The organism is Chlorogloeopsis fritschii PCC 6912, from assembly GCF_000317285.1.
In the GTDB taxonomy this organism is placed as follows: Bacteria; Cyanobacteriota; Cyanobacteriia; order Cyanobacteriales; family Nostocaceae; genus Chlorogloeopsis; species Chlorogloeopsis fritschii.
In genome coordinates this window covers 461371-576713 of sequence record NZ_AJLN01000116.1, presented here as the reverse complement: position 1 = coordinate 576713, position 115343 = coordinate 461371, and the positions used below count along the sequence as shown (strand labels likewise).

Annotated in this window: 97 protein-coding genes (2 of these 97 only partly in view); 32 read left to right on the top strand and 65 right to left on the bottom strand. The window is 40.9% G+C overall.

Annotation, left to right across the window (positions count from 1 at the left end):
* Nucleotides 1–1081, top strand: the 3' portion of a protein-coding gene (locus UYC_RS0126430; RefSeq protein ID WP_016874280.1) for a hypothetical protein. The gene continues 821 nt to the left of window position 1, outside the view; only the last 1081 of its 1902 coding nucleotides appear in the window; its start codon lies off the left edge, out of view; it ends in the stop codon at nucleotides 1079–1081.
* A gap of 104 nt (nucleotides 1082–1185) precedes the next feature.
* Here UYC_RS0126430 and UYC_RS0126425 read toward each other — a convergent pair whose 3' ends face one another.
* The 30 genes from UYC_RS0126425 to UYC_RS0126280 form a co-directional block, all read right to left on the bottom strand.
* Entirely contained in the window at nucleotides 1186–1740 is a 555-nt protein-coding gene (locus tag UYC_RS0126425) for a WcaF family extracellular polysaccharide biosynthesis acetyltransferase (RefSeq protein WP_016874281.1), read from the bottom strand.
* A 17-nt stretch (nucleotides 1741–1757) separates the two neighbouring features.
* Nucleotides 1758–2324 (bottom strand): YdcF family protein, encoded by a 567-nt coding sequence (locus UYC_RS0126420; protein WP_016874282.1) that lies wholly within the window; start codon nucleotides 2322–2324, stop codon nucleotides 1758–1760.
* Nucleotides 2325–2330: 6 nt separating this feature from the next.
* A complete protein-coding gene (locus UYC_RS0126415) occupies nucleotides 2331–3302 on the bottom strand; it encodes an SGNH/GDSL hydrolase family protein (protein WP_235082930.1) in 972 nt (323 codons plus the stop codon).
* A 44-nt stretch (nucleotides 3303–3346) separates the two neighbouring features.
* Nucleotides 3347–4135 carry a glycosyltransferase family 2 protein gene (locus UYC_RS0126410; protein ID WP_016874284.1) on the bottom strand — a complete coding sequence of 263 codons (789 nt, stop codon included), beginning with the start codon at nucleotides 4133–4135 and terminating at the stop codon, nucleotides 3347–3349.
* Nucleotides 4136–4260: 125 nt separating this feature from the next.
* Nucleotides 4261–5472, bottom strand: coding sequence for a glycosyltransferase (locus UYC_RS0126405; RefSeq protein ID WP_016874285.1), 1212 nt, complete (start codon nucleotides 5470–5472; stop codon nucleotides 4261–4263).
* Nucleotides 5469–6626, bottom strand: coding sequence for a glycosyltransferase (locus UYC_RS0126400; protein ID WP_016874286.1), 1158 nt, complete (start codon nucleotides 6624–6626; stop codon nucleotides 5469–5471). The genes UYC_RS0126405 and UYC_RS0126400 overlap by 4 nt, the downstream gene beginning before the upstream one ends.
* A 40-nt stretch (nucleotides 6627–6666) precedes the next feature.
* Nucleotides 6667–8079, bottom strand: coding sequence for an O-antigen ligase family protein (locus tag UYC_RS0126395; RefSeq protein ID WP_016874287.1), 1413 nt, complete (start codon nucleotides 8077–8079; stop codon nucleotides 6667–6669).
* Nucleotides 8076–9086, bottom strand: a complete 1011-nt coding sequence (locus UYC_RS0126390) for a glycosyltransferase family 4 protein (protein ID WP_016874288.1) — start codon at nucleotides 9084–9086, stop codon at nucleotides 8076–8078. Before UYC_RS0126390 ends, UYC_RS0126395 begins: the two co-directional genes overlap by 4 nt.
* 164 nt (nucleotides 9087–9250) lie before the next feature.
* Nucleotides 9251–10360, bottom strand: a complete 1110-nt coding sequence (locus tag UYC_RS0126385) for a glycosyltransferase family protein (protein WP_016874289.1) — start codon at nucleotides 10358–10360, stop codon at nucleotides 9251–9253.
* 23 nt (nucleotides 10361–10383) lie between these two features.
* Complete coding sequence (locus UYC_RS0126380) at nucleotides 10384–11589, bottom strand: glycosyltransferase family 4 protein (protein ID WP_016874290.1); 1206 nt, start codon at nucleotides 11587–11589, stop codon at nucleotides 10384–10386.
* Nucleotides 11590–11601: 12 nt separating this feature from the next.
* Entirely contained in the window at nucleotides 11602–12321 is a 720-nt protein-coding gene (locus UYC_RS0126375; RefSeq protein WP_016874291.1) for a class I SAM-dependent methyltransferase, read from the bottom strand.
* A 56-nt stretch (nucleotides 12322–12377) separates the two neighbouring features.
* On the bottom strand, nucleotides 12378–13586 hold the full coding sequence (locus UYC_RS0126370; RefSeq protein ID WP_235082931.1) for a glycosyltransferase family 4 protein: 1209 nt from the start codon (nucleotides 13584–13586) through the stop codon (nucleotides 12378–12380).
* Between the two features lie 228 nt (nucleotides 13587–13814).
* Nucleotides 13815–14915 (bottom strand): glycosyltransferase family 4 protein, encoded by a 1101-nt coding sequence (locus UYC_RS0126365; protein ID WP_016874293.1) that lies wholly within the window; start codon nucleotides 14913–14915, stop codon nucleotides 13815–13817.
* Nucleotides 14916–14938: 23 nt separating this feature from the next.
* The gene (locus UYC_RS0126360) at nucleotides 14939–16030 is read right to left on the bottom strand and encodes a glycosyltransferase family 4 protein (protein ID WP_016874294.1); all 1092 of its coding nucleotides are present in this window, start codon (nucleotides 16028–16030) and stop codon (nucleotides 14939–14941) included.
* 27 nt (nucleotides 16031–16057) lie between these two features.
* A complete protein-coding gene (locus tag UYC_RS0126355) occupies nucleotides 16058–17236 on the bottom strand; it encodes a glycosyltransferase family protein (RefSeq protein WP_016874295.1) in 1179 nt (392 codons plus the stop codon).
* Between the two features lie 49 nt (nucleotides 17237–17285).
* On the bottom strand, nucleotides 17286–18929 hold the full coding sequence (locus UYC_RS0126350) for a glycosyltransferase family protein (protein ID WP_016874296.1): 1644 nt from the start codon (nucleotides 18927–18929) through the stop codon (nucleotides 17286–17288).
* A gap of 238 nt (nucleotides 18930–19167) precedes the next feature.
* Entirely contained in the window at nucleotides 19168–19344 is a 177-nt protein-coding gene (locus tag UYC_RS39100; protein ID WP_016874297.1) for a hypothetical protein, read from the bottom strand.
* A 44-nt stretch (nucleotides 19345–19388) separates the two neighbouring features.
* Nucleotides 19389–20186: a Uma2 family endonuclease gene (locus tag UYC_RS0126340; RefSeq protein ID WP_026087436.1), complete on the bottom strand. Its 798-nt coding sequence runs from the start codon at nucleotides 20184–20186 to the stop codon at nucleotides 19389–19391.
* A gap of 88 nt (nucleotides 20187–20274) precedes the next feature.
* Entirely contained in the window at nucleotides 20275–21276 is a 1002-nt protein-coding gene (locus UYC_RS0126335; protein WP_016874299.1) for a hypothetical protein, read from the bottom strand.
* A gap of 21 nt (nucleotides 21277–21297) precedes the next feature.
* Nucleotides 21298–24321, bottom strand: a complete 3024-nt coding sequence (locus UYC_RS0126330; RefSeq protein ID WP_016874300.1) for a N,N-dimethylformamidase beta subunit family domain-containing protein — start codon at nucleotides 24319–24321, stop codon at nucleotides 21298–21300.
* Nucleotides 24322–24569: 248 nt separating this feature from the next.
* Nucleotides 24570–25772 (bottom strand): DegT/DnrJ/EryC1/StrS family aminotransferase, encoded by a 1203-nt coding sequence (locus UYC_RS0126325; RefSeq protein WP_016874301.1) that lies wholly within the window; start codon nucleotides 25770–25772, stop codon nucleotides 24570–24572.
* Nucleotides 25765–26739 carry an SDR family NAD(P)-dependent oxidoreductase gene (locus UYC_RS0126320; protein WP_016874302.1) on the bottom strand — a complete coding sequence of 325 codons (975 nt, stop codon included), beginning with the start codon at nucleotides 26737–26739 and terminating at the stop codon, nucleotides 25765–25767. Before UYC_RS0126320 ends, UYC_RS0126325 begins: the two co-directional genes overlap by 8 nt.
* Entirely contained in the window at nucleotides 26729–27436 is a 708-nt protein-coding gene (locus UYC_RS0126315; protein ID WP_016874303.1) for an acyltransferase, read from the bottom strand. Before UYC_RS0126315 ends, UYC_RS0126320 begins: the two co-directional genes overlap by 11 nt.
* Nucleotides 27429–28529 (bottom strand): DegT/DnrJ/EryC1/StrS family aminotransferase, encoded by a 1101-nt coding sequence (locus UYC_RS0126310; protein ID WP_016874304.1) that lies wholly within the window; start codon nucleotides 28527–28529, stop codon nucleotides 27429–27431. The genes UYC_RS0126315 and UYC_RS0126310 overlap by 8 nt, the downstream gene beginning before the upstream one ends.
* Nucleotides 28526–29563, bottom strand: coding sequence for a Gfo/Idh/MocA family protein (locus UYC_RS0126305; RefSeq protein ID WP_016874305.1), 1038 nt, complete (start codon nucleotides 29561–29563; stop codon nucleotides 28526–28528). Before UYC_RS0126305 ends, UYC_RS0126310 begins: the two co-directional genes overlap by 4 nt.
* Before the next feature lie 163 nt (nucleotides 29564–29726).
* Complete coding sequence (locus UYC_RS0126300) at nucleotides 29727–30233, bottom strand: acyltransferase (protein WP_016874306.1); 507 nt, start codon at nucleotides 30231–30233, stop codon at nucleotides 29727–29729.
* A 59-nt stretch (nucleotides 30234–30292) separates the two neighbouring features.
* The gene (locus tag UYC_RS0126295; protein ID WP_016874307.1) at nucleotides 30293–31579 is read right to left on the bottom strand and encodes an ABC transporter ATP-binding protein; all 1287 of its coding nucleotides are present in this window, start codon (nucleotides 31577–31579) and stop codon (nucleotides 30293–30295) included.
* Nucleotides 31580–31595: 16 nt separating this feature from the next.
* The gene (locus UYC_RS0126290; RefSeq protein WP_016874308.1) at nucleotides 31596–32438 is read right to left on the bottom strand and encodes an ABC transporter permease; all 843 of its coding nucleotides are present in this window, start codon (nucleotides 32436–32438) and stop codon (nucleotides 31596–31598) included.
* Nucleotides 32439–32468: 30 nt separating this feature from the next.
* Nucleotides 32469–32897 (bottom strand): hypothetical protein, encoded by a 429-nt coding sequence (locus UYC_RS0126285; protein ID WP_026087437.1) that lies wholly within the window; start codon nucleotides 32895–32897, stop codon nucleotides 32469–32471.
* A 139-nt stretch (nucleotides 32898–33036) separates the two neighbouring features.
* Nucleotides 33037–34362: a glycosyltransferase family 4 protein gene (locus tag UYC_RS0126280; protein WP_016874310.1), complete on the bottom strand. Its 1326-nt coding sequence runs from the start codon at nucleotides 34360–34362 to the stop codon at nucleotides 33037–33039.
* Between the two features lie 1972 nt (nucleotides 34363–36334).
* Here UYC_RS0126280 and UYC_RS0126275 point away from each other — a divergent pair.
* Nucleotides 36335–38521, top strand: coding sequence for a GumC family protein (locus UYC_RS0126275; RefSeq protein ID WP_016874311.1), 2187 nt, complete (start codon nucleotides 36335–36337; stop codon nucleotides 38519–38521).
* A 76-nt stretch (nucleotides 38522–38597) separates the two neighbouring features.
* Entirely contained in the window at nucleotides 38598–39926 is a 1329-nt protein-coding gene (locus UYC_RS0126270) for a GTPase family protein (RefSeq protein WP_016874312.1), read from the top strand.
* Here the strand turns inward: UYC_RS0126270 and UYC_RS0126265 are convergent.
* Both UYC_RS0126265 and UYC_RS0126260 read right to left on the bottom strand, forming a co-directional pair.
* Nucleotides 39923–40756: an SWIM zinc finger family protein gene (locus UYC_RS0126265; protein WP_016874313.1), complete on the bottom strand. Its 834-nt coding sequence runs from the start codon at nucleotides 40754–40756 to the stop codon at nucleotides 39923–39925. The genes UYC_RS0126270 and UYC_RS0126265 overlap by 4 nt on opposite strands.
* Nucleotides 40757–40814: 58 nt before the next feature.
* Nucleotides 40815–44108 (bottom strand): DEAD/DEAH box helicase, encoded by a 3294-nt coding sequence (locus UYC_RS0126260; protein WP_016879722.1) that lies wholly within the window; start codon nucleotides 44106–44108, stop codon nucleotides 40815–40817.
* 154 nt (nucleotides 44109–44262) lie between these two features.
* On the opposite strand from UYC_RS0126260, the gene UYC_RS0126255 reads away from it, so the two are divergent.
* The 4 genes from UYC_RS0126255 (at nucleotide 44263) to UYC_RS0126240 (ending at nucleotide 49065) form a co-directional block, all read left to right on the top strand.
* Nucleotides 44263–44799 (top strand): GNAT family N-acetyltransferase, encoded by a 537-nt coding sequence (locus UYC_RS0126255; protein ID WP_016874314.1) that lies wholly within the window; start codon nucleotides 44263–44265, stop codon nucleotides 44797–44799.
* Nucleotides 44800–44901: 102 nt separating this feature from the next.
* Nucleotides 44902–47058 carry a polyribonucleotide nucleotidyltransferase gene (locus tag UYC_RS0126250; RefSeq protein ID WP_016874315.1) on the top strand — a complete coding sequence of 719 codons (2157 nt, stop codon included), beginning with the start codon at nucleotides 44902–44904 and terminating at the stop codon, nucleotides 47056–47058.
* A gap of 457 nt (nucleotides 47059–47515) precedes the next feature.
* Nucleotides 47516–48574: a J domain-containing protein gene (locus UYC_RS0126245; RefSeq protein ID WP_016874316.1), complete on the top strand. Its 1059-nt coding sequence runs from the start codon at nucleotides 47516–47518 to the stop codon at nucleotides 48572–48574.
* A gap of 227 nt (nucleotides 48575–48801) precedes the next feature.
* Nucleotides 48802–49065, top strand: a complete 264-nt coding sequence (locus tag UYC_RS0126240; protein ID WP_016874317.1) for a DUF3146 family protein — start codon at nucleotides 48802–48804, stop codon at nucleotides 49063–49065.
* A gap of 48 nt (nucleotides 49066–49113) precedes the next feature.
* Here UYC_RS0126240 and UYC_RS0126235 read toward each other — a convergent pair whose 3' ends face one another.
* The 3 genes from UYC_RS0126235 to ntcA all read right to left on the bottom strand — a co-directional run bounded on the left by UYC_RS0126235 (nucleotide 49114) and on the right by ntcA (nucleotide 52027).
* Complete coding sequence (locus UYC_RS0126235) at nucleotides 49114–49563, bottom strand: pre-16S rRNA-processing nuclease YqgF (RefSeq protein WP_016874318.1); 450 nt, start codon at nucleotides 49561–49563, stop codon at nucleotides 49114–49116.
* A 163-nt stretch (nucleotides 49564–49726) separates the two neighbouring features.
* Nucleotides 49727–51220 (bottom strand): DUF3084 domain-containing protein, encoded by a 1494-nt coding sequence (locus tag UYC_RS0126230; protein ID WP_016874319.1) that lies wholly within the window; start codon nucleotides 51218–51220, stop codon nucleotides 49727–49729.
* Between the two features lie 135 nt (nucleotides 51221–51355).
* The gene (gene ntcA / locus UYC_RS0126225; RefSeq protein ID WP_016874320.1) at nucleotides 51356–52027 is read right to left on the bottom strand and encodes a global nitrogen regulator NtcA; all 672 of its coding nucleotides are present in this window, start codon (nucleotides 52025–52027) and stop codon (nucleotides 51356–51358) included.
* 492 nt (nucleotides 52028–52519) lie between these two features.
* Here ntcA and fabI point away from each other — a divergent pair, with 492 nt between their 5' ends.
* Both fabI and hisB read left to right on the top strand, forming a co-directional pair.
* The gene (gene fabI / locus UYC_RS0126220) at nucleotides 52520–53296 is read left to right on the top strand and encodes an enoyl-ACP reductase FabI (RefSeq protein WP_016874321.1); all 777 of its coding nucleotides are present in this window, start codon (nucleotides 52520–52522) and stop codon (nucleotides 53294–53296) included.
* Between the two features lie 148 nt (nucleotides 53297–53444).
* Nucleotides 53445–54074, top strand: coding sequence for an imidazoleglycerol-phosphate dehydratase HisB (gene hisB, locus UYC_RS0126215; RefSeq protein ID WP_016874322.1), 630 nt, complete (start codon nucleotides 53445–53447; stop codon nucleotides 54072–54074).
* 353 nt (nucleotides 54075–54427) lie between these two features.
* Here hisB and UYC_RS0126210 read toward each other — a convergent pair whose 3' ends face one another.
* From UYC_RS0126210 to UYC_RS0126200, 4 genes are all read right to left on the bottom strand, one after another.
* On the bottom strand, nucleotides 54428–54613 hold the full coding sequence (locus UYC_RS0126210) for a DUF6887 family protein (protein ID WP_235082932.1): 186 nt from the start codon (nucleotides 54611–54613) through the stop codon (nucleotides 54428–54430).
* A 4-nt stretch (nucleotides 54614–54617) separates the two neighbouring features.
* Nucleotides 54618–54809: a DUF6888 family protein gene (locus UYC_RS40425; RefSeq protein WP_071588436.1), complete on the bottom strand. Its 192-nt coding sequence runs from the start codon at nucleotides 54807–54809 to the stop codon at nucleotides 54618–54620.
* Nucleotides 54810–54908: 99 nt separating this feature from the next.
* On the bottom strand, nucleotides 54909–55583 hold the full coding sequence (locus UYC_RS0126205) for a Uma2 family endonuclease (protein ID WP_016874324.1): 675 nt from the start codon (nucleotides 55581–55583) through the stop codon (nucleotides 54909–54911).
* Between the two features lie 41 nt (nucleotides 55584–55624).
* Nucleotides 55625–56641 (bottom strand): sulfate/molybdate ABC transporter ATP-binding protein, encoded by a 1017-nt coding sequence (locus UYC_RS0126200; protein ID WP_016874325.1) that lies wholly within the window; start codon nucleotides 56639–56641, stop codon nucleotides 55625–55627.
* A 218-nt stretch (nucleotides 56642–56859) separates the two neighbouring features.
* Between UYC_RS0126200 and chlP the strand changes: the two genes are divergently transcribed.
* Nucleotides 56860–58116: a geranylgeranyl reductase gene (gene chlP, locus UYC_RS0126195; protein WP_016874326.1), complete on the top strand. Its 1257-nt coding sequence runs from the start codon at nucleotides 56860–56862 to the stop codon at nucleotides 58114–58116.
* Between the two features lie 405 nt (nucleotides 58117–58521).
* On the opposite strand, the gene UYC_RS0126190 is transcribed toward chlP, so the two are convergent.
* The gene (locus tag UYC_RS0126190; protein WP_016874327.1) at nucleotides 58522–58926 is read right to left on the bottom strand and encodes a response regulator; all 405 of its coding nucleotides are present in this window, start codon (nucleotides 58924–58926) and stop codon (nucleotides 58522–58524) included.
* A 940-nt stretch (nucleotides 58927–59866) separates the two neighbouring features.
* Here UYC_RS0126190 and leuA point away from each other — a divergent pair.
* From leuA to UYC_RS0126170, 4 genes are all read left to right on the top strand, one after another.
* On the top strand, nucleotides 59867–61573 hold the full coding sequence (gene leuA / locus UYC_RS0126185) for a 2-isopropylmalate synthase (protein WP_016874328.1): 1707 nt from the start codon (nucleotides 59867–59869) through the stop codon (nucleotides 61571–61573).
* 306 nt (nucleotides 61574–61879) lie between these two features.
* Nucleotides 61880–63214, top strand: coding sequence for an NAD(P)/FAD-dependent oxidoreductase (locus UYC_RS0126180; RefSeq protein ID WP_016874329.1), 1335 nt, complete (start codon nucleotides 61880–61882; stop codon nucleotides 63212–63214).
* 410 nt (nucleotides 63215–63624) lie between these two features.
* A complete protein-coding gene (locus UYC_RS0126175) occupies nucleotides 63625–64938 on the top strand; it encodes an FAD-binding oxidoreductase (protein ID WP_026087440.1) in 1314 nt (437 codons plus the stop codon).
* 58 nt (nucleotides 64939–64996) lie between these two features.
* On the top strand, nucleotides 64997–66352 hold the full coding sequence (locus UYC_RS0126170) for a (Fe-S)-binding protein (RefSeq protein ID WP_016874331.1): 1356 nt from the start codon (nucleotides 64997–64999) through the stop codon (nucleotides 66350–66352).
* A gap of 115 nt (nucleotides 66353–66467) precedes the next feature.
* Here UYC_RS0126170 and UYC_RS0126165 read toward each other — a convergent pair whose 3' ends face one another.
* On the bottom strand, nucleotides 66468–67238 hold the full coding sequence (locus tag UYC_RS0126165; protein ID WP_016874332.1) for a class I SAM-dependent DNA methyltransferase: 771 nt from the start codon (nucleotides 67236–67238) through the stop codon (nucleotides 66468–66470).
* Nucleotides 67235–69577: a DNA helicase PcrA gene (gene pcrA, locus UYC_RS0126160; protein WP_016874333.1), complete on the bottom strand. Its 2343-nt coding sequence runs from the start codon at nucleotides 69575–69577 to the stop codon at nucleotides 67235–67237. The genes UYC_RS0126165 and pcrA overlap by 4 nt, the downstream gene beginning before the upstream one ends.
* A 565-nt stretch (nucleotides 69578–70142) precedes the next feature.
* Between pcrA and UYC_RS0126155 the strand changes: the two genes are divergently transcribed.
* On the top strand, nucleotides 70143–71429 hold the full coding sequence (locus UYC_RS0126155) for a sensor histidine kinase (RefSeq protein ID WP_016874334.1): 1287 nt from the start codon (nucleotides 70143–70145) through the stop codon (nucleotides 71427–71429).
* A 43-nt stretch (nucleotides 71430–71472) separates the two neighbouring features.
* On the opposite strand, the gene UYC_RS0126150 is transcribed toward UYC_RS0126155, so the two are convergent.
* The 6 genes from UYC_RS0126150 to UYC_RS0126125 all read right to left on the bottom strand — a co-directional run bounded on the left by UYC_RS0126150 (nucleotide 71473) and on the right by UYC_RS0126125 (nucleotide 76932).
* Complete coding sequence (locus UYC_RS0126150) at nucleotides 71473–72471, bottom strand: fumarylacetoacetate hydrolase family protein (RefSeq protein ID WP_016874335.1); 999 nt, start codon at nucleotides 72469–72471, stop codon at nucleotides 71473–71475.
* Nucleotides 72468–73232, bottom strand: a complete 765-nt coding sequence (locus tag UYC_RS0126145) for a cyclase family protein (protein ID WP_016874336.1) — start codon at nucleotides 73230–73232, stop codon at nucleotides 72468–72470. The genes UYC_RS0126150 and UYC_RS0126145 overlap by 4 nt, the downstream gene beginning before the upstream one ends.
* 190 nt (nucleotides 73233–73422) lie before the next feature.
* Nucleotides 73423–74130: a diacylglycerol/polyprenol kinase family protein gene (locus UYC_RS0126140; RefSeq protein ID WP_016874337.1), complete on the bottom strand. Its 708-nt coding sequence runs from the start codon at nucleotides 74128–74130 to the stop codon at nucleotides 73423–73425.
* Nucleotides 74131–74494: 364 nt separating this feature from the next.
* Complete coding sequence (locus tag UYC_RS0126135) at nucleotides 74495–74929, bottom strand: C6orf136 family protein (RefSeq protein ID WP_016874338.1); 435 nt, start codon at nucleotides 74927–74929, stop codon at nucleotides 74495–74497.
* A 12-nt stretch (nucleotides 74930–74941) separates the two neighbouring features.
* Complete coding sequence (locus UYC_RS0126130) at nucleotides 74942–76096, bottom strand: glycoside hydrolase family 10-like protein (RefSeq protein ID WP_016874339.1); 1155 nt, start codon at nucleotides 76094–76096, stop codon at nucleotides 74942–74944.
* A gap of 20 nt (nucleotides 76097–76116) precedes the next feature.
* Nucleotides 76117–76932, bottom strand: a complete 816-nt coding sequence (locus UYC_RS0126125; protein WP_016874340.1) for a DUF1206 domain-containing protein — start codon at nucleotides 76930–76932, stop codon at nucleotides 76117–76119.
* Between the two features lie 237 nt (nucleotides 76933–77169).
* On the opposite strand from UYC_RS0126125, the gene UYC_RS0126120 reads away from it, so the two are divergent.
* Both UYC_RS0126120 and UYC_RS0126115 read left to right on the top strand, forming a co-directional pair.
* Entirely contained in the window at nucleotides 77170–78030 is an 861-nt protein-coding gene (locus tag UYC_RS0126120; RefSeq protein ID WP_016874341.1) for an alpha/beta fold hydrolase, read from the top strand.
* A gap of 3 nt (nucleotides 78031–78033) precedes the next feature.
* Nucleotides 78034–78618, top strand: a complete 585-nt coding sequence (locus UYC_RS0126115) for an Npun_F5749 family FMN-dependent PPOX-type flavoprotein (protein ID WP_026087442.1) — start codon at nucleotides 78034–78036, stop codon at nucleotides 78616–78618.
* Nucleotides 78619–78728: 110 nt separating this feature from the next.
* Here the strand turns inward: UYC_RS0126115 and cysE are convergent, their stop codons facing one another.
* From cysE to UYC_RS0126100, 3 genes are all read right to left on the bottom strand, one after another.
* Entirely contained in the window at nucleotides 78729–79493 is a 765-nt protein-coding gene (gene cysE, locus UYC_RS0126110) for a serine O-acetyltransferase (protein ID WP_016874343.1), read from the bottom strand.
* Nucleotides 79494–79656: 163 nt separating this feature from the next.
* On the bottom strand, nucleotides 79657–80148 hold the full coding sequence (locus UYC_RS0126105) for a hypothetical protein (RefSeq protein ID WP_016874344.1): 492 nt from the start codon (nucleotides 80146–80148) through the stop codon (nucleotides 79657–79659).
* 175 nt (nucleotides 80149–80323) lie between these two features.
* Nucleotides 80324–81979, bottom strand: a complete 1656-nt coding sequence (locus tag UYC_RS0126100; protein ID WP_016874345.1) for a DUF3352 domain-containing protein — start codon at nucleotides 81977–81979, stop codon at nucleotides 80324–80326.
* A gap of 222 nt (nucleotides 81980–82201) precedes the next feature.
* Here UYC_RS0126100 and UYC_RS0126095 point away from each other — a divergent pair, with 222 nt between their 5' ends.
* The 6 genes from UYC_RS0126095 (at nucleotide 82202) to UYC_RS0126070 (ending at nucleotide 87388) form a co-directional block, all read left to right on the top strand.
* On the top strand, nucleotides 82202–82561 hold the full coding sequence (locus UYC_RS0126095; protein ID WP_016874346.1) for a rhodanese-like domain-containing protein: 360 nt from the start codon (nucleotides 82202–82204) through the stop codon (nucleotides 82559–82561).
* Nucleotides 82562–82954: 393 nt separating this feature from the next.
* Complete coding sequence (hrcA, locus tag UYC_RS0126090) at nucleotides 82955–84034, top strand: heat-inducible transcriptional repressor HrcA (protein ID WP_016874347.1); 1080 nt, start codon at nucleotides 82955–82957, stop codon at nucleotides 84032–84034.
* Between the two features lie 229 nt (nucleotides 84035–84263).
* Nucleotides 84264–84992 (top strand): tetratricopeptide repeat protein, encoded by a 729-nt coding sequence (locus tag UYC_RS0126085; protein WP_016874348.1) that lies wholly within the window; start codon nucleotides 84264–84266, stop codon nucleotides 84990–84992.
* A 48-nt stretch (nucleotides 84993–85040) separates the two neighbouring features.
* Entirely contained in the window at nucleotides 85041–85700 is a 660-nt protein-coding gene (locus UYC_RS0126080; protein WP_016874349.1) for a hypothetical protein, read from the top strand.
* A 22-nt stretch (nucleotides 85701–85722) separates the two neighbouring features.
* Nucleotides 85723–86397 carry a hypothetical protein gene (locus UYC_RS0126075; RefSeq protein WP_016874350.1) on the top strand — a complete coding sequence of 225 codons (675 nt, stop codon included), beginning with the start codon at nucleotides 85723–85725 and terminating at the stop codon, nucleotides 86395–86397.
* A gap of 10 nt (nucleotides 86398–86407) precedes the next feature.
* A complete protein-coding gene (locus UYC_RS0126070) occupies nucleotides 86408–87388 on the top strand; it encodes a glycerophosphodiester phosphodiesterase (protein ID WP_235082933.1) in 981 nt (326 codons plus the stop codon).
* Nucleotides 87389–87434: 46 nt separating this feature from the next.
* On the opposite strand, the gene UYC_RS0126065 is transcribed toward UYC_RS0126070, so the two are convergent.
* Entirely contained in the window at nucleotides 87435–88763 is a 1329-nt protein-coding gene (locus UYC_RS0126065) for a sensor histidine kinase (RefSeq protein WP_016874352.1), read from the bottom strand.
* Between the two features lie 287 nt (nucleotides 88764–89050).
* Here UYC_RS0126065 and UYC_RS0126060 point away from each other — a divergent pair, with 287 nt between their 5' ends.
* On the top strand, nucleotides 89051–89317 hold the full coding sequence (locus tag UYC_RS0126060) for a hypothetical protein (protein WP_016879721.1): 267 nt from the start codon (nucleotides 89051–89053) through the stop codon (nucleotides 89315–89317).
* Between the two features lie 418 nt (nucleotides 89318–89735).
* On the opposite strand, the gene UYC_RS39095 is transcribed toward UYC_RS0126060, so the two are convergent.
* A complete protein-coding gene (locus tag UYC_RS39095; RefSeq protein ID WP_016874354.1) occupies nucleotides 89736–89912 on the bottom strand; it encodes a hypothetical protein in 177 nt (58 codons plus the stop codon).
* Between the two features lie 177 nt (nucleotides 89913–90089).
* A complete protein-coding gene (locus UYC_RS0126050; RefSeq protein ID WP_016874355.1) occupies nucleotides 90090–91019 on the bottom strand; it encodes a cobalamin-binding protein in 930 nt (309 codons plus the stop codon).
* Nucleotides 91020–91314: 295 nt separating this feature from the next.
* On the opposite strand from UYC_RS0126050, the gene UYC_RS0126045 reads away from it, so the two are divergent.
* Nucleotides 91315–93579, top strand: a complete 2265-nt coding sequence (locus UYC_RS0126045; RefSeq protein WP_016874356.1) for a PAS domain S-box protein — start codon at nucleotides 91315–91317, stop codon at nucleotides 93577–93579.
* 191 nt (nucleotides 93580–93770) lie between these two features.
* Here UYC_RS0126045 and UYC_RS0126040 read toward each other — a convergent pair whose 3' ends face one another.
* Together UYC_RS0126040 and pruA are read right to left on the bottom strand one after the other, a co-directional pair.
* Entirely contained in the window at nucleotides 93771–94211 is a 441-nt protein-coding gene (locus tag UYC_RS0126040; RefSeq protein WP_016874357.1) for a GNAT family N-acetyltransferase, read from the bottom strand.
* A gap of 228 nt (nucleotides 94212–94439) precedes the next feature.
* Complete coding sequence (pruA, locus tag UYC_RS0126035) at nucleotides 94440–97433, bottom strand: L-glutamate gamma-semialdehyde dehydrogenase (protein WP_016874358.1); 2994 nt, start codon at nucleotides 97431–97433, stop codon at nucleotides 94440–94442.
* Between the two features lie 291 nt (nucleotides 97434–97724).
* Here pruA and UYC_RS0126030 point away from each other — a divergent pair, with 291 nt between their 5' ends.
* Nucleotides 97725–98189 carry a hypothetical protein gene (locus UYC_RS0126030; RefSeq protein WP_016874359.1) on the top strand — a complete coding sequence of 155 codons (465 nt, stop codon included), beginning with the start codon at nucleotides 97725–97727 and terminating at the stop codon, nucleotides 98187–98189.
* 329 nt (nucleotides 98190–98518) lie between these two features.
* Here the strand turns inward: UYC_RS0126030 and UYC_RS0126025 are convergent, their stop codons facing one another.
* The 6 genes from UYC_RS0126025 to UYC_RS0126000 form a co-directional block, all read right to left on the bottom strand.
* Nucleotides 98519–98938, bottom strand: coding sequence for an EamA family transporter (locus tag UYC_RS0126025; RefSeq protein ID WP_016874360.1), 420 nt, complete (start codon nucleotides 98936–98938; stop codon nucleotides 98519–98521).
* Between the two features lie 78 nt (nucleotides 98939–99016).
* The gene (locus UYC_RS38660; RefSeq protein ID WP_016874361.1) at nucleotides 99017–99172 is read right to left on the bottom strand and encodes a hypothetical protein; all 156 of its coding nucleotides are present in this window, start codon (nucleotides 99170–99172) and stop codon (nucleotides 99017–99019) included.
* 127 nt (nucleotides 99173–99299) lie between these two features.
* Complete coding sequence (locus UYC_RS0126015) at nucleotides 99300–100349, bottom strand: S1C family serine protease (RefSeq protein ID WP_026087443.1); 1050 nt, start codon at nucleotides 100347–100349, stop codon at nucleotides 99300–99302.
* A 259-nt stretch (nucleotides 100350–100608) separates the two neighbouring features.
* Nucleotides 100609–101253, bottom strand: coding sequence for a cysteine hydrolase family protein (locus tag UYC_RS0126010; RefSeq protein WP_016874363.1), 645 nt, complete (start codon nucleotides 101251–101253; stop codon nucleotides 100609–100611).
* 2 nt (nucleotides 101254–101255) lie between these two features.
* On the bottom strand, nucleotides 101256–102131 hold the full coding sequence (locus tag UYC_RS0126005; RefSeq protein WP_016874364.1) for an SDR family oxidoreductase: 876 nt from the start codon (nucleotides 102129–102131) through the stop codon (nucleotides 101256–101258).
* Between the two features lie 370 nt (nucleotides 102132–102501).
* Complete coding sequence (locus UYC_RS0126000) at nucleotides 102502–103026, bottom strand: DUF937 domain-containing protein (protein ID WP_016874365.1); 525 nt, start codon at nucleotides 103024–103026, stop codon at nucleotides 102502–102504.
* A gap of 86 nt (nucleotides 103027–103112) precedes the next feature.
* Here UYC_RS0126000 and UYC_RS0125995 point away from each other — a divergent pair, with 86 nt between their 5' ends.
* The 4 genes from UYC_RS0125995 (at nucleotide 103113) to UYC_RS0125975 (ending at nucleotide 108534) form a co-directional block, all read left to right on the top strand.
* Entirely contained in the window at nucleotides 103113–103316 is a 204-nt protein-coding gene (locus UYC_RS0125995) for a hypothetical protein (RefSeq protein WP_127011262.1), read from the top strand.
* A gap of 44 nt (nucleotides 103317–103360) precedes the next feature.
* The gene (locus UYC_RS0125990) at nucleotides 103361–104929 is read left to right on the top strand and encodes a YcjF family protein (protein ID WP_016874367.1); all 1569 of its coding nucleotides are present in this window, start codon (nucleotides 103361–103363) and stop codon (nucleotides 104927–104929) included.
* An 876-nt stretch (nucleotides 104930–105805) separates the two neighbouring features.
* Nucleotides 105806–106417: a PEP-CTERM sorting domain-containing protein gene (locus tag UYC_RS0125980; RefSeq protein ID WP_016874369.1), complete on the top strand. Its 612-nt coding sequence runs from the start codon at nucleotides 105806–105808 to the stop codon at nucleotides 106415–106417.
* A 317-nt stretch (nucleotides 106418–106734) separates the two neighbouring features.
* A complete protein-coding gene (locus UYC_RS0125975) occupies nucleotides 106735–108534 on the top strand; it encodes a serine/threonine-protein kinase (protein ID WP_016874370.1) in 1800 nt (599 codons plus the stop codon).
* Between the two features lie 8 nt (nucleotides 108535–108542).
* Here UYC_RS0125975 and polA read toward each other — a convergent pair whose 3' ends face one another.
* Nucleotides 108543–111503 carry a DNA polymerase I gene (polA, locus tag UYC_RS0125970; RefSeq protein WP_016874371.1) on the bottom strand — a complete coding sequence of 987 codons (2961 nt, stop codon included), beginning with the start codon at nucleotides 111501–111503 and terminating at the stop codon, nucleotides 108543–108545.
* A 48-nt stretch (nucleotides 111504–111551) separates the two neighbouring features.
* Entirely contained in the window at nucleotides 111552–112385 is an 834-nt protein-coding gene (locus UYC_RS0125965) for a DUF4114 domain-containing protein (RefSeq protein WP_016874372.1), read from the bottom strand.
* Nucleotides 112386–112803: 418 nt separating this feature from the next.
* Here UYC_RS0125965 and UYC_RS0125960 point away from each other — a divergent pair, with 418 nt between their 5' ends.
* Nucleotides 112804–113682, top strand: coding sequence for a Cof-type HAD-IIB family hydrolase (locus UYC_RS0125960; RefSeq protein ID WP_016874373.1), 879 nt, complete (start codon nucleotides 112804–112806; stop codon nucleotides 113680–113682).
* A gap of 343 nt (nucleotides 113683–114025) precedes the next feature.
* Here UYC_RS0125960 and UYC_RS0125955 read toward each other — a convergent pair whose 3' ends face one another.
* A complete protein-coding gene (locus UYC_RS0125955) occupies nucleotides 114026–114826 on the bottom strand; it encodes a DALR anticodon-binding domain-containing protein (protein ID WP_016874374.1) in 801 nt (266 codons plus the stop codon).
* A 263-nt stretch (nucleotides 114827–115089) separates the two neighbouring features.
* On the opposite strand from UYC_RS0125955, the gene UYC_RS0125950 reads away from it, so the two are divergent.
* Nucleotides 115090–115343 carry the 5' portion of a Crp/Fnr family transcriptional regulator gene (locus UYC_RS0125950; protein ID WP_016874375.1) on the top strand. It continues 505 nt past the right edge of the window, so the window shows 254 of its 759 coding nt (coding positions 1–254); it begins with the start codon at nucleotides 115090–115092; the stop codon falls past the right edge of the window.

Sequence of the window (115343 nt, the reverse complement as noted above, 5' to 3'; positions counted from 1 at the left end):
GGCACAGGAGAAAAGGTTTTACTGGGGAATCCCAGGATGGCCGACTGTGACAGGACTCAAGCTGTTGGGATTTGTGGATCTACCATTTGCTGCACCAAATGCGATCGACGTGACCGTGGCTCTCAGACTTGGAAATCCTCGCGGCTATAGCGACAATGAAAACGACGATTTTAACCTCCAATCAGTGCGTGACACCTGGTATAACGCCCGGTGGGATGCTGCATGGGGAGATGACTACTGGAAGAAGACTGCTCAAGGAGGATATGCAATCGTCAGTTCACGAGCAGAAAATAAGGTTGCATTTATCGACCTGCGTCCCCTGCTACGGTACTACCGTATGATGTATTTGACTACTCAGGAGAAGTTCGACAAAACCAAGAACGAAGGTCAAGCTTCTAATCAATGGCCATATACTTTTAGTCACGCACCTAAGCAAAAGCCTGTTGTATCGAAAGTACTGACTATTGAGCAGCCAACAGCAGTAGCAACAGGAAACTGGTGGAATAGTGTTAGAACTCCAAGGTCAGGATGGAATGGTGAAGAATTCAAGCCTCTTAAGACAGGATATGTAGCCTCAATGGATGGCACTGTGCGGATGTATGATGTTGAGTCACTAATTCTTCCAAGGAGTACTGCTGCTGTTTCTGACACTCCATTGAAGTCGTTCAAAGTTGGTAAAAATCCAGTGCAGATGTTTCATGGATTTACCAGTACATCGGGCGATGACCTATATATCGTCAGTCGTGGCGATCGTAGTATTCACTACACATACTACGATGGTACAGTCAACGCAGTCTTGCGCGATTCTCGTCTCAAAGATCCTGTTAATGTCACAGTGTCGTTAGATCAAGCTGGATACGGCGGGTCTGGGCCGGGTAAGGCGGTGTACGCTAATGTCCTAACAGTGATGGACTTTAACGGAAAACAAGTTGTTAACTACATGGTAGATGACGGACTCAATCCCAACGGTGAGCAGTTGAACTTAGTCGGGCCAAATGGAGAGAAAATGATTTTCCAACACGGTTTTTCTAATCCTGTTAATGGAAATCCGTTTATGTTTTCCTTTGATGAGGTTATTTAGAGTTTCTATTTCATATACACTGAATATACTTTACAGTCATTTCGGTAGGGTGGGTGAGGCATAGCCTTAACCCACCATTAACTAGCTTTGAGGTTAGCTAAGTGTTAGGTGTTTTTGCTAGCCAATTTTCTTGGTTTAATTGGTTGAGCCGGATTACCCATGTAAATTGTCATCGGTTCTAAGGAACAACCAGTTACTCCTCCCAAAGTAAGCACTGCTCCCCTACCAACAGTAACTCCCGGACCAATTACAGCCTTGGCTGCAATCCAACTACTCTCTTGAATGTAAATAGGTGCAGCGATTAGTTTAAAATTAGGATGGCTCCAATCGTGATTTCCTGTGCAGAGATAGACACCTTGAGATAGGCAAACATGACTTTCGATTGTGACAGGAGCAAGATTATCGATCCAAGTATCTTCGCCAATCCACACATGATCTCTGACTATTAATCGCCAAGGAAACTTTACCCGCACTCCCGGTTTAATACGAACGTTTTTACCTATTTGCGCTCCAAAGGTGCGAAGTAGCCAAACTTTAAAAGTGGAAAATACAAGCACACGGCTTTGTAACAAAGGCGACCCTAAAAGATACCACAAAAGTTGCTTCCAGTAGGGTGCACCAGGACTATAAGTACCGACGCTGTAGCAATCTAGATGCATAGTATGGGCAAAGAAGTTTAAAGACTGGCTCCGGTATAACCTGTAAAAATCCAAAGTAGGGAACGTGTAATATCGCGAAGGATAGGGAAGATAGATTCTTTGGGTGTATTTGATGGGACAGACAGGGGGGTAAAGGTGATACCTTGACTGCCAAGGATAAGAACTGCTATGGCCTTAGCTCGCGGCATATGATAGTCAGAGGTGATTAAGTAAAGATGCTGTATTCTCTTGTGCTTAAAATCCAATGTAAGACTAGTAAAATTAGTAACCGTATCAACTGCACGGTAATCCAAGTGAAGACGTTGGCTTGATATTCCTGTGGCTTGAAAAATTTTACGTATTTTGTTAGGAGGTAAGCCAGAAGAAATCCAAATTTCCAGGGATGGATACCAGCGAGCAAATTCGGCAGTAAATTCTTCCCGTTCTCCTAATACAGTACCACCAAGCATCAGAATAGCTTGAGGACGGGGAGCTTGATAGGAAGCGATCGCTAAACGTGCAGGAATAGAAAGCAGCAAACAGAGAAGAAAACTAACTAGAGCAACAATCCAATATTTTTTAATATGGTGATGGAAATTGCTCATGATCCCTCAAGGAGTATGTCCAGGTAACGCTAAAGAACAACCTTGAAATGTTTGCTGAATGCAAAGCCGTTGAAAAATTAAGTTTGCTACCGCTTGATTACCGACTTCATTCAAATGAACTTCATCTCGAAAGTAAGTTGCAACAACATTAGAAGGAAGCTTAGACCAAGCTTCATGAGTATCAAATACTTGTATCTGTAAAGACTTAAGCACTTGCCTAAACTCAGGTTTGTAAGGTGGAGTAGCAGGTTTTGGAATTAAGTCATAACGATTAGGTGTAAAAAGTACATAAATTGGTATTTTTTTGTCTCGCACTAGTTTGACTGCTGCTTTGAAAGCTTCCATGTTTTTTTGAAATTGTTGATCCACTTGTGCAGATGAAATATGAGGAATTTCTTGATTAGAAAATGGGTTGAAGTTAGTGTTTTCTAATATTCGTGGGAGTAGGTAACGATTAACAGCCTCTTGAATTGCTGATAATGGAGGTAGAGTGGGATAGTTGGGGTCATTTCTTACACGTTCACTTGTACTAGTAGGTTGAGTCAAATCATGGCTACCAATTTGCAAAATTACAGCGTCACTATCAAAAGTACCAAACTTTTTTAAATAACCTAAGTGATTGCCAATTCCCCATGAACCAGCAGAAGCATTCAAAACTTCTGTAGGTTGCACTGCAGCTTTTAGTTTAGCTTGTAATTGCTCGGTAATTACTTGTTTTTGATCAATAGGATTGCCACCATTGAGAACTGAGTCTCCAATCATTAAAATCCTCAACGTTTCCTTTGGTTTTTGTAGAGTTATGGGTTTAGAACGCTGAGAATACTGGTTATATTCTATTCTTTTACCAAAGCGAACAACTTTTTGATCAGGTTGAAAACGATAACCTGTATAACTATCAGCTTCGCTCAAAACAGGATTACCTAGTCCAAATAAAAGTCTCAAAGAAATTTCAATAGTTACTAGAGAAACTACGCTCAATATGAATATTATTTTATACTTACGATATTTATGAAATTTTTTCTTCATCTATCATTGTTAACTCGGTTTGGATTCAATTTTTCATATTCAATCAAGCGAATTGATAACAGGATTTCAGCTAGCATTCGCTGAAAAGCATAGTACCAACCTACCCATCCGTCTAAGATTCCTCCTTTGAAAATTAGACAATAAAATAAGATAATAAAGGGAGCAAAAATCTTCTGTCTGCGAATACGATCGCCCAAACTTAATTCATTTACTGGAGTTTCCGAGAATTTCTTAACTTCAACGTTCATATAGCGATCCTGCGCCCATAACCAACGACTTAAGGATTTGCGATCATCATGATTGATATATCCCGAAAGCATTGCTGATTTGCCAGTTAGCTGCAAAAGCTGAGTGTGGCCATCATCTATATAAATTGCCTTGTCTCTACGGAACAGTACTTGTCGAGGGGGAAGTATTGTACCTCTTAGTGGTTTGCCAAAAACGCAATATTTAAATTTAGCAAAGTATCCATTTATCTGGCTATCCACTGGTAAAGCTTCTATTTCAGCAATTAACTCATCTGAAACAATATAATCTGCATCTAGAGATAGCACCCATGGGGAAGTAACTTGCTCTAAACCATAGTTCCACTGCGTTGCGTGAGTATCAAATTTACGCTTGAATATTTGAACTTGAGAGTAAGCAGCGGCAATTTCCAGAGTTTCATCTGTACTGTAACTGTCAATAACAATAATTTGCGATGCCCAAGTGAGCTTTTGAAGAGTACGGTTAATATTAGGTGCCTCGTTGTAAGTGAGAATTAGAGGAGTAATATTTTTAAGCATCAATTTTAGAAAAGCTGTTATGGTTTTCTAGCTTCTGATCTTTTTTCAGAATTACAGCAAGCTTTAGATCATCCCCCACCCGACAACGGAGTTTGGAGCGTTCCGAAAGTGGCGCGCTGAATTGCTCAGAACACAGAAGGTTTAGCTGTCGAGGCGTAGCGAGTATCTTTGTTGAGAATTTTCCTGTAGCTATCAATCATTTGACCAGCAATCTTATCCCAAGTGTATTTCTCCAAGACAAATTGACGAGCACGATCGCCCATCTGTTTAGCTAATTGAGGAGAGTTCATAAAATTATCAAGGGCATTCGCGATCGCTGATACATCCTGTTGTGGAACGTAACCAAGCTTGTGTTGTTCAACCATAGAAGCAAGTGCCACACCAGGAGTGATCAGAACAGGAATACCTGCTGCTAAAGCTTCTAAGACTGCTACACCAAAGTTTTCAGAATAAGAAGTGAGCGCAAATAAATCTGCGCCTTGCATCAATAAACTTTTGCTCTCACCTTCCACAAATCCGGCAACACGGGTGCGATCGCTTAGTCCATGAGAAAGAAGCAGCGATTTAATATGGGCTTCGTAATCCGGGCTTCCACTGCCTGCCAAAATAAAAGTGAAGCGATGATGAGTTAGTTGACTAAGAGCCGAAATCAACAAATCTAATCCCTTTTTTGGATGCAGACGAGACAAAAACAAAATTATAGGTTCGTCTACTGGGATATTGAAGCATTGTCGCAGTTTGTCACGGGCATCGGGAATCTGTTGTGGTAAGGAAAGTCCGAGAGGTAATACAAAACTAGGTACACCCAGTCTTAGTTTAGAAACTTCCTGCTGTTCCTGTTCGGAGGTAAAGTGTATACCCCGACAGTCATTCAGGTTCGCCTGTTCAATCAACTGCAAGTAAATTTGCTTTTTACGCGTACTTTGTTGTAAAGACCACTCGCATAATAAACCGTGTGGACTAACAATATAAGGTAGATTTTGCAGGCGGGCGATCGCCATTGCAATAGTAGATGGGTAGGAAAAAAGGGCATGAACGTGTACAAGATCGTACTGGGACATATTCTGCCACAGCCATTGTGTTAACTGCCAAGAAAAGGCGTATTCTCTAACAGGTTTGACAGTTGGTGAAAAGCGATTAAAAAACCAGACAGGTGCTTTCTGATATTCAATCCGCTGTTGTAGAGGAACATTAAGCAAGGCATCGCCGTTGTCGTTGGTGGTGGCAATTTCAGCATCGACATTGTTTACTTGCAATGCTCGAACCATATCTAAAACAGCTTGGCTAGTACCACCCCGTACCTTAGGAACAGAAGGAGTAACGTGGAGAATTCTCATGAATTAGATCCGATAGGTGATATTTTCATGAGTTCAACAAGGGTTTGTTTAAATTGTGCAAATCCGAAGGTATCAATCACCTTCTGGCGTAAAGCTTCAGGATTATAAATTAAAGGATTAGGATATGTGCCTTGCAAAATTTGGATGAGAACTTCAGCAATCTGATTTACATCATCTGGATTAATCAAAGCTCCTAGTTTGCCGTGACAAAGTGCATCAATCGCACCATCCTGGTTTCCTCCCAAAGTCGGTTTACCACAACTCAAGGCTTCTAGATAAACAATACCAAATCCTTCGCCTTTGCTGGGCATTGCAAACGCATCACATAAGTTATAGTGAGCAACAAGTTCTTGATCGGGAATAAATCCGGTGAGAGTTACATAATCTTGCAAGTTGAGACTTTGCACAAGTTGCTCAATTCGATGACGATCATCGCCTTTGCCTACTATCAAATAGTGAATGTTGGGAATTTGCTGCCGAATTTGTGGCAATGCTCGAATTACTTGGTCATATCCTTTGTAGCCATCATCACGAGCTAGTCGAGCTACAGTTAAGATGATCGGCTGATCTGGAGCTAAACCGTATCGTTCTAGTAGGAATTTTGGTTTGGGAGCAATTTCAAATCGACTAGCATCGAAAGTTACAGGCAACAGTGAAATTTGATTGGGATCTAGGTTTTGTTCTTTGAGTAGGCGATCGCTTGTATATCCACTAATTGAGACAATTTTTGCTGCAGTCTTTAAAGCTTTCTGTTTAATTGGATCTTTAACATCCCAAGCATCAACGCCGTAAACCAATATCCAGTAAGGAATACGTGTTAATAGATGAATCCAATAAGCAACAGGAGCAAAGTTTAAATGACCTGCGATAATTAAATTGGGTCGTTCAACTAATGCACCTGTCAAGAGACTCCAAGCAAAATGTATAGTTTGTAAATAATTAGGTGTACTTCCATAATATTTGAATGAGATATTGTGCCCATTCATACTTTCTTCGTTTTTACCTTGATCGAGCTTGTTATAAACTTTAATTTTCCATTCTGGAAACTGCTCACCTAATCCTTGCAATACATCCTGTAGATAAACCTGTATACCTCCCTTAAAATCAAATAAATTTGGGAACCACAGATGTAGTATTTTGCTATTGTTTTTCATATGTATTTATCAATTTTATTTACGCAATCAAATAATCAATTTAATTCTGCTTGTCTATAGCTTCTCTATGGGCAGTAAACATAGATAAACATTGATTGTCATAAATGTTTTTTATTTCTAAACAAGGTAACAAAAATATAAAACCACTTAAAAACCAGTAATAAACGTTAGCCACTGGATGAACAACAACCTGACCAGGTAGCAACTGTAAATGAATGAGCAAAGCAATCAATGCCATGTCTTTTAGGTAAGGACTCTGGAGTTTTCGATATACGAACCAAAGCGCTACCAAAAGAGAAATACGCATTCCATACCACAATATAAGACCCACTAACCCAATTTCAAGAGTGACACGGTATATTTCAGATTCAGCAGGTGGAGGATTTAAACCAGCAGGCAAGGAAAAAATGTTTCTTAGAGCCTGATTTCCTGACTGGGTTGCACCAGTACCATACCCATCAAAAAAAGACTTGCTGGAGGAATCAGATTGAATGTAAACAGTAGCTCCAAATCGCTCGGAAAATTCTTTTGAAGTAGTTTTACGACTGGAAAAGGCATCAATTGCTGGAGCAAACCAAATAGGCAGTATAATCATTACTATCACAGCAGGAATAGCAAATTTTCTGAGTGATTTCACAATTGTTGCCCAATTATCAAAACTCTTGACACCAAGATAACCTAATAAAATTAGGCTACAATATACAATTACTCCACGAGAGCCTGTCATAAATAAATTAGCTATCATCAAGAACAGTTCTAAGAAAGTAAGAGCTTTCCAGACAAAGTGAGTTTTTTTCTGCTCTATGATAAATGGGAGTAAAAAGCCAAAACAAACTACTAAATAGCTTGTATAAATATTATTAAACGCAAATGTACTAGATATCCGAATTTTACTGTCTCCAAATTGAAGCGCTTCAGCCGCTTCTGCTCCTCCTGGAGCAATATTGATAAAACTAGAAGGCGGACTATAAAATTGAAAAATTCCCAGAACACAAACTGGAATTAAACACAAAAGATAGTTGCGTACAAATTGATAAAAGTCTTTTTCCGAATCAAAAAGATAAGGAATTAACCACATCAAGGGGACATACAAGATATAACGGCTAAGACCAAATATGCCAATGATTGGCGACCCCAAATCAGGATTAAAAGACTGAAAAAATAGCCATGTTGAAGCAAGAGCAAAAAATATATGAGCAATAGAAATGTACTTATTTGTAATCAGGGGATATTTTTTGTAAGTAAAAATAAAAAATTTAAGATAAGCACAAATCAAAATAACATCTTTCAAAAGATAAATTAAATTACTAGCTTGGGGTAAAATCCACTTTCGTAAAGCGCCATCAATAATAACTAAAAATAATACTATCTTCACTAACTGCCGCCAATTTAGATTAGTGACGGCAAGAACTGAAATGAATAGAAAAGGTAGAGCAAAAAATATTAAATTCATTGCGCTATTCTTTCCATAACTTGGAGATATGCTTTAGCAACATAATCTTTACGATGTCTTGCCAAATGAATTTCTCGATTTGCTCGATACATCTCTAGTTTGGCATGATTGCGAAGTAGATCGGCTAAAATCTGAGTCAAAGCTTCTATATTTCCATTTGGAAATGTCATTCCACATGGGCCTATGGCATCTTTCAATCCACCTTGTGCTGAACCAACTACCATGCAGCCACAGGCAATTCCTTCTAAAGCAACAATGCCAAATGGCTCCTGCCATTGAGAGGGTACAACCAAAATTTTGTGAGAATTCAGCAGTCGAGCTAGAGCTTCTCCAACCTGAGTACCTACAAACTTAACTTGATCTACAATTCCAAGAGTTTGTACTTGCTTTCTAAGATTAGGTTCTTCTGGCCCTTGACCAATAATTGTTAAGTTGGGTTGTAAATTCTGCTGCTTAAGTAGTGCTAGTGAGTTGAGAAGTAAATCAACTCCTTTATCTGAAACTAAACGGCCAAGAAAAACTAAATCTTGGTTGCGGTTAACTTCTGGGATTTCGTAAAACACATCATCACGGTAGGAGTTGGGAATAACTGTAACAGGAACTGGAAGTAGGGCAGCGATCGCCTCACTAGGTGCAATGTTAGTAGCAAAGCGTGTTATCCAGTGCTTCAGCGCCGTTTGCCAGGTTATTTTAGTTCCTGGATATCGATACCATGTTTGATGTGTAACTACCAAAGGTTTTCTAAGAAGTAAAGCAGGCCAAATTGCTTTTAGGCTTATGCAACCATGAAAGCACAAATCGCACCAACGAGTTAAGTTTAGGAATTGATTAATTGTGGGACAGCGAATTACTTCAAACGGGAAATTGTCAGTTTGGTCTGTAACGGTATGTGTAACCAGCTTGACATGATGACCGTGGAAGGTAAACTCGTGGGCTAAAGCAGATATAATCGCTTCTAAACCACCTATACTTGGATAAAATACAGATGAATATATTAAAATTTTCATAAAACTTAATTTGGATAATTTAAAAGCTGTGGAGGCTACAGGCAAAACCAAATTTATTAAATTTACTCAAGAAAAAAGGGATTAGAATTGCTCTAATACGATATCAATCAAATTCCTAAAAAATACTTGTAGTTTATGGAAATTCAGTCATAAGTATCAGTCGGTTACTTGTGCTGCACATCAACAAGAGATTTTTCAAGCAAGTTTGCAAAACATTTCGCTTGAGTAGTTAAATTATGGTCTTGATACCATTTATAGGCATTTTTAGCGATCGCGTCTCCTAAAAATAAGTTCAATTCTTCAGTTTGGCGATCTACTAACCAATAATGCTTGTTTTCCTCTAATCCATCCTGCTCTTTTCCCCAAGCGTAATAGCTTGTGCCAACTGGAATAACACAATGAGCACAATAGGCAGCGAATATAGTTGAGCGGGTTAAAAAGTCAAGAGGATAGTTGAAAAAACCTACCCATGAATTTTGAAGGATAGCACTTACTTTTTCCGCAGATTGTTGCCCTAACGTCACTACAGGAATATTATTAATTTCAGGTATTAATAGATTTAGCGGCGGGCCGATATCAATAATTTCCTGAATATTTAGTTCTCGACAAACACGTTTGAGAGCAGATACCGATTGTTCATAAACTTTTAATCGATTCCCAGCGCCACCAAAAACCACTAGCTGTTGCTTTCGATCAGCTAGCGGTAATATTTTTTCTGGCTCACCAACATTTGAAAAAACGGGCAAAATAGGAATTTGCTGGTTTTTACCTGGACAAAGTTTGTGCAGTACCTTTGCGTACTCAGGCTTGTTAGTAATAACGCGATCGCTAATACTGACAAGACGAGCCACAAGATACTTTTGCACTGGTTCGGTCCAGAATCCACTACTCCAAATCGGGTAACCAGCAGCGTAAAGTTCATGGAACATGGTAACTAAAGTACCTTTACTCTCCTTGATTTGCCATTGCCGCAGCCCGTCTACCAACCAAAAAGGACAACCTCGTGGAGCATAACCATAACCTACATAATGTAGGAGTATCTTAGTAGAGGAAGAAAATTCTGCTAAGACGGAAGTCAAGGCTTTTGCTGAACGCTCGTTAACTCTTTTAATGGGAAAATCTTCTACCTCTGTAGCTCCATTCCAATTGGGATCGCCCACTACAAAGTAAGTTGCAATCCCAAAGTCTTGACGTAATTGCCTGGCTAATGCTAGTGCATAATCACCGACTCCGGTAGTAAATGGAGGCAATCGTGGCACAATCTGGACAATCATCTGACGAGATTAATTCTTGTTAGTTATCGTTGTAACAAAATTTGCTTGAATAAAGCTTGCAATTTTTCACGGTAAAGTTTAGAAGTAAATTGTTGGGAAAATTTTGCTGCTATTTCACTTAGACTTGCACAATACTCTCGATTGTCTCGCAATATTAAAAGTTTTTTGGCGATCGCTTCAGCATTCATAATTGGCACTCGCCAGCTCTCATCTGGAACAGGAACGCCACAGTTTTCGCTAACAATCACAGGTAAACCACAAGCCATTGCTTCCATTGCCACCCAGCCAAAGGTATCAACCAAAGAAGGTAAGACCAAGACATCCGACTGCCAATAATATTCTCGCAATTGGGCTTTGGTCATACTTGGTACATAATTAAATTTGCCTTCTGCTTTGTTCAAAAAATCATTGATTTCTGAGGTTTTGGAACCGATCAAAGTCAGTTGTACATCTGAACCACATAACTCAGTTGCCCGTAATAAGTAGGGGACTCCTTTACGTAAAGAAAGCCCGCCTACAAATAATACACGCAATACGTTAGGATTTTTATTAATTGGTGCTGGTGGAGGGTAAAAAATACTTGTATCTGCCCATAATGTGATTGTTGCCAATTTTTCAGGAGAAAAGCCTGCTTCTAAAAAACTCCGCTTCTGAGGTTCGGAAATTAGAAGTAAAAAATCTGCAAGTTCAAATTCTCGTAGTTTTTGTTTTCGCCAAGTTGGAGTATCTATAGTTTCAGGAACTGAGATACTCAAATCTGATGCAGCCTCAGCTATAACTCTATCCAAAAAATCTGGATGTACTTGATGGCAGTCTAAAAGAGTTTTTATTCCGCGCTCCTGAGCAATTTCTAAAGACCGTAAAGCACAAGTTTCTCCTCCTACAAATAAACAACTATCAACTTTTTTCAGCTGTTGAGCCGCCCAAACATCAAATGCATTGTTAGTATCTTCCCAAACTTCAGGAACAAGAGTTCCTTTAGAAAACTTTTTAATCAATTGGAGTAAAAAAGGCCAAGGATATTCGGTTACTCGTTTAGTATCAAGTTCTGGTCGCCACCGATTAACCAAGCGATCGCGTCCAAAAATTTTGGTAAATAAAGCGCCCCACTTACCTGGTGCATCAATTAAGGAGCAGAAAAAGTGATCCAGACATCCTAATTCTTGAGCAGCTAGGGCAACTTGATACATTTGGTGAACGCCACTATAAGCAATAGTAATTCCAGCCAAAATTGTTTACCTTTAAATTCTCCAAAAAATATTACCTTGCTCGTCTAATGACTTACAGGATTCATGATTGTATTGATAATTATCAATTTTTTGACAAATCAACCAAGCTGATGGCCAGAAAGGAAGAAGTAATTTAGCTAAGAAATTTGGTAAATAAGGACTACCTAAATAAAGTGTTTTAAAGCCAGCCATTTCACAGGTATAACGCAAGGTAGTAGCAGTAAAAAAGTTGATATGATCGCCAAACAATGCGCCATGAAAGCCTTTCTGCCAACCATATCGACGAGCAAGTCGATCGGAAATTCCTGTGAGCGGATTCACAATAGGACAGTGGATAATCAGCAGTCCTTCAGATTTAAGGTACTTCCTTATTTCCAACAAAACTAAGTGTGGAGAAAAAACATGTTCTAAAAAATGACTGAGCATTGCTGCATCAAATTGCCTACCCGCCAATTCACTAGGGAAGGTATCTGTAAATGACCACTTGTAAACGGTTAAGTTCTTTTCACGGCATTTGTGCAACTCTGTATCACTCAGTTCTAAGCCAACAGAATCAGGTGCAAAAAAGGGAAGATAATTGCCTTGTCCACAACCAACATCAAGTAGAGAGAGGGTTTTGGCTGGTTTCGGTAATTTTGGCAGAAGTTTTCTAAATGAACCAACAGCAATTGGAGGAACTGTTGCAGTTGTTGTGGTTAGTGTAGTGGATATTGAGTCAGTATTTTGTACCAATGCTGTCTCCTTTAATTAAATCTTAACTGTGCACACCAAAGCCAAAAATGACTTGACTATTGAGCAGTGTAGTTGACAGCGGCTTTAGAATAACGCTCTAATGCCATTGCTATGCCATCTGCACAAACTCCAAAATCCATTTCTTCGCTCAACTTACGCGATGCTTGCCGCATTTGTTGCACCCGTTCTGGTTGTTGAGCTAAAGATAGAATACACTGAGCTAGTGCTTCTACATTGTGGAAGGGGTAAATCAAACCGTTGACTTCTGGATAGACCATATCTCTCCATCCCAGAACTTGATCGGATGAAATGACCGCTAAACTAGCAGAGATTCCCTCATTAATTGCGCATCCCCAAGTTTCTGAAGATGGGTGGATGAGAATATCACCTGTCCCTAAATAACCAGGATATTTTGACTGCGGAATTAAACCTAAAAAGTGAATGCGTCGCCCATCTGCATGAGCTTGAGCATAAGTTTCCAATTCTGGTCGCAGCACACCATCTCCTAGCACCAGTAAAGCTGTATTGAGTTCTTTTGGGATTTGGCAGAATGCTTGGACAACATCCATTGGATAACGGTCTGGACGATGTTTGGAAGCCATAATGAAAACTATTGTGTTTTCATCCAGCCCTAATTCAGCCCGCACTTGCTTACGAAATTCTAGACGCTCTGGTGTTTGGGTATTAAACCAGTCATTATCGACATTATAAGGTACATAGAAAAGACGTTCTTCTGGGACATGGTGATTGAGATAAAATTCTCGGTTGTAGGAGCCAATATATAAAGCTGCTGCAATTCGCTTCAGAAAAACAGATAACCCTAGATCGCGAACCTTTGTTTTCCATTTGGATCGAGGGAAAAAGTCTTCGCTTTCTCCTCGCAAAAATAGGGGTATCCCTTTTGCTTGACAGGCTAAAAGTGCTAACCAACAAGTTGCATATGCATAACCATGTACCCAAACCGCATCAAATTTTTCTTGGGCAATAGTGTTGTGAACTCCTAAGTTCAAAAGAGTCCAAAAACTTTCACCGTCGTCAGTAATCGGAGAGTGATTATCTAAAAATAAATAATCATAACCTTCCAAAACTGGAATATCCCAATGCAGGGTCAAGTTTAGTTGTCGATTATAAAATGGTTTCACTCCTCGCTGAGACATATACATCACTTTCAAGCGAAAGCGACTGTCCTTTGCTAAAAACTGAAACAGTGGTGCGTGATACTGAATCGGGCTTTCCATTAGGATGCCGATATACGGAGTTTTCATATTATGTCTGCTTTTAAAGGCAAAATTTGGTATGCTTTTCTGTTGTTTACGGAACTAACACTAGAGGATTTGTTTTAGGCAAGTTCAGTGGCAAAACTTTCCAAGGCTTAAACTTTCCAAGGCTTAATACTGCTGGTTTAAATTTCATCAATTTTTGTACTTAATATATTAACTCTTTAAAAATGATTGAGTTAATTATGTTTGTAAGTGGAAAAATAATACTATCGGTTAAACAATATTATTTCCTATAAAATCAATATAATTTTTTGCTATCGTTTCCCATGAAAATATACTGTAATAATTGTCCATACACATGGAAATTATTTGTTCATTGGATATTTGTCCTAATGGAGGTGGAAATTTTCTTAGCATATCCTTCGAGAATTGCTGCAAATCAAGTACTCCTCCTGCTGGGGTTGCAAAAACAGGCATTCCAGACTCTAGCATTTCATTTAACACAAGTCCCCAACCTTCAACTCTACTTGTAAATAAACCCATATCATGATTAGCAAGAAGATAGTAAAGCTGAATTCTTTCAAATGAAGGTAGGATTTTTACTGTACCTGATTGAATTAATTCAATTGGAAAATCTTTTTCAGCATTGTTACCACATCCAGCAATTGTAAAAGTGTCTTGGGGATATGATGCCGCTCTTTTAACTATAAAATCAACAAGTTCTTTAATTCCTTTGTGGGCAACCCAACGCCCTATCCACAGAAATCTAGTGCCTTCTTTCTGATTCTTTTTTCGATTTAGGCGGACTTTAGCTAGTTCTACTTGATCGGTTTTTGAAAGTGCATTTTTATAATAAGTTAACTTGTTTCTCCACCAAGGAAACCATTTCTTCATCCATTGAAGTTCTAGGCTACCGAGGCAAAGAATATATTTTGCCCTTCCCCATGCTTGTATTAATAAAAATAAGTGTGCTATCGAAAACAAATAACTGAATGGCAGTAAGGCTAATTTTCTTAGACCTGTTTCTTGTGAATTATTTATTTGAGAGAGTATGTATAAAATCTCAGGTTGAACACTACGAGCTACTACTAAGCCTGCTCTGCTAGCTTTTTTGGTAATAAATGGAGCATAGCAATCAATTATATCAAAGGGTTTCTGACTCTCAAGAAACTCATCTAGCTTTGACCGCATCAGTTGAAGACTTTGAAGACCTTGCCACCACCTAGTCATGTTAGGCATCGGATAAGGAGACCACAAAGTCACGTCGTGTCCTTGTTCCCGAAATGCTTCTGCTAGATTAATCGCCATTTGACCGGCACCAAATTCTGTAGAAAGAGGAGAATGTGTAGCTATCAGTATGCGAAGCGATCGCATGGCAAAATTACCTTATACAAAAATTACTTAGTACTTTTATAAAAATCTAAATGTTTCTGAACAACCATTGACCAACTTAGAGATTCTACCCATTCACGGCAACGGGCTTGAAATTCGGTGTATTTCATTGGAGATAAGTTAATAATTTGACTGAGAGCAGCAGCGATCGCCTCCCCTGAATTCTGCTTGACAACAAAACCAGTATTTCCATTATCTACAAACTCATGCATTGCTCCTGCATCTGTGCAGATGGCTGGAGTTCCGCAAGCTTGAGATTCTAGCAAAGTGAAGCCCATTAATTCTGGAACAGGGCTGTAGTTACCATAACAGTCAGTGTGAACTGAAGGTAAAACTGTTACTAAAGCAGTGCGGTATTCATGCAGCAATTTTAAATCGTCTGCATCATGAACAAACTCTACAGACACACCTTCTGCTAATTGTTTGAGATATTGGTAAAATTCTTCATTATAAACTCTGCCAACAATTTTAAGCTTGTAATCTGGGCGATTTAAGCTGCGAAATCCTTCAATTAAATAATTGATACCTTTATGGGGCAAGATTCTACCAACATACAAAATTTTGTTTTTCTTCCTCAAGGATGGATTGGGGCAAAATTTATCTGTATCAATGCCTCCTTTAATCAAAACAGCCTTTTTTTGTAGTTCTTTAGGAATAAAGTTTAAGCCAAAGCGAGAATAGGCGATCGCGTTTTTATAGCATTGGAAAACTGGTAGTTTCTGGTTCAGTACTAGACTTCCTCCTCCACCGTAGTCTGTGACAAAAACTCGTTTACCCAGCAAAAAAGCAGTCAGACAACCTAGATCGGAAACCAAAGTATAAATATGGTGAATATGTACTATATCTGCATTTAAAATTGAGCCTAAGTATGAGAAACTAAGAGGATTTGACTTGTTACCATGAATTAAATATTTAACAGGGTAAATCTCTGTTTTGAGAGTCTCTTGACGATAAGATTTACGTACTGAAGAAAAACTGACAAGAGTAGTGTCTACAAATTTTGACATCCATGAGGCTAATTCTGTTGGATAGCGTTCGCCACCACCTATGACTGATGAATTGTCAAAATAAGTTGGAGTTATGTGAACTATTCTCATTATAAATAGTCTTTAAAGAGCTTGAAATTATTTTTGGGAAAATCTGGAAAATTTATTTAATATCTCATTAATAATGGGTTTTCTGAATTTTTGATATAGTTTGGCATTTAAATAATCATACTCATATATTCTTAAAACTTTACATAAAAAACTTTCTATTTTTTCTTTATAAATACCGAAATACAAATCATCATAACTTTTGAAAGGTTCTATATGATTTGCTTGTAATTCTTTTGAATTTTTATTTATAAGTTTATAATAAAAGTAGCGCATTGCTGGAGTAATAATTTTGCCATTACTAAATAAATTAAAGGCATAAGGATATTTTTTACACTCTTCGTAATCACATTCTAATAAAACTTTCTTGTATTTATTTCCTATTTCTTCCCAAATACTTGTATTCTTTTCAGATGGTAAATATTTAGAAGCGATAGAAGGTTGAGATATATCCCATCCAGTGAAATGGATAAACAATACAGGTTTATCATTGATAAAATAGTTACTATCTTTCTTGTAAATCGAATTTGAAACTAGACTCCAATATCCTACATTAGCTCCTGGATGAACTAATAATGCAACTTCCTTGAATATAGTAGGAGCAAGATTTAGCCATAATTGATCTACGAAAAGCAAATTCATTTCTCCTTCGCCTCTTCTTTGAAAGGCATAGTGGCTAAGTCTTTGATTGAACCATTCTATAAACTTTCCAGCTTCATCAGTTCTTTTAATTCCAAGAAAACCTGCATTGTAAACACCAGACCCTAGAATTCTTACTTCTAGCACATCATAATTAGCATGATTAATAGGAGCTACTAGGTGTGGATTTAATAAAATAGAAGTTGTTTCAAGTTGCTGAAATATTTCTTCAAGCGAATTGTAAATTATAATATCAGAGTCCAAAAATAACCATAAACGTGCAAGTTCATTTTCGTAAATATATTTGTGTAGCATTCCTCGCAATGCACAGCATAATTCAAATGGCGTATAGTAAAAGCACATTCTTTGGACTGTTTGCTGGTCTGGTAAATCTTCGAGTCGAATTAAATTGAAAGGTTCTTGTTCAGGATCAAAGTATCCGTCTATTTGATCTGCTAGCAAAACATATAGTTTGATATCAGGATTATTTTCAGTCAGCGAGTTTGCTAATGCTCGTGCATGAGCTAAGTAACTTTTTGTAATAATTGTGCAGACTATTTTTTCTTTCATAATTTCCGGTGTTATATTAATCCTGAACTTTACTAATAGAAATACATTTTTACAGCCTCATTTCTCGTAAGCGCGAGTAGTAGCGTAAGTAAAACCACTCAGGTAGTAAGAGACTAACCTGACCAAACCCATGCTTTTTGATTAACTCACTCCAAATATGTAATCTTTGAGTGAATGGCATAAGCCGAAGACGGGATTGAATCAACTCCCCAACGCCAATGTCTTTCTGAGAAAAGACCCGTGGCAACAAGACATCAGGCTCGCTAAGAAACATTGTGTCCATTACCGCAGCAGTTAAATTTAACTTAGGTCTAGGCGTATTAGCAGCACGAGTATATATGTCTTCCAACAAGTGCTGCCAACCATCTCCCGTATGCATTTGTGCAATGCATTTCTTGGTTGCTTCCCCTAATGACAGCCTGAATTTTTCATCTTCAATTAAGCGCGACAAAACCTCGGTATACTGTTCAAGATTACGCACGCGAATCAGATTGTCATCCATACCCGGTGCATCGGCACTAAGGATATCTGATGCATCGGAGTAGGGAAAGCGACTAACTAAGGGCAAATCATAGCTTCCGGCTTCTAGGAGTGAGGTAGTCGAGGGCATTGGAAAAGAATCAACATAGATATCAGCTGCCTGCAAGAAAACAGCGGTGTCTTCACGCTCTTGAAAGACTCTTATTCTTCCTTGAGTTTGCTCGATAGCTGAAGACCAATCTTCACTATTACCTGGGCCAATGACTATCAAAATAGCTCGGTCATATTGTTTTAACACTGGAATATGCACATCAGCGAAGCTGCTTTCGTTGATAGTTCTGTACTTAACTGATCTAGCGATTGAGAGAATTAAGATGTTGCTTTCATCAAGACCAAGCTGTCGCTTTGCCTCTGTTCGAGAAAGTGTTCTATGTGTGGGATTTAAAATTATAGGAAGTAGTAGATTGCGCTCTGCTTCAACGCCTCTACGCTCTTTTGATAGGGTCATTCCAGACTTGCGGAGATTTGCTACAACATTGCTGATACTAGCTCCCAGCCAAAAATATTGGTCAGCATGGTTTACAAAAACAATCGGTGGTGATTGCTCCTCATTAGCAAATGCAATGCTTGGAATTACATCATCGCATAATGTATGGAGCACAACTACATCTGCAGAAGCAGCAATTTCACGTAGTCTTTTGGCCCAAGAAACAAGACTGCCAATAGTGTTGTTGAGTACACATACACTACCGTGACTGTTAGTCACAACGTCTGTTAACATACGAGGCACCTTGAGCGGTTCCTGCCGCGTGAGTACCACAGAGTGCGATCGCTGTGTATCCTGCTGAATCCATCGCCAAATCATTCTGGAATGTCCACCTATGCCTTTTACTGATGTAGCAACGTGTAGTACATTTTTTGGTGTTTTTTGCAAAGATGTGTTCTTCGTGCGATCAAAGCTACTTTGTATAGCTTCTGTGCCAATCTTGAGAAGAACTTGCTCTAGTTCTAAACTTACAAAAAGACCGCTATGTTGAAGAGTGGCATATAAGGCAGCAACATCTGCATAGGCTGCTGCCGCGTCATACTTGCCTTGCTGTGCTAAGTCTTTTGCCTGTTTGACAAGGCTACGAAACACATTGAAGTTTTTTTGAATTATGTGACAACCTTCTTCTCGCCAAAGGCTAAGTGTATTGTTAGCTATTTTTTCCATTAATATTCTTTTCCTAAATTCAGCTCATCTTTGCTAAGTGCAATATTCAAGGCTGACACAGAGATTTGAGAAACATCATGTATGTAATGCTGCAGTGACAACAAATAGCACAATTGAGAGTCCATCAAATTCTGTAATGTTTTACAGAATTTTTCATCTATAGAAAAGGTTCAAACGATTACAGCGATCGCTTGAACCTTTCCTATAAATACTAATTAATGAAGTAATAAAAACTTTACTAAATAGAAACACTATGCGATCGCCTTTGTGCAAGTTGCTCAACAAACACTTGATGTGCTTCTGTGGCAATATTCCTTTGCACTTGTGTTAACACTATTATCAAATCTCCAGCTAACAAAGCCGCAATTGGTAAATCAAGTCCAGGAAAATTTGTCAGATTGCCTGTAACACTCATGGCCAAATCTCTCTCAAGCTATGCCCCTTATTTTATCAAGGGGTTTACGGCAAATCGGGGTCTATGCCCAAAGCTCGCAGTCGTGCTGCCAATTGTTCAGCGCGTTGATGTTCCTGTTCGGCACGTTGGCGTTCTTGCTCCGCTCGTTGGCGTTCCTGCTCAGTCCGTTGGCGTTCTTGTTCAGCTAGTTCTGCTGGGGTGGCTATCCAAGCACCTACCGCATCATACCAACGTAGCCATAACCGTTCAATACCCTGGTAAGAACCTTGCCAAAGTCCTAATCCTAACTGCACTTCTTCTAACCACAGTCCCTGTCCTTCGATAGGCAAAGCTTGGTAACGACTGGTTACTAGTCCAAATGCTTGTAATTCATCTGTATAGCGATTAAACACGAAGTAATAAGGGACTCGCAAGATTTGTTCGTATACTTCCCACTTTGTTGGTGCTTGATTAACTTCCCGCAGAGTTTGTCCTAAGTCTTCCTTTTCAGTACCAGGAGAGAGTAGTTCGACTACTACAAAGGGATTAACTCCTTCCTGCCAAGTAACGTAACTTAAGCGCAAATCCTGCTGTTCGTACAATCGGGAAACTCCAAGTACAGCAAACCAATCCGGGCGCTTGTACCACTGGGGATGGCGGGGATCGTAGTAGAGATTTAAGTCACTGGCGACAAAGATTTGGTCGGCTGGATAATTGGCGGGGCGGAAAGTAAGACGCAGGAGTTCAGGCTGGAGGTCGTGAAATTCGTCAGGCAACCCTGGTTCCTCTGGATCTTCACTTTTAAGATCGTACATTGTAGGCAGTACTTCTTTAGGAGAGCGAGGAGGATCTGTTTGATACATAACAGAGAAAATCCGACCAACTACCTTTAGCTTAACAATAGGAAGAAAGCGATCGCTCAACAGTTGCACCCATGCGATCGGACAGGTTTTAAAGAACAAACGCAAACTTTTCGGCTTCAAACTCCTTGACCGACTCCATCTTGCCGCTTCTTGCTTCTACCTTAAATAAGGTTTTCTTTCCACCCTTATCAGCAGTAAGCGCATACAATTGACCGGAGGAAGAGAAGTTCAAATCTTCAACATCGTTGATGAGGGGACGCCCTTCAATATTCAATGGAGTTAGTCTTTGAATTTTAACTTTACCAGTAAGTGTGGCTTTTTCCTGTAAGTTCAAATAGATTAAAATGGGGCTACCATCTGGGCCAGTCTCGGTTGCGAAAATGTTTCCCTTCGCATCTTGGCATAGGTTAGCAAATCGATGGTTGAGCGGTAGGGGGGGTAGAGCCAGTTCATCTTCAGAAATAATTTTACCGTTTTTGGAATCGAGCGTTATGAACGCAAAAGGCGGGACACCCTCAATTCCCACTATGCACAGAAGTTGATCTTTGGGAAGGCTTAACAAGCTTTCAACAGTCTGATTCGGTTCTAAGTCTAAGATTTTTTTCGCTTTGAATTTATCTTTCTTAGCACCTTCGACAGTAAAAGTGAGATGGTTGACATAACCATCTCTCTGATTAGAAACTGTAGAAATTACTAAATTTCCGTCTCCAAGTGCTGTAGCTTTGGTAACCCGGTCAGATTCACCAGTAAAGAAGGCCCGAGATTTTTTCTTTGTAGACGATGGATTATCTACAGACTGAGATGGCACATTTTTTTTAGAGACAACATTTCCTGTTCCCACATCAGCAGCGATCAGTTCCAGTGTTGGAGTTTCGTCTTCCCGATTTCTTCGAGCATTGGATTCTTCCTGATTTTGGGCTTTGGATTCTTTAAAAAGCTTTACTCCATAAAGAACCTCCTGACTCTGCTCATTTCCCTGACTCTGCCCATTATTTTGAGCAAGCGCTTTACTAGAGACATCAGCAACAATGGTGGAAGTCAAACTGGCGGCAGCTAGCTGGGTAAATCGTCGGCGTTTTAACGGTGACATGATTATATTTCTTGGGATAGTTTAAGGAACAATGAGGTTTGCATTTGGCGTTTGGGGTCTAGCTCCCATATCTGCTAAAATATTGACGGTTATTTGCTTGACGCGATTATCTTCCCTAGCTGGGCTGACATCATCACTGTCTAGACCCCATGACCACTGGTTAGTGCCGGAGGCAAAGACTTTAGCTCCACCAGCTGTGTAGCGGACAGAGTGGGCTTTGGTAAAATCCTGGTTGGCAGGGAGGGTTTGTTCTCCAGGCGGTTCGTCGAAGGTTGGCAATAGAGCAGCAGGCTGGACTGTTGACTCGGACAAGGTGACCAGACCAGCAGGACTAGACCCATTATTCACGATAAAATCCCATTCATAGCCCACTAAAAGATTGATCTGATCCCCATTCTGAAGTCCGGTATTTGCATAGTAAGGATCACTACTGTTGGTGACGACATAGTTATAACCACCGTAGAGATGTGTGGTATCGCTACCGTACATGATTCCTAATAAAGCGTTTTCCGGCCGCTGGTTCTGAACGCTGCGGAATTTATTAGTGGCTGCGGATGAACCCTGCTGTTGAGCGACTGGATCTGATGCCCAATCTTGTTTATAGCACGCCATCACTCGGTTGGGATTCACTTGCCCAGCAGCAGAGGTGGAATTTTCAAACCTCACTCGCCAATAGCAAGTATTGGCAGAGAAAAATCCCAAATTAATTCCGGCACTGCGAGCAGCCTCGACGGCATCGCGCATTTCTTTAGACCAATACTCATCATGACCCACAGACAGGAACACTTTGTGATTGAGCAAACTTTGTCCGTTGGAGTGAACCTGCATATTATCAGTGTAGGTGACATTGTAAGCTTGAGATTCCAGCCAGCGCACCATATTGTATTCCCATCGCAGCATTGTATCGAACTCGTAAGACTCTTGATAGCTTGCCTGGGAGAAGGGTCGGTCGTAGGAAACCTTAAAAGCTCTCTGGCCACCTATGCTGTTAAAGCTGTACAAGCTGTAACCCCCCGTCGTGCTATACGCTAGTACACAAGAAACGGCGCTTTGGAACACAATATCAGCAGTGCTGCTATCATCGCGAACTACAAACCACACGTGCGCTATTTTACTAGTCGCTTGGTCAGTTAGTTTGGCGACATAAAGACCACTAGTCCAGTTATTGCCTACCTGTACGGTATAGGAAGTTGACCAGTTACACTCGATCAAGCGGGTATCTGGGTCTAAGGTACAGGCGGGTTGAGTCGTGCCATTGAGCGACCCGCTGCTCGCCATCAGCCTGCCTCCCGTGCCACGATAGTAGCCCAATCGGTACACGTCGATGGTAAACTGTCCGGGTTGTCCAAGAGAAACTTTTATGTCCAGCGTTGCCCCCTTATTAACACTGGTTGCTGAGGCATAGCCAGCAATCTCACCACTGGCTCGGTTAACAAGCTTCCAGTTAGTCGTGCCGGAATTTAGGTTTTCCAAATAGATGGGATTAGGGTTTGTCGGAGTTGCTGTAGCCGAGAAGGTGGCGCTACCGATGCCATCTGCCGTCGCTGTCACTACCACTCCATCAGGCCCTGTAGGAACTGACCCTAGCGTCAAGACTGTACTCGCTTCACCGCTAGAATTTGTTACTGCACTGGTGGGTGAAACTGACCCTCCACCACTAGTAACAGCAAAGTTAACTGTGACGCCTGATTGAGGATTGTTTTGAGAGTTTACAACTCGAACGACTAGGGAGTTGGGCAGAACTGACCCTACTGCGCCAATTTGATTGTCTCCACTGACTTTAACTAAGTTACTGCCAACTAAAAAGGCAATGTCGCAATAATAGTTACTATTCTGGTAAGAACTTGTTGGAAAAGAATTGGGACTGACATTGTAAACTCCATTATTACCGTCTGCTACAGAGCTAAGGTCGCCATTGACTATGGAGCTTCCCAGTTCACTATAAGTGATGACATAATGGGAGTTGACGTTAACTGAGACAACATAGGTCGTATTAGGTTGGATAGTAACTGGCGTCTCTAGAAGCTGCTCCTGCCAACCGGAAGTCGTCTCGTTAGTAAAAGTTACACTTTCTAGGAGCGTTCCCCCTGCTGTCCAGATCTTGCCAACATGAGTTCCTGTCTCGCTAGCAGCTTTCCAAAAGCGAACGGCACTAATCTGTCCCCCTTTAGCACTGCGGAATTTCATTCCTAGTTCATAGGGAACACTATCAGTGGCATTTGCATTGCTTGGAGATTGAGTTGTCAGAACTGATTGTGCGTTTCCTGGTGGATTAGCAGTGGCTGAGAAGGTAACGCTACCTATTTCGTCTGCTGTAGCACTTACCCTATTAGCTACAGGAAGTATCGCACCAGGGCTAGCTCCCAGGGTTAAGGTGGTACTGGCCTCACCGTTGGCATTCGTTACTGCACTAGCAGGCGAGACAGACCCTCCGCCACTAGTCACGGCAAAGTTTACCGTGACCCCAGATTGAGGATTACCAGCACCGTCTTTGACCTGGACAACCAAAGGATCGGGCAGAGTTGCACCAGTCGCACCAGTTTGATTATCGCCGCTGACCTTTGTAATGGTCGGCAGGACAACAGCTACAAAGTCGATGTCGCGATAATAATTTGTATTCCGGTAGGAATTGCTGGGGAAAGCTCCTGCCGTCCCATTAAACACCCCATTGTTACCGTCTGCTACTGAGCTAATATCGCCATTGACTATGGGGCTTGCCAGTTCATCATAAGTAGCGACATAATAAGAATTTATGTTAACACTGACTACATAAGTCGTATCAGCTTGAATGGTAACTGGCGTGCTGAGAGCCTCCTCCTGCCAGCCAGAAGCAGTCTCGTTAGAAAAAGTTACGCTTTCCAGCAGAGTTCCTGCTGCCGTCCAGATCTTGCCAGTATGAGTTCCTGTCTCGCTTGGAGCTTTCCAAAAGCGAATTGCATTAATCTGTCCCCCTGTAGAGCTGCGGAATTTCATTCCTAACTCGTAGGGAACTCCATCGGTGAAATCTGAAATGCTTGGAGCTTGATTGGTAAAGACGGTAGTCATAGATATGTGCTGTAAAATTTATTTATTTTCTAAAAAATCATGTGATATATTGACTGAATTTCTATTCAATCTTCTTTACAATTCGTAAGGAGAATGACCAAGAAGACAGATAGATTTATCAGCCATAAATACTTAATAAGTAAGTACTTAATGTTACTAATTGAAAAAGTTACTCCTATAAATTAGAGTTACTGGGCGAATGCTTGCTTGATTTTGCTGAAAGTAACTGATACTAAAGGAATTTTTCTTTAAACCTGACAAGCCATGTTCAAAACTTTTACTACATAGTCTTGTTCCTGCTGAGTCATTTGATGGTACAGGGGTAATACTATAGTATGGTCTTGTGCTTGCTCACTCTCAAACAGGCGATCGCAAGTTCCTTTTGTACAGTGACAATTTTCTTTTTCGCTTCCACACGACCAAGTTTCATGTTCATATGCTACTTCTCGGTGGGCACACATAATCCCCCGGCGTGTAGCTATTCCTGCATCCAGCATTGTCTGCATTACTTGCCGTTGGTCAGATTTTGCAGGTAGCCTGACGCAGTAACTCTGCCAGTTACTTTTTACCCAAGCTGGTTCTGTTGGTAATTTCAATTCAGGCACATCTGCAAGCATTTCCTGATATCTTTGTGCTAAATAACGCCGACGTTCGACAATCTCTGGTAGGCGTTTGAGTTGCTCCCGTCCGACTGCTGCTTGGATATCGGTCATCCGGTAGTTGTAACCTAAAATTGGATAAGACTCAAATATTACCTGTTTTGCACCGTGACGCACGGTGTCCGGAACGCTCATACCATGTTGGCGCCAGAGACGAAATTGCTTGTCCCATTCGGGATTGTTGGTAGTCAGCATTCCACCATCACCAGTGGTAATTACTTTCCGGGGGTGGAAAGAAAAACAAGCAATATCCCCGTGTGGTTTGCCGATTTTCTCCCACTGCCCATCCCAGAGAATTTCACTACCAATAGCACAGGCGGCGTCTTCAATGACTGGCAAATTGTGACTGTGGGCAATCTCCAAGATCGCTTTCAGGTTACAAGGCATCCCCATTTGGTGGACTACCAAAATGGCGCGAGTGCGATCGCTAATCGCATCCTCGATTAAAATTGGATTGATATTATATGTCTGCGGTTCAATATCCACAAATACAGGCGTCGCCCCACAGTAACGAATGCTGTTGGCGGTAGCAATGTAGGAGTGACTAACTGTAATCACCTCATCAGTTGGCTGCACGCCAACTGCCAACAATGCTAAGTGTAAGGCTGTGGTACAATTGGAAACCGCACAGGCGTGTTTTGCCCCTACGTAAGCAGCAAATTCCTGCTCGAAGGCTGCAACTTCTGGCCCCTGCGTGACCCAACCAGATATGATTGCACGTCTTGTTGCCTCTGCCTCTGCTTCCCCCATCCAGGGTTTAGTGATCGGGATATTTTGTATCTTTTCAGACATTAGTTGCTTCCTTTGTCAGCTTTTGTTCGTGCCACCAACTCACTAACCGACGCAATCCCTCTTCTAGAGAAACCTCTGCCTCAAACCCCAAAAGTTTCTTCGCTTTGCTGACATCTGCAAGTCGGCGTTGTACGGGATTGACTTTGCGCTCTGGGCCGTACTCCGGCTGCAAATTTGACCCCATAACCTTAGCCAAACTATAGGCAAGGTCATTCAGGCTGGTTTCAACACCACTAGCAATATTAAACACTTCGTCGGTAACATCTGCTTTCGCAGCTAAGATATTAGCTCTGGCGATATCTTCAATGTATACAAAGTCCATCGTCTGCTTGCCATCACCGAAAATCAATGGAGGTTTACCAGCAGCAATACGATCCATCCAGCGAATCAATACTTCAGTGTAGACACCGTAAATATCCATACGCGGACCGTAAACGTTGAAATAACGTAATGCTACGTAGTTTAAACCGTACATATCATAGAAGCTACGTAACAGACCCTCATTGAAAGTTTTAGCAGCACCGTAGAGAGTGCGGTTATTGTAGGGGTTGTGCGACTCGTCAGTGGGGAAGCTTTCCGCCATCCCGTAAATGGAAGCAGAAGAAGCAGCAACTACTTTTTTCACCTTGGCGTTGACTGCGGCTTCCAAAACATTGAAGGTGCCATCTGCCAATACTTCTAAAGCCAAACGCGGTTCTTCTGCACATTGGGTAATGCGGATTGCTGCTTGGTGAAAGACTACATCCACACCTTGCATCACCTCTTTTAGTAGCTTTTGATCCCGGATGTCGCCTTCTACAATTACCAAAGGGCCATGCTCTTTTGCCCACGCTAGGTTCTCTAAACGTCCGCGCGTAAAGTTATCGAGGACAATAATCTCAGAGACCCCTTCCTTTACCAGTAAATCGGCAATATAGGAACCAACTAAACCTGCACCACCTGTAATTAAAATTCGCTTATTTTGCATTTTCGTTGTTCTCCGATGGTTCGTATCCTTCTCGCCAGCGTAAAAACTTAGCTGGAACACCAGCTACAATGGCAAATGGCGATACATCCTTGGTGACAACTGCTCCGGCTCCGACAATACTGCCTTTGCCAATTGTTACCCCAGGAAGGATCGCTGCGTTCATCCCGATATCGGCTCCGGCTTCAATTCTTACCGATTTTATTTCTAGGTCTGTTTGAATGATGGGAATATCTATTGGCAACCCGGTATGAGTTGATCCCAGTACTTTTGCTCCTGGCCCCCAGCCCACGTAATCTTCAATAATTAAGTCACGGGCATCAAAATAACTCTGCGGCCCAATCCAAACATGGTTACCAATAACACACTTGCCATCGAATCTTCCCTGAAGATAGCTTTGTGAACCAATGAAGACTTGGTTCCCGATTTCAAATGTTTCTAAATGCTTGAAACCTACACCGCTACTAATACGAACGCCGTTGCCAAATCTATTTGCTACTGCACGCCAAATAACTCGCCGCATCAGTGCATCAAAATCTCCATCACCAACAGCAAAGCGGGCGTACAATTCGATTAACCCGTTATTACCGTACTTATGGCGTAAATACTCTGCTAGCCCCAACTCATATTCTGGGTCTAACTTTAATTCTTGCGAACCATGTACAGCTTTGACGATTCTACTCGTAACTTGCTCAAACATCAGACGCTCTCACCACGGCTGCACTAACAATTTTTAGCTGTTCTGGAGAAAGTTCTGCATACATTGGCAGTGAAAGTACTTCATTTGCTGCCAACTCAGAATAAGGAAAGTCACCAGGTTTATATCCTAAATCAGCATAGGCTTGCTGTAAGTGTACGGGAATGGGATAATGAATGCCTGTCTGAACTCCTTGCTCGTTGAGCTTTTGTTGTAGCACATCCCGCTGCGAGTTTCGCACTGCATAAACATGATAAACATGATGGCTGTAGGGCATCACAACGGGAGTTTTTACACCTGATTCTGCCAATAGTTCGTCGTACCTTGCCGCATGGCTTCTACGTGCCTCAGTCCACTGGTCTAAATAGCGTAACTTTACCCGTAATATTGCCCCCTGAATGCCATCCATACGGTAGTTGTAGCCTTTGAGAACATGGTGATACTTGCGTTCCTGCCCCCAGTCGCGTAGCATCCGAATAGTACGGGCGTATTCCGGATTATTTGTAACAACTATGCCTCCCTCTCCGTAAGCTCCTAAGTTCTTTCCAGGGTAAAAACTGAAACAACCTATATCACCTATACTGCCTATCCGTCGACCTTTGTACTCTGCCCCATGAGCTTGTGCCGCATCCTCAATTACAACCAGACCATAACGCTGGGCAATCTCCATGATTGGCTCCATATCCGCTGGTTGACCATATAGATGCACGGGCAAAATGGCCTTAGTTCGTTCGGTGATTGCCTTTTCAATCTGCGTTACATCTATAGTGTATGAAACAGGATCGATATCTACGAAAACAGGCGTAGCACCTGTATAACAAATAGCTGCGGCAGTAGCAACAAAGGTGAAGCTGACGGTAATTACTTCGTCACCGGGGCCAATGCCAGCGGCTAATAGGGCTAGGTGTAAGGCGCTAGTACCTGTATTGACAGCAATGCCAGAATCAGTATCACAGTATGCAGCAAATTCTTCCTCAAAAGCTGCTACCTCTTTCCCCAAGACAAATTGTGTACTTTCAAGGACTTTTAAAATCGCTGTATCAATTTCGTCTTTAATGCTTAAATACTGGCTTTTCAGATCTACGAATGGAATCACGCTGCTACCTCTGCTAAATTTAGTTCTACTAATCGACCATGCTGTTTCATAGACTGGGTAGCAGCTTCAAGGATTCTCACTACCCACAGTCCCGCTTCTCCGTCCGTAATCGGGCGATCGCCTTTTTCAATACAATTGATGAAGTGTAATCCTTCTGTCCGCAGTGCTTCTGTCATGTCCAAATGTGGTGCCCACATATCACCCGCGCGGTAACCAATCAGCATCTGGTACACTTTTTCAGAATTGCCATTGACTGTGATTCCCTTGTCGTAAATCTTTACTTTTTCACTGGGTTCTAAGTCATCGTAAACAATCATGCGTTGACTGCCACCAATCAGTGTCCGACGCACTTTCACAGGTGCCAACCAGTTTACATGAATATGAGCAATCAAGTTGCCATCAAAGAATAAGGTTAAGTAAGCAATATTTTCAGGTTCCCCTGGAACATGACTAATACCTGTAGCAGAAACGGCATAGGGCTTGGATGGCAAAACATAGTCCATAATGGAAAGGTCGTGTACTGCCAGATCCCAAAGGACATTTACATCATGCTGGAATAGTCCTAAATTAACACGTACAGAATCGTAGTAATAAATATCGCCTAGTACGTTGGTGGCAACTAAATCATGCATTTTGCGTACAGCACCAGTATAGACAAAGGTGTGATCCACCATTAACACTAAGTTACGTTTTTCTGCTTCCTCAATTAGCCGCATTGCTTGTTCAGAGGAGACAGTAATCGGCTTTTCTACTAGTACGTGCTTACCAGCTTGCAAGGCAGCCATCGCCAAGTCGAAGTGAGTGGAAACTGGTGTGGCGATCGCAACTGCATCAATTTTAGGATCTGCAAATATATCCCGACAATGTGTTGTCACTTGAATGTTAGGATATCTGGCTTGGGCTTTCGCTAGTAATTCTGGCTTAAAATCGCTAACAGTTTTTACTTTTGCTCCTGGAATTTCAGCAAAATTTCTGACTAAATTTGGCCCCCAGTAGCCATAGCCAATTACACCGATATTAATGTTATTTGTCATTGCCTTTTATTCAGAATTTATCAACTACTAATTGACAATTTTTAGCTTGTTTTCAAAATCAACACCCGTAATTTTTCATCTATCAGAATTACGGGTGTGTTGTGAATATAAATTACTGCTGTGGATAGTTAATGGAAATTTTGATACTACTAATACTGCGATGCTATTTGCTAATTACCATTTCTGGGTTTGAGGTGCGATCGCGTACATCACCAATAACACGTGCAGGTACTCCCACTACAATTGCGTAATCGGGGACATCACAAGTCACTACTGCCCCAGCCCCAATTATAGCTTTTTCCCCAACTGTCACTCCTGCCAAGATAGTGGCATTACTACCAATCGAGGCACGGTATTTCACCCGTGTTTTGACTACATCCCAATCAGAATCTGTCTTCAAGCTACCGTCTTCATTGGTTGCTTGTGGATAAAGGTCATTGGTAAACATCACACCATGACCAATAAACACTTCATCTTCAATAAAGACACCTTCACAAAGAAAGCTGTGTGACGATATTTTACACCTACTTCCTACAATTACATTTTTCTGGATCTCTACAAAGGTACCAATTTTAGTTTCATCACCAATCGTACAACCGTAAAGGTTGACAAGATGGGGATGAAAGATTTTCACATTTGTGCCAAATTTTACGTCATCATTTACTGCCATTCCCGATCTACCTTTTGCTTATTTAAATGTGACATTAAAACTTCTATTTTGAATGTTTATTAAATTTTCTCAGCTATCTGCCAAACTGCATCTTCTAAATAAGTACACTCATCAGCTTGCCATTGATAATCTGGACGCTCAATACTGTGCATCGTAATTTCAAATGGACAAATTTCTCTGAGGTTTTCTAGTAAAGTCTGACTGCTACGCTCAGAGAACCATGTTGTTAAAGTGTACGATCCCATATACAATCTGAGTTTTGGGATATTACATCTAAGGATAAAAGTTCCGGGCTGTTGGCAATATTGAGCTTGGGAATCAAAAGACCAAAAAATACACATAGGCTGCTGCAGATGATTTACAACCTGAAAGGAAAACCTTAGACTTTCATGGGGTTTGCTTATGTGTAATGCAAACTCGAAAGTAATCGGTTTACCCCAGCAGTGAACGCCTTGCTCTTCAGAGGTATGTACGCGTGCCCAAGCTACATAATTACCAGTTTTATTCAAAGGTGCTTGGTAACAAGCATTTTGCTCGGCATCATCTTTATACCCGGTCAAATATAACTGTATTGCTTTGCTGGTATTACCATCAAACTGAACATTACCTTTAGAAAGTAATATGCAACGCTTTGTGAGTTGGGCGATCGCTTGCATACTATGGCTAACAAATAGGACAGTTCGTCCTTCTTTGGTTGCCACATCCCCCATTTTTCCTAAGCACTTCTTTTGAAATGCAGAATCACCCACTGCCAGCACTTCATCTACAATTAAAATTTCTGGTTCCAAGTGGGCAGCGACAGAAAAAGCAAGACGGACATACATCCCCGATGAATAGCGTTTTACAGGCGTATCTAAAAACTTTTCAACTTCTGCAAAGGCAACTATTTCATCAAATTTCTTTTTTATCTCAGTTCTACTCATCCCTAGAATAGAACCGTTGAGATAAATGTTTTCTCTTCCAGTTAGTTCAGGGTGAAATCCCGTACCTACTTCTAAGAGGCTTGCCACCCGTCCTTTGATGGCTATGCGTCCCTGACTTGGTTCAGTAATCCGACTTAAAACCTTTAGGAGTGTAGATTTACCTGCGCCATTGCGTCCAATTACGCCAATGGCTTCACCTTGTTTAATTTCAAAAGAAACATCTTTTAATGCCCAGAATTCTTCACGTGCTGGATTGGGCATTTTATAACCAGAAGGTTTAATAAATTTCTTTGTAATAAACTTCGCTCCATCAGCTAGTACATCCCGCAAAGCTTTGTAACGATAACGACTAGAGTTTTCCTGCTGATGACTGATGACGTATTTTTTACCGAGATTTTCTACATGAATTATGATGTTTGACATTTGCTTTGTTCCTTTACTAAATTACATCAGCAAACGTCCGTTCCATTTTGCGGAAGTACCAAATACCAGTTACCAGCAAAAAGGCAACCAATGCCAGGGACAAAGTGAACCCAGGTAAATACAGTTTTGACTGTCCGCCTAAAATAGCCCAGCGAAAGCCATCAATCACACTCACCATTGGATTCAAAGAATAAAGCAAACGCCATTGTTGAGGCACAATACTGCTGCTAAATCCTACAGGAGATATGTATAATCCAAACTGGACTATAAAAGGTACGACATAACGAAAATCTCGATATTCAACATTTAATGCAGCCAACCATAACCCTGCTCCCATGGCTGCTGCAAATGCAATCACGATAAACAAAGGCAGGGTCAAAATTCGCCAACTAGGTACAAAGTTATACCATGCCATCAGCCCTAGTAGAATCATGCCAGAAACCATAAAGTCTACGAAGCTGACAATCACTGCACTAATAGGCACAACCAGACGTGGAAAGTAGACTTTGGAAATTAGGTTAGCATTCGTAATTAGGCTGTTACTGCATTCACTCAAGGAACTGGAAAAAAATTGCCATGGCAGCATGGCAGCAAACACCAGAATTGGATACGGTGCTCCCTCCGAAGGCAAGTTCGCTATTTTTCCAAACACAACAGTGAATACTACCATTGTTAAAAATGGTCGAATCAGTGCCCAGGCAATACCGATCGCTGTTTGCTTGTAACGCACCAAAATATCACGCCAAGCAAGAAAATAGAAAAGTTCTCGATAACGCCACAAGTCTTTCCAATACTGCCGTTCCGTGCGTCCAGCTTCAATGACTAGCTCCTGTTGGGAGGCAATATCTTGACTACTCATATTATTTATTGAACGATCCCTGCTACTGACCTATCCCACAAACTGAAAATCCTTAAGACCGTTATAACTAACAAGTCGGGCATGTCTGCGAGTGAATTCTCCAACCGATGGATTTCCATGAGGATCTATTACCCCTGTAACCTGCTGCCAAATTTCTTGTGGTGCAAGTGTCACTTTGTAAGTGCGCTCTTCTACCTTGCGAACGTGATACCACTTTGTTTGCTGGCACTGTTCGCACCAAAAAGCTTCTACCCATTCTCCCTCAAGGGGAACTGTTGTCTGGGTTGCAATTAGCATCATTGCATTCAGTCGATTGATACCTCGTTGTTGTAACTGTCCTGCGCGATCAGCATACAACTGATATTTTTGACTGACGCTGTTTAAATGGCATCCATGCACAGGACAATGAATCGCTCGCCGTTTTGAGCGTTTCCGATTACGGCCAGATCTTCTCTGCACTTCGGCCCCCACACTTAAGTTAGAAGGTTGCGTTGGAGGGACTGAGATCAAATGACCGTCGAAGCCCACTCCACAGTTTACAAATAAACAGAAATATTCAATTCAAATCAAGGTATTTTTGGATGTTTGGTGGTCAAAGTCAGTGATGATTTGACTGATTTAAGGCTTTGCTTAAAACATCCAAGTATTGTTGAGAAATAATTTGAGGTGTAAAGTGCGATCGCATATATTTACGCCCCGCTTTACCCATATCCTTTGCTAGTTCTCTATCGTTATTAAGTACACGGATAAACTGAACCAAACTATTACTATCTCCATTTTCAAACGTGCCACCACATCTAGCATCAGCGATTAGCTGTCTTAGATATGAAGTCTTTGAACAGATAACAGCTACTGGGCGGCCAGCTGCTAAAGCTGGGTAGAGCTTACTCGGAGCAACAAGACTTTCCATACCCACATCGACACTAATTAAAGATAGGTCGCAAGCTGTCAGGGAATAAGGTAATACTTCCTTATCTTGATAAGGCAAAAATGTGAGATTACTTAATCCCAATCTTTTCGCATCCTGAAGTAATTGCTCCCGTTTTGCCCCTCCACCGATAAACACAAACTGAATTGGTTCATCTTGGAGTATTTTTGCTGCTTCTAATATGGTGTCCATATCATGACACCGACCCATGTTACCTGAGTAAAGAATAGTAAACTTTTTAGCTAGATTATACTTCAAAGCAAACCAGTTCTCTTGCTTGGTCATGGGTAAAATTAAGTCCGGATCTCCCCAACTATGAATTACAAAAACCTTATCGGCAATTTTGGGACAATGTGTGGTAATCCGTTGTTTCATGGCAGGACTAAGAACCACTAGTGCCTGCGAGTTCTGCCAAACTAATTGATTAACTTTGTGCCAAATCTTTGCTAGCCAATGATCCCGCGAAATCACTCCAAGAGCGATCGCAATATCTGGATAAAGGTCGTAAAGTATGCAGACATAGGGACGCCGGAACAACAGATGAGCTAGATATCCCACAATCGGTAAAAACGGAGGAGCTGTAGTCAGTAATAATAAATTGCTGCGACGGCTGTTTCTGACTACATGGAGTAACGCACGTAAAGTGAAAAGAACTCCATTTACAGCTTTGCCTCGAATCCTCCCAGGCCAAATCTGGGCTGTACGCGATCGCTTCACTAGCACTCGATCTAATCTTTCGACTGCCGGGGCATCAGAAGATTTGAATGCGTATCCTGGTTGACCTGTAAAAACTTCAACCTTTACACCTTGCTGCCCTAATTGCCTCACAAGCTCCTCGATCAGCTGTCCAGTGGCAGCATAATCTGGGGGAAAAAATTGAGTAATTACAGACAAACTAATAGATTTTTCAACTTTTAGAAGTTCCTGAATTTTAGCTTCTGAACTATCAGAGCTAGGCAAAAAAATTTTTTGATTCATCCATTTACTTAGTGCCATCGACTCTCCTGTACTCAGTTCATCCTGTATCCAAGATGCTTATCTAGATGCCGTTGGGAAAACAATAAAGCAACTCCAAGACAAGTTGAAACACTTGTCTTTAGTTTTACGATCTGTTTATTCTCAGTTGAAAATAAGCAGAACAAGTAGAAACAATCTTTAATTAATCCATTCACTTAGTATCATCAACTCATCCTAGATATCTTTAATTAATCCATTCACTTAGTATCATCAACTCATCCTAGATATTTATTCAGAAACCCGTACCACTATTCAAAACAAGAGTGCTATTCTATACAATGTTGTACTCTAAAGCAATTGTTTATTTTTGCATCAAATACACTTACGGTAATTACCAAAGAATATTACAGAGTTAATCTTTCTTGATTACTCTTACTATGAATATTGGTATAAATTTATTTCAAGGTACAACTCATTCCATTCTAAACAGAAATAAGCCTTTATTTTTAAACTTTGAATTTTATACCTTATTCTTCCGTCAAAAACATATTTATCCATATTTAGAATAAATACAAGTATTTTTATTGAAACTTTATGAAAACTTTAAAATTTATTTTGTGGCTATTTTATCTTAAGTTTCTTTTGCTTAGAAAAGTTTTTGCTCAAAATATAAAAGCTTTATAGGTCTAGACTTTTACTAAGTTAAGATTTAAAAAGTATAAAGCTAAGTAGCACTTTGATTGACAATAATAGACAAGCAATAATTGATGAATACCAGCATTAATAAACCAAAGTAATTGCTAATAACTGATAATTATCTAGGTTTTTAGGGCAAAAATTAGGTCAAGATAATATATTATCACCAGAAATAAAGCAATTTCCTTGATTTTTAAAGCTCAATTGTCAAAATTGAGCAGTCGCGTCAAAAGTATTTTTACACCTCTTGGGTTATTTTTTAAACCATCAGTATAAACAGAAATTATAGACTAAAATCATAGACGTAATTCTATTCCCTATCGTAGATTACTAAATTTAACGTGGCTTAGACGAATTAAACAGTATCTGAAGGCAAGGCAGGTAAGCGTCTAAAAGTTAAGCTCATAAAGATGTCTGGTAGCTAGGGTAAAGAACCAGCTTATCCGTAAAAGCAATAAACTACCACAGATCGTCATAAATTCATTAAAATTACCCTATCATTATTTTAAACAAGTCAGTATACTCGAATTGAAATGTTCGTTGTTTGATTTGATTACACCTAACTATACCTAACGTGTACTTAAGTATATATCAAAAGTTTGAAAAATAACTCAGTTTTATCAATAAAGATTTTCTTAATTTTTTGTCATCAAAAAATAACAGATGCTTGTATTGAAAGATACACGTACTTTAAAGCATTAATTATTATGGTATGCAAAATTTCTATGTAAACTAGTACCAAAATCAATAAATCGAATAGAGTATACACAGACACTCATACTCGATAAAAGAATGATTAGTTACAAATTAGAATTAATACTTTGAGTTGTTATTTTTCATTAAATTGTCAAAACTCTATACTTTATTATTGGTATGCCTTAGTTTATAGACTACTTTAGGAATTGAAAAATTAGATGCTTAATAGCTTGATCGAAAATTAGATGCAGTTATATTTCAAGTTATGACCTTAGATAGATGTTTTTGATAAGAAGCCAATAGCAAATTTTCTCTGCAATATCCTCTCCCTTGAGCCTTGAGTAGACCCCTTGCAGCAATAGTGAGAAGATAAACAAAGAACATCTCTAGATCAGAAGAACTTATCAGCTACAAAGAGCGTAAAAACCTTCAACCATGCTGATTTGAAATATTTAGTGAAGTATACTTGTGAAAATGAAGTAATAAGTGCTACATAAATATAACTTTGTAATCACTGCCTCATCTATATATAAATTGATTGCAGTTAGAATTTTAACTGCTAGATAATTAAAAAAATTATACAAACTAGGCTTGTGTAATTACCAAGTTTTACTAAAACATGAATAATCATTCATCTCAACCCTCAAATTCTAGCCATAATCAAAATTTTCTATCGCAACAAATAATTCCTACTCAATCTTTTCCGTGGTTGGAAGAGCAAAGTGATAACTGGAATTTGCGAGATTTCGTTAGCCTTTTAAGACGTCGAGCGCTTGTTGTGGTTGGAGTAGCCACGATTGTAATGGCGTATGTAATCTACTCAACCTCCAAGCAAGAACCAGTATATGAAAGTAGTTTTCGACTGCTAGTAGAACCTCTCAATATCGATAGCAGACAGCTCGTTCTTAACTCTGGTCAAGCTAGTCCAAACTCTAACTCAGGCATTCAGTCTAGTCTAGATTACGACAGTCAAATACAGGTTTTAAAAAGCCCTGGTTTGATGACAAGAATTGTAAGACAGTTGCAAGGCTTTTACCCAGATATCAGTTATGATGCTTTGGTCAATTCCCTGGTGATTACCCGTCTGGGTGAAACAAAGATTATAGAAGTTCGTTACCGAAGTGACGATCCCAAAAAGATAAAATTGGTGTTAGACCAAGTTGCCAGTACTTACTTAAAATACAGCTTAGATCAGCGACAGACAAGTTTGCGCCAAGGGCTAAATTTTGTTGAGAAACAACTCAAAAATGTGCAGGAGCGGGTTGATCATCTCCAAAAAGAGCAGCAAATTTTCCAGCAAAAATATAACTTTGTTGACCCAAATACTCAAGCAAATCTAATCATTACTCAAAGTACTGCCTTGTCTGAGCAGAGACAAACAATTGACCAGCAGTTAGCTACATCTCGCGCTAATTTAGCTAGATTAAAAGCAGAAGAGGGTGAACTGACAGCACTGATAAATGCTCCTTTATATCAGCAGTTACTGGGACAGTTACGTCAATTGGAAGTTCAGATAGCTGGGGAGTCAACTCGTTTACACGAGGAGAACCCAACTATCCAAGCATTAAAAAATAAACGTGAAAGCCTCTTGCCCCTGTTACGCCAAGAGGCACAGCGCTTTATGGGTACAAAATTTGCAGAGGCGATGACTCAAGTTCAAACTCTAGAAGTGCAAAGCCAAGAACTTGCGAAAGCGGAACAGAGGCTTGAAGTAAAACGTAAGCAACTGCCTATATTGATACGACAATACACTGAATTGCAGCGGAAATTACAGGTAGCAGCTGATAGCCTGAATCGTTTTCTCAATACCCGTGAAACTTTGCAAGTTCAAGTAGCACAAGCAGAACTTCCTTGGCAATTAATTCAACCGCCTGCTCAACCTGAAATTCCCGTTTCTCCAGATGTTAGACGTAATCTGATCGCAGGATTTATTGCCAGTTTAATTTTAGGAGTTGGCGTCGCCTTACTTCTAGAAAAAGTAGATAATACTTACCATAGCGTCCATCTTCTTAAAAAGCAGATCAAAGAGCCGTTGCTGGGAGTTCTACCTTTTGAAAATCAACTTCAATCTAGTCAATTTTATACTTCTGTACAAAGAATATTTACAGGGAGTGTACCAGATTCTTTGCCAAGAAATATTCTTGGGTCAATTGCAATCGGCGATCGCACATCCAGCAACTATGGCTCAAAATTTGTAGAGGCTTTACGTGTACTTTATACAAATATTCAACTACTCAGTAGCGATCGCCCGATTCGCTCCATAGTTATTAGTTCAGCTATGAGTGGAGATGGCAAATCAACGGTAGCATTTCATTTAGCTCAGATTGCTTGTGCAATGGGGCAAAGAGTACTACTTGTGGATGCCGATTTGCGCCAACCCATGGTTCATGATCTCTCGAATTTAAAAAATAACTGGGGATTGAGTAATTTAATTACTACCAACTTGCCAGTTACCGAGGCGATCCGAGAAGCGCCTTTTATGAATCAATTATCAGTTCTTACCGCAGGCCCCATACCACCCGATCCGACAAAGTTGCTTTCGTCTGAAAAGATGAAGCGAATGATAGAAGAATTCTACAATAACTATGACTTAGTAATTTATGACACTCCTCCCGTAGTTGGATTAGCTGATGCAAGCTTATTGGCACCCCATACTGATGGCATTTTGATAGTGGTAAGGATGGATAAAACAAACTCTTCTGTACTCAAGCAAGCTTTAGATAGCTTGAGAATGGCAAGAATCAATGTTTTAGGAGTGGTTGGCAACGCTCAAAGAAGTAACTTTGGTGGCAATTACGATTATTAACTTAACTTCCACCGATTAAAAGTTGTGTAATCTATAGATAGGAACGATTCTAAATCTATCTGCTTGTGTGGTAAGAATGACTGAGCAACACAATGCTGACTCGTCGTCAGCTGATTCTCAGCAGTTCAGCGAACCAACTGATGCTACGACAAAATCGGCTGATGAATTGTCGAAAAATCCTATTGCTGCTGTCTGGGATAAGGCAGGGGCGCGCTTGCTGCAATTCCTTCCTGTAGAGCAAGTAGCACAGACAGTTATTAAATTGTTTAGTGTCAGCGAAGCTCAAATTGCAGAGATATTAGAAACAGTTCGCTCAGAACTACCAACCACAGAAGCGCTGCTGATTGGTAAACCGCAAGCTGGAAAAAGTTCAATTGTACGGGGACTAACGGGAGTTTCTGCCGAGATAGTTGGTCAAGGATATCGTCCTCATACGCAACATACTGAGCGTTATGCTTATCCTTCTAAGGATCTGCCATTGCTTATTTTTACAGACACAGTTGGGTTAGGGGATGTTAACCAGAATACTGAAACAATTATTCAAGAACTGATTGGCGACCTGCAACAGGAAAGCCTTGGTGCAAGAATACTCATTCTCACAGTTAAAATCAATGATTTCGCGACTGATGCACTCCGGCAAATTGCCCAGCAGTTGCGTCGGCAGTATCCAAACATTCCTTGTTTGTTGGCTGTTACCTGCTTGCATGAAGTTTATCCGCCTGATGTTACCGATCATCCTGCCTATCCACCCGACTATGAAGAAGTAAATCGAGCCTTCGATGCGATGCAGCAAGCTTTTGCTAATTTGTACGATCGCGCTATTCTGATTGACTTCACATTGGAAGAAGATGGCTACACCCCAGTGTTTTATGGTTTAGAGGCACTCAGAGATAATTTGGCAGAACTTCTTCCAGAAGCAGAAGCTGGTGCAATTTATCAGTTATTGGATAAGAAAGCTGGCGAGAAAATTGGCAATCTCTACAGAGATGTTGGGCGGCGTTATATGCTAGCGTTTGCGATCGCCGCTGCCACGATCGCATCTGTACCTTTGCCATTTGCTACTATGCCTGTATTAACTGCATTACAAGTATCGATGGTAGGTTTGTTAGGGAACTTATACGGACAGAGCCTAACGCCATCGCAGGCAGGAGGTTTGGTTAGTACAATTGCTGGTGGATTTTTAGCAAAAGCGATTGGACGAGAATTAGTCAAATTCCTACCTGGTTTTGGTAGCGTAATAGCAGCATACTGGGCAGCAGCCTACACTTGGTCACTTGGTGAAGCAGCCTGTGTTTACTTTGGTGAGTTAATGGGTGGAAAGAAACCAGATCCAAAGAAAATTCAGTCTGTGATGCAGGAAGCTTTTCAGGAAGCGAAAGAAAGGTTTAAGGGAATCAAGCGTTAACTTTCTCCCACTTTCATCGCCGACAACATAGCTTTTTGGCTCACATCTTTATATAGGGTATCTAAATACTTCATTACCACATCAGATGCAGTTAAGCTAGCAAGATTTTCTTCTTCCTTTGCTAGGGGAATTGCTCCCAATACATCTAAAACTGTCTCACTAGTTGATGGTGTAATTACAACTAAGGAAGGCTCTAGTGATTCATGATATTGCCAAAAAGAATCGATATTAGTATGTTGATTTTGAGAAGTCGGTTCTTTTAATTCAGATGTTTCTACTTCAGGAACTTCAGTATTAACGCTGCGTAATTGTCTTAAATCGCTGATAATTTGTTCTTTTGTACGTCCTCTTAATTGAAATAGCACAAACGGATCTTCACTGAAGCGATCGCCTAATTGATAGTACACTGCGGCAATATGTTTGCAGGGATTAGCTTTATCAGGACAAGAACACCGACTGTGGACATCAGCTAAAGTAAAAGGGAATAGTGAAAGACCATTAGAAGTAAAAACTTCTTCTATATTTTGTGGCATTTCTCCTGCCAATAATTTAGCAGCAAAAATTGCCTTTTGAGACATAGTTTCAACTATATAGTTCCACTGTTCTTCATTAAACGAGTCAAGAGAAAGAGAAACTTTATATGGTTCAGCTTCACTACCTTGGACTCTGGCTAAAACTTTTGCACCTTGAAAATCAATACTCAGCACATTACCTTGACGGGCATAGTTCCTACCACGTTCTAAACGCTTTTTAAAACGATAGGAATCTAGTAATTCTAACCAACGTTGTGACCACCATTCTCGACTGGCTTGTAATGTCTCATTAGTCATATTTTTCTCCTAAATGGAAGGCAGAAGGAAAGACGGTTTCCCTATTCCCTGTTCCCTTTTAATCTTCTTCTTCTTCTTCGATGACTGCGCTACGATCAAGTAATAATAAGTTGCGAAGTTGGTCGGTATCTAGTTCAGTTAACCATTCTTCACCCGCACCTACGACTTGTTCTGCTAGTTGTTTTTTACTTTCAATCATGTCATGAATTTTTTCTTCTAATGTCCCAGTAGAAACAAATTTATGTACTTGTACATTCCGGGTTTGCCCAATCCGAAATACTCTGTCTGTAGCTTGATTTTCTACTGCTGGATTCCACCAACGATCGAAATGAAAAACGTGATTTGCACGTGTTAAATTTAGTCCTACACCACCTGCTTTCAAAGATAAAACCATGATGGGCGGGCCTTGAGGATCGTGTTGGAAACGGTCTATCATTTCCTCACGTTGTTTTTTGCTGGTACTGCCATACAAAAATAATGTTTCTCGTCCTAAGTGTTGTTCTAAATAAGGCTTCAGGAGTTTACCCCATTCAGCAAATTGAGTAAAAATTAAAGCGCGATCGCCTTCTGATAAAACTTCTTCTAGCATTTCTTGCAATCGCAATAGTTTTCCAGATAGACGAGGTTCCGAAAGCCTATCTTTTTTCAAATATTGGGCTGGATGATTGCAGATTTGTTTTAGCTTTACAAGTAAAGCCAAAATCTTACCCCGGCGCTGTATTCCTTCGGCATCTTCTATTTCCGCTAGAGATTCATCAACTACTTGTTGATATAATTTTGCTTGTTCGGGACTCAAACCGCAAAATACTGTCATTTCCTGCTTTTCTGGCAAGTCTTGAATAATTTCGCGATCGGTTTTTAAACGACGCAAAATAAATGGTTGAACTAAAGAGCGCAATTGACTTAACGAAGCAATATCACCATACTTTTCGATGGGCATGGCAAACCGACGCTGGAAAAACTGCTTATTTCCTAAATATCCTGGGTTGAGAAAATCTAAAATTGACCATAATTCTTGCAGTCTATTTTCTACAGGAGTTCCTGTTAGAGCAATGCGAAATGTCGATTCTAACTGACGTACAGCCTGTGACTGTTTCGCATCTGCATTTTTAATATTTTGAGCTTCATCTAAAACAATTATCTGCCAGGAAATACTCTGCAAAGACTTTAAATCACGAGGAACAAGTGAGTAACTAGTAATAACTAAATCATGTTTCTTCGCTGCTTGTTCAAAAGCTTTACTTTTAGGTCGTTTATCACCGTGATACTGTAAAACTTTCAATGATGGGCCGAATTTTTTGACTTCTCTTTCCCAGTTACCTAAAACTGAAGTTGGACAAACTAACAGCGTGGGATTTTCTAAGGCATTTTGTTCTTTGAGGTGTAGTAAAAATGCAATAAATTGGATCGTTTTACCCAATCCCATATCGTCTGCGAGACACGCCCCCAAGCCCCACCGTTCTAAAAATGTTAACCAAGCCATGCCACGCTGTTGATACGGGCGCAATTGTCCTTGAAAACTAGCGGGTGTAGGTAGGGGTTCAACTGCTTTGTTATTTGTCAGGGTAGTTACCAACTCCTGCAATGCACCCGACGCCTCAAAGCTAACTACTGGTAATTTCTCAATTGTTTGGGTATCCCCAGTACTAAGACGCAAAGCATCTTCCAACGACAGCGCCATTTGCTCTTTTCGAGAAGCAAAAAACGCTTGGGCTGTTTTAATATCTTGCGATCGCAACTCCACCCACTCACCGTTTATTTCTACCAGTGGGCTATTTAGCGCTACAAGCTTGTCAAACTCTTGCTTGGAAAGAGTTTGTCCGCCAATAGCTAATTGCCATTGAAAATTCAACAGACTTTGTAAACCTAGACGCCCTTGCTTTTTCTTTGGTGTTTCGGCGGTAATCTTCAAGCCCAAACGATTTGCCCATCCTTCTCGGTTTGCCAAACTAGGAGGCAACACTACACCCAAACCACTATCTTCAAATCGCCACTTTACTGATTTGATAAACTCGTAGGCTTGCAAAGGGTTGAGGTGACAAGATTGGGGATATGGGGTATCCAAACTAGGTGCTAATACTGGATACAATCGCGAAGCTAACCCCAACCCTCGCAGAAACGTCTCTTGTGGTTGCTTAATAGTTCGATTTTGATAAACGAAACTTTCCACTGGATGCCGCCAAATTGTTTCTGCATCCACTAAAAATTCTGGATCGTCAGGAGCTTGCAGGAAATATTCTAAAGTCCAATCAGCTTCATTTGACTTTGGCGGGTGCAGAACAAAACAGGTGCGAAATATATTTTTTCCACCCAACTGATACTGTAGCGGCATCGTCCAAGCCTTCAAAGCCGCTTCCAATCGTTCCAAGGCAATTGGTTCGCTAGTAATTGTGGCTGATGCAGCTGTTAAAGACTGCAACCACTGTCGCACCACTAATGGTAGAGACGCCATTACTCTGGTGTCGAGTAGAGTTTGGGAAGCTACCATACTTCTGATTTGGGTATCAATTGTACTGTTGAGAAATCCCAACAGTAGTTCTTGTGGTTCGATTGGTAAGTCTATATAAATTGGCGAGTTGTGAACCAAAGACGGGGGGTAATCATCAAAATTCCCCGTGTCCTCTTTATTCCCCGTGTCTCCGTGTCCTTCCTGTTGATACGCCCGACACGCCAAGGGCATCAACTGAGAAAATTTCTCTAAACGAGTTCCATCTAAAGCGCTATCGAGGAGCGCTTGCCATTTTGCGGTAATAGAACCATCTGTGGAACGCTCAAGTGTGGGCAAAAATTTACATCGCGCTATTAAGTCTAAACTCCACCGGGCAATATGCGACCAAAAGCGTAAATCTCCACCGACAAAATCATCTTCTTGGTTAGCGTTGCTTAGGGGTAGAGAAGCCAAAAACGCGATCGCATCTTGTGGCTCCAGACAAAAACCCTCGACTTGCCAAGGTTGTAGATATTGGGGAAAGGGTTTTTCTGAACCGAATATTGCCGAATGTACTGGAGAAATAAATGCTGTGCTCTGTTGATCGCTTTCTGAAAAATAAGTGGGTAAGGCAAGAATTTGCGATCGCGTTGGCATTACATTAGCAGGACTTGCAGCTTTTTGCCGCCCTTTTTGTAGAGACGCGAAATTTCGCGTCTCTACTTGGCTCGACTTGGAAAGTTTGAGATGACGTGAATGCAGCCACTCACTTAATTCAGCTGCTGTCATTGCGTATGGATGAGATGGCACCTGTGTTAATGTACCTAGATCTATTTTCGTCTCTAGAGAACGCCAAGTCTCTCCCCAAACAAATAAACTGCTACCCCGATTTTGTAATAACCAACTACCGTGTAAAATTGCCATTTGCTAACTACTCAAACGTTCACAAAAATAAAGTCTTGAATTTGCTTATTCTCTAATTTAGGTAATTACTTAATATCCAAGCTTTTAATAATATTGATTATTTATTATTAACTATTATTAAATAATAGCAAACTATCGTAATAAAGCTAAAAAAATGCAGCTACCTCTTTATAAAATTTTAAAAAATGGTATAAGAGCTAAACTAGATCGGATGCATTCAGAAGAACAAGAGGAGGAAAGGAAATTACTAAATCTTGTCATTGTGGAAGGTAAAACCTATCCCCAAAATCAACTCCTGTCTCAGTCAGAATTTGTAAATTACTGGTTGAGTTTGGATGCTTTTGTTGTCAAGGTGGAGAGTGAATTTACTATATACGAGCCAATTGTAGAGACGCGAAATTTCGCGTCTCTACATTCCGGTCGGTGTAGCCATATTTGCAACGCTGGTTTTATTGTACAACCTCAAATGCGCGGTCAGGGGATCGGTCGATTTATGGGAGAGGCAATGCTAGAAATTGCTGGGAGTCTGGGCTTTGAGGCGGTAATGTTTAATTTGGTCTTTGCTAGCAATATAGCTTCCATCAATCTCTGGAAATCATTGGAATTTGAGACTATTGGCAGAATTAAGAATGGGGTAAAGCTAGATGCAGGTGAGGTGGTAGATGCATTGATTATGTATCGGCAACTGTAACTAAAATTGTCAATCATTATGCATACTACTCCAGCCAGATTAATTCATAAATGTTAGGATTGCCACAGAGAGAGAATAGCGAAGAGAAGGAAAAAAAACTGAATGGGAGAATTTGAGAAGTCAATATCCTTCGACGGACGGGATATTCGACTGAAGGTGGGCCTACTAGCACCCCAGGCTGGTGGATCGGTGTTGATACAGTCTGGGGATACGGCAGTTCTAGTTACAGCTACGCGATCGGCAGCCAGAGAAGGCGTTGATTTTCTGCCCCTTACTGTAGATTACGAAGAAAGACTTTACGCAGCAGGTAGAATTCCAGGAGGATTGTTGCGGCGAGAAGGTCGGCCGCCAGAAAGAGCAATTCTCACCAGCCGTTTAATTGACCGTCCTATACGTCCTTTGTTCCCGTCATGGTTGCGGGATGACCTGCAAATTGTGGCAATCACTCTGTCGATGGATGAATTAGTGCCGCCTGATGTGCTAGCAGTTACTGGTGCTTCGATCGCTACCTTATTGGCAAAAATTCCGTTTAACGGGCCAATGGCAGCAGTACGTGTTGGTTTGGTAGGTGATGATTTTATCATTAATCCTACCTATGCTGAAGTCGAAGCCGGAGACCTGGATCTTGTGGTTGCAGGTTCACCAGAGGGCGTAATTATGGTGGAAGCGGGAGCTAATCAATTGCCGGAACGAGATATTATCGAGGCGATTGAATTTGGCTACGAAGCAGTACAGGACTTAATTCAAGCACAGCGAGATTTAATGGCAGAACTGGGTTTGGAAATTGTCCAGGAAGCAGCACCAGAAGTAGACTCGACGCTGGAAAACTTTATCCGCGATCGCGCTACAGATGAAATTAAAAAAATTCTGTCGCAATTTGATTTGGAGAAAACCGATCGCGATACTGCTTTGGATGCAGTCAAAGAATCAGTTGTCGGTGCGATCGCTGAACTACCAGAAGAAGATCCAATCCGAGTTGCTGCTACCGCAGATAAAAAAGCCCTTGATAATACTTTCAAAGACATCACTAAAAAGCTGATGCGCCGTCAAATAATCGAAGATAATGTTCGAGTAGACGGAAGAGCGTTAGACGAAGTACGTCCTGTTTCTTGTCAAGTTGGTCTTTTGCCCAAGCGAGTCCACGGCAGTGGTTTATTTAATCGGGGATTAACCCAGGTGCTGTCCAATTGTACCCTTGGGACACCAGGAGATGTGCAAACCTTAACTGATGACTTGCAACAAGATCAGCAAAAGCGCTATATGCACCATTACAACTTCCCGCCGTTCTCGGTTGGGGAAACCAAGCCCCTACGAGCGCCAGGACGTCGAGAAATCGGTCACGGAGCATTAGCAGAAAGAGCAATATTGCCTATACTGCCACCTAAAGACCAATTCCCCTACGTAATTAGGGTAGTATCAGAAGTCTTGTCTTCCAACGGTTCCACCTCAATGGGTTCAGTTTGTGGCTCTACCCTAGCTTTGATGGATGCTGGCGTACCGATCGCCAAACCTGTAAGTGGTGCGGCGATGGGTTTAATTAAAGAAGGCGATGAAGTGCGAGTTCTGACTGATATTCAGGGCATCGAAGACTTTTTGGGTGACATGGACTTCAAAGTTGCCGGCACAGACACGGGAATCACAGCCTTACAAATGGATATGAAAATTCCTGGTTTGTCTTTGAAGATTATTGAGCAAGCTGTTAACCAAGCGAAAGCAGCGCGGTTGCACATTCTAGAAAAAATGCTCCAGACGATTGACAAACCACGCAGCGAAATGTCGTCCTTCGCTCCACGCTTGTTGACCATTAAGATCGATCCAGACATGATTGGTCTGGTGATCGGGCCGGGAGGTAAGACGATTAAGGGTATCACTGAAGATACTGGTGCCAAAATTGACATTGAAGATGATGGCACTGTCACTATCTCTGCTGTGGATGAAAATAAAGCCAAAAAAGCTAAAAATATCATCCAAGGCATGACGCGCAAGCTGAATGAAGGTGATGTTTACGTAGGACGTGTAACTCGAATTATACCGATTGGTGCGTTTGTAGAATTTTTGCCAGGTAAAGAAGGCATGATTCACATTTCTCAACTAGCTGACTACCGTGTAGGCAAAGTTGAGGATGAAGTTGCAGTCGGTGATGAAGTGATTGTGAAAGTACGTGAAATTGACAACAAAGGTAGAATTAACCTTACCCGCTTGGGTATTCACCCAGATCAGGCAGCCGCAGCGCGGGAACAAGCAACAGTAAACCGATAAATCTATAAATCACTGATGGATTGGGAATTTCATCCCAAATCCATAATTTAAGAATTTGAGTCAAAAGCGATCGCCGAGGTAAAGTAAGAGCGATCGCTTTGTGTTATGGCAGGGAACGAATTTCTCGTTACCAGTTTGAACCCGGTAACGAGAGTTTGTCGGCTGCTGCCTGGTGACAGGAGTTTTGATGTGAGTTTACTAAGTATAAAAACTCATTTTATGTTTTGACCTTACGTTTTTTGTCAAAATTCTATGTGTAACAGTTGAAAGGATGGAATGTAAGTTTTACCATACTCCCAGGACTAATACCAATTTTATATTTTAGATATTAGATTTTGGATTAAAACCATTTATTAATAGGCTATCCCAGAATTTTGAAACAAGACTTACGCGTGCCAATTTGGTATTAAACACTAAAAATTAGTCCTGTGACGTATCCTCAAAATTATTCTTATCCATGCCTAAATCAGTTTCATCACCAAACCCAAGCCAAACAACATCACTGGCTCTTTCCTCTCTCCATATTCGTTTGCAAGAGCTAGAAAAAGAACACCAATGGCTACTGAAACAAATTAAGAGAAAACGCACAGAACTTAAGAATTTTGTTGAGCAGATGCGTTCTTTAGCTACAGAGATATTTCATCGAGGTTCTCCAAGCTTTACCAAGCTGTCAGAAATTGACCAAGAAATTCATACTCTCTTTGATGAAATTTTAACGACCAGAAAGTTTGGCAAACAAACCAAAAAAAATATTGAAAAAATTTATTTTAATCTTCAAATTGCAGGGCTGGTTAGTCCAAACTTAACTCAAAATGAGTCAGAAGAAGAATTAGATGAACTTTTTGAAAATAACGATCCAGATAATGAGTTCTTTAATTTTTCTGGAGAAGAAAGCCATCAAAATCAACAAACAAAGCAGCAGCTAGAATTTTCTACAACAACTAGAACTGATGAATCACGAAAAGTGCGCCAGACATTTTTGAGATTAGCCGAAATTTTTCACCCTGATAAAGTAACAGACAGCGAGACACAGATGCGCCATACGGAAATTATGAAGGAACTAAATAAAGCCTATCAAGATGGGGATCTGGCTCGACTGTTAGAAATTGAACAGCAACATCAAGTAGGAAAATCGATTACAAGTGATGGTGAGGACGATTTAACTAGAAAATCTACTAATTTAGAACAGGAAAATGAATTCCTCAAAACTCAATATGAAAATTTGAAACGAGAACTTCGCTTAGTGAAAAATACTCCTGAAGGAGTGATGGTTTCTGATTGTCGCAAAGCCAATCGAGAAGGAATTGACCCCATTGCTCAGATGTTAGAACAAGTTGAATCTGAAATTCAAGTAATTTCTGAGATCCGCGATTTTGTCAGGGATTTTAGAGAGCAAAGAATCACTATCAAAGAGTTTATTGATGGGCCAAAAGTTCTACACCGCAGAAATCAAGATATTATGGAAGATTTGCTGGAACAGATGTTTGGGGATTTAGATGTGATGATTATGTTTTAAGTGTAATTATTTATGTGAAATCAAATTTATCCAGAAAATTTCTTATACCTGAGACAATTATTATGCTTTATAGTTGGCGGTTATTACACGCACACTCAGTCTTTAGGTTTAACTTCAAGTGAATAGATTTAGAATCTTCAATTACTACCATTGGTGTATTTGATGTATTTTGAGTAAATGTAAAGTTATTACTATTCGGTTTTATTTCAAACTTGATTCAAAGCATCGTGAGTGCTAAACGTTTACCACAAACCACTGCTCATGTCAAAATTACCCGTCAATCTTGGCAACACGGCTTACTTGAAGGTGAAGTGAGAGCAGGTGACTTTGAGTGGCAATTTCAATGGCATTTTCGTCGGGGAGAGTTATCTGTCAAACCTTCTCAGGGTCGTGCCTTAATAAAAGAACCGCTTGGTCGCTTTTTAGAACAAAAAGATTACCAGCTCGAACCAGGAGGAGATTATGCTTTCACCATTCGAGCTGAGCTGTAAATTATGAATGATGAATTATGAATGATAAAAAATTTCATAATTCAGCATTCATAATTCATTTACGGATTCTGTCAGTCGATTTAGATATCTCTCGATTAAGAGAATAGCAACAATGTCATCTATCGGTCGTGGTGGTGTGCGCATACCCTTTGGCAAGAGCTTTGTTAGTCCTTGTGGTGGGTACATTTGCCAATAGCGATCGCGTGCTTCTAAACTGGTGTAGCGCTCGTCTACTAAAACTATTTTCAGTTGCTCGGACAATTCCTGTTGCAATTGCTGTTTCCACTTTTTAGCTGTGGTTTGGTCACCCATTACTATTAAGGAAATGGGATATTTTTGTCGTAGTTTATCAATGGTAGCAATAGCATTATTTGAAGGTACGACTTGGTGATAGTGCAGTTGTCGATCTAATCCCATCACTGCTAAACCACACTTATCCTTACCTGGATCGAAGCCTAAAATGACTGGCTGTGTTGCTATAAATTCATTGGAATTCATATTAAATATTATTAAATGCTTATTATTTTTGAAAAATTGGATAGTGGATAGTGGTTAGTAGGTAGAAACGCGATTAATTGCGTTTCTACTGACAAATGATCAATGACCAATGACTAATGACTATTAACTAACTACTAACAAAATTATTCATCAATTTTCCATTTTAGGTACTAAAAATAACTTGCCCATTTTTAATTGCCACTAATTTCACTTTTAGCGGCCCTGCTGTGTATGTATCTTCTGCTGCAATAGCTTTAATATCTAATGGTTGATCGTATTGCCGCAATTGAGATACAAAGCGAATGAAAGTACCATCTATTTGAATATTTTCTAAAATTCCAGCATTACGGGCGCGAAATTGGGAAGCAGAAATCAAAAGTTCTAAGCGCTGTCTTAGTTGATAGGATGTCATGGTTTTAGGATCGGCACTAGTTGTGGCTAATACCTCGCCTCCTGAAAAAACGATTTGGTTTAGTGCTGCATCAGCAAAAAATTCTACTGGCTTTTCTCCCCTGACGTAGTTGCCTGCCGAGAAAACTCGCACTACGTATTCTCGTCCATCTTGAATCTGCTTGCCTAATTGCTCAATTTGTTCCTCGGTAACGCGCAAAATCTGCATGTTTGGGGCAGGATTTAGATTAGGCTCGGTTAATTCAATGCTGGCATTGCGATTAGCTTCCTGTAATAACTGGATTACTGCTTGCCGCACTGCCGAGGGCTGTTGGACGCGAACTACCCCAGCAGCAAGAACTTGACCGCGAAACAAAGCCAGTTTTCCTAAGCGAAGGTCACGATAGGACTGATAATATTTCTCTAGTCTTGCGACTTCCTGTTCGAGATCTTGCTGTTGGGCTTCCAAATCTTTCAAACGAGCTTCTCTTTGAGCAATAATTTTCTCTCGCGCCGTAATTTCTAGATTGCGCTTTTGAATAATATTATCCAAACTAGCTATTTTGCGATCGCGCGCTTCAATCTCTTCTTGTCGCTTGGCAAGTTCTTGATCGCGTTTATCGATTGCCGCTTGGGCTTCGGCGAGTGCCTGTTTGGCTTCTTCGTATAATCTTTGACGCTCTGCCTTTAGTAACTTAATTTCTGCTAGCTGTTTGTTTCTCTCTGCATAAACACTTTGCAACTGGGTTTTAGCTTGTTGATACTGAGTTGCAACTTGGCCTAATTGCTTTTGGGTACGTTGGAGTTCCTCTTGGGTTTGTGCTTGTTGCTTGATGGTACGGTTGAGTTGAGCTTGTGTTTGCTGTTGCCTGGCATTTGCTGACTGTAAGGATTTATTTATTTCCTGTAACTCTTGTTGTGCCTTTGATTGCTCAATTCTGGCTTGATCTAGCTCTGTTCTGGTAGTGTCTAGCTGCTGAGTTGTGTTTTCTAGCTGTACGCGCTTGCGTCTGAGATCTTTTTGAATGTCTTCAAGTTCAAAAACTCCCTTGCGCAATCCTTCATCAGCTAAAAATAAAATTCCCAGGGTTGATGCGGAAATGCCCAACCCTGTGAGAATTGTCACTAAAACAGCTGTATTTTTGGGTCTGAGATTGAACAGTGAGAGCCGCTTTTTGCCAACCCGTGTGCCAATGCGATCGCCCACGGTGGCAATTACGCCTCCCAAAATTAAAATTGCAATGATGAGGATGTACCCGGTGGCCATCAGTTAATGATTTAGCGAAGAAATCCCTCCAGATACAGCCTACTACTTCCAGCCATTGTCTGTGGAAGATTGGAGATGAGCAATAGCTGACATTACTCGATCCATTAACCTGCTCACTCCAGTCTCCAAGCGCTTTTAGGTGAATTGCCGACTTAAGGTAACAGGCTTGTGGACAGTAATTTTTTTCTTGTGTATGGAAATCATTTTCTTTTCGCGCAAATCACCCAGCAATCTGGTGACGGTAACGCGGGTAGAGCCAATTGCTTCAGCGATCGCCTGATGAGATAGCTTCAAATCAATCGTGATTCCATCGGCACAAGGAATACCAAAATCACGACAAAGAATTAATAAAAAACTGATCAATCTTGAACCCATATCTCGGTGAGCAAGTGTTTCAATCATCATTTCTGTCTGCAGAATGCGCGATGAAAGTCCTCGCAGCATTAACATCGACAATTCAGGATTTTCCTTTAGTGCTTGTTCCACCTGTTCAATTGGTGCTGAGAGCAATTCCGCAGGTGTAAAAGCAACTGCATGATAAAAGCGATCGGATTTGTTTCCAGTCAGTAGGGACAAAACTCCAAAAACACTATTTTCCCGCAGCAGCGCAACGGTGATTTCTTCTCCTGCCTCGTACACCCTGGAGAGTTTCACTGCGCCTTTTAAAAGAAAATAAACTCGTTCAGCAGGATCGCCGGGGAAAAAGATCGTTTTATTGCGCTCAAACGTTTCCACAACTGGTGGAAACGCTCCAGTCGCCATCTGACGAAAAACATTTGCTAGGGCTTTATCTTGTGTCACGATCATCTACCTTCCCCTATCCCAACGCCGGAAAAAAACTAAGATGGATTTCCTAAGAATACACCCGAAAAATCAAGAAAACATTGTTAACCTTTTTGTTCTTTCCTATACTTATCCTTTTTATCTCATAAATATTGTTCAAATCATACAAAATTTATACTATTAGCAGCTAGTACTTTTTGAACAGCATTTACTCTAATTGTAAAAAGTAGGTTTTTTTAATAAAAAAATAATATACATTGAAAATCTCTTAAGGATGAAGCTGTGTTTTTGTGGTATTAAACACTAGCTGGAATCTGAGCAGAAAAAGTAAGCACGAGGGATTTTCCGGAGTATCTAGACGATGCTTGGTACAACCAGCAAGGCTATTAATCTCTTAGAATCCGGTTTTCTAGAAGTGGTGAGAGTAACAAAGAAAGCAAATCTTGTCTATAACAAATACCAAGCAGGCTCAGATTCTTGTATGCTCCTAATGAAACATTGCAATAATAATTTCCTATGCTGGATCTGACTGGAAAGAAGGCCTTAGTTACAGGCATTGCCAATAATCGCTCGATCGCCTGGGGTATCGCTCAACAACTACATAAAGCAGGAGCCAACATCGGCATTACCTATTTGCCGGATGAGAAGGGCAAAATGGAGAAGAAAGTAGCAGAACTAGTAGAACCTTTAAATCCTAGTCTCTTTCTACCCTGTAATGTCCAAAATGAAGAGCAGGTCAAGTCTACTTTTGAGACGATTCACCAAAAGTGGGGCAACTTAGATATTTTGATTCATTGCCTGGCGTTTGCTAACAAAGACGATTTAAGTGGAGACTTTAGCCAAACTTCTCGTACAGGCTTTCAAACAGCTTTAGATGTTAGTACTTATTCTTTGATCCAACTGGCTGGTGCAGCTAAACCTTTAATGACGCAGGGAGGAAGTGTTGTTACCCTTTCGTATTTGGGTGCTATTAGGGCGATTCCCAACTATAACGTGATGGGAGTTGCAAAAGCTGGTTTAGAGGCTAGCGTGCGTTATCTGGCTGCGGAATTAGGCCCTTCTCAAATTCGGGTTAATGCTATTTCTGCCGGGCCGATTCGCACTTTGGCTTCTAGTGCGGTTGGCGGTATTTTAGATATGATTCATCATGTAGAAAAGGTGGCTCCATTGCGACGCACCGTCACTCAAATAGAAGTGGGTAATACAGCAGCTTTCTTATGTAGTGACTTAGCTAGCGGAATTACCGGACAAGTCCTGTATGTGGATGCAGGATATGAAATTATGGGAATGTAATAGGGACTGGGGACTAGGAACTAGGGACTAGGGACTAGAGACTAGGAACTAGGAATTTTAGATTAAATAACAATCCAAAATCCAAAATTTAATTACCCGATACCCAATCCCCGATCCCCAATCCCCGATCCCCAATCCCTAAATATCTATGCAAATCAGCGATCGCCAAATTCTCTCAAATATACAATCTCCGCGTATTGCCTCTTTACGCCGCACTACGGGGGAAACGGATGTGCAAGTCACGATCAATCTAGATGGCACTGGAGTTTGTAATGCTGCTACCGGTGTTCCATTTTTGGATCATATGTTGCACCAAATTGCCTCCCACGGTTTAATTGACTTGGATATCCAAGCTACGGGCGATCTACACATTGATGACCACCATACTAACGAAGATGTGGGCATCACTTTAGGGCAAGCTATTAGCAAAGCATTAGGCGATCGCAAGGGCATAGTCCGTTTTGGTCATTTTCTCGCACCTTTGGACGAAGCATTAATTCAAGTGGCGCTAGACTTTTCCGGACGTCCCCATCTCAGCTATGGTTTAGAAATTCCCACTCAGCGGGTGGGAACCTATGACACCCAGTTGGTGCGGGAATTTTTCGTGGCAATTGTGAATAATAGCCAAATGACGCTGCACATTCGCCAGTTAGATGGCATTAATTCTCATCACATTATTGAAGCAACTTTTAAAGCCTTTGCCAGGGCTACACGGATGGCTGTAGAAATCGATCCCCGCCGCGCCGGAACGATACCCAGTTCTAAAGGTGTGTTGTAGAGGCACATGAGGTTAAAAGTGAAATCGCTCAGAGCAATTGGATAAACTTTTGTTCTGAGCAACACGATGATAGCAATTCTAAATAATTCCTGGAAAAAACACTGAGTAGGTAATTATTTATTGCTATTAACTATTAACTATTAACTATTAATTTCCGTTAGTATCTTTTCTTTTACAGTCATTTCTCTGCTCTTGTATCTCAACTGTAAGCAATTTTAGCATTAGGAATTTAAGCTATAGCAATCCTGTTTGATTTGAGAACATTAACGACTCAGATCCCCGACTTCTTGTAGACACCTGTAGGGTGGCTTCCCGGAGGGTAGAAGTCGGGGATCTTGTTGTCTACGGATTATTTAGGAAAGTTCTCCATTGATTTTACGTCGAAAAACTTCTTCCATTTGTCGCTGTCCTTCTTCAGTGTAGGGAAAGCTATACCAAGTAGCTTCCGAGTCTGGGCTACGACGACTAATCAAAACCTCAAAAGCTTCATCATCATTGCGATGTGCTAGCACATATGCAATTAGTTCTTTTCTAGACATTTTTTTAAAGTCTGGTTTCATCCAAAAACCTCCAGTTACCATCACGAGATATGAGAATCTCTAGGCTCTCCTCTGCCAAAATATAAATAGTCCCTGTTTTCATATCAAAACGGAATAATAGAATGTTTCGATAGTAGTTCGATAACATCTGGCAAACTCTAATACAGGCGAAGCCTTGTTCAACAGTTGGTAAAATATCTTTTCCTCAATTTTGACATAGCTATTTTGGCATAGAGAGGCGATCGCATCTTTCATTAGAACAAGCTAGTGGCACTACTCTAGGTTTGTTTGGCTTCTAAATATCCGGCAGTTCTCCAAAACGTTCTCGATAGCGAGCTAATAGTGCCTCGGCTTCTGCTGCTGTTTCCTCTGGTGTGGGGACGAGTTTGCTATCTGGTGTACAAAAGCGCAACTGTTGTTGATGAATACCCAAAAAAAGCTCAAGTTGCTGACTCCACAGCCTACCTTGGAAATTAGGTTCTAGCGGTTCGTATTTCCCATCTACCAAGTGAAATTCTGCAAATTCTAAAGTTTCGGGATCAAACCAAAAATAGTCAAATGTGCGAAAAATATCTTGGTAAATTTGCTTTTTCAATTCTCGGTCAATTTCAGCAGTTGAAGGAGAAAGTAATTCTACTATCACATTGGGATATTTTCCCCCTTCTTCCCAAACTACCCAACTCTTACGTGGTTTGCGTTCTGTATTTAGCACAACGAAAAAATCCGGCCCCCGAAAATCTTCCGAGTTAATTTGGTTGGGGCTAAAGTAAACAGTGAGATTACCAGAAACGTAGAAATCTTGACGATTTCGCCAAAACCATTCTAGTAGTCGAATTAATAAATCAATTTGTTTACGATGCAGATCGCTTTCCAAAGGAGGTTCGTCGCTATAAAGTTCGCCTGGCGGGAATACAATATCATCCCACTCTTGGTTATCCGGTGCAGTGGCTTGGTCTTTAGCGACGGACATAAATACCTTGAAAAGAGAGGATGAATATAGTCTAGCGCTAGCTAAATTGAATAATACAACGGGAAAGACCTTGCATCCTTCGGCTTTACATATACCTTCTGCTGAGGCTCTAACTGTAACTCATCAAAGCGTTCCCGTGTTAAATGCGCCGTCACTACCTGTCCATCATCTAAAGTCAACTCGGCCTGAATTTCCCAGCCTAAATGTATCAATCGACTCACTCTTGCGGCTACGGTGGTGCCGTTTGGAGTTGTGTCTATCAGGACATCTTGAGGGCGCAGGAACATTTCTGGATGTGCTGAATCGAACCCGTTACCCTGAAAGATCCGCGAGCTGCTTGGCAACACGTTGACAGGGCCGATAAAACTCATGACAAAAGCTGTCGCAGGATGATCGTAAACGTCTGCTGGTGTTCCTACCTGTTCTACCCGTCCTTTGTTCATGACCACGATTTCGTCGGATACTTCCATTGCTTCTTCTTGATCGTGGGTGACGAAAACTGTGGTGACGTGTACTTCATCATGCAAGCGCCGCAACCAAGCACGTAAGTCTTTGCGGACTTTAGCATCAAGAGCACCAAATGGTTCATCTAACAATAGTACTTCGGGTTCTGGTGCTAGTGCCCTTGCTAAGGCTACTCTTTGCCGTTGCCCACCAGAAAGCTGTGAAGGATAGCGATCGCCTAGTCCTCCTAATTGCACTAATTCTAATAGTTCTTCTACCCGCCTTTTTACTTTCGCTTTCGCAACCTTACGAATTTCCAATCCAAAAGCAATATTTTGCCGTACCGTCATATGCTTGAATAGGGCATAGTGCTGAAATACAAAGCCAATATTTCTTTCTTGCACGCTTTGATGAGTAGCATCTTTGCCTGTGAGCATAATTCTGCCGCTATCTGGCACTTCCAAACCAGAAATTAGCCGCAACAAGGTTGACTTCCCCGAACCTGATGGCCCCAATAAAGCAACGAGGGAGCCACTTTTGATTTCCAGACTCACCCGATCAACCGCTTTAAAACTGCCAAAATGCTTAGATACGTTTTCAACAACTATGCCCACTGCTATTAACCTCTATGATTTATCTACGGTTTTTTGATGGGGTTAGAGTACTTTTATTTATACCATAGATGTTTGCTATTGAGTTGTAAAAATTTTAGTGATTAATTATCCACTTCCAATTCCCAATGTGAGTGTTTAGTAGCGAAATATTAAGGAATATTGCATTTCTCTGCAATCTGCAAGAAAGAGCGAGAAATGAGCCAAAACTCCGTGATACGATGCTTTCGTTAAATGTCAAGATTGGGAGTAGACCTTTGACACTACGGGTTGCTGTTGTTGGGTCAGGCCCAGCTGGCTCATCTGCCGCAGAAACACTGGCAAAAGCTGGGATCGAAACTTACCTGTTTGAGCGCAAGCTAGATAATGCCAAGCCCTGTGGCGGTGCCATTCCTCTGTGCATGGTAAGTGAATTTGATCTGCCCAAGGATATCATTGACCGTCAGGTGCGGAAGATGAAAATGATCTCACCCTCCAATCGTGAGGTTGATATCAATTTAGAAAAAGAAGAAGAATATATAGGAATGTGCCGCCGTGAGGTGCTGGATGGTTACCTGCGCAATCGAGCGGCAAAATTAGGTGCACATTTAATTAATGCCACCGTTCATAAACTCGATATACCTACTAACAATACTGACCCTTACACCATTCATTATGTAGACCATACAGAAGGTGGTGCCCAAGGCATTGCCAAAACTCTGAAGGTTGATTTAATTATCGGTGCAGATGGGGCGAACTCCCGTGTTGCCAAAGAAATGGATGCTGGGGATTACAATTATGCGATCGCTTTCCAAGAGCGGATTCGCCTACCCCAAGACAAAATGGCGTATTACAACGACTTGGCAGAAATGTACGTTGGCGACGACGTTTCTACCGACTTCTATGCTTGGGTTTTCCCCAAATACGACCACGTAGCCGTGGGTACTGGTACGATGCACGTGAACAAAGCCAGCATCAAGCAACTGCAAGCTGGAGTTCGTGCCCGTGCAGTAGAAAAACTCGCTGGCGGTCAAATTATCAAAGTCGAAGCACACCCAATTCCCGAACATCCCCGTCCGCGCCGTGTTGTTGGACGCATTGCCTTGGTAGGAGATGCTGCGGGCTACGTGACCAAATCTTCTGGCGAAGGCATTTACTTTGCTGCTAAATCTGGGCGGATGTGTGCTGAAACAATTGTAGAGGTGTCCAACGGTGGCGATCGCATTCCCACAGAAAATGAACTCAAGCTCTATTTGAAGCGCTGGGATAGAAAATACGGACTCACCTACAAGGTACTAGACCTTTTACAAACTGTATTTTATCGTTCTGACGCTACCCGCGAGGCATTTGTGGAAATGTGTGCAGACCTTGACGTACAGCGGCTAACTTTTGATAGCTATCTGTATAAGACGGTTGTGCCAGCGAATCCTATCACTCAGTTAAAAATTACAGCCAAGACTATTGGTAGTCTGCTGCGCGGTAACGCTTTGGCTCCCTAATCAGGGCATCTAGAGACTAAGAGAATTGAGAAGAGGACAACGCAAGACGCACTTAAATCGGGGAAGTTCTCCGGTTAAAGTGCGTCTAGTTTTTCTGTATTAATTACAACTTATGTCTGAACTCACCTTGAGTCACGGCAAATAATAGACTGATTGCAAAATCCAATTTTATGATAATAACGACCACAGATGGACACAGATAAACACAGATAATTTATCCGTGTGCATCTGTGTTTATCTGCGGAAAGTTTGTAGACGCCGAAGGCGGCTACGCGCAGCGTCCCGGAGGGAACTTCAAAGCTTTCCAAGACAGTGGTTGGATTTCTAAAACATGATGTTTGCTTGCCGTTTGAATTCAGATCAGAAGTAACTTTGAAGGCGATATAAATATTCAGCTTTGTATAATTACCAATGACACGAAGCAACTACATTAGCAACAATTTCAACAAGTTCATCTGGGGCAATTGGTTTAGAGACATGAGTTTGGAAACCAGCTTCCAAGGCACGAACACAATTGTCACTATCACCATAGGCTGTTAAGGCAATAGCTGGAACTCGTCCACCAAGTTCGGGTCGAAGGGCGCGGATTTTACGGATTAAAGCGTAGCCATCTTCACCAGGCATACCGATATCACTAATTAGGACATCGGGTTGCAATTGAGGCAAAACTTCTAGTGCTGGGGCTGCGAATGGAACTGCTGTAACAATAGCTCCATCTGCTTCTAAAACGGTAGTGACGAAAAAGCGAGTATCATCATCATCTTCAACTACCAAAATATTTAAGCCAGCAAGAGGCAAGGGAGGTGACATAACGCATGAATATTTTATTCAAAATCCAAATACTTAATTCAAAAGCTATCACTCAAGATCGGCTTAGGAGCTTTTAAATTATATTTGTAACTTTGTAGTAAAGTATTAAATTTGACTCAACAAACTGCTAATAATTTATTTTTGAAAAATTTATCAGCATTATTATATTAACGTATCGTTCCAATCTATATCAATTGGGCATCATTCACGCTCTTCGACAACACTTACCCAAGAAGTGAAGTTTATAGTTCAATTATTGGCTCATAACCTGAAATTTCTTTCAAGTTTGGCTTGACCTGTGCATTCTCTGGGTTTAATATCATTATGTGTTGGTTTATCAAACTAAAAACTATGTTCGCCAAGCAGCTATCTCTACAACTACTTTCTAGCCTTTTATTAGGGCTAGGGCTGCTACTGCGCCTTGGGCGCAAATAGATTTTAGATACACCAAATAAGGTTTTTACTGAGTTAAATAGGCGTCTAAATCCTGAAAGTAGGTTGGCTTTGCCCAATAGCGCGGATAGCTTTTAACTAAATCTGGGCTATTTGATTAGCGACTCAAACCGCCCGGAAATTAATTTCCGGGCTAATAGCCCAAGTCCGTTAAAACTGACTTCATCGCTTGTTGATAGTCGGTTTACTCTCGTTACCAGGTTCAACCTGGTAACGAGAACTAGAGCCAGAGGCTCTCTCAATAGAATTCCCTTGTTAATAGTCGGTTTGAACCGACTTTAGATATGAGCCAGGAATTAAAATTCCTGGCAGGTGATTGAAACATTTACTTGGAGGTTCTTATGCAACTACATCTAATACTTAAGGCGTTACTGCGACTTTTTGTGGGTTGTCAGGCTCGGATAATTTGGCAACCTGGCAGCCCAATCCCTGTAACACCTTTCGCCACTACGCCTTATAAACATCAACAACAAAGGAATAGACGATCGTGTTGAAGAATCCTGCTACAAAATATCGCTCGTTTGCACCAATTAATTTAAGCGATCGCACCTGGCCAAATCAAATAATTACTCATCCACCCATTTGGTTGAGTACCGATTTAAGAGATGGCAATCAGGCGTTGATTGAACCAATGAATGTCCAACGCAAGTTAAATTTGTTCAATCTGTTGGTAAGTGTTGGCTTTAAAGAAATTGAAGTCGCTTTTCCATCCGCTTCACAAACTGACTTCGATTTTGTTCGACATTTGATTGAGCAGCAATTAATTCCTGATGATGTCACGATTCAAGTTTTGACACAGGCAAGAGAAGATTTGATTCGCCGCACTTTTGCAGCTTTAAGAGGAGCAAAACGAGCGATCGTGCATTTATACAATGCAACTTCTCCTGTATTTCGTCGCACGGTTTTTGGTTTGGATCGGCAAGGAACAATTAATCTGGCAGTTTCGGCAGCGAAACTTTTCACTGAGTTAGCAGCAGAGCAACCAGACACGCAATGGCAATTTCAATATTCACCAGAAACGTTTACAGCGACGGAACTCGATTTTGCAAAAGAAATCTGCGATGCAGTTTTGGATGTTTGGCAACCCACGCCCCAACACAAAGCTATTATTAATCTGCCTGCTACTGTGGAGGTAGCAACACCTAATATATTTGCCGATCAAGTAGAGTGGATGCACCGCAATTTAGCAAGACGAGATAGCGTGGTTCTCAGCGTGCATACGCATAACGATCGCGGTTGTGGAGTAGCAGCAGCAGAACTCGCCCAAATGGCAGGAGCAGACAGGGTTGAGGGCTGTTTGTTTGGCAATGGCGAACGTACTGGTAATGTGGATTTAGTGACGCTGGCTTTGAATCTTTACACCCAGGGTATTCATCCCGGCTTAGATTTTTCTAACATTAACGAAGTAGCCAGAATAATTGAAGATTGTACCCAACTTCCTATTCATCCCCGCCATCCCTACGTCGGCGATTTAGTATTCACCGCTTTTTCGGGTTCCCATCAGGATGCGATCAAAAAAGGTTTTGCCGTGCAAAAACCAGATGCAATTTGGGAAGTTCCATACCTGCCACTCGATCCCGCAGATGTTGGGCGTACTTATGAATCTGTGGTGCGGGTGAACAGTCAGTCAGGTAAAGGAGGAATTACTTTCTTATTGGAACGAGACTACGATTTGGTGTTGCCTCGACGCTTGCAGATTGAGTTGAGCCAGATTGTACAAAGGGTAATGGATGCTACTGGTAAAGAATTGTCTTCTCAGAATCTTTGGCAGTTGTTTGAGCAAGAGTATTTACAGATTTCTACACCACTGAAGTTCATTACTCACCAGTTATCTGAAACCGAATACGCCAGTGGTGTTTACAACCTCACAGCAAAATTGCAACTGCATGAAAAAATTATCGCAGTTTATGGCACAGGTAATGGGCCGATTGATGCTTTTGTTAATGCTCTCGGTTTGGGTGTGCGAATTCACCATTATGAAGAGCGATCGCGCAATTCTGGCAGTAGTGCCGATGCGATCGCCTGTATTGAGATTGCAGGTGATTTGATTCCAGGCTCGTTACATGGAGTCGGCATTCACCCCAATATTGTCACAGCCTCGTTGCTGGCGATTTTGAGTGCAGTTAATCGAGCTTGGCAGTCTATGGATGCAGAGGCTCAAGCAAAGTTCTTCTCGCAGTTGCAAGCAAACTAATTCTGAAAAGGTTGCACAAGACAATGTATTAATCACTGAAGCCCATTGATATGGGCTTTATTTATAAACCACTTGCAGTCGTTCTATTTTCCAAGAAATCGACCACGGATGAACACAGATGGACACAGATTTTATCGGTGTTTATCGGTGTCCATCTGTGGTTGTAATTAAATTTACTTTTAATTCGTATTATTTACTACTTATTACAAAACTTCATTTGTGGAGAGTAAACAGAACCATCTGACGATTTTGGTAAAAATTTGTTAACAATGATGAAAGCCCTCTCAACACAAGGAAACAAATCTTATGGTAAACGAAGTTGAAAATCAACCACCCCATCAAGTAGTGATTGTCGGCGGTGGCTTTGGTGGACTTTATACCGCGAAAGCACTGAATAGCGATAATATAAATGTAACTCTTATAGATAAACGTAACTTTCATTTATTTCAACCACTTTTGTACCAAGTTGCGACAGGTACACTATCCCCTGCTGATATTTCTTCACCACTGCGTTCTGTACTTAGTAAAAGCAAGAATACAAAAGTCTTGTTGGGAGAAGTTTATGACATCGATCCCCAAGCTCAAAAAGTTTTGATGGGTAGCGAAGCAATACCCTACGATACTTTAATTATCGCTACAGGTGCCAAGCATTCCTATTTTGGGAAAGACGATTGGGAAACATTTGCTCCTGGTTTGAAAACTGTTGAAGATGCAATAGAAATGCGTCGCCGCATTTTTATGGCGTTTGAAGCCGCAGAAAAGGAAACTGATCCCCAATTACGTCGAGCTTGGTTAACTTTTGTAGTTGTCGGTGGTGGCCCTACTGGTGTGGAATTAGCAGGTGCGATCGCAGAATTAGCGTATCACACTATGAAAGAAGATTTCCGTAATATTGATACAACAGAAGCACAAGTTTTACTTTTGGAAGGTTTAGATCGGCTTCTGCCTCCTTTTGCAGCGGAGTTATCAGCACAGGCAGAAGCATCCCTGCAAAATTTGGGTGTAACAGTACAGACAAAAACTTTAGTAACAAATATTGAAGATGATATTGTTACCATCAAACAAGATGATGAGGTAACGCAGATTCACGCGAAGACAGTATTGTGGGCGGCAGGTGTGAAAGCTTCACCTTTGGGGAAAGTATTAGCTCAAAGAACAAATGTGGAGTGCGATCGCGCCGGAAGAGTGATTGTCGAACCTGATTTAAGTATTAAAGATTATCCGAATATTTTTGTCATTGGGGACTTAGCACATTTTGCCCATCAAAATGGTAAACCTTTACCCGGTGTTGCACCAGTAGCGATGCAACAAGGAGAATATGTTGCCTCTTTAGTTAAACAACGGCTTCAAGGTAAAACAGTACCAAGATTTTATTATGTTGACCGAGGTACTTTAGCAGTAATTGGACAAAACTCAGCCGTGGTTGACTTGGGCTTTATGAAGTTGACAGGTTTTGTGGCGTGGCTAGTTTGGTTATTGATTCACATTTACTTCTTAATTGAATTTGATAACAAGTTAGTAGTGATGATTCAGTGGGGTTGGAATTATTTCACTCGCAAACGTGGTGCTAGGTTGATTACAGGTAAGGAAGCGATTGGGTATTATGCAGCAAGTACAAATAAACAAATGATTAATGTATAGGGGATAGTACAGACGCGATTAATCGCGTCTGTAAAATTAGTGGTTAGTAGGGGCGGGTTTATTGAGATATTTCGTGATTTGGAGAGATTAGGAATAAAACCCGCCCGTTCGGTGTTAATAATCATAATTAGTTTGCAGTAGCGTTTGGGCATCTACTGGGCTAATAGCCTAAGTCCACTTCTAGGACTGAAATATGTAGAGAGTCTACTTCTAGTAGACTTTAGCTATTAGCCAGAGAATTGATTCTCTGGCGGGATGGCAACGAAGCGAGAGATTAAAAGATGTGGGGTAACGACAAGGGCGCTTAGGGTAGGGAAGAGGGTTTTCCTTTTAGAGCGATCGCACTTTTTCAGTCAAGTTCACCAGTACATTATATGTAAGGAGTAAAACATAATAATGTAATGAAAGCAATGTCTAGCAAACAGCTGCCGCCGCATATGTGTGCTTCTGAACTTGCATCTATTGTGGGCGAAGATGCTGTCTATCTTTGGGAAAATTTAACACCTACTGGGCAAAAACCTTTTTTACAAGCAATATCTTCTGAAAACCCACCTTTTTGTATCGTTTATCCCCAATCTACAGAACAACTTGCTCGTGCGATCGCTCAAGCCCACCATCATAATTGGCGTGTTGTTGCTTGTGGCAGTGCCAGTAAACTCAGTTGGGGAGGGTTAATAAAGGAAGTTGATTTTGTTGTTAGTACAGAGCGTCTCAATCAGTTAATCAATCATGCTGTCGGCGATCTGACGGTTACAGTCGAAGCAGGAATGAAGTTCTCTGAACTTCAATCTATTTTGGCTAAAGCTAATCAATTTCTCGCTCTCGATCCAGTAGCACCAGAATCAGCAACCATCGGTGGTATTGTTGCGACAGCTGATACAGGTTCTCTCAGGCAGCGTTATGGCAGTGTTCGCGATCAAATGTTGGGTATCAGCTTTGTACGTGCCGATGGAGAAATCGCTAAAGCTGGAGGGCGAGTGGTAAAAAATGTTGCCGGTTATGACTTAATGAAGTTGTTTACAGGTTCTTACGGCACCTTAGGAGTTATTACTCAAGCCACTTTTCGCGTTTATCCATTACCGCAAATATCCGGAACTGTAGTACTGACTGGCACGGCAGAGAATGTCTCCCAAGCGGCTGCGACTTTGCGTGGTTCGGCGCTGACACCGACTCAGGCGGATTTACTCTCTCATCAACTAGTATCTAGCTTGGGGTTAGGTAAAAAATTGGGATTAATTGCACGCTTCCAAAGTATAGCTGAAAGCGTGAGGGAACAGTCAAACCGACTTTTAGAAGTAGGGCAACAGTTGGGTTTACAAGGAAGTGTTTATTCGGCAACAGACGAGGTTGAGTTATGGCAAAGATTACGAGAATCAATGCATTCTCATGGCAATGAGTCGGTAATAACTTGCAAAATAGGAGTATTACCCACGGCTGCACTGAAAGTTTTAACTCAGGCGGAAAAGGGTGTAATTCATATCGCTAGCGGTTTGGGGGTGTTGCGGTTTGAAAGTGAGGTGGGGGTTGAGCAAGTTTTGCAGATGCGATCGCTCCTTGAGGCAAATAAGGGATTTCTGACTGTTTTGGAAGCGCCAGTGACGGTTAAACAAAGGTTAGATGTGTGGGGTTACACTGGCAATGCTTTGGAGATAATGAAGCGATTAAAAGCGCAGTTTGACAGTAAAAATATTTTAAGTTCTGGTCGTTTTGTGGGTGGGATTTAGAAAATAAACCACACCAGGCGCAGGGAACGCAGAGTAAGAAGAGGGGAGAGGGGAAAATATGCAAGTTTCGGATGATTCTGTTCAGAATATAGCTAGTTTGAAGAATTTGAAGGGGTTTGATGCTAATCATCCGCCCGATCCAAAGTTGATTGATAGTTGTGTGCATTGTGGGTTTTGTCTTTCGACTTGTCCTAGTTATCGGGTAATTGGCAAGGAGATGGATTCTCCCAGAGGACGTATCTATTTAATGGATGCGATTAATGAAGGTGAAATTGCACTGAATACGGCAAGTGTTGAACATTTTGATTCTTGTTTGGGTTGTCTTGCTTGTGTGACGACTTGTCCTTCTGGCGTGCAATACGATAAGTTAATTTCTGCTACTCGCCACCAAGTTGAACGTAATTATTCTCGCAGTTTTTCTGATAAGTTATTGCGGCAGGTGATATTTTCTTTGTTTCCTAGACCAGATATTTTAAGAATATTATTGTTGCCATTATTTGTTTATCAGAAGTTAGGTTTTTCTAAATTATTTCGCGATACTGGTTTACTCAAGAAAATTTCTCCTCGGTTGGCGGCGATGGAATCGATTTTACCGGAAATTACTTTGAAGTCTTTTCAGAGTAATTTAGCGGCTGTGATTCCTGCAAAAGGAGAAAAACGCTATCGAGTTGGAGTAATTTTGGGATGCGTGCAGCGTTTATTTTTCTCATCTGTGAATGAAGCAACGGTTAGGGTTTTAACTGCAAATGGTTGTGAGGTGATAATTCCTAAATCTCAAGGTTGTTGTGCGGCGCTTCCTGAACACCAAGGGCAAACTGAACAAGCTAAAGCTTTAGCTCGCCAGATGATTGATAGTTTTGAGAATACTGGTGTAGATTTTGTGATTATCAATGCTGCTGGTTGCGGTCATACTTTAAAAGAATACGGTCACATTTTAGAAGACGATCCAGAATATCGGGAAAAAGCGAAGGAATTTGCTGCTAAAGTTCGAGATGCACAAGAGTTTTTAGCAACAGTTGGGCTAACTGCAAAACTTTCACCATTGCGTGAAAAAGATTTAAATTTGGTTTATCAAGATGCGTGTCATCTATTGCACGGACAAAAGATTAGCGTGCAGCCACGGCAGTTGTTACAGCAAATTCCAGGGGTGAAATTGAAAGAACCTTTAGATGCTGCGATCTGTTGTGGCAGTGCGGGAGTATATAATATGCTGCAACCGGAAGTAGCGGAAGAGTTGGGCAGGCAAAAAGTCCGGAATTTATTAAATACTGGTGCTGATTTGATTGCTTCACCTAATCCGGGTTGCACGTTGCAGATTAGCAAGCATTTAAAGTTGCAAGGTAAGGAAGTAGCGATCGCACATCCGATGGAGTTATTGGATTATTCGATTCGAGGAGAGAAGTTGAAAATTTAATCTCATCTCTGTATGGTGATCAAAACTGAGAAGCTCTGCCTCTTCATGAGGCAAAGCCTCAATCAATTCTTTCTTGGGCTGCCAGCCTGGGAAAGAGGGAAAACGCACGCTGACACTATCCAGGCTTGTGTGCTGTGAGAATCAAAAATAGCGGAATACGCTTTCGCCGCTCATAAGTTTGCACGTCGTGAAAGTGTTCGCGTTGCGGATGTGCCTCACGCAGATCTGCAATCATAAATCCAGCTTGTTGGAGAAGATGAAAATAGTCTTCGACAGTGCGGTGATATTTTTGCACTGTTCCACCAAGCCAATTCGTGACTCGCAATCCAGTCGTGAAATAGTTATCTACAATCCAATCTTGGCGAGGCGTGCCAGATTTCCAACCGCGATCGCACGACGTAATCACGGGATGTTCGACGGAAAAAATAAACCTTCCCGATGGGGCGAGTGCATCAAAGACTTTGATAAAAATTGGCGCGAGGTTGGCGACATAATGTAGGGAGAGTCGTGCGATAACTAAGTCAAACGCTGCGTGTGGATACATCCAATCCTCAATACTCTGCTGAATGATTTGTCCGGATGTGTCAGCAAGTGTTTGGCGGGCAACAGCAGCCATTTTGTGCGAGCCTTCGATGCCAAGATAGCTTGTCGCGCCCTGTTGGAGCAATTCGCACCCAATTGCCGCATCCCCACAACCAAGATCAAGGATACGTTTATTAGTAATGAGTCCAATCAGATCCATCAGTACTGGCTTTTCAAGCGTCTCGTTGGGTGGATCTGAACTTTGACGATGTTGCATATAGGTTGCAAAAACCGCCTCATCGTCAAAAAAGTTTGAGCCTGTTTTCTCCATGTTAATCGCTGCTTGATTGCGATCGCTTATCACTCAACTCTTTGCAACTGGGCAACTATAGGATCGATAATTTTTTGCCCTAAACTATCAAATTTAATTGCCAAAGAGATTTTCCTTCCTGAACCAAAAATGTGCGTTACTTCGCCTTCACCAAATTTTTTGTGAAGAACCCGATCGCCTACTTGCCAATTTTCTCCAAAGCTTTGCTTGCCAACGGTTGTACGCTGCGAGGTACTGCTACCAACTCCTTTTGTATAGGGAATTCTACCCAAATGATGAGTAGCTAATAATTCTTCGGGTAACTCATCCAGAAATTGCGATCGCATGGCGGGTTCTCGATTTCCATACAAGCGGCGTTCACGAGCATGGGAAATAAACAATCTTTCTTGAGCGCGAGTAATACCCACGTAACACAAGCGACGTTCTTCTTCTAAGGCGTTGGGATCGTTCATAGAACGGTAGTTGGGAAATAGTCCCTGTTCTAACCCCACCAAAAACACCACAGGAAATTCCAGCCCTTTAGAAGCGTGTAAAGTCATTAATGAAACGGCTGTTTGTCCTTCTTTTAAGTTATCCAAATCTGAACTGAGAGCGGTACTGGCAAGGAAGGCTTGCAGGGTGACTTCTTCGTTTTCTTCTTGAAATTGCAGCACCGCGTTAAACAATTCCTGGACGTTTTGTACCCTGTCTTCGGCTTCATCCGTTCCCTGGTTGAGTAAGTCTTGCACGTAACCAGAGTCTTCTAGTACTCCTTGTAGAAGTTCGGAAACTGGGAGTGTTTCTACTTGTTCTTGCCAGCGGCTAATCATCTGAGCAAAGTTATTTACAGATCTAGCAGAACGCCCAGCTAAGGTATTAACTGATGTCTCATCGCTTAATATTTCCCACAAAGTTGTACCTAATTCCTGAGCAGCGCCGACTAGATTGTCGATGGTGGCTTTACCAATACCGCGACGAGGAGTATTGATGACTCGCAACAAACTAACTGTATCGGCTGGGTTAGCTATAGCTCTTAAATAAGCCAGTACATCTTTAATTTCTTTACGATCATAAAACTTCAAGCCTCCTACAACTGTGTAGGGAATTCCCAAGCGTACCAAAATATCTTCAAACGGGCGAGATTGAGCATTGGTGCGATAAAGAATGGCAAAACTACCCCAATCTAATTCTGGATTTTGCCGTTCTAAAGTGCGAATTTGGTTGATGACAAATTCGGCTTCTGCCATTTCGTCATCTGCTTTGTGAGAAAAAATTTGCTCGCCAGCACCACGTGTAGCTCTGAGAATTTTATCAATCCGTTGGGTATTATTTTCTATTAGTTGGTTAGCTGCTTGGAGAATATTTTCACAGGAGCGATAGTTTTCTTCTAATTTTACCATCGTCCGGGTATCTTCATCTGGCAAACCATCTCCGAAGTCTTGCTGAAAGTCAAGCAAGATGGTAAAGTCAGCCATTCTAAAAGAATATATTGATTGGTCGGCATCACCGACAACAAAAACTGAGCGATCGCGCCATTCCCAATTACTTCTTTTAGTTTCACCATGTGTTACCAACAGGCTAATCAATTCGTACTGGGTGCGATTAGTATCTTGATATTCATCTACTAAAATATGGCGAAACTTGCTATGCCAGTAACCCAATACCTGCTCATTTTGCTGAAATAATCTCACAGGCATGAGAATCAAATCATCAAAATCAAGGGCATTATTTTCTGCCAGTCTATCTTGATAGTAACTATAAACTTCTGAAATTACCCGTCCGCGATAGTTTGGTTGCTCTTTGGCAAACTCTTGGGGCGATAAGCCTTGGTTTTTGGCGTTACTAATTGTGTAGCGTACAGAACGAGGTTCAAATTTTTTTTCGTCTAGGTTTAGTTGCTTAGTAACAATTTCTTTGACAAGAGACTGGGCGTCTGATTCATCAAATATCGAAAAGTTACGATTCCACCTGCGCCCTTTTTCGTCTTGATATTTTTCAATATCAAAGCGGAGTATGCGAGAAAATAAACTGTGGAAAGTACCGCACCACAAGTCTTTAATATAAGTGCGCCAAACTCGCGACTTGAGTTGGACTTGATCGTATTCTGGCAATAACTCAAAACGCTCACCAAATTCTGCGATCGCCAACCGTTCGGCAAATAACTTTTGAATACGTTCTTTCATCTCCCGTGCGGCTTTGTTGGTAAAGGTAACCGCTAGGATATTTTCGGGATCGACACGATGTTCCAAAATCAGGTTAGCAATGCGATAAGTCAGTGCTCGTGTTTTGCCGGAACCTGCACCAGCAACAACTAATAAAGGGCCGCAAAAATGTTCAACGGCGCGGCGTTGACTGGGGTTGAGGTGACTAAGAAAGTCAATGGTTGCTGTCATGGATTCAAGGTTTACGTAAGACTAAGGCACCAGCCGCATATATCGCTTGGCGTTTAAATATTAAAGTAGCTATTGCTTAGGCTACACTATCCTAACGAAACTAGCTCAAGAAAGATTTTATGGATTTGTGAACAGATTGCAACGGTAATCTCTACACCAACAAGACAATGGATTTTTTGATTTTCGCTATACTACTAAATGTAAGTATTGTAATACGTATTTTAAGATTTCCCTAAAATTTTTGGGGTTCGTAGTCGAGTACATGAGAAAATAAATTCTACAAAATTTGGTTGGGGTACATCAATCAGCCGCTTTTAACTGTATTGTTTTTGTTTTTGGAAGCAATACATAATATTTATGAACAAGTAATCAGAGAATAGTACTTAAGAGTCAGAAGATTTAGAAATGGATTCTGTAAGTAATTGGCGATCGCTTGTTTTCAAACTTATTTAATCTCTTAAGTAAGAATTTGAAATAAATGATTAGCAAAGCGATAATTTAACCTCTAAATGCTCATAATTTTCTTTCTTATATAAACTTTTTATATATTTACAATATCCTATGCATGGGGGATTTGACGGTGGAATTTGTTAACAACTTTTTCTTTTCAGGTAATTTTATTCCTCATGGGCATTGTTATCTTTGGAAGCCAGAGTTAGTGGGGCTACATATTTTATCTGATGCTGTGATCACACTTTCTTACTACTCAATTCCCTTGACACTGTTGTATTTTGTCCGCAAAAGAGAAGATATACCATTTAAGAGTATTTTTCTTTTATTTGGAGCTTTTATTGTTTCTTGTGGTACAACTCACATTATGGAAGTTTGGACGCTTTGGCATCCTGATTATTGGTTGTCAGGTGGCATTAAAGCTTTCACAGCTATAATTTCTTTTTACACTGCTTTAACACTGATACCTTTAGTTCCCCAAGCACTTGCACTTCCTAGCCCCGAACAGTTGGAAGTAGCGAATCAAGCTCTACAAGAGGAAATTACAGAACGCAAGCGAGTAGAGCATGAGTTACGCCAATACAAAGGACATCTGGAAGAACTGGTAAATCAGCGCACTGCTGAACTGGAAAAAGCTAATGAACAACTCCAGCAAGAAATAATTCAACGTCAGCAATCTCAAGAAAAAATGGGACAGCTACTGATAGAACTTGAAAGTGCAAATAAAGAATTAAATGATTTTGCTTATGTAGTTTCCCATGATTTAAAAGCACCATTACGGGGAATTAATTCTTTGTCAGAATGGCTATTAGCTGATTATGCCGACAAATTAGATGATGAGGGTAAAGAATTAATTAATTTACTGATCCATCGGGTGAAAAAACTACACAATCTAATTGAAGCAATTTTACAATATTCTAGAGTTGGACGCATCAAAGAAACAATTAAACAGGTAAATTTAAATGAGATAGTTACAGATGTAATTGAACTTTTTCAACCTCTTGAAAATATTCAAATAGAGATAGCTAACCAATTACCTGTGGTCAATTGTGAGAAAACTCGCATAGAACAAGTTTTTCAAAATTTATTGGGTAATGCTATTAAATTTATGGATAAGCCTCAAGGCAAAATAGTTATTGCTTGCCTTGAAGAGAATAATGAATGGAAAATAAGTATTACCGATAATGGCCCTGGAATTGAGAAACAACATTTTGTCCGAATCTTTCAAATGTTTCAAAAGTTATCTGACAGTAAAGATTTAGATAGTACCGGAATTGGACTCGCTTTAGTGAAGAAGATTGTCGAGATGTATGGCGGTAAAGTGTGGGTGGAATCAGAGGTAGGGCAAGGTAGTACATTCTTTTTTACTTTAAAGAAACAGCTACCAAGACAAGCGTTGTAAAGGCAGTTGGAACAATTAAAAAATAACAAACAACAATAAGCGCTCAAACAATTACATTTCGCAATACACCTAGAGATTCTACTTCTAATTCCACTACATCTGTTCGCTTCAACCATCGGTTTAATTCCAATCCACAACCATTACCCACTGTGCCAGAACCAATAAATTCCCCTGGATACAAGGTTTCATCTTTTGAGATGTAAGCGATAATTTCTTCAAAGGTGAAGTGCATACTGTTACTGTTGCCTTGTGACCATTTTTCACCGTTAACTTTAGCACTCATAGTCAGGTTGTATGGCTGTGGAACTTCGTCAGGAGTAATTAGATAAGGGCCGATCGCATTACCTGTGTCAAAATCTTTTCCCTTTGCCGGGCCGAGGCGACATTTCATCTCTTGAATTTGGATGTCACGAGCGCTAAAATCATTGAAAATTGTATAACCAGCAATATAACTGCGTGCTGCTCCCTCGGTAATATTTCGTCCTTTTTTGCCGATAAATATACCAATTTCTAATTCGTAGTCTAGCTTTTGTGTATAGGCAGGCCAGTGTACTTTGGCATCTGCGCCAACAACGCTAAATGGATTTCCTTTGTAGTAAACTGGGGAGTCATACCAGAATTTTGGTGGGCTAAATAGCGATCGCCCGCGTAACTTTTCTAGCCAAGTATCTAATTTAGCAAGCGGTGGCAAGTACCAGCTGATTACACTACGAGTTGCTTGGATGAGGTGCTTCTCAAACACCAAACAATCACGAAGCGATCGCGGTTGCGGCACCGGAGAGAGTAATTGAACATCACAAAGTGAGTAAGTAATTTCCGGTGGGCGTTGGGTACAAACAAAATCTATCACCTGCTGGGCTGCTTCTCGCGCTGCTTCTCCTGCATCAAGAAAAGCAAGCATATCGACAAAAAAGGGCGAGGAACTACCTGCTATCATTTGTCTACCTGCTTGCAAATTCACCACGGTGTCGCCGTCTAAAACTACACCCACAGTTGCAGTAGCTTGAGGTTCCAAGCGAGGTACAAAAGTTACAAGTTTCATGATTCTATAATTGCTACCACCCGCGACGGGCCAGCAGAGCCATTTTTAACTTTTAATGGAAAAGCAGCCACCTTAAAACCATAGGGCGGTAGTTGCTCTAAATTAACCAACCGTTCGAGTTGGCAATATTCCTTGTCTATGCCTACAAAATGAGCAGCCCAGAAAACATCCTGTCTTCCGGTTGCTTTCGCCTGTTTTGCCTGTACTGGTAGCGGTACATCCCAACCCCAAGAATCAATTCCCATCACTTTGATGCCTTGATCGATTAACCAGTGCGTCGCTTCTGCGCTCACCCCACACCCATGAGTGAAATACTCTGGTGTTCCCAGTCGGCGATCGTTTCCAATTTGTATCAATACGATATCGAAAGGCTTGAGTTGATAGTGAATTTTTTCCAGAGCTAATTTTACATCCTCCACAGTAATCGCAGAACCCTCTTCCTTGTGGCGCAGATCCAAAACAACACCGTCGCCATAGCACCATTCCAAGGGCACTTGATCGATTGTCTTAGCAGGCTTGCCTCCAGAAGTAGGTGCGTAGTGCCAGGGTGCATCCATGTGAGTTGTGCCATGAGTAGAGAGCTTAATGACATCATTAGCCCAACCCAGTTTGTTACGCAGATATTTAGGTGTTATTCCAAAAAGTAGCCAAATGGCAAATCTACCGAATTTATGATCCTGATAAGTGACTGAGTTGCGTGCCCACCAAGGTGCCCAGCTTTTGTCATTTTGTAGCGTATCACTCAGATCGATGATTCGCATAATGTTTGATCGGAATTTTTCTAGTCATAACTTTGTGTCATTCTAGAAGTTATTTATTTGCTAAATAATAAGATACGTTACGACTATTAATAAACATTTCCAGAAATTAATCATACCTTACCTGAAATCTTTAGTAGAGACGCGAAATTTCGCGTCTCTACAATCTTTTTTACCATATATTTAATCTGACTTAAAATATAAAATTTGCTGCCGCGATCGCTGCTACTGGAATCAAAATATTATCAACTTCTTTGGGGCTAAATCCTTCAACAAATGTCGCAATTAACGCAATTATCAAAATCCGGTTAATATTTAATTCGCTAGGTAAAATTAGCCAAACAAAAAATATACTAGCAATAAAAGCAGAAATAAACATCGTCAGGCTTCCTTCCACAGTTTTAGTGCTCAAAATTTGGTATTTCCATCTGCCATATCGAGAGCCGATAATTGGCGCGAAACCGTCACCCCAGCCGAGACTTGCCATTGCTACAATACCTGGAAAAGCTTTATACCAAACCGTACCGCAAATAATTGCTACAATTACGAAATAAAGCGGGCCTTTCAGAAGTTCGCGGCGATCGCCCGTGCGAGTCATAGTTTTCACAGCTTCATCATCAGGACTAGCAAAAAATCCTTTTAGGATCAGAAGAATAAACCAGACTACGAAAATCGTGACATTTAAATATTTAGACCAATGTAAATCGTTATAAAGTGGTAAAAATACAATAATTGAACCAGCACCAATGTGGGTAATTTTGCGGCTGATATCCTGTGGTAAACCAAAACGTGTAACGCAGAAATTCATCAGTGCTACCAGCCCGAAAACATAAATAAAAGTCAGTAGTGTGACAAGTAAATTGCCCACTAATGGGCTAAAACTTGAGGTAAAAAATAACATAAAGATTTACTCTCAAAAGAGCCGTAGCAGACAACACCCTTGGCAGTTAACAATCAAAGAATATAACAAAGATGACCCCATAGAATAATATACAACTCATTCAGCAGATTTTTGCCGCTCTTAGCAAAGGCGATATTCTAGCTTCTATTTGCAAATAAATCGAACACAGATGGACACAGATAAACACCGATAAAATCTGTGTCCATCTGTGTCCATCTGTGGTTGTAATTAATCTAGATAGTGATTGCTGCAAGAAGTCTATTATCTTAGCAGTCAAGTTCTGCTCATAGGTTGCGACTACAAGCCTTTTCTATCGCATCATTTTAGTCGTGTCACGCCACTACTCATAAGTATAACTATCTGCTTAATTTTTCATATCTTCTCCCTTACGGAAAAACTGCTGCAAAATCTCTCCCGGTTCCCTATCCCAAGTATCGATGTGCTCGTATATCAAACCATCTTTGTTGAGTTTATATGTGGAATATCCATTGAAAAAAATACGTGCTTTCCAGGGAAGGCGTAACACACCACGTACCGTCCATTTTGCCAAAATTGTATCTTCATCTGACTGACACACATCATGTAAATCAAAGTAAATTTTGGTAAAAAATAAGCGAGCATGAAATCGCAAAGTCCAAAAGATAATGCGATAGTTGATTTTTCCTTTAAATGTATTGACTGGATCTCGAAAATATATATCTTTTGTATAAATATTGTAGGAAATATCTTTTTCAAAAAGTGTGGGTAAATCCTGTTCGAGAGTCTTTATTACCCGTTCCACTTGCAATTGATAATCCACGCCTAATTACCTCTAAAAAATATTTCTGAAAATCCTCAGCCCCCTTTGCAATAGTGAATCAGCAGCGATTTGAGTTGTACTAGGTTGATTCAAATCTGCTAGAGATGGAAAGGTAGCTGACTGAGCATAAGGGCCTTTTCGCAACAATTTTGCTAGAGCGTTATTATTTTCTCGCAGCCCTTCATAAAAGAAGAATATTTCCCCTGGAATCCCACAAGCACGATTATACTTAATTACCTGTAATAAGTGTTCTGGACTCATGCAGTAGGAACCTATTTTCATCAGAATTCCTGGTGCTAACTTTGGTAATCTCCTACCGAATAACTGCTCGTTTAGTATCTTATTAAGTTCATTTTTGTAGCTGAGGAAATCACGGCGATAAATTTGGGGATGGAACATATCTACTAAACCTCGTTCCAACCATGTTCGGGAATCCTGCAAATATTCTTGGTATCCCCAATCTGGCAGATTAGGAGTCATGGATATCAATAAATTGGGGTTCACAGCTTTGACTGATTGGTAGACACGGGCTAGAAATTCTGTGAGAATATCAGCACGCCACTTCAGCCATTGAGGATCTTTGGAATTTTGGGGGGGATTTTTACCAAACTGCTGGCGGTAGTGTTCTACTGTTGTGCGATCGTAACCACCTTCACAAGGTAGGGCAGGTAAGCGATCGTCTCCTTGGATGCCGTCAACATCATAATTTTGCACAACTTCCAAGATTAAATTCAACATGAAATTCTGCACTTCGGGGTTGAGAGAGTTCAACCACTCAAAGCCATTTTTCTCCAATAGATTACCATGACAGTCACGGGCAGCCCATTCTGGTTTTTTTGCTAACAACGCTCCACCATTCATTTTGTAGGAACTGGCAAATCCATATTCAAACCAGGGTATGACTTTGAGATTAAATCGATGTGCTTGGGCAACAATTTCTGCTAGAGGATCGCGCCCGGCAGATAAAGGCTCAATTTCAATATCAAATGTCTGCCGCATGACTTGACTGGGGTAAAGTGTCGCTCCCCTACCCCAGACAACGGGGAAGACAACATTAAATCCAGTTTCAGCAAGAAAATCCATTGCTTCAGCAATACGCTGCTGTGAACGGAGAACCTTACTGTCGGTGGTTGTGAGCCAAACGCCCCGTATTTCGATATTTGTCATGGGTGAATAGCAGAAAACTTCTAGCTGGTGGCAAACTGACGGTAGCGTGCTTGAACTACCATATAAACGCCGTAGGCAATTAAACCTAAAGCTACAATACCTAAAAGCCAGGGGCCATAAGGTTGTTGGGCTAGCGTCTGTAGTGCCCGATCTAAACCTCCAGCTTCACTGGCATCTGATTGAGTTGCTGCTTGAATTAAAAACCAACCAATAATGCAGAATACAACACCTCTTGCTGCTGCACCAAATCTGCAAATAAACATTACCCAATTCCGTTCTTTTGTGCTTAATTCTGATAAATTAAGTCCTTTGCGAATTTTATTACTAAAAGCTTTATAAAACTGATAAAAACCTAGACCAATTATAAACGCTCCAATAATTCCAATTAACCATTGACCAAAGGGTTGAGAAAGTACACGCGCTGTCCAATCTTGGGTAGAGTTGCTATTCTCACTACCGCCAGTGCCAAGAGCAAGTTTTATCGCCGTTAAGGCTATCCCAGCGTAGATGAATCCATTAATGGCATAACCTGCTCGCTGTGCCAAACCTTTAGCATCAGTGCCTTTATTGTCTGGATCTTTTATCGCTTCTACGAAACGCCAAATCACATATCCAATTAAGCCAATAGCCACTAATGCTAGTAAAAATTGACCAAAGGGTTGATTGACAATTTCTCGGAGAGCGCCTTGAGGATCGGTAGTTTTACCACCACTTCCCATCGCTGCTTGTACTGCTAGGAGTCCGATAATACCGTAAACTACTCCTTTAGATATATAACCAAATCTAGCGAGCCGCTCTATCCAAGATGAGGGATGATGTATTAGTTGTTGTGCCATATACTTTTAATTCCATCATTATGTATGCTTTTAGCAAGAATGACCAATAAATTTCATCTTCCTCAGGGATAATCGTGTATTTAAATATAAAAAATGAGAAATTTAAGGAGATTTTAGAAAAAAAGATATTGTGTATTAGGCAATAAAAATAATTTTTTGTATGCCTTCAATCTTCAATTTCAATTATTATTAAGTACTGAAGGTCATAATTATTTATCTAGCAGGGGCAAATTAATTATGTCTGTACAAGTGACTTGGAAGCATGATTATATCATCACGAATGGAGTGAAACTGCATTACGTCACTCAGGGAGAAGGGCCATTAATGCTGATGTTGCACGGGTTTCCGGAATTTTGGTATTCGTGGCGGCATCAAATTCCTGAATTTGCTAAATATTTTAAGGTCGTTGCTGTTGATTTGCGTGGCTACAACGATAGCGATAAGCCAAAAGAGCAATCTGCTTACGTAATGGATGAATTTATTAAAGATGTCAAGGGATTAATTAAGGGGTTAGGATACGAAAAATGTGTTTTGGTTGGGCATGATTGGGGAGGAGCGATCGCTTGGTGTTTTACTTACGCTCATCCAGAAATGGTAGAGAAATTAATTGTTCTCAATATCCCTCACCCTGCCAAATTTAGTGAAGGTTTGCGCACTCCCCAGCAGTTGCTTAAAAGTTCTTATATGTTCTTATTTCAACTGCCTTGGCTACCAGAAGTACTCATACAATCAGCAGACTACCAAGCAATTGAAACTGCTTTAAAAGGTATGGCAGTGAACAAAAGTACTTTCACCCAAGCGGATATTGACGCCTACAAAGATGCAGCAGCCAAACGCGGCGCTCTAACAGCAATGTTGAACTATTACCGCAATATTTTTCAACAGAGATTACTCAATCCAAGTTGGGGTGTTTTAGAAGTGCCAACACTAATGATTTGGGGTGAGAAAGATACTGCGCTGGGAAAAGAACTCAGTTACGGTACAGAAGCCTATGTGAGAGACTTGCAAATTAGGTATATTCCCAACTGTAGCCATTGGGTACAGCAGGAAAAACCTGAATTAGTGAATGAATATATGCGCGAGTTTTTAGGGCTTTAAACAATGTCTATGGCTCCTTGGCGAAGTGCGATCGCCCGTGCTCTCCATCAAAATCGCAGCCTTGTTTATGCCCGCTATTTACAGCTAGCAACAATAAGGGCAAATGGGCATCCAGCTAATCGTACTGTGGTGTTTCGCGGTTTTCTAGAAGATACTAACAAGCTCAAATTTATCACTGATGCCCGCAGCGAAAAAGCCGAACAAATCCAACAACAACCCTGGGCTGAAGTTTGTTGGTACTTTCCCAACACACGCGAGCAATTCCGCATTACTGGCTGCTTAACCCTAGTAGGAAGCGATAATTCTCAGCCAACACTGCAAGAAGCTCGCAATACCACCTGGCAAAAACTGAGTGATGCAGCACGTTTGCAATTCGCTTGGCCTGATCCTGGTAAACCAAGAATAGAGGATCAAGATGCCTTTGCACCACCTCCACCAGATCCTGTGCAGCCATTGTCGAATTTTTGCTTGTTGCTGCTCGCTCCAGTACAAGTAGATCACTTAGAATTGCGTGGTGAGCCGCAAAATCGCTGCCTCTACAGCTATGATGAGCAAAAAGGTTGGTTTGTTGAAGCTATTAATCCTTAAAAGCTAAAAGTCAGTAGCCAGGAGACATGAATCACTAGGGAAAGAAATTTCGCCCACTTTATTCTGTGCAAAATATTCTGACTTCTGACTTCTGACTTCTGACTTCTTTCTTAAATTCCAGCACCATCTAGAAACTGCTGAATTGCCTTATCTCTGATATTGCAAGCAGGGGCATTTTGTTGTATGTCACCTTCGTTGCAATTCAATATACCTACCAAAACAGGAGTTGTGGTTGTTGGCTGGCGTTCTTGTAAAGTTTGTACTTGTTGTTCTAGCAATTCCAAGCGATCAACTAAAGCACGAATTACTTCTGCTTCTGAATCTGGTAAATTATTGTGTTCTAGAGGGGCAACCCGTACTCCAGAACGATAGATAATACGACCGGGTATACCTACTACAGTGCAATTAGAAGGTACATCCCTGAGAACAACAGAGCCAGCGCCGATGCGGACATTATTGCCGATTTGAATATTACCCAGCACTTTTGCTCCTGCACCCACTACAACGTTTTCACCTAAAGTAGGGTGTCGCTTTCCGCTTTCTTTACCAGTACCACCAAGGGTAACACCTTGATAAATCAGGGCATAATCTCCGATGATCGCCGTTTCGCCAATCACTACCCCCATCCCGTGGTCGATAAAGACGCTCTTACCAATCGTAGCACCGGGGTGGATTTCAATTCCCGTTAAAAACCGAGCGATATGGGAAATCAGGCGAGGGATGAAGGGAATGCCAATATTGTAGAGCCAGTGAGACAGGCGATGAAACAGCAGAGCTTGCAAACCGGGGTAGCAAAATAATACTTCTAACCAGTTACGAGCCGCTGGATCGCGTTCAAAAATAATGCGGAAGTCAGCAATAAGTGTAGATAGCACGCTTCTTGTACCCTCGTTGTGCCAAACAAGCTACACTCTATCTTAACGTTATCGGTGCAACCTCTAACTATTGTTATAGATAGTAGTTGGTAGATAGCGGATAGTAGGCACATTGGTCATTTGACAAATGACCAATGACTAATGACTAATGACTCTTGACTAACTACTTTTCCTGTACAGAAAGTGTATAGTCTCGCTTAACTCCAGGATTAAAGGTAGCCACCCAAATATGATAGGTTCCTGCTTTCCAGTCGTTATCTTCTATGCTGGCATCCTTGCTCTTACCGGTATCATCGCCGCAACGAATTGTTTTTTTATCTGGTCCCTGGACAAGTATGGTGGTATCGTAGCCGCCACTGTTAACTTGTATTTTCAAGCGAGGAAAGTTTTTTTTCAAAACCAAGATGTGATCTGGAGTCGGATCGCCAAAACCAATACAGGCATTTTTATGGCGATCGCGGTTGCTAATAGCTGATAGAGAATAAGAACCGCCTGTATAGCCTGTCATTGTTCCTTGTGTTTGCTCAAAGCCTGGTAACAAGGTTAACGTACCAAAATTGGCGGTGTTAGCTGTAGCAGGTATAGAGGCAACAACTGCCAATACAGCTAAAATCAAGCCCCTACCGAAAAGCAGTCGGGGGCAATGTTTGCTCATATTAGCCCTCCAACGAAGGCTTTGTTGTAATTTTATATACCCATAATATCAGGACTTACAGTGTTTTTTTGATTTTGTGACACAATAAAATGTGCCACAATAGCAGATTTTTGAAGCGAGCAGAAGTGCAGAGGAGAAAATAGAATGTTTTTCTCCCTATCTGTCGCTCATAAGTTTAAAAACCATCCATTTGTAAAAACACGCCGCCTTTAAACAATTCCGGATTGTCACCGTAACTACTGACAGTAAGTGATCGCAAGTTTTGGAAAAAAGGTTTTGCTACTATTTTCAAGAGTTTGAGAATTGGCAGTTGAGTTTCTAGTATTTCTTGACTTTTTGTCCAGTCGAGATAGACGTAGCCTTGATTTGGTTGGGGAATGGCAGCGATACTATTTTGGAAAGTCCGATTTTTAACTAAGGAATTGTTTTTGGCATTGAGGACTTCATCCATTGTCTCTAGGTTGGAAGCGAAAATTTCGTAATTTCCTTGAGTTGTATGTATTCCGTACACCTTTGTGTCGATGGCGTATTTGCTTTTGTCTGGAGCATCATTAAGTTTTGTAGCTTTAACTTGCGTCCACGCCGAGATTTTTTGCGTGTCTAAGTCAAAAGAATTCAGTGATAGCCCATTTGAGGAAGCGATCGCATCTAGATGGGAAATTCCTGCTGGTGCAGACTCGGTTTTTTCTGCCACAAAAATCCAGTCGGGATTGGTTTGCTCTGGGCGGGGCAACAATCCGATCGCGTATTCTCCTTGTACCCAGCTAAAAATATCTTCTTTTAAGTTGATATTCCAGCGTTTTTCCAAATCTGCTAGAGGTTGCACCAATCGAGATAATCCTTCTTTCCCAGAACTAGATACGGCAGTTGTCACTTGTCGCCAGAGTTGGGCTAAGTTGCTGTTATCCAAACTACTCAAATTCTCTCCGGCAATTGCTAACCCTGCTGAAGCCGGAATATACTGCAATGCCCCACTAGATTTAGATAATGGCTGTAATGGGGGTAAAGTTTCTCCTTGCCCCAAAAAAGTAGTTTCTGCAACTAATTCCTTATTATTAGGCAAAACCAGGGAAATAATTTCGCTATCATAGGTTGCTGTTTCTGGCAGTTGTAACCCTTGCCATTGTGCTACTAGAGGAAGATTAAGGAAAGCTACTGCTAGCGCTCCTTTGGGCAGTTGTTTGATGGCTTGCTGATATTGGTTAGAATTTGTCAAATTCAACTCAGCAGCCTGAACATTATTAATTGCCTCTCGCAGCACTTTTGGATCGTTAGCAAACAAGACAAAGCGATCTCCCACCGCTGCCCCAGCAAGTACCTGATCTGGCTGAGATTCATCAGCAATCAGCTTGACGCCTTCATATTGTTCAACCGTTAAATTTGTCCCAGCTATTGCCCGCTTGGAAAATAACAAATCTACAAACTCGCGACTTTTTTCCGGTTTATTAGTTGCTAGCGCCATTAAATACCCTGGCTGGAGTCCATTTTCTGGATCGCGATCGATGTCTGGGGTGGTAACAGCCAAAGTAATTTCGTTCCCCAACCAAGGTTTAATATCTTGTTTGTAATCTATACCAGTATTAGCTAATAAGCTGCTTTTGAGCTTGGAAATTTCTCCGTTACGTTCTAAAGATTGTAATTTATCTGGATTTACCAGCATCGAGAGCATTACTGGCGCTTGTTTAGACACAAAAATTGCGGCTCCAGGCAGCTTGGCAGCGGAACTGCCAAGAGGATTGTTCCCGAATGAGTTGGTACAACCAGCAATACCAAATGATAGCAGCATAGTTAAACTAGCTGCTAAAAAACGAAAGAATAAACCTTGCTTCATAATTTTTTTCACATAGACTACCTGGGGTAGTACTTACACCCAAAAATATTAAACCGCCTTCTTCCACATCAAAGGCGGTTTTGATCCGAAATCTTTGTTTACTTAAGAAAATAGAGCAAATGTATTCTCATGGTACTGATGTATATGCTCATGTCAACGTGAAGATTTTCTGCGAACATAAATAATATCTAGGAAATCTCTAAGATTGTTTACAAAAGCTTCATGACAGGTAAATCTTTTGGTCAACCCATTACCCAAATCGGCGTAGAAGAACTTGCCCAACGCTTATCAACAGGCGAGCCGAGCCTTCAATTCATAGATGTGCGCGAACCACAAGAAGTAGCGATCGCCTCTGTTGAGGGCTTTGTTAACCTACCTTTGAGTCAATTCGCCGAGTGGGCAGATCAAATCCCAACCCGCTTCGATCCTCATGCTGAAACCTTTGTACTCTGTCATCACGGTATTCGTTCTGCTCAGATGTGTCAGTGGCTAATTGCTCAAGGATTTACAAACGTTAAAAATATTGCTGGTGGTATTGATGCTTATTCAAGCTTAGTCGATCCTTCTATTCCTCAGTATTAATTGGGAATGACGATAACAGCTTTATTTTGCTATTCTGAACTTAAGACAATATTAATTCAGGGTTTTAGGCGGAAATACTTAGCAGTATTGGTTTTGTAAATACTTCGCCCACCCGCTTTTGCGTCTACATTTTGCGAGAATCCGGCAAACTACTAACTAAACTCTGCCAACTCGGCATTCTTGTGTAAATATACGTAAATCCTAAATCTTGTCACCTGTTAATAAATACCACTTTTGCTAGAGGTAAAACAGGAAGTTTGTTGTTAAGTATTCCAAGATACCTCTTGAATTTGATATCTTGCTTAACTAATTATTAATGCTTTTTGCAATCATCTCGATAAATTTTTCATTTTTCAAAAATTGATTTAAATTTAGCTACGATAAATACTCGCCATGCAAGTCCAGCTAACAAACCGACAACAACACATACTCTGGGCAACAGTACGTCATTATATTGCTACGGCAGAACCTGTTGGTTCCAAAGCTTTAGTTGAGGAATACAACTTGGGTGTTAGTTCAGCAACAATTCGCAACGTGATGGGTATGTTAGAAAAAGTTGGACTACTTTACCAACCTCACACATCTGCAGGTAGAGTACCTTCCGATTCTGGCTATCGCATTTACGTTGACAAGCTGATTACACCTTCTGACACTTTAGCGCGGCAGGTAGAGGATGCACTGCAACACCGCCTCAAGTGGGAAGATTGGAGTTTAGAAGCTCTATTGCAAGGAGCAGCTCAAATTCTGGCAACTTTGAGTGGTTGTATTAGTTTGATTACCATGCCGCAGAATGTGAGCGCCCAGCTGAGACATCTACAATTGGTGCAAATTGAATCGGGAAAGGTAATGTTGATTGTGGTAACGGATAGTTACGAGACGCATTCGGCATTAATGGATTTGCCACCAAAACGACAAGAAACACAACTCGATCTGGAGGTAATAGATCGGGAGTTGCAAATTGTTTCCAACTTTTTAAATAGTCACTTACGGGGGCGCAGCCTTTTAGAATTAGCTAATCTAGACTGGAGTCAGTTAGATCGAGAGTTTCAGCACTACGGCGAATACTTAAAAGAGTCACTGGCGGAATTCAGCCGTCGGAGTTTGACACCAAATACTACACAAATAATGGTTCGTGGTGTCTCAGAAGTTCTGCGTCAGCCAGAGTTTTCGCACCTCCAACAAGTGCAAGCAATTATCCAGCTATTAGAAGAAGAGCAAGAACAACTGTGGCAATTAATCGTTGACGAGCCAGAGGTGGAGGAAGTTGGGAAATCGCGGGTGACAGTTCGGATTGGTTCCGAAAATCCTCTCGAACCCATACGTACTTGTAGCTTAATTTCTTCTACTTATCGTCGCGGTTCAGTACCAGTAGGTAGTGTAGGCGTTTTGGGGCCAACCCGTTTAGATTATGAGGGAGCGATCGCAGTCGTAGCTGCCGCTGCTGATTACCTATCGGAAGCCTTGAGTCAATAATCCTGCATCCCTTAAACTCAGTACTATTGCCCTTGATAATCTAGCTCTGACTGAATTTCAATTGAATATATTTCTACGAACCCAAGCATCTTAAGTTAAGAGTAAAAAGACTATTAGCTATGAGCTATTAACAGTCTTTAGCTATCCCTATTTTCACAGTATGAGATGCTTCACTTTTTTAAAGTGTTGGAATCATCAATTGTCATTATTAAAATCAAAAATTCAGTCAATGATAGAAGGTTTTGGATTGTTCATGACTGGGTTCTGGTTACTCATGATCTATGATTGTCTTCGCAACGAACCAGAACGGCATACATGGTTATGGATTTTAATTTTTGTTAATTTTCCTGGTGCCTTAATCTACTTTTTTATGCGTTGGTTACCGCGCATAGATATCCAAATGCCTAAATATTTCACTCGCTGGACACGTAGTCGCGAACTATGGATAGCAGAGGAAGAAGCCAGAAACATTGGTAAAGCTCATCAGTATGTCAAGCTAGGCAATTTGCTTTATGAAATAGGAAGGTTTGATAAAGCAGAAGATGCCTACAAACAAGCCTTAGAAAAGGAACCAGATAACAAGCAAGCCCTTTGGGGAACTGCATCAATTAATCTTAAAAATAAAAATTTTTCTCAAGCAAAAGAGCATTTGCAAACACTACTTAAAATTGACCCTAATTACAAATATGGTGATGCTTCTCTAATTTATGGAGAAACACTAATTGATTTAAAAGAATTTGATGCAGCAAAGGAACATTTAGAAAAACATTTGCAAAATTGGAATCATCCAGAAGCATATATTAAGCTGGCTACAATTATGACGCAACAGGGTGATACTCAATCAGCTCGAAGTTACCTTGAAAAAATGATTGCTAAAGTGCGAGGTTCATCTTACTACCACTACAAACGCAATCGTCACTTTATTCGTAAAGCAGAAAAAATGTTAAAAAATTTATAACCTGAGTATGAATTATTTATTTTGCTAACTTCAGTAAAATAAGTTTTCATGCAACAAAAAACTGTATTTTGGTTAATCTGGCTAGGATTGATTATCTATGCCTTTGTATTTGCCCCTCCCAATCAACCTGATACATTCGAGTTGATTAAAAATCTTTCCACAGGGCAATGGCAAGGTATTAATCCGCTTGTTATCTCACTGTTCAACATTATGGGCGTTTGGCCTTTAATTTACAGTGCAGTCATATTTATAGATGGTAGAGGGCAAAAAATCCCTGCTTGGCCATTTGCTGCTCTATCTTTTGCAGTTGGAGCCTTTGCTCTGCTGCCCTACTTAGCTCTACGCGAACCAAATACACAGTTTTCCGGACAAAAGAATACTTTTCTCAAGCTACTGGATTCTCGCTGGCTTGGTGTGGTTCTGACTGTAAGCGCGGCTATTTTAGTTGGTTATGGATTAGGGCAAGGAGATTGGGCTAATTTTGTGCAGCAGTGGCAAACTAGCCGCTTCATTCATGTGATGAGCTTAGATTTTTGTCTGCTTTGCGCTTTGTTTCCTGCACTATTGGGAGATGATATGGTGCGTCGTGGGTTAAAAAATCCTCAAATGTTTTGGTTAGTAGCGCTAATTCCATTATTCGGCGCTTTGCTTTATCTGTGCGTGCGCCCACCTTTACCAGAAGCGAGTTCAGAGCTAATACCCAGTTAGAACTACCTGCAAACTCAGAATTATGACTAGAAAAATCGCACTTTGGTCGTTGTGGGCTGGATTTATTGCTTATGTTTTGTGGTTAGCTCCACCTTTTAATCTAGAAGCCACAGTTACGCTATTAAAAAATATCTTCACCCTAAATTGGACAGAAGTAAATCCTGTGATCCTATCGTTATTTTCTTTGATTGGCATCTGGCTATTTATTTACAGTGCCCTTCTGTTCTTTGATGGCAGGATGCAACAGACTCCTTTTTGGCCTTTTGCTTTAGCAACAGTAGGAGCAGGAGTAATTGGTTTATTGCCATATTTAGCATCTCGCGAACCAAATCAAGAATTTTCTGGACAAAAGGATGCTTTTTTACAGTTGTTAGATTCTCGCTTTTTCGGTGTAATCCAGACTTTAACTACAATTGGCTTATTTGCCTATGCTGTGATTTTTGGCGATTGGGCAGGCTACTGGCAGCAATTTTTGGGCGATCGCTTTATTAACGGCATGAGTTTAGCATTTTGCTTGTTCTGCCTGTTATTCCCAACTGTTTTGGGTGATGATATGGCACGGCGCGGCTTAAATAATCCCCAAATGTTCTGGGCTGTAGCACTTTTACCATTATTTGGCCCCCTTGTCTATTTGTGCCTACGTCCACCACTACCAGAACCAAGCATTCACCTCAAACAAGCAAGGGATGCTTATTAGAATAACTTTGATGCAAAAAAAACCAATTATAATTGCACATCGAGGTGCAAGCGGTTACCGCCCAGAGCATACAATAGCTGCTTATGAATTAGCTATTGAAATGGGTGCTGATTTCATTGAACCAGACTTAGTGATAACCAAGGATGGTATTTTAATTGCTCGTCACGAGAATGAAATTTCTGAAACAACAGATGTTGCTGTTCGTCCAGAATTTTTACATCGTAAAACTCTCAAAGTTATCGATGGGGAAGCCAAAATAGGGTGGTTTACTGAAGATTTTACTTTGACAGAAATTAAGACATTAAGGGCTAAAGAACGAATTCCTCAACTACGTCCTCAAAATACAAAGTTTAATGGACTTTTAGAAATTCCGACGTTACAGGAAATTATTGATTTAGCCAAGCGTAAAAGTATAGAAACAGAACCCATTATTGGCATTTATCCAGAAACTAAGCATCCAACTTACTTTCAATTCATTGGCTTGTCGCTAGAAAATACTCTAATAGAAACTTTGCAAGCTAGTGGGTATAAGGGAAAGAACGCACCTGTTTTTATTCAGTCTTTTGAGGTGAGCAATCTTCAATACTTGTCTACAAAAACTGATTTCCCCCTAGTACAACTGCTTAATATTAGTGGTAAACCTTATGATTTTATAGTCAAGGGTGATATGCGCACCTACGTAGATTTGGTAAAAACAGAGGAGTTAAAGAAAATATCAAGTTATGCTCAAGCTGTTGGCATTCATAAAAACTTACTCATACCTAGAGATAATAACGATAAATTGTTGTCACCAACATCTTTAATCAGTGACGCTCATGCAAATAATTTGCTAATTCATGCTTGGACTTTCCGCAACGAAAATTGCTTTTTACCACAAGATTTCCAAGGAAATCCTCAAGGTGAGTATGAATTATTTTTTAATTTAGGAATTGATGGTGTATTTAGCGATTATCCTGATACGGCTATTTCTGTTTGTTGCAATATCAAGTAGAGTCTTTATTTATTTTTCCTGATTTATTTAATATCAAAGAAGAATTTTAAGACGGTGGAATCTGAATTAAAAATTCTGTACCTTCCCCTGACAATGAAATATACTGCAATGTTCCACCATGATTTTCGGTAATAATTTGATAGCTGATGGAAAGTCCTAATCCATTTCCTGTTTCCTGAGGTTGAAGAGAGAAAAAAGGTTGGAATATTTGATTAGGTGCTAAATCTTTTATCTCTATTCCATTATTTGCAATCCTAATTGTAACTTGCTGTTTATCTATACTAGTAGTTATCCGAATCTGAGGATAGATAATTTTTGCATTTTCTTCTACAAATATAGATTCATCTAAAGACTCAATCGCATTTATGAGCAGATTCATAAATACTTGATTTAGTTGTCCTGGATAACATTCTATTTTTGGTAAATTACCATATTCTTTGATAACTTGAATGGCAGGGCGTTTAGGCTTGGCTTTCAAACGATGCTGTAAAATCATCAAAGTTACCTCTAATCCCTCATGGATATCAACAGCTTTTTTTCGCTCTCCATCTGCTCGTGAAAAGTTTTGGAGAGATTGCATTGTGCTGCGGATACTATCGGTTCCTACCTTCATTGAAGAAATCAGCTTTGGTACATCTTTTAGAATATGAACTAGATCCATTGCCTCTATTTTTTCTTCAATATCGCTTCCTGGGTAGGGGAATTTTTTTTGATAAAGATGAATTAATTTGACAAGTTCCTCAACATAGTTACTAGCATAATACAAATTAGTGGAAATCAATCCAATCGGATTATTGACTTCATGAGCGATACCAGTAACTACCTGTCCTAAGGAGGAAATTTTCTCACTTTGTATCAGTTGCAATTGAGTTTTTTTAAGTTGCTCTAAAGTTAAAGAAAGTTCAGCAGTTCTTTCTTGTACCCTTTTTTCTAGTTGCTGCTTTTGTTCATCTAACTCTAAATTCAACCTGCGCATTTTTAAGTGTAATTTCACTCTGACTAAGACTTCTTCTTGCTGAAAAGGTTTAAGAATATAATCAACAGCACCTAAGGTTAAACCTTTGATTTTCTCTTCTATTTCTGAAAGCGATGTAATAAAAATAATTGGAATGTCTCTTGTTGATAAATCTGTTTGTAAGAGGCGACAAGTTTCAAAGCCGTCTAATTTTGGCATCATCACATCTAATAAAATTAGATCTGGTGGATTGTTTTTCACTTTTTCAATACCATTGATGCCGTTCCTCTCAGCTAGAACTTGATAACCTGCATTAGTTAAAGTCGTAGATAGAACTTCTATATTGGTGGGACTATCATCGATTATTAAAATCGTCTCAGAATGATTATTCTTGTCTACTTCTTCAATTGCTAAATTCATTTCTTTTTGATTTTTGTACCGATCTACTTATATGTTTCCCAAATTGCAACTCAAAATAGAGATTGTTGGTTTTATCTGTCTTTCCTATAAGAGTAAATCTGCCTTCTAGCAGCCCGGAGGTGGCAGCCTACTACCCTCGTCACCAGGTTTAACCTGGTAACGAGAATTAGAGCATTCTGGCTCTTATTGAGAATCCTGTCTCGGTGGGATTGTAGTTGTTGGTATCATCAAGATTTGATGTAAGCTGTCTACAATTGGTAGAGTAATTTGAGTCTGGGAATGAAAAAATGAGAGTTTGGCTGGCTTGCTTTTTAGTGCTGTTTGCTTTAGCACAACTATTTGATTGGATTGAAGAATTGAAGCTACCCCTACCTATTTATATTTTGGGTGGTGCTTTTTTAGCAGTTGCATCCAACTACGATAAGCTTTTTGGCACTTATTTCAGGGATGTTACTGAGACAAGTATAGAAGCGCAGCTAGAAGAACACCAATTAGATTTATCACCTCAACCCAGTGCTTCTGTTTCTTTACCAGAATCTGGAGTCAAAGACTAACTTGCTTGAGGTAAACAACAGATATTTTTAACAAGAATGCATCCAATTACAAAGCCATTTTATGCATTCACCGTGGCAATGTTTGCTGGGTCTGAATCTGTATTTCTAAGTAAAATTACGTAAATAAACTTTATTTTATCTTAGAGCAATCTGTAAGATTACAACTAAGTATTACATTTTTAATCAATACCCTGGAAGGCTATTGCTATACAAAAAAAGCCTGCCTACCCTTTGGGAATTGCTAACCTACGGCAACACCAAGGGTAAATGCAGAAAGCAGGCTCATAGTCTATGGGCACTTTAAAATCGGGATGCACCTAAAAAAAATCGTGTAAACAACCATTTTTCGACTTGTAAATCCTTGTCATGAGCTCTTGAACAAAAAGAAAAAGTCAAGGGTAAGCCCCCTGACTAGAGTTCAATTATGTTCTACAACACACAACCACACATAACTAGTGAGGTCTACAACTATGTTAAATAAATCATATGCTTTTAGTCCATCAATTGCTGCTTTAATTTTTGCGACTATGAAAAGAGCGATCGCACAAACACCTAGAAAAATTACGCATAAGTAAGGAATTTGCTGTTTGAGCATTATTTTCAGCAGATCGCCATCTCTAAAAAGAGATAAATACGATTCTGCTGGAGCAACTTTTGACTTGTTTTATCAAATATATGAGCGCAATTCTATTGATGATAAAGGGTTGTGTTTAGACTCGACTGTACTTTAATAAAATTGGTAAAAACCAGTAGCTAAAAAGTAACAAATTAATTAGAGTAGTTCCCAGGTTTCTCCCTTATAGCCATACTGAAAAATTTCTGGGTGCAAAATTTCTGCTAACATCTCTAAAGATTCTACCAGCCGCGGCCCTGGACGGTTGAAATAGGAATTGCCATCGGTAATGTATACTCTGCCAGTTTGGTTAGCGCGGAGTTTTTGCCACTCTGAATTTTTAGTTAACAACTCAGCTTCTTGGCGAGTGCGATCTAAATCAAAGCCACAGGGCATAAACACGATAATATCTGGATTGCCAGTAATCAGATTTTCCCACGTTAACTGTGGAGAAGGCTGACCTGTAATGCTAAATAATGGTTTTCCTCCTGCCAAAGTAACTAATTCGGGAATCCAGTTGGCGGCAGCCATCAAAGGATCGATCCACTCGATACAAGCGACAGTTGGTAAATTTTCTGTTTGGGAAAGCCCTTGGGTTTTCTGGGCAACAATTTTCACGCGGGCTTCCAAGTTTTCTAGCACTTTGAGCGAGTCTACTTGGAATACATTCGCTACTCGTTCGATATCAGCCCAAACCTCTTTGAGCAGATTTGGTTTTAAAGAGATAATTTCGGGTGCGGTGTGAGTCAGTGAAGCTACAGCCTTTTCTACTTCCGAAACGCTAACAGCACAAACTTCACACTGGTCTTGAGTGACAATATGAGTAGGCTGTAATTTTTCCAAGACATCTGTTTTAATTTCGTAGATACTTAAAGCATTTTGGAGCAGATTATTAACTTCATCGTGAATTTTACTGCTAGATGCCTCCGTATTTAGCCGGGGTTGGGTGCAAATTGGACGATCTTGAATTTCTGGGGGGTAGTCGCACTCATGCGATCGCCCAACAATGGCATCAGTTAACCCTAGTACTGCTAAAATTTCTGTTCCACTGGGAATTAGGGAGACAATTCTCAAGTTGCCATCGGTCATTACTCCATCTCCACAACGGTTGCAACTATCTTTATTGTTGCAAATTAAAGTTGCTTGGGTATCTGCCTGTAGGTGAGAGGAGAGCCTTACCACAAGAAAGATAGGAAATTAAGACTCACGTACAAAGCTTATTTGCTGAGGCTACCTGTTACGGGGTAGAGGAAGCGATCGCGATTATGAGTGTTTTTATACCTATAAGTGTTAATAAACTTGAACTAAATCTTCATATTTCGTGTATAAATTACTTTATTATCAGTCTTTTTACTTAATTATAGAGTTAACAGACTTACCAAGAATGGTGAAGTGTAAGCAAAGCGAGCAAACTCCAAAAGTAGTGGCTGAAAGCCAACAAATCATCAAAATCGGCGAGGAAACCCAATCCTTCAAGGTTTGGGAGAAACCGTTGCCTACTGATTTAGGGCAACAGGCAATGGGCAATCCTCGATTCTCTATGCCCGCGATGTCGGGAGATGAGCTTAGTTTGAAAGGACTTGCATTATCTGTTTCAGAAAACATTGAACCTCGAATTCAGTGTCTATCAGAGGCAAGTGTTGAAGGTCTGATTATACACGACGATGGAATTATTTTAGATGCAAATTCTGTAGTTACAAAAATTACAGGCTATGAAATTGCAGAAATCATTGGTAAAAACATTTTTAATTTACTAACACTGACATCGCAATCGCAAAAGTTAATACTAAAACATATTCTTTCTAGTTCTGAAAAACCATATGAAGTAATTGTAGTTAAAAAAGACGGTTCTACTGTTGCGGTGGAAATGCAAGGCGAGATCATTGCTTACCAAGAGCAAAATATACAGGTATTGGTAATTAGAGATATTACAGAGTGCAAGCAGACAGAAGAGATTTTGCACAAAAGGGAAAATTTTCTGCGAAAACAGAACCAAAGCCTAGTACAGCTTGCTAAAAGCAAAAGATTACAGCAAGGAAATCTACAGGCAGCATTCAGGGAAATCACAGAAGCCGCAGCCCAAACTGTAGAGGTGGAACGAGTCAGCGTATGGTTATATAACTCAGAGCGCTCAAAAATAGAATGTGTCGATTTGTACGATGCTAGAACATATTGTCATAGCTCTGGCATGGCGCTTTGGAAAGCCAATTTTCCTGCTTACTTTCAGGCTTTAGAGCAAGAACGCAGTATTGCTGCACACAATGCCACCCGTGACAGTAGAACCCAAGAATTATCTGAGCCTTATCTTTGTGTATTTGGCATTACATCTTTATTGGTTGCACCAATTTGGTTGAGAGGTGTTTTAGTGGGGGCGGTGTGTCACGAACAAATCGGTTGTATGCGTCAATGGACATTGGAGGAAGAAAACTTTGCTGGTTCAATTGCAGATTTTATTACCTTGGCGATAGAAGCAACCGAACGCAACGCAGCGCAGGAAACACTACGATACAGTGAGGCACAATTCCGAGCAATTTTTGAGCGTTCCTCTGTTGGAATCGGACTTGTAGATATGAAAGCACAGATTGTAGATACCAATCCAGCGTTGTGTCAAATGCTGGGCTACAGTCGGGAAGAATTATGCGGTAGTAGCTTTGCAAATTATATTGTCAAACAAGAGGGAGATTTAGAACTTTATCAACAACTACTGTTGGGAATTCGCGATCGCCTGGAAATGGAAAGGCGTTTTCTGCATCAAGATGGTAGATTAGTGTGGACTCAGTTGAGTGTTTCTTTAATTTCCAGTCCAAATGGCAAACCTCAATATTTTCTCACCATGATTGAGGATATTACCGAGCGTAAACAAACAGAGTTGAAACTATGTGAAAGCAAAGAAGCGGCAGAAGCTGGAAGTCGGGCAAAAAGTGAATTTTTGGCAACTATGAGTCACGAGTTGCGAACACCTTTAAATGCAATCATGGGTTTGTCTCAACTACTGCAACAAGAAATGGCTGGCTGTCTTAACGACAAGCAGAAAGAGTATATAAATTGTATTTACAGTAGTGGCGAACACTTACTAGCACTTATTAACGATATTCTCGATTTGTCAAAAGTAGAAGCTGGCAAAGAAGAACTGTTACTGTCTGAGTTGCCAGTACAAGAATTGTGTGCTCATGTTATGTCTACTGTACGCGATCGCGCCGAAGAAAAGGGGCTGCTGCTGGTAACCGAAATTGATGAACAAGCAGATATTTGCATTGCCGATGAACGACGCATCAAGCAAATGCTGCTCAATCTACTTACTAATGCAATTAAATTTACTCCTGCGGGTAGAGTGTCTTTGGAAGTTAAAAAAGTGTCTTCAACCATAACTTTCACCGTATCAGATACGGGCATTGGTATCGATCCAAGTCATTTCAAATACCTGTTTGAACCATTCAAGCAGCTTGATAGCAGACTTAGCCGTCAGTACGAAGGCACAGGATTGGGTTTAGCTTTGACACGCAAGTTAGCCCGTTTGCATGGTGGTGATGTGACAGTAGAGTCAACTTTGGGAAAGGGCAGTAGGTTCACAATATTTTTGCCCAATCAACCCGATTGGGAAAAAGGGGTGGTGGGGAGATTAACTCCTGCACACGCCAGTCTGATATAATTTCTAGTTTTTAGAGATGCGATCGCACGCTGCTTTTCCTGAAGCAGTCGATTTATAATTACAACCACAGATGGGCACAGATAGACATCGATAAAATCTGTGTTTATCGGTGTTAATCTGTGGTCGATTTGTTAGAAAATCATGAGTGCAAGAGATTTAATCGCGAAAGACGCAACTCTATTTAATAACCACTAACAATTCAAATATTTCTTCATTTTCACATGACGAATTCCGGCTTCTTCAAAAACTTCTCCTTCTTCCTGAAAACCTAGTTGTTGATGCAAACCTTTTACATACTCTTGAGCATGAAGCACAACTTCTGGAATATTTTTACTAGCTATTACTAAAAGTGCTTTTTCCATAATTTTCTTGCCAATCCCTTGTCCTCTAGCTATTGGCAAAACAGCTAACCTTTCTATCTTTGCAGTTTTATCATTCAAATATCTAATCCTGGCAGTTCCTACTGCTTCGTTATCTAAATAAGCAATCAATTGTTCAGAAATTTCATCATCACCATCAAAATCCAAATCTGGATCTACTCCTTGCCCCTCTTGAAAAACTATCCTTCTAATTTCCTCAATTTTCGGAAAATCTTCCTGATAATCAGCCAATTTAATAATTAAATCACTCATCAAAATCTCTTATACCAATTCTCTATAAACTTGCACTGAATGAGTACCAATTTCTTCTTTTGTGTTCTACCCTGCGGGTAGACATGAAGTGGCTTCTGAAAGTAGCCGAAGAAGGCGCGTCTATGTGCTCTTTGTGGTTAGTTTTTTAATATTAAGTGCATCTTTCTTTCGCATTTTGGCAGTTCATTTATAAAATAAGGTGGGCATTGCCCACCTATCAAACCTAGATTATTCTGCCCCTTCAATTGGAGCGAAACCTTGCCTTTGAATATTTTCCGTCACAGTACGCGGTTCTAAGAATTGTAGTAGGTAGTCGGGGCCTCCTGCTTTAGAACCAACTCCAGAAAGCTTAAAACCACCAAAGGGTTGACGTGCAACTATAGCGCCTGTAATTGTCCTGTTAATGTACAAGTTCCCAACCTCAAACTCTTCCTGCGCTTTTTGGATGTGTGAGGGAGTTCTAGAGTAAAGCCCTCCTGTTAAAGCATAATTAGTATCGTTGGCAATTGAGAGCGCTTGTTGGAAATTTTTCGCCTTAATTACTGCCACAACAGGGCCAAAAATTTCTTGTTGGGCAATAATGGCGTTTGGCGATACATCTTTGAAGATCACAGGGCCGATAAAATACCCATTATCTGGTGCTGGCAATTCCAAAGCTACTTTTGCTTCTGCCTTGCCCTTCTCTATATACTCGCGGATGCGATCGCGAGCATTAGCATCAATTACAGGCCCCACTGTGGTGCTAGGTAACTCTGCTGCTCCAATATTAAGTGATTTCGTTGCTTCTACAAACCGCTGCACAAAGGTATCATAAATCGGTTCTACGACTACCACTCGCGAACAAGCAGAACATTTTTGTCCGCTGTAACCAAAGGCTGACTGCACGACGCCCACCACAGCTTGGTCTAAGTCGGCACTTTCATCTACGATAATTGTATTCTTGCCGCCCATTTCGGCAATTACTCGCTTCATGTGCCTTTGCAGGGGTTTGAGAGTCGCTGCTTCAGCGTAAATTTTACAACCAACCTCTTGGGAGCCAGTAAAGACAATCATATGAGTATCAGGATGGCTCACCAAATATGCACCAACTTGGGAACCCTTGCCGGGTACGTATTGAAATACACCTTTAGGTATTCCAGCTTCTACTAAGATTTCCGTCAGTTTCGCTGCAATAACCGAAGATGTTTCCGCTGGTTTGAGTAGAGTACAATTCCCAGCAACTAAAGCTGCAACAGTCATTCCCGTTGCGATCGCTAGCGGGAAATTCCAAGGAGAAATTACCACTGCAATCCCACGCGGTTGGTAGATATAACGATTCGTCTCGCCAGATACGTCGTAATTGTAACCTTTGTCGAGTCGTTCCATCTCCTCTGCATAATAGCGGCAGAAATCTATCGCCTCAGAAACTTCTGCATCTGCTTCCCGCACTGGTTTGCCGACTTCTAACACTATCCAAGCACTCAATTCGGCGCGGCGTTGTTCCATTAAATTGGCAGCTTTGCGCAATATGCCAGCGCGTTGAGTGACGGGTGTTTTGCGCCAACTCGGAAATGCGGCTTTGGCAGCTTGCATAGCTTGTTGTGCTTGTTCAACAGAGATAAGTCCAACTTTACCAATTACCTCACTAAAATTGGAGGGATTAAGAGAATCAATAATTTCTTGGGTTTGGACGTACTCACCATGAATTAATGGGAGATAGGTTTTACCAAATTGCTGACGAACGTTTTGGAAAGCTTGTTGAGATTTCTTTCTCGCTTCCTCCTCAGCATAATCTGTATCTGCTGCACCAGAGAAAGGGGAGGGGGCGCGGGGGGGAGTGGGAGAGGGGGAGACTTTTCCATCCCCTTGTTCCCAAGTAGGAGGCGCTAGTAGTTCTTCTACTGGACGATTTTCTAAATTTTGGCGCAAGAAGGAACTATTCGCGGTATTCTCTAGCAAGCGACGAATCAGGTAAGCCATTCCTGGTAAAAGTTCGCCGTAGGGACAGTAAACACGAACGCGATAACCTTGATCTACTAGTGCTTTGGCTAGTTTATCCCCCATCCCGTAGAGGACTTGCATTTCAAAGCAACGATTGGGAACTTTTAAGGTTTCAGCGATCGCGATCGCATGGGCTTGCGATCGCACGTTATGGCTACCGATAGCAGAGTATACATAAGGATGGTTCTCTAACAATAATTGAGTAATCTTCTCAAAATTTACATCTGTCGCTGCTTTGTCGTTGTAAACTGGCTGTGGCCAATGTTTTTGCGCTGCTTTGATGGTTTCTTGATCCCAATACGCGCCTTTTACCAAGCGAATTGTAATTGGATAACCACGCTGATTTGCCCAATTTATTAATTCTCGCGCATCTTGTTCACTGTCGCGCAGATATGCCTGAATAGTCATGCCAATATCCGTGCGCGTGCGGAACTCTTCTTCCATTAAGAGTTTTTTCAGGATGCTGAAAGTGATGTCTTTGTAGGCGTACTGTTCCATATCAAAGTGAACGGCAACGCCTAGTTCTTGAGCACGCCGCAAAAGGGTGCGGATGCGCGAACTTACCCGTTCTTCACTTCCTTTAGCATCTAGGGGATCGAATTGAGAGTAAAACGCCGTTAATTTTACAGAAACTTGGACTTTGGGAAGCGCTTCGCCGTCTGCTTCATCGATTAGCGGTACACCTGTCCAATTTTTTGATGCTTCTTGTAATTGTTGCATCAAATCTAGATAGCGTTCTAAATAAGATTGAGCTTCTGCTTCGGTAATTACTGCTTCACCTAATAAATCTACAGTGAAAGCCATTTTTTCCTTACGCAGCCGTTCTATTGTCTTTAGTGCTTGTTTAATATTTTCTCCAGCAATATATTTATGAGCTAATGTTTCAACTGCTGTGGCAACGGTGGTAGCAGCGACTTGTCCCGGCATAGAATCAGGGTTAGCAAAGTTTAGCATCCCCTTCAACGCTGCAGGTAATTCTACCGATTCGTCACCTAAATATTCCTGTAAATGAGCGGCAATTTCTGGTTTACTACGTAAAGCAGGTAAAGTATCAATAAAGCGAAATAGCTGCACCCGCAACCCAGGATTACTCATTGCCCAAGCCAGTAATTTATCGTCCCAGCGCATCTGATCGCGCAATGCTGAGAAGAAATTACGATTCTCCTGCGTCGCTGCAAGCAACTGTCTAGCAATTTCTTGGGTTCTTGCTTCGTAGGTGCTTGTTTGTACTTGTAAAACCACAGATGACAAACTCCTTATTTAAAGTCGGGCTTTCTTCACAAAACCCCTATATTCTATTGTCGCTCGTTGATGTAAGCTGCTACCACATCCAGATTTTCTCGATATTACACAAATTTTAATCTTCACCTAGCTTTGAAATCAGAATTTATCGTATTTATACAGCCTGAGTTCAATATCATGCTGCTTGCGTCAGTATTATCTGTAAAGTGAAATACTGCAATTCCTTCAACAGAATCCGAAAAACTGCAAGTTGACTTTGAAGATTAAAGTATTCAATCTTTAGCAACTATCATGAACAAATTGAATCAGAAACCAAAGCGATCGCTTGCGATTGTTTTGGCTACAACTTGTGGCGTCGCTTCATTATTATCTGCAATATTTGATACATCTGATTCGGCTTTTGCCTCAGAATTTATAGCTACTAAAAGTTTAGCTGCAAAAAATGACATCATTGCCAATACATATACTTGTCCTCGGTATGCAGGAGGAGGAAAATTAGACGCCTATATTGAAACTCCTAATTTTGATATTTATATTTGCAAAAAGCTTGACAAGCTTTTTTATACAGGTACTTCTAAGCGAAATGGTAAAGGCACCCGTCCCCTGCCAACTTATGTAGAAGAAGGAACAGGATATGTTGCTAGAAATGGCAACTATGAATATGTTGTCAATGGTGCGGCACTCGAAATTATCAAAAACGGTAAAGTTTTGCAAACAGATCCTGTAATTCGATATACAAGTGGTTATGCAAATTAAAGATTATTTACCAATATTAGGAAAGGCGATCGCATCAATTTTTCTTCTTGCTTGTGTTGGTTGAGAGCATCTCCACTGGCGGCGTTGCCACCCGCTACGAATGGAACAAACAAGTCAAATCTTCTTTACTACTGCCTCTGTGCAGTCGCCACCCTGATGGGAAGCCCTTCGGGTTCGCCAGTCACCTGCGCTCGTGTTACCCTCCCGCAGTGCTGGACTCACCGCCCACTCTCCGAGAAGCCAGGCTACGCCTGTCTACCGGGCGTCTACAACGGAGGGGAACCTCCGCACGGCGCTGCTCTCTGCCATCTGCCTTGTTTCTTGAAAAACTAATCTCCCGCACACAGGATAATAGCTAAGATAGCAAGTATAATGCCGATGCTATGCCGTAAAGTCATAGGTTCTTTGAGGATAAAAAACGCTAAAACAACGGTGATAGCAGGATATAAAGAAGTTAAAGGCAAAACAATAGAACTAGAACCTTTACTTACAGCAACTAAGTAGAAAAGCGTTGCTAATGTTCCGGCAACACCTGTGAGAACTGCATAGAGAATGCCGCGAATGTCTCCTCGCCACTCTAAGTGATTCACACTTATAAACACTAAGCCAACACAAATGACACCAATGATGTCATAAATTAATGCACTTTTGGGGCTAATGTAATTGGTTGCTAACTTACTGAAGAATCCCCAGAAGCCAAACAAAAACAGGGAGAAGAGTGCGTATAACAACCAAGACGCCACGATCATACGTATGATTTTATTTTAAGAGGGAGTCTGAAAAGTAAGAAAGCTTACGTCACGTTCTTCTATTAGTAGAAAAAACATTTAAGTAGACAGTGTGACAAAGCTATAATCCATCTTACCCAAGTAGGGCCACCCCAGAGCAATGGAACTGCGATCGCGGCTAATTGCAGCAGGGAAAAGGGGTGGTAGAAAGCGTAGTTTTGCGATGCAAGCAGTAATCAACGCAACTCCATACATCTTGTACGAAGCTTCGAGGTGGCGTATACTCCCTCACTCGTTCCTAGTTCCCGTACAATGCTTGCTGAAAATTGAGGTATTCAGAACCCCGGCTTTAAAGAAGTCGGAGTTCTCGCTTTTTCACTTACTAGCTCCTATTTGGTGATTCTTCTGGCACAACACTTACTACAAGCTTGCGATTGTTACGCAAAACAGTAAGTTGCGATCGCACTCCCACACGTTCTGGCGTTAATAGTTTTTGCAATCCCTCCATATTTTGAAGGGCTAAACCATTAAAGCCAACAATCACATCCCCTTCTTGTAAACCAGCTTTTTCGGCGGGGCTATTGGGTTCAACGTACATCACAAAAATTCCAGTATCTACAGCCAATTCATGGAATAACATGATTCGGCGAGAAATTTGCACATTTTGTCCACCAATACCAATGTAACCGCGTCGGACTTGACCGTATTTCATCAAGACAGGGATAACCATCTTGGCAGTGTTAATTGGTACGGCAAAGCAGATACCTTGTGCTGCCATCACTATTGCAGTATTAATACCGATAACTTCTGCATGAGAAGTTACTAAAGGGCCACCGGAGTTACCTGGATTCAATGCCGCATCGGTTTGGATAATATTCTCAATCAGCTTACCAGAACGGGATTTAAAAGAGCGCCCCAAGGCACTGATTACTCCAGTAGTAACTGTAGTTTGAAAGCCAAGAGGATGCCCGATCGCGATCGCCAATTGCCCAACTCGCAATGATTGCGAATCACCCAAACGTGCTGCTACCAAGTTGGGCGCATAAATTCTAATTACAGCTATATCAGTATCTGGATCGTCGCCAATCATCTTTGCGTCGTAACTGCGTCCATCAGAGAGAGTTACCTGAATTTTAGATGCATCATGCACTACATGACTGTTAGTTAGGATGTAACCATCTTGTGTGAAGATAAAACCAGAACCATTACCGCGTACTTCTTGAGCAAAGGGCTGATAATTGCGGCTACGTCCTGTTAGCCATCTTTGCACGTCAATGTTCACAACTGTAGGGCTGACTTTTTCCACTACATTGATAACGGCTTGGGAATAAGCATCAAGCAGCTGTTCATCAGTTCTTAAGTTGTTTTGGGACATTCTTGCATCCCTTGGAGCGAAATCATCGTTTGATACCCATCCCAGATTTCTTCTCATATCTGCCATTCCTATCGTTTCACGGCCACTGTGAAAGAGCAAGATGGGAAGATAGAAAGGTAGAGAATTAGGGAGAAAATAGTTTCTTTTCTCCTCTGCACCGTTGTTCCCTCACCCTACTTGTCTACCTTATTTCCTTTATCTCCTCATCCTGTCATCCTGTAATTCCAATCCTGCCAAAAAAGCCATGACAATGCCAACAAGACACTCAAAAGGGTGATATTTCTGCTCCACTGAGTCTTTATACTGCGTCTGTGCGCTATGCTTGGTGCAATATATTTAGCGTTTTATTAAAGGTTCCAACGTCTGTTGTTAGACAAATTGATTGAAGATTTTCTAGCGATCGCCCTCGACTCTGCTCAGAAAAGGAATAGCACGCATCCTGAATTAGCACCGGAACATAGCCGAGATCTGCCGCATGGCGCACAGTGGGTTCGATGCCAAACTCTAGCACCGCGCCAACAATCGCAACCGCTTCAATGCGGGCATCGCGTAAAGCTAAATCGAGGTATGAGCCAACAAACGCTGACATGGTGAGTTTATCAAATGCAACTTCCGACGAGAGCGGTGATAATTCAGGAACAATTGCATGAGAGGTTGAATCGGGCAAGAAGTTAGGCTGAACCTCTGCAACATTCGTAACTTGCTGCAATGCCATAGCGCTTTTTAGTTGCGAAACCCCTGCTACTTGCTTGGGCAATGTGGTGTGACGTGAGAAGAAAACTCGCATTTGATGAGTTCGGGCTGCATCAACGACGTTCTTTACCTGTTGAATAAACGCTGCACCATCGGGCAACTGTTGTGCGATACCTACCTGCATATCGTAAACCAGAAGCGCCATTTTCTGAGGATGGCAAACATCCTCTAGCGTCATGGGAATATTGATTCCAAAGGCAGTTTGCATAATTAACTCCCTGAAAAGAAATCTTGGGCGCGGGTTTGAGCATAGTATTGAGCAAACGCTTCATAAGTTGTGGCTGAATGGTGCGTGAGATCTGGAATCGCCTGAGTCACTGCCGTACCTGTACCCTGTTTCCAACAAGTAAATAATTCCAATTCGGCATCTAAATACCACTCTGGCTCTCCATTTGCCAGCCGTGCGGCTTTGAGATCTGCGGGGGGAAGATCGACATAACTCACCGATCTACCCAGTGCTTTGGCAAAAATAGCAGCGATTTCATCAAATGTAATTGCTTTTCCTCCAGTCAGAACATAGCTTTTATTTTCATGCCCTGTTTCGGCTAGACAAATTGCAGCCACTTCAGCCACATCCCGCGCATCAACGTGAGAGATTTTGGTGTTGCCAACGCAATTGTAAAAGGCTCCACTCTGGGCGATTGTTTGAGCAAACCAGCGCATATTTTGCATCAGCATATTAGGGCGCAGATGTGTCCAATTCATCCCAGAAGTTTCAAGATGTTCTTCGATCTGTCGATGCCACGTCTGGAAAGTACTTGGCAACTCACCCGCGCCCATGACAGATAGTTTTACAACGTGTCGAACTCCTGCTTTTTGAGCTGCATCGATAAAATTTGATTCGAGAGCAACTTGATGGAGATGATTGGGCATGACAAGAAATGCCTTTTCGATACCTTGCAGTGCTGTATCAAGAGTATCTGGTTGACTGAAATCTCCCAGTGCCAATTCGATGCCTTGTGCTTCAAGCTGGGATGCTTTATGGCGATCGCGCACTAACGCTCGGAACGGCAATTTCTGCTGAATAAGATGGTTGACAACTTCGCCACCAATATTTCCAGTTGCCCCAGTGATAAGAATAGTCATGAATGGTTCTCTAGTAAAAGCAGCTTTAATACCTAGCTTTTAAACTTAGACACTGTACCTCATTTACTCGCAAACTGCTGTATATTTAATACTCTGATAATATTACTGCTATTGTTACTATCAATTCTCTTTGGAAATTAAGAGACGCCCAATAGTCCACAAATGTCTGATTACCAACAATCTCCCTGATTATTTCGCTCTTAAGATTAAGAGATTTTTTCATCTCAACAAATGCGATCGCCAATACGTCAATTTGTCAGTGACTTCTAAAGACTCTGAATTACAGTTTGGAAGGGCTGAAGGTGTTGGTTGTTTTTGTTCAGTAATTATTCCAACCTACAACCAACTACCAGTTATCACCAATTATCAATTATCTGCCCAAATACCGAAAAGCCGTCTGCATCGCATCAGCAATATCTACATCGCCATCGCGATCGGCATCCAGAAAAGAATTTAGCACAGAATTTCCCCCAGTTTGAGGATTTTGGGCATTTGCACCAGTTCGCAAAAAATTCAGTACTAAAGGAACCAACAGCGGTAGCAATTGTTGAATCAAACCGGCATTCAACCCCGTGCGTTGGGCGATCGCTTCTGCCACTTGCTGTTGCATCATAGGCGAGAATAAGGTATTCACGGCTTGGGGATTAGGGGATGTGCCGCTATATTGATTTACTAAAGCTTGCGCTTCTTGATTGCCATAGTTCGCTTGCTTTTCTCGTAAAGCCGATCGCACGTAACCACCTAAGATACCCAAAGCTGATTGCATGGTAGATGGATTTGTACCAGTATTATTACTCAATTGCTGTACAGTGTTAAGAATATCGCCCAATTGACTAGTACTGCCTTGCTGATTGGGATTGTCAATTGCATTGATAATTTGGTCAAAAAGCCCCATAAACTTGTTTCTCCCTTTTTACTCATGCCAACAAAACCAAATTGTTAGTGCTGGCTAATACAGCTATTCAAAAAAATAAGGTTTTTATGCAAATAGTGCCTCTGGCAATTGGTAGAGCGATCGCGATTGAGTATACACGAGGCAGAGCAATTATTGTAGGGTGGGCACTACCTAACTTTCCTCAAATCCCTATTTTAGGTTGTGAACAGTGCCCACCTTACGCTTTGCTAGAGCGATCGCATCAATACAAGTTTTTCTCTAACTCTGTTGAAAAACACTGGAACTATTAAGATTAGAAGCATGTGCGTAAATAGTACCACTAGCATTTGCCACCATGCCTCTGTCGCGCATTATCACACTAATTATCGGGCTGATCGTCATTTTAGGACTCAGTCTGTGGCTAATTGATTCTCTAACTCGGCTTTATGGGCAGTTAACCTGGAGTTCTCCGTTGTTGGGGAATTTATTGCTGTTTTTGCTCATTGTCTTGATTGGAGCATTAATAGCCACCTTTATCTATTACTTTGTAATAATTCGAGAAGGCGAGCAGCGTTCCCGACGCCGAAACAGAAAAGTTAGGCAAGTGCAAATTCCTGCTGCTAAATCAGAAGCAGCCTCTTCTACCTTAGAAGCTGTGAGGCAACAGGTATCGCAAATTCAAGACGAAGTCACACGCCAAGCATTACTAAGTAAATCGCGAGAAATTGAAGCGAATTTGGCACGTGGTGAAATTCAAGTCGTCGTATTTGGCACGGGCAGTGCTGGCAAAACTTCCTTGGTAAATGCGATTATGGGACGCATGGTGGGCAGGGTAGATGCGCCGATGGGAACAACTCAGGCAGGCGAAACTTATTGTCTGCGCTTAAAAGGTTTAGAACGCAAAATTTTAATTACCGATACGCCAGGGATTTTAGAAGCGGGGGTAGCGGGAACAGAGAGGGAACAACTAGCACGAGAACTAGCAACAGAAGCAGATTTGCTGTTGTTTGTGGTGGATAATGACTTACGGCGATCGGAGTATGAACCATTACGAGCATTAGCAGAAATCGGCAAGCGTTCTCTACTGATCCTAAATAAGACTGATTTATATACAGAAGAAGATAAAGAAGTAATCTTAGCAAGGTTGCGGCAACGGGTGCGGGGTTTTATTGCTCCTGGTGACGTAGTAGCGATCGCTGCCAATCCCCAACCTGCACAATTAGAAAATGGGGAAACCTTCCAGCCTGAGCCAGAAATTCTACCATTACTGCGACGGATGGCGGCAATTTTGCGAGCAGAAGGTGAAGATTTAGTTGCTGATAACATTCTTCTGCAATCACTGCGCTTGGGAGAAGAAGCACGGAAACTCATTGATGCTCAACGTCGTCGTCAAGCTGACAAAATCGTAGAAAGGTATCAATGGATCGGTGCTGGCGTGGTGTCGGTAACTCCATTACCAGTAGTAGATTTGTTAGCAACCGCTGCTGTGAATGCCCAAATGGTAGTGGAGCTTGGCAGAGTCTACGGTTGTGAATTAAATATGGAACGTGGGCGCGAACTAGCGCTTTCTCTGGCAAAAACAATTGCTGGTTTAGGAATTGTTAAAGGTGCTATTCAACTACTTTCTACGGCTTTGCAATTGAATGTCAGTACTTTTATTATTGGCAGGGCGATTCAAGGTGTAACAGCGGCATATCTGACACGCATCGCCGGTAAAAGTTTTATCGAGTATTTTCGCAACGATCAAGATTGGGGCGATGGTGGGATGACAGAAGTTGTTCAGCGTCAGTTTCAGCTCAATCGCCGCGACGAATTTATTAAGGCATTTGTTCAGGAAGCGATCGCACGGGTAGTAAAGCCGTTAACACAGAGAGCTGAGGTAGTTGAAGAAGAGCGACAAAACAGATTAGAAACTGGGGATTAGTTGATTGAAACATAATCCAGCAAGTGGGCGATCGCTCATCTAGAGATTCAAGCTTACTGAATATATATTTCAGTCAGTTTTAACTGACTTTAGCTATAAGCCTGAAACTTCAGTTCCAGGCGTTTTCGGGCGAGGTGCAAGATTTGAGTAATGCGATCGCACCTTTGAATTCTAGCCATGAAAACTTGCATCTTGAGTGTGCTAATGCTGGTTATTTTAACTTAGACGCTCATGTCATACATCACATAACGAGGGAATGAAAATCTATTTTCTCTAGCCCCTAGCCCCTAGCCTAAGCGTCCCTATTTTTAGGGTAGCTTCCGTGATTTTTGGTAACAATACTTAATATTTAAATCTAAAGCTTAGATTAAAAAGTTACAAATTTTCTTGCCATTTTTCGGTAATATTGCCACTATTAACTCTTGTGAAGTAGCTGTAAAAAGCAGAACTTAATCTCAGTATTCTGAGATTGAACTGAAGATGTAGTGGGAAATAGCCTATTTATATAGGCTTGAATCTATACATTAAAGCTGCGTAGTGATGTTCAATCGCTGCCAAAAAATACAGACTTCACATAAAAACTTGATACGAGTTTGTGAGCGTGAGCATTGCTGTTCATACAGAAATGTCGCAATCACTAGACTTTTTGCAAATATACAAAAGCTGCCCGGATATTAATTTCCGAAGCGAGAAAGCTCAGTGTGGTTAAAAGCGGCTAATTTTTCAAACTTATAGTCGATTTTAATCAGTGTAGAGACGCTATCAAGCGTTTTTCTGCAACAAAGGCTGAAAATACCGAATGCAACTGTAGCTTTTACAAAATCTTGCAAAAAACCTTCTCGATTTTTGTACTTTACTGTTGGAAAAATCAAACTCATGCTTAAAGCAACATCAAAAAAGTTATCTCAGCTCGCTGCCACAGCAGCCCTTGGCGCTACTATGCTTGGCGCTGTGGGAACTGCTCCTGCAACTGCTGCAAGCATCACGGCATTCAACATCTCTGGGCAGTTTGCTCCCGAAGCTGTCACAGGTTCAGTTGGGCTACCTACGCTCTTGGGAGGTGGTTATTTTAAAGGAACTTATGAAGTAGATACGGATAAACTACCAGATAATGGCCCTGGAGTGTTTTTGCAGAACTGGGAAGTGAGTTTATTTGACTCTTCCAACAACTTTGTCAAAAAATTCTCTAAATCGACTCCTAGCAACTCCGCTTTCATACAAACAAATGCACTCCGCTTTACAGAAGCAGATTTTACTCCTCCTCCATCATTCTCAGTTCTTTCTGTAATATTCCCGCCAGGATTTAAAGGAGAGGGTAAGATCCAGGGTGGATTCCAAGACTACAACCCATTTGACGGTTCTTTTGGAAGTATTGCTATTGTTGCAGGTAAAAGTGAACCTGTACCTGAACCCTTTACTATTGCTGGTACAGCAGTTGCTGGTGCAATGGGGTTGTGGATGAAGCGTAAGCAGCAAAAAGCTTCCTAAACAGAATTATTTTCAAAATATATCAGCGTTAAACTCACGTTGTTAGATGCTGATATTTAGAAAGGGGTTCTCAGAGAGTAAAAGAGAACCCCTTTTATTTTTTGGTAGATAAAGGTGAACAAATTTTGTAAGGTGGGCACTGCCTAACTTTCCTCAAACCCTTATTTTTACGTTAGGGATAGTGCCCACTCTACGGTTATTAAGAAAGATTTCAGTCGAGCAACTAAGTGCTTTCTACTACTTGTTAGGCAATAATTCCGGAAATAAAGGATATTATCCGAACAAATAAATAACAAGTATGCAATTAACCAGCGACTATGACTAATCACATGATTGGTAAAGTTCTACAAGGGCGTTACCAAATTGTGCAAATCCTTGATGCAGGAGTATTTGGGCAAACATACATTGCTGTAGATACCGAACAACCGGAGCAACATAAATGTGTGATCAAACAGCTCAAGGTTGCTAGTTCCCAACCTGAGTACTTAAAAACTCAGAGATTACACTTTCTCAGTGAAACTGAAACTCTCAAGCATTTAGGAAAACACGAGCAAATTCCCAAACTGATTGCCTGTTTTGAGGAAAAACAGCGTTTTTACTTAGTACAAGAGTTTATAGAAGGACATGCTCTAACTGCAGAATTGCCAATTCATCAACGTTTGGGCTATCCCTGGAGTGAAAGTGACGTTATTGAATTGTTACACGATGTACTGGGTATTCTGGAATTTGTTCATTCTCAAGGAGTGATTCACTGCGACATTAAGCCAGATAATTTAATCAGGCGTGCTTGTGATGGTAAGTTAGTTTTAATCGACTTTGGTGCTATCCAGGCGATTGATGTTGGCACAGATGCAATATTGCCTATTGATAAATTTCCCGTTACTTCATTAGGTTACATTCCGCCAGAACAATTTATTGGTCAAACACAGCCTAACAGTGATATTTATGCTTTGGGTATGATTGCAATCCAAGCTTTAACGGGGCTTTCTCCACTGCAATTAAAAATAGATCCTCGTAGCAACGAGATGATCTGGCGATCCGAGCAGATTTCAGTTAGCGATCGCTTTGCTGCTATCCTTAGCCAAATGATCCGCCACAACTACCAAGCTCGTTTTCAATCAACCACTGAAGTACTCCAAGCACTGAAGCAAATATCAACGGGTAATGGGCAAACCCAAGCAGTGCAACTTCAAGGTAATGTATTGCTAAACTCAGCTAAAGCCGAAGATAATAAACATTGCAAATTCCCCAAATCATCTCCTTTAGCTGTAGGGATGAAAGTTGGATTAGTAGCAAATTCTTTGGCTATGGGTTTTGGGCTATATGCTTTAATAAATAATTCTCCTGTTCGCTCAGAAACAGATACTTTATATAAAGCAACGAAAGCATATCAAGCAGGAGATTTAGAAGAAGCGATCGCTTTAGCTAAAAAGATTCCCTCAACCAGCAATGTCTATCCAGAAGCTCAAGCTACCATCGCAGAATGGCAGAATCAGTGGCAAACTGCTGCTGAAAAATATTTAACAGCTGAAAAAGCCTTGCATGAAGGTAGATGGGTAGATGCACTGAATGCCGCTTCTCAAGTTCCCGACAATTTATATTGGCAGACAAAAACAGACAAAATAGTTGAACAAGCAAAAGTTAAAATCGAGGCACAAACCCATAAACTGTTAACAAAAGCTTACCAAAAAGCATCAGTCAAAGATTTTAATACTGCTTTAGCTTATTTACACCAAGTTCCTTCAGAATCATCTGCGAACACCTTAGTACAACAAAAGTTAGCTGAGTATAACCAAAAAAAACAAGTAAGGGCAGTTTTCTTGCTACAACAAGCTTACCGTCAAGCAGCAGTAAGCAAATTTGAGGCTGCGATTGAATTTCTCCAACAAATTCCTAAAAATACGTCAGTGTATGCAACCGCTCAAGTTAAATTAATTGAGTATACTCACAAGCAACATCTCCAAGCTGAAGCTCAAAAGCTAGCTAAATCCAAAATGCCTAGTGCTGCAAAAATTAAAGAGGTAATTAATCGCAGTCGTACAAATATAAATCTACAATCTTTCGCTCCTGAAAGCGACTTGCAAGAGGTCAATACTCAACTACAAACACGTTTATAACCTGCTTATTATTTTGTCTCCATCCAGTTTTCACCCGCGCGCACATCTACTACTAAAGGTACGCGCAACTGCACGGCATTTTCCATAACCGACTTGATTTGTGGTTGTAATTCTTCCCATTCATCAGGAGGAATTTCAAACACCAATTCATCATGAACTTGTAACAATAACCGTGCCTGATAATTTTGCAGAATTTCATGCAACCTTACCATTGCAATTTTGATAATATCGGCGCTGGAGCCTTGAATTGGTGCGTTAGCAGCAGAACGCAATAAACCTGCATCGTAGGCACCTAAATTCTTTAATTTACTCAAATCTATATCTTCTGGATTACTGCCCTTGAGATTACGCAGGTTATTACTAGTAAAATCGAAATAACGCCGACGTCCAAGAATTGTTTCTACGTAACCTTGAGCGATCGCTTGTTTTTTCAACCCTTCTAAATATTCAAAAATCTTGGAGTAACGTTTACTAAATCGCTTAATAAATTCGTTCGCCAGTGCTTTATCCACACCAGTGGAGCGCGAAAATTTTAATGAACCCATGCCATAAATCACACCAAAGTTAATAGTTTTTGCTACTCGGCGTTCATCTGAGTTTATATCTTCTTTTTCAAACATCAGTCGTGCCGTTACTGTGTGAATATCTTCATTTTTTTGATAAGCCTCGATTAATACTGGTTCTTGACTCAAATGAGCTAGTATTCTTAATTCAATTTGCGAATAATCAGCAGCCACCATCAACCAGCCTGGTTCTGGGATAAATGCCTTACGAATTTGACGACTAAAAGCAGTACGAATCGGGATATTTTGTAAATTAGGATTAGAAGAAGATAACCTGCCAGTAGATGTAGTTGTTTGATTAAAATCTGTATGTACTCGCTGAGTATCAGGACGCACTAATGATGGCAAAGCATCCACATAAGTAGACTTTAATTTAGCCAGAGTACGATACTCAATGATGGCATCAATAATACCAGTTGTATCAACTTCTCTTAATTTTTCCAGTGTGGCTGCGTCGGTAGAATATCCAGTTTGAATTTTCCGAGAATGTTTTGTACTTAACTTTAATTTCTCAAATAGTATCTGACTCAATTGCTTAGGAGAACCCAAGTTGAATTTTTCTCCTGCAATATCATAAGCTTGCTTTTCCAACTTAGCTAAATCTGTTTCTATCTGTTGCGAAAGTTCTTGCAAATACTCTGTGTTAATGCGGATTCCCTGATATTCCATATCCGCCAAAACAGGCTCTAGTGGTTGTTCTACTTCCACTAATAACTGATATAAAGCTGGAACTTTCTCTAATTCTGCACGCAATTTCGGCACTAGTTGAAAAGTAGTATAAACATCCATCCCGCAGTAGTCTGCAACAGTTTGAATGTCTATGTCAGCAATAGTTTTACCTTTAGGTACTAAATCTGCATAACTTTTTGCTGTCAATCCCAAATATTTTTGAGCCAAATCACTCAAATTGTGGCTACCATCAGGATTGAGGAGATAACTAGCAAGCATAGGATCAAATACTACCCCTGCTAAGTTAATTCCTTGACAGTGCAGAATCAAACGGTCAAACTTGGTATTTTGCAAAGCTTTAGGATAATTAACATTTTCGAGAATTGGGCGTAGTGTCTGTAGCACAACATCTTTATCTAAATTTTCGCCAGTTTTATGTCCAACAGGAATGTAAGCCATTTCATCTAGCTGGGTTCCCCAACAGCAGCCAATTCCTACTAACTCAGCATCCCGTGGTTCCAAATCGCTAGTTTCCGTATCCCAAGCCACAGGTGTATCTGGGTTAGTAAATTGCTGTAATTGATTTACTAACTCAGTTAATTTAGATTTTGTATCAATAATACGTGGTTTAATTGCGGAGTTAGATTGTGGTTGTTGTTGAGCTAATGTTGTATCAGTAGCACTGAAAAACCACAAATCATTATCTTGATTTTCTTCAATGCTGGTTATTTCCTCTACAGAGGTTGAGGGTATTTCTGTAACTATTCCACCAAACTTTTGTTGTAGTTCGTTAATCTTACCTAAAAAAGTCTTAAATTCTAGCTTTTCTAAAATAGGTGCTAAAACGTTGTTATCAAATCCTTTTAATCGACACTCTTCTAAATTCACTTCCAGAGGAACATCAAGCACGATCGCTGCCAAATACTTAGACTTTTCGGCATCTTCTTTACCAGCTTCTAATTTTTGCTTAGTTGCGCCTTTAATTTCAGACAAAGAAGCGTATATTTTATCTAGAGAACCATAAGTATTAAGAAGCTGCACGGCAGTTTTTTCGCCTATGCCCTTTACTCCAGGAATATTATCTGATTTATCACCACAAAGAGCTTTAAAATCGACAATTTGTGAAGGCAAAACGCCGAGTTTTTCTTGAACTTGCTCTCTTCCAAACTCAGTAATACCATTTGTAGTTGTGGAACGCTTGAGAGCCTCTGGGCTAAAATACAGAACACTAATTTCTTTATCAGGATCGATAAGTTGAAATAAATCGCGATCGCCCGTCAGAATCTTAACTTTATAACCAGCAGCAGTAGCCCTCTGTGCTAAAGTTCCCAAAACATCATCTGCCTCATAACCAGGAGCTGTAAGAATTTTCAGATTCAGCCCATCCAACAACTCGTGGAGATTTTTCAAATCAGGAATAAAGTCTTCTGGTGTGCCAGGGCGATCGGCTTTATAAGTATCGTCAGCTTCGTGGCGGAAGGTTGGCAAACCCAAATCAAAAGCCACAGCTATTGCTTGTGGCTGTTGGTTTGCCATTATCTCCAAAAGAGATTTCAGAAAGCCATAACATACACTGGTAGGAATCCCCATCTTAGTTCTCAGCCCGCCGTCTCTTCCTTTGGCAAAGGCGTAGTAAGAACGAAATGCTAAGGAGTGCCCATCAATCAGGATGAAAGTGGGGCGTGTTGGGTTTAAAGAAGCGGAAGCCAAGTGGTTTGAAGGTGTTGTTTGGGACATAGCCTTATTGTAACCAGCTGCTTCCGTCGCGTCAGGTTTGATTTAAAGTTAAGATGATCTCTTGACTTGGTTTTGGCGACGACGACGTAGTTTTAGCATACCTAATGCTCCTACACCCAACACTGATAAAGTGACTGTTGGCTCAGGAACGGAGGTTAGTGCTTTAACATTATCAGCACCAATATCAAGAACGACAATCACATCATTAAAGTCACGATCGGAAACTTCGTTCGTCTTACCAGTCTTTGGATCGGTTCCTGTAGCACCCAAAGTGCCATACAAATCCTCAAAACCCATCAAAATGTAGTTACCAACAGCATAAGCAACCACGTGCTGCAATCCGTCTGGATTTGAGGAAGTTTTAGTTCCAAAAATATTGGCATAATCACCACGGTTTAAGCCATCAGCTCTTAACCAAAAGTCCAATAGAGTGCCTCCTGCAACATTGCCAAGACTAACTCCATCACCAAGCTTTAATGTATTACCACCCCAGTCACCTACACACCCAGAGCCACTACAAGCAATGTCATTAAATACTAGCCCAGATTTGTTCGTATTCCCCGTTGCTTGATAAGCTAACTGATTTCTATAACCAGCGCCCTCGTTAATGAAAAAAACATTGACATCGTGACTATATTTCAGGAATAACTTACTAGGATCTAATTGAAATTGTCCGCTATTTGGTAGGGCAACTCTTTCTGCTTGTACATATTGCTGGAAAGGAGCGTCATCAAAACCAGTCGTTTGTTTGCCTTGTATTGCTGGCTGCTGCCATGAATTATTCCATGTAAAACCAGCTGCGGATGCAGAGTTTACTTGAGACAAAAATCCAGTCAAAGCAGTAGTCGCAAAAATCAGTCCTGTCAAAGTTTTTTTGAGCATATAATTACTTTCTAATTTGTACTAAAAATCTGAAAAACTTCACTAAGCAAACAGGCTTAATTAATCTACTTGATATCTTAATTTTTAGATAATTGTCTATATTCAAAATCCGTTTTAGTTGACTCTTTAATATTTATGTAGCTCTTCAGTAATTACTTGGATTTAGTACAAATTATTTATACGTGTCTTTTCTAAATTAAACCTATCGTAAATTTGTCAAGAGTAATAACTACCATAAAATATTCAGTCGCTTTTATTTAGTTAGGTGCCCAGGAACTAAAGTTCACAACAAAGTATGAAAATTATTCTTCTCCCAACCTTATTTTCAAGTAAGGTATTTCACTAAACTCTACTCCCACTTTGCGATCTAACCTGATAACCTCTTAGCTGGGACTTTATAGTACTAGCAACTAAATTTATGCAGAAAACATCTGCCCGTTACTTAGAATCATCTGGCATTGCAGATATTGCTGCAAAGTCTACAGACATTAAATTACTTGTTTTAGATATAGATGGAACTATTGCCGGGGAAACAAATAGCATTAGCGAACCCGTTAAACAAGCAATTACTGCGGCGCAAGCTCAAGGGATTCAGGTAGCGATTGCTACAGGTAGAATGTATCGCTCTGCTTTGCGTTTCCATCAAGAAATTAACTCTACCTTGCCGTTAATAGCCTATCAAGGAGCGTGGATTCAAGACCCAGTCTCTCAAAAAATTCATCAGCATTTACCTGTTTCTAGGAAAATTGCCGAGCAGCTTTTGGATTATTTTGAACAACCAGAACTGCGATCGCTGTTGTCTGTCCACTTTTATATCAACGATCAACTCTACGTTAGAGAAGTTACAGCAGAAACTCAAATTTATGCAGAACGTTCTGCTATTACCCCCATCCCTGTAGGTGACTTACGCCAAGCCTTAAGCAACGAACCTACAAAAGTTCTGGCTTTATGCGACGATACAGATATTATTGACAATTTGCTGGGTTCTCTGCGCAGTCAATATACTCCTGCTGAACTGTATCTCACCAAATCTGTTGCTACATTCTTTGAAGCAACTAATCCTTTTGCTAACAAGGGAACCGCAGTCCGCTATTTAGCTGAAGAACAACTGGGGCTACAACCTCACAATGTTATGACTATTGGTGATAACTTTAATGATGTGGAAATGCTCACTTATGCTGGCATTGGTATCGCAATGGGCAATGCACCACCACAAGTACAAGCGATCGCTAACTGGATTGCACCTAGTGTTGAAGACAACGGGGTAGCAGTGGCGATTGAAAAACTACTGCTTTAAGAAGAGTATAATACCAATCTTCTTCAAGTTACCCAGTCCTGCTTGAAACAAATGCAGGACTGTTTTATTATTCACGCTTTCTCAAAATAGAAAAAGATGGCGAACAACCTATCGCTCATCTAAAAATCAGAAAGGGTACCGACGACTGGCCGTGTTTCGTCTCGGTACCCTCGCTGGTTCGCTCCTCACACACCTGATAATATATCCTAAGTGATTCAACCAGTCAATACTTGTTACAAAAATATTAATTGATTTCAGTAATAGACATTTGAATTTGTTGTTTTATGAAAAGCACCTACAACTCTTGCTAACCGTTAAAGTGGTTTTGTACTTCGTGCCATTTTTATAACTCAACAGGAGCAAAAGCACCTAATTTTTCTTCCAACAGAAATTTTAAAACCCATTGAGTAGCTAAGATTAATCCATGCCTAGCTTGGGCTAATTCTGGTGAAGTAGTTTTAACCTCACCCCAAATACGGCAATTGCACCAGAAATTTTCAAAAGCTTGGCTCACAGCAAGCCCTGCTTTTTCCCACTTCACCAAAGCATCAGCAGATGAATATTCCAATTCGTCCATAATTTGCACCAATTCGTTTATGAGACGAAATTCAGCAGGGTGATTTAACCGCAGTTTTTGCTCTCTGTTCAACCAAGGTATAACATCAGCGGAAATAAACAATTCTTCTTGCTGAACTAGTCGCATTAACGAACAGCAGCGTGCATGAGCGTACTGAACCGGAAAAAGAGAACAAGACAATGAGAGATTCTCTTTCTTTGTGCCTCCCTCTTCCCTTCCAAGGGATACAAGCCTTTGTAACCAAGCAGCTAGGACAGGATGAGCCAATTCTACATGAATCCAACCAGGTGAGATAATTTGGATTCTGAAAACGTCATCAGACTCTATCGATAAATGAGAGGCGATAACCTCAGCAATTTCCATCGCTGGCAGATTCTCATATTTCGACAGCCTGAGTGCTATCCCTGTAATATACAAAACTCGCTCATCATTTCTACCTTTAGATAGGGGAATTTTCTCTTTTTCTATGCATACACTTCCTTGAGTATTAGCATAAATACTTAATGCAGCCAGCAAATAGTAGTATATTAACTGCTTAATTGATGTGTATTTGCTAACTTGTAGCATTTAATGCACAGAATATACGGTAGTTAAAGTTTGTTTGAGAAGTGTTAATTTTGTGTCATCTATCTTAGGGTAGAAGTTTAATCTAGAAAAAGAAAAATTAGAATTGTGCAAATTTTTTTTGAAACAGAGTAAATTTTACTACAATCATTGTACAGTAATAAGTATACAAAAGAGTAGAAGCTCAGTTTCTACCCTTTAGATGGCTGGCACTGTTAGGTGTTAAGCCTGACAAGCCAACAAGAAGACACTCCTTGCACCTTTTTATGACGTCTTTGTCTTCAGCCGAACGCTCTTTGTTACCTATGCAATCTCCATCCTCTTTTTCTGAGGCATCACGGCCTTTCTTAACTTGGCAACGGATTCTTGATTGGGCTCAGGAACACTACCGCTGCCGCACCTTTAGCAAAGATGAGCGCATTCCAGCTAGACCTGGATTGCTATATTTGGTGCAAAGGGGTGCGATCCGTATGGTAGGAACCGCTCAAGTGAGTGCTACAGCCAGTCAGTTAACGTCTAG

Bases quoted from the DNA above. Each gene is read 5' to 3' on its own strand.
- UYC_RS0126425 (WP_016874281.1), bottom strand. From the start codon at position 1,740: ATGCATCTAGATTGCTACAGCGTCGGTACTTATAGTCCTGGTGCACCC.
- UYC_RS0126420 (WP_016874282.1), bottom strand. From the start codon at position 2,324: ATGAGCAATTTCCATCACCATATTAAAAAATATTGGATTGTTGCTCTA.
- UYC_RS0126410 (WP_016874284.1), bottom strand. From the start codon at position 4,135: ATGCTTAAAAATATTACTCCTCTAATTCTCACTTACAACGAGGCACCT.
- UYC_RS0126405 (WP_016874285.1), bottom strand. From the start codon at position 5,472: ATGAGAATTCTCCACGTTACTCCTTCTGTTCCTAAGGTACGGGGTGGT.
- UYC_RS0126400 (WP_016874286.1), bottom strand. From the start codon at position 6,626: ATGAAAAACAATAGCAAAATACTACATCTGTGGTTCCCAAATTTATTT.
- UYC_RS0126395 (WP_016874287.1), bottom strand. From the start codon at position 8,079: ATGAATTTAATATTTTTTGCTCTACCTTTTCTATTCATTTCAGTTCTT.
- UYC_RS0126390 (WP_016874288.1), bottom strand. From the start codon at position 9,086: ATGAAAATTTTAATATATTCATCTGTATTTTATCCAAGTATAGGTGGT.
- UYC_RS0126385 (WP_016874289.1), bottom strand. From the start codon at position 10,360: ATGATTGTCCAGATTGTGCCACGATTGCCTCCATTTACTACCGGAGTC.
- UYC_RS0126370 (WP_235082931.1), bottom strand. From the start codon at position 13,586: ATGAAAACTCCGTATATCGGCATCCTAATGGAAAGCCCGATTCAGTAT.
- UYC_RS0126365 (WP_016874293.1), bottom strand. From the start codon at position 14,915: ATGCGATCGCTTCGCATACTGATAGCTACACATTCTCCTCTTTCTACA.
- UYC_RS0126360 (WP_016874294.1), bottom strand. From the start codon at position 16,030: ATGAGAATAGTTCACATAACTCCAACTTATTTTGACAATTCATCAGTC.
- UYC_RS0126355 (WP_016874295.1), bottom strand. From the start codon at position 17,236: ATGAAAGAAAAAATAGTCTGCACAATTATTACAAAAAGTTACTTAGCT.
- UYC_RS0126350 (WP_016874296.1), bottom strand. From the start codon at position 18,929: ATGGAAAAAATAGCTAACAATACACTTAGCCTTTGGCGAGAAGAAGGT.
- UYC_RS39100 (WP_016874297.1), bottom strand. From the start codon at position 19,344: ATGAGTGTTACAGGCAATCTGACAAATTTTCCTGGACTTGATTTACCA.
- UYC_RS0126340 (WP_026087436.1), bottom strand. From the start codon at position 20,186: ATGTATCAAACAGATCCTCCTCGCTCTCCTAAAGAAGTACTGCCTACA.
- UYC_RS0126335 (WP_016874299.1), bottom strand. From the start codon at position 21,276: ATGTCACCGTTAAAACGCCGACGATTTACCCAGCTAGCTGCCGCCAGT.
- UYC_RS0126330 (WP_016874300.1), bottom strand. From the start codon at position 24,321: ATGACTACCGTCTTTACCAATCAAGCTCCAAGCATTTCAGATTTCACC.
- UYC_RS0126325 (WP_016874301.1), bottom strand. From the start codon at position 25,772: ATGTCTGAAAAGATACAAAATATCCCGATCACTAAACCCTGGATGGGG.
- UYC_RS0126320 (WP_016874302.1), bottom strand. From the start codon at position 26,739: ATGCAAAATAAGCGAATTTTAATTACAGGTGGTGCAGGTTTAGTTGGT.
- UYC_RS0126315 (WP_016874303.1), bottom strand. From the start codon at position 27,436: ATGTTTGAGCAAGTTACGAGTAGAATCGTCAAAGCTGTACATGGTTCG.
- UYC_RS0126305 (WP_016874305.1), bottom strand. From the start codon at position 29,563: ATGACAAATAACATTAATATCGGTGTAATTGGCTATGGCTACTGGGGG.
- UYC_RS0126300 (WP_016874306.1), bottom strand. From the start codon at position 30,233: ATGGCAGTAAATGATGACGTAAAATTTGGCACAAATGTGAAAATCTTT.
- UYC_RS0126295 (WP_016874307.1), bottom strand. From the start codon at position 31,579: ATGTCAAACATCATAATTCATGTAGAAAATCTCGGTAAAAAATACGTC.
- UYC_RS0126290 (WP_016874308.1), bottom strand. From the start codon at position 32,438: ATGAGTAGTCAAGATATTGCCTCCCAACAGGAGCTAGTCATTGAAGCT.
- UYC_RS0126280 (WP_016874310.1), bottom strand. From the start codon at position 34,362: ATGGCACTAAGTAAATGGATGAATCAAAAAATTTTTTTGCCTAGCTCT.
- UYC_RS0126275 (WP_016874311.1), top strand. From the start codon at position 36,335: ATGAATAATCATTCATCTCAACCCTCAAATTCTAGCCATAATCAAAAT.
- UYC_RS0126270 (WP_016874312.1), top strand. From the start codon at position 38,598: ATGACTGAGCAACACAATGCTGACTCGTCGTCAGCTGATTCTCAGCAG.
- UYC_RS0126265 (WP_016874313.1), bottom strand. From the start codon at position 40,756: ATGACTAATGAGACATTACAAGCCAGTCGAGAATGGTGGTCACAACGT.
- UYC_RS0126260 (WP_016879722.1), bottom strand. From the start codon at position 44,108: ATGGCAATTTTACACGGTAGTTGGTTATTACAAAATCGGGGTAGCAGT.
- UYC_RS0126255 (WP_016874314.1), top strand. From the start codon at position 44,263: ATGCAGCTACCTCTTTATAAAATTTTAAAAAATGGTATAAGAGCTAAA.
- UYC_RS0126250 (WP_016874315.1), top strand. From the start codon at position 44,902: ATGGGAGAATTTGAGAAGTCAATATCCTTCGACGGACGGGATATTCGA.
- UYC_RS0126245 (WP_016874316.1), top strand. From the start codon at position 47,516: ATGCCTAAATCAGTTTCATCACCAAACCCAAGCCAAACAACATCACTG.
- UYC_RS0126235 (WP_016874318.1), bottom strand. From the start codon at position 49,563: ATGAATTCCAATGAATTTATAGCAACACAGCCAGTCATTTTAGGCTTC.
- UYC_RS0126230 (WP_016874319.1), bottom strand. From the start codon at position 51,220: ATGGCCACCGGGTACATCCTCATCATTGCAATTTTAATTTTGGGAGGC.
- ntcA (WP_016874320.1), bottom strand. From the start codon at position 52,027: ATGATCGTGACACAAGATAAAGCCCTAGCAAATGTTTTTCGTCAGATG.
- fabI (WP_016874321.1), top strand. From the start codon at position 52,520: ATGCTGGATCTGACTGGAAAGAAGGCCTTAGTTACAGGCATTGCCAAT.
- hisB (WP_016874322.1), top strand. From the start codon at position 53,445: ATGCAAATCAGCGATCGCCAAATTCTCTCAAATATACAATCTCCGCGT.
- UYC_RS0126210 (WP_235082932.1), bottom strand. From the start codon at position 54,613: ATGTCTAGAAAAGAACTAATTGCATATGTGCTAGCACATCGCAATGAT.
- UYC_RS0126205 (WP_016874324.1), bottom strand. From the start codon at position 55,583: ATGTCCGTCGCTAAAGACCAAGCCACTGCACCGGATAACCAAGAGTGG.
- chlP (WP_016874326.1), top strand. From the start codon at position 56,860: ATGCTTTCGTTAAATGTCAAGATTGGGAGTAGACCTTTGACACTACGG.
- UYC_RS0126190 (WP_016874327.1), bottom strand. From the start codon at position 58,926: ATGTCACCTCCCTTGCCTCTTGCTGGCTTAAATATTTTGGTAGTTGAA.
- UYC_RS0126180 (WP_016874329.1), top strand. From the start codon at position 61,880: ATGGTAAACGAAGTTGAAAATCAACCACCCCATCAAGTAGTGATTGTC.
- UYC_RS0126175 (WP_026087440.1), top strand. From the start codon at position 63,625: ATGTCTAGCAAACAGCTGCCGCCGCATATGTGTGCTTCTGAACTTGCA.
- UYC_RS0126170 (WP_016874331.1), top strand. From the start codon at position 64,997: ATGCAAGTTTCGGATGATTCTGTTCAGAATATAGCTAGTTTGAAGAAT.
- pcrA (WP_016874333.1), bottom strand. From the start codon at position 69,577: ATGACAGCAACCATTGACTTTCTTAGTCACCTCAACCCCAGTCAACGC.
- UYC_RS0126155 (WP_016874334.1), top strand. From the start codon at position 70,143: ATGGGGGATTTGACGGTGGAATTTGTTAACAACTTTTTCTTTTCAGGT.
- UYC_RS0126150 (WP_016874335.1), bottom strand. From the start codon at position 72,471: ATGAAACTTGTAACTTTTGTACCTCGCTTGGAACCTCAAGCTACTGCA.
- UYC_RS0126145 (WP_016874336.1), bottom strand. From the start codon at position 73,232: ATGCGAATCATCGATCTGAGTGATACGCTACAAAATGACAAAAGCTGG.
- UYC_RS0126140 (WP_016874337.1), bottom strand. From the start codon at position 74,130: ATGTTATTTTTTACCTCAAGTTTTAGCCCATTAGTGGGCAATTTACTT.
- UYC_RS0126130 (WP_016874339.1), bottom strand. From the start codon at position 76,096: ATGACAAATATCGAAATACGGGGCGTTTGGCTCACAACCACCGACAGT.
- UYC_RS0126125 (WP_016874340.1), bottom strand. From the start codon at position 76,932: ATGGCACAACAACTAATACATCATCCCTCATCTTGGATAGAGCGGCTC.
- UYC_RS0126120 (WP_016874341.1), top strand. From the start codon at position 77,170: ATGTCTGTACAAGTGACTTGGAAGCATGATTATATCATCACGAATGGA.
- UYC_RS0126115 (WP_026087442.1), top strand. From the start codon at position 78,034: ATGTCTATGGCTCCTTGGCGAAGTGCGATCGCCCGTGCTCTCCATCAA.
- UYC_RS0126105 (WP_016874344.1), bottom strand. From the start codon at position 80,148: ATGAGCAAACATTGCCCCCGACTGCTTTTCGGTAGGGGCTTGATTTTA.
- UYC_RS0126100 (WP_016874345.1), bottom strand. From the start codon at position 81,979: ATGAAGCAAGGTTTATTCTTTCGTTTTTTAGCAGCTAGTTTAACTATG.
- UYC_RS0126095 (WP_016874346.1), top strand. From the start codon at position 82,202: ATGACAGGTAAATCTTTTGGTCAACCCATTACCCAAATCGGCGTAGAA.
- hrcA (WP_016874347.1), top strand. From the start codon at position 82,955: ATGCAAGTCCAGCTAACAAACCGACAACAACACATACTCTGGGCAACA.
- UYC_RS0126085 (WP_016874348.1), top strand. From the start codon at position 84,264: ATGATAGAAGGTTTTGGATTGTTCATGACTGGGTTCTGGTTACTCATG.
- UYC_RS0126080 (WP_016874349.1), top strand. From the start codon at position 85,041: ATGCAACAAAAAACTGTATTTTGGTTAATCTGGCTAGGATTGATTATC.
- UYC_RS0126075 (WP_016874350.1), top strand. From the start codon at position 85,723: ATGACTAGAAAAATCGCACTTTGGTCGTTGTGGGCTGGATTTATTGCT.
- UYC_RS0126070 (WP_235082933.1), top strand. From the start codon at position 86,408: ATGCAAAAAAAACCAATTATAATTGCACATCGAGGTGCAAGCGGTTAC.
- UYC_RS0126065 (WP_016874352.1), bottom strand. From the start codon at position 88,763: ATGAATTTAGCAATTGAAGAAGTAGACAAGAATAATCATTCTGAGACG.
- UYC_RS0126060 (WP_016879721.1), top strand. From the start codon at position 89,051: ATGAGAGTTTGGCTGGCTTGCTTTTTAGTGCTGTTTGCTTTAGCACAA.
- UYC_RS39095 (WP_016874354.1), bottom strand. From the start codon at position 89,912: ATGCTCAAACAGCAAATTCCTTACTTATGCGTAATTTTTCTAGGTGTT.
- UYC_RS0126050 (WP_016874355.1), bottom strand. From the start codon at position 91,019: ATGACCGATGGCAACTTGAGAATTGTCTCCCTAATTCCCAGTGGAACA.
- UYC_RS0126045 (WP_016874356.1), top strand. From the start codon at position 91,315: ATGGTGAAGTGTAAGCAAAGCGAGCAAACTCCAAAAGTAGTGGCTGAA.
- UYC_RS0126040 (WP_016874357.1), bottom strand. From the start codon at position 94,211: ATGAGTGATTTAATTATTAAATTGGCTGATTATCAGGAAGATTTTCCG.
- UYC_RS0126030 (WP_016874359.1), top strand. From the start codon at position 97,725: ATGAACAAATTGAATCAGAAACCAAAGCGATCGCTTGCGATTGTTTTG.
- UYC_RS0126025 (WP_016874360.1), bottom strand. From the start codon at position 98,938: ATGATCGTGGCGTCTTGGTTGTTATACGCACTCTTCTCCCTGTTTTTG.
- UYC_RS38660 (WP_016874361.1), bottom strand. From the start codon at position 99,172: ATGTATGGAGTTGCGTTGATTACTGCTTGCATCGCAAAACTACGCTTT.
- UYC_RS0126015 (WP_026087443.1), bottom strand. From the start codon at position 100,349: ATGAGAAGAAATCTGGGATGGGTATCAAACGATGATTTCGCTCCAAGG.
- UYC_RS0126010 (WP_016874363.1), bottom strand. From the start codon at position 101,253: ATGCAAACTGCCTTTGGAATCAATATTCCCATGACGCTAGAGGATGTT.
- UYC_RS0126005 (WP_016874364.1), bottom strand. From the start codon at position 102,131: ATGACTATTCTTATCACTGGGGCAACTGGAAATATTGGTGGCGAAGTT.
- UYC_RS0126000 (WP_016874365.1), bottom strand. From the start codon at position 103,026: ATGGGGCTTTTTGACCAAATTATCAATGCAATTGACAATCCCAATCAG.
- UYC_RS0125995 (WP_127011262.1), top strand. From the start codon at position 103,113: ATGCAAATAGTGCCTCTGGCAATTGGTAGAGCGATCGCGATTGAGTAT.
- UYC_RS0125990 (WP_016874367.1), top strand. From the start codon at position 103,361: ATGCCTCTGTCGCGCATTATCACACTAATTATCGGGCTGATCGTCATT.
- UYC_RS0125980 (WP_016874369.1), top strand. From the start codon at position 105,806: ATGCTTAAAGCAACATCAAAAAAGTTATCTCAGCTCGCTGCCACAGCA.
- UYC_RS0125975 (WP_016874370.1), top strand. From the start codon at position 106,735: ATGACTAATCACATGATTGGTAAAGTTCTACAAGGGCGTTACCAAATT.
- polA (WP_016874371.1), bottom strand. From the start codon at position 111,503: ATGTCCCAAACAACACCTTCAAACCACTTGGCTTCCGCTTCTTTAAAC.
- UYC_RS0125965 (WP_016874372.1), bottom strand. From the start codon at position 112,385: ATGCTCAAAAAAACTTTGACAGGACTGATTTTTGCGACTACTGCTTTG.
- UYC_RS0125960 (WP_016874373.1), top strand. From the start codon at position 112,804: ATGCAGAAAACATCTGCCCGTTACTTAGAATCATCTGGCATTGCAGAT.
- UYC_RS0125955 (WP_016874374.1), bottom strand. From the start codon at position 114,826: ATGCTACAAGTTAGCAAATACACATCAATTAAGCAGTTAATATACTAC.